This is a genomic window from Clostridium massiliamazoniense, assembly GCF_001403635.1.
In the GTDB taxonomy this organism is placed as follows: Bacteria; Bacillota; Clostridia; order Clostridiales; family Clostridiaceae; genus Sarcina; species Sarcina massiliamazoniense.
This window is the reverse complement of sequence record NZ_LN879468.1, coordinates 115,344-230,686: the sequence shown is the minus strand read 5'-3', so window position 1 is coordinate 230,686 and position 115,343 is coordinate 115,344. Positions and strand designations below refer to the sequence as shown.

The following is a 115,343-nucleotide window of genomic DNA, read 5'->3' as shown; positions in this document are numbered from 1 at the left end:
TCTTAAAGGAGCAATATTAGCTATTCTTGTAACATAAGGATCAAATCCTAACTCTAAAATTTTATTCTTCCACTTTATATCTACATCATATAATTCACGAACTTGAATTAGCTCTGGTTCTAATCCCAATTCCACAAAGAATTCTACTGTTTCAAAGGCTAACATTGGAGTATTTCCATAAATAAATCTCTTTCCTGATAAAACATTCTTTGCTCTTTCAAAGATTTCATCATATTGAGCTTCAATGCTTTGTAAATCCTTTGATAAATCTATTTCTAATATTTCTGAAAGTTTTTTATAAGCTAATGATATGGCTTCTCTATTCATATGTTTATCAAAGAAAACATATGGAGTCTTAAACTTTTTCTCCATTTTCTTAGCTAAATCTAAAGCTATCATATCAGTAACAATATTAAGCTTTGCCTTTGGTGCTGATTGAATTTCCTTCATTTTACACTTTGATGGAATTATAGTATTAATTGATATGTCATGCTTACTTATTAATCTATAAAGCTCAGTATTTTCAATGCCCTCTTGTCTATGACCTAAAATATTTACTCCATTACATTGATCATGTTTTTTCATAACTTTAACCAAAGTTTCTAATGTTCTAACCATACCTGGAATATGACTATTACATTTATAATGCTCAGTTCTAACCACAAATACTGGTATATTAAGACCTTCCTCAGCTTCATCTATAATTCCTTCATAATCTTCTCCTATAAGTTCAGGAACACAAGTAGTTACTATGATAATACCAGCTGGATTAGATACTTCTTTAATATATTCTAAAGCTTCCTTAACTTTTTTCTCAGCTCCAAAAACAACATCTTTTTCTTTAAGAACTAATGAATAAACTTCATCTTTTCCATGTTGTCTACCATTTGAAAATACTTTAGTATAGTAAGTACATTCACTTGTTCCAACCACTAACATAGCTACATCTTCAATATAAGAAGCTGTAAGAGCTACCCCAAATAATGGACAATGTGTTCCTGGAAATATAGCATGGCTTAATCCCTTTATATCTTTATCTACTTCAATTTCACTTAATCTATTTAAAATATCTAAATTATAATTCACAACTATCGCACCTCTCTCTATGCTTATAAGAAACTTCTAATGGATAAATTTGTGGTCTATTGCACATTGGCTCATTAGTTATACAACATTTCACATTATATACAGAATGAATAATATCCTTAACTATAACCTCTTCTGGCTTGCCATCTGCAACTATTTTTCCATTTTTCATAATCACAACTCTATTACTATATCTAGCTGCCTGATTTAAATCATGTAATACCATAACAATAGTCATATTAAACTTCTTATTAATTTCTTGAACAAGTTCCATAAGCTCTAATTGATGACACATATCTAAGTAAGTAGTTGGCTCATCTAAAAATAGTATCTTTGGTTTTTGAGCAAGTGCCATAGCAAGCCACACCCTTTGTCTCTCTCCTCCTGATAACTGCAACACTTGTCTATCTGCATAATGCAATACTCCTGTTTGTTCCATGCTCCAATTAACTATGTCTTCATCCTCTTTATTTCTTGATTCAAACCATTTTTTATGTGGTATTCTTCCATAATAAACAAGGTCTCTTACTGTTATATCACTTGGCGAAGTGTTTTGTTGGTATACCATGGATAATACCTTTGATACTTCATTATTCTTCATTGAATCTAAAAATTTTTCATATAGTAAAACCTCTCCAGATTCTCTCTTTAATAGCTTAGATAATGATTTTAAAAGAGTTGACTTTCCAGATCCATTAGGACCTATTATTGAAACAATTTCACCTTCATTTATTTTTAATGATAAATCTTCTATTATGGTTCTATTTTCATAGCCTACCTTAATATTTTTTGCTTCTATCATCTACTCTCCACCTCTCTTTCTAAGTAAATATAGGAAGAATGGTCCTCCAACTATTGACATAACTACACCTACTGGTAATTCTATTGCTCCAAATAATGTTCTTGCTACTGTATCAGCTACTAGCAACACTATTCCTCCAAGTACCATAGAAAATGGAATTGAATACTTGTGATCTGATCCAATAATCATTCTGCTTATATGTGGAACTATAAGCCCAACAAAACTTATAATTCCAACTATGGCTGTTGAAGTTGCTGCTAAAAAAACTGCAACTGCTGATAATCCTAATCTTGTTTTATTGACATTAAATCCAAGATTAGTTGCTGCTTCATCACTTAAATTCAAAACATTTGCACCTCTAATACAAAATAGTGATAATGCTAATCCTATAAGAGAATATATAGCTACAAGTCTAACATCTGCCCATGTTTTAGATGCTAAGCTACCATTTAACCAAAGCAAAGCACTTTGGATTCTATCACTATATAAGGTTGTTAGTAAGGATATAAATCCACCAATAATAGCATTAACAGCTACCCCTGCAAGAACAACTCTAATTACCTTCAGTCCATTTTTCCAAGCCATTGTATATACAAGAACACATGCTATTGCTCCACCAACAAAAGCTATTAAAGGAAGCATTCCTGTATATTGTGGTAATAAAAGAAGCACTATTATTGCAAAAAGACTTGCTCCTGATGATACCCCTGTTATTCCAGGGTCTGCTAGGGGATTTTTCATTACAGATTGAAGTAAACATCCTGATATAGCTAAATTAGCTCCAACTAAAACTGCCAATATATTTCTTGGAAGTCTCATTTGGAAAACTATTGTAGATACCATCTTATTGTCACCTTTTATTAAGGTTGAAAATATATCTCCAATACCTAACTTAACACTTCCTACTGCTGATAAAACAATAATTAAGGTAGCTAATACTACAACACTTAATCCAATTAGTAAAACTTTTGATTTATTTTTCATATTACTCACCGTATATTATATTTCCAAGCTCTTTAATAGCCTCAGTTACTGAAAGATTTGCTGTTACTGCAAATAATTCTGGATTTAGGTCATGTACCTTTCCTTCCTTTGTTGCATCTAATGCCTTCCAAGCTGGATTATTTGCGAATTCTTCGTTGAAAGCTTTTATACTTTCTTCAATATTTCCATGAGATAACCTTAAAATATAATCTGGATTCATTTCTACTACTTGTTCCATACTAAAGTTTAAATAAGCTGAATCAACAGTATCTATGCTGTCAGTAACATTATCTACTCCAATTGTATTTAATAAATCACCAACATAAGATTTATCTGTAGCTAACATATAACTTTCTGATGTTCCAAAAATAACTGCAACTTTAGGTTTAACATCACTTTTTTTACTCTTTTCTAACACTTCATTAACTGAGTTATCAAGTTCCTTAACTAAGTTCTCAACCTTACTTTTTTCTCCAACTTCTTCACCTAATTTAGTGATACTTTCTTTAAAACTTGTAAAGTTTGTTGTATTAAAGTAAAAAGCATTCATTCCAAATTGCTTTACTTGTTCTTCTACTTTATCTTTAAAATTACTATCAAATACTAATAAATCTGGATTTAATGAAGCTATAGTTTCAAAATTTGGTGCAAAAGCTTGTCCAACCGCTGTAGCTCCTGCATATCTTTCAGGCAATGTTTTACTTGTGTTTGGAACTCCAACTAAATCTACTTCTAACTTATCCATAACTTGAGTTGCTGATACAGTAGCTGAAACTACTCTCTTTTCCTTTTCTTTTACCGTTTCTTTAGTAGCTGTACCACAGGACACACCTAACATAGTAGTTCCAATTAATATTGCTGTTATAATTTTTTTCATCATAATAATTTTTACCCCTTAAATTTTCATATAATATTTTTTATATAACTTTTTACTCTTTAATTTGTGGCTTACACTTATTATTTTTTAACTTATTAACCTATAATTTTTTTAGCAAGGTCAAAATATATTGATGCCATTTCACATTCTCTATCATGTTCAATAACTGTTTTACCATTATTTTCAGATACTTGTATTGCTGGGTTTCTTGGTACGTAATGAATAATATTACTATCAATTTCATCACAGAGCTTACTTACAAGTTCAACTTCATTTTCTACATTCTTAGCATTTAAAATTAATCCCCTTAAGGATGCATATCCTTTATTTTTAAATTGCTTTACAGCTGTAGAAATATTGCTGGCTGCATACATAGACATCATTTCACCTGATGTAACCACAAAAACTTCCTCTGCATACCCATTCCTTATAGGCATTGAAAAACCACCACATACCACATCACCTAATACATCATAAATCACTATATCTGGCTTATAAGTTTCAAAAGCCTCTAATTCTTCTAATTGCTCAAAAGCTGCGATTATTCCTCTTCCTGCACATCCTACTCCTGGAGTTGGACCACCAGCTTCAACGCATAAAACTCCATTAAATCCCTCAAAAACTATATCTTTAAGTTCTAATTCGTCACCTTTATTTTTCATTGCATCTAATACTGTAGGAATAAATTCTCCCTTCATTAGATTCTTAGTTGAATCTGCTTTTGGATCACATCCAATTTGCATAACCTTATATCCTAAGCATGATAAAGCCGCTGATACATTTGATACTGTAGTTGATTTTCCTATTCCACCTTTTCCATAAATAGCTATTTTCTTCAAAATAAATTCCCCTTTGTGTATAAATTATTTACTTTTAAATTCTTATTACGTATAATTGACAATTTAATATCATTAATACATAATATATATAAAATCAGATTAATTGATATTGATTTTCATTACCATTTATATATTATCATATGATTTACTTACAAGTTTTTCATATATTTACTTTAATTTTTAAAATATTGAGTTTTTAAAGGAGATTTAAATTATATGTTTTACTTACGTTCAGTCTTAGAAAATTTCAACAATTGTACTAGATTACCTATTTCCTTATTCAATAGTAATTTTGATATTTTAAATTCATGTGGTCATGATGAGGTAACCAAAGAAATTACAAATAACCTTAATGTTATTAAGGATTTAAAATCTAAATACTCTACAGATTCAAAACTTACTTTTGAATACCCTGATAATATTTCCTTTTTATTTATTCCCTTTACATTTAATATAAATAAACCATTATTCTTTTTAATAGGACCATTTTGTACATCTAATTTATGTAACTATCACAATATAGCTGTACTTAATTCTAATAATTTTAAATATATAAATTCTTTACTTTCTAATATACTAGAAGATGTTTCTATGAATACTACCAATCCTTTTGTTAATAGAACCATACAATATATACACAGCAGGTATTCTGAAAGTATTTCAATTGATAAAATTTGTGAAGAGTTAAATATAAATAAATATTATTTTTGTAATCTCTTTAAAAAAGAAACAGGCTATACCTTTGTCCAATTTCTAACCTTATGGAGAATTGAAAAAAGTAAAATATACTTAAAAAATCCATCCATATCTCTATTGGATGTTGCTTTAAATGTAGGTTTTAGTAATCAAGGATATTACAGCACAACATTTAAGAAAATAACAGGACAAACCCCCTCTGAATATAAAAAAAATATTAGTTAGACTTTTACTTAATCCAATATTTATTAAGAAAATAAAAATACCTATAGACTCAAACACCTTTTTAAGTGTTTATTCTATAGGTATTCCTTAAATATTCTTTTGCATTTAGCTACAATACTGAAATCATCGACTCCTTCACTAGTATAAAATTTTTAATACTTTATTTTAGATAAGATTTAAATTTCTTCATAATGATTTAGTATCTTTTTTATTTTTTCATAAACAATACATTTTAACCAATATGGTTTTACTGATTTAACAGATGTACCATATCTAAGAATATAATCAGATATAAACTCTTCTTCACCTCTATTAAAAAATCCCTTTATAATTGTCTTTTCTCCTACTTCCAATTTCATTGAAGGATACTGTTCTTTATAAAAAATATCTTTTGCACTATCTGAAATCTCTACTTCAAACTCAATACTTTCATCAGATTGGTAGAACTCTAAAGAAGAGTTTATTAATCTTTCAATTGGAATTTCTAAATTGTCATTACTAAATTCTAATGATGTTATTTTATCACATCTAAAAACTTTATATTTATTACTATTAAGCTCTATTCCATTAGCATACCACTGTCCAAATCTAGAGGAAATTTTAAAAAACTGAATATGATAACTTACTGGTTTGTTATTTTTCAAATACTGAATCTTGCAACTAACTTCATTAATAATACTTTCTAAAATCTTATCTAAAAATTGACTAACATTATTATGTTTAGATGCTTCAAATTGTAAGACCTTTTTCATTTTATTAATTTCTTTTATTTGTTTTTCTGATAAACAATTTTCAAATTTTTCACTCAGCTTGTCTATACTTAAATGAAAAGGTGTAGATTCATAGGATTTTAATGTGAGCATTGTAAAATATAGAGCATACACTTCATCGAATGTAAATATAATAGGTGATAACAATCTATTTTTCAATATAATATATCTGCCATATCTACCTTGCTCCGCATAAATAGGCATTCCCAATTCTTCTAATGAACTAATATCACGCAAAGCTGTACTTCTTGAAATATTATATTTGTTCATTAAATCACTTAAATTAAAATAATCTACATCATTTAAATACATTATCATATGGTTTAATCTTTCTGATTTTTTCATATTTACTCCTTTGTAGAACTTTTTTAAATAAAGGTTTCATATTTTGATACCTTTATATATTATACTCTATTTATATCGATACTATAATAATTGATAAATGATTTATTACACAAAAGGAGATTAATATTATGAGCACAACATTAGAAATTGCTATTTTTCTTTCAATGAATGGAAAAGCACAAGATGCTATAAATTTTTATAAAAAACACTTTAACGCTAAACAATTAATGGCTGTAACATATGCAGATCTAGTAAAGATGGGTGAAAAGTCAATAAAATTAACTGATGAAAATAAAAATCATATTGCTCACTCTGTTTTACAACTTGGTAAAACTAAAATTATGATAGCTGAAAATACAATGGATACTAGTGAAGAATATAAAGTTGGTAACAATACTTCTCTATGTATTCAAAGTAATGATTTAGAGGAAATACAACAATTTTATGCTAGCTTAATTACAGATGAAAGAACTAAAGTAATTGTACCATTAGGCAGCAATCTATTTAGCAAAGCATATGGAATTGTTGAAGACCCATTTGGAATTCAAATTCAATTATGCTTTGATGATAGATTAAAATAAAAATTTCAATTAATCATTTAATCATACAAAAAACTCTATATAGAATTGTTTTTACACAAATCTATATAGAACCTTAATAAAGTGGACAAATAATACTTGTCCACTTTAACTGTAAGATATATTTTCTCTATATTCCATATTTATATTCTCATAATCCTCATTTACAGTTACTTTAACATTAACTTTTTAAACAATTAGAACCTCTCTGTACTTCATAGATATTTTTGTTATTATTTCTACGTAATTATACCTATTATTCTTATTAGTAACTGCTCTTATTTAAAGAAAATAATATGATATTTTTTAATGAAGCATCTAAAGTATCAAACATCTTGTTCTTTATATCATCCCCACTAACCCATCTATATTCTGTATGTTCATCATTTAATTTTAAATTTAATAATTCCTTATCTTCAACATCTACTAAGTAAGTATAAACTAGTCTATAAATTACTTCCTCTTCATTATCAGACTTAAAGGCTCTAACCCCTAACTCCTTTATAAATCTTACATTTAAATTTATTTCTTCCTTACTTTCTCTATATAATGCTTCTATTGGTGTTTCTAAATACTTTACCTTTCCAGCAGGTACATTCCATACATTTGGTGCAACTTTAGCTTTAGATGATCTTTTAGTTAACAAAACCTTATTATTATGTATTAATACTATTTCCACAGATACTCTGTAATTTGGATAATTACTCATGTTTTTATCTCCTATCAAATACTAATCTTCATCTTTTGACTTTTTTATAAATTTACATAATTCTTATTTTATAAACTTCTTATATAATTTTAATGTTATATAAATTGTATAAAGTAAATATATTATCATTATAGTTTCACAAAGAATTAATACTATGGAACATATAATAACAGGAAGTATAACAATTATAACAATAGTATTTACTATTATTAAACCACTCGCCATAATACTTAGTTTCCTTATACTCTTTTCTCCATTAGTAACATTACCACTTTTAATACTATATAGAAAAAATAATATTATAAATATTAAAAATATATTTCCGTATAAAATTGTTTTTACTTCTAATAGATTCAAAATACTAACTAAAATTACTATAACAAGATTTATATATGTAATTTTTCTTAATTCTTTAAGTAGATTATTTTTTAACTCTTTCATAGAAATATCATCCTGTAATATTATTAATAAATAAAAAATACTCAAGTAATTAAACTCAAGTACTTTTTTCATTATATTAACAATTATTAACTCAAGCAAATAATAAAGTTTATCTATTATTTATATTCATATATACAAAATCATTAATTTCTTAACATTCTAACTTATCACTAAGACTTTCTCCATTACAACTTTATTAATTTACTAATATAAAAATATTAATAATTAACCACTGCAATAAAAATTCTTTATAGCTGTTATGATTCTAAAAACTATAAAAGTAGTCTTATCAAAATATGAATGATAAAGCTGCTTTTCTTAAGTTTTTTATAACTCTATCTTATAATATCTCTACAATCTTAGTAGCTATTGTATTTCCAAAATATTGGTCATGTTCAACAAATAACATAGTAGGCTCTACTTCAAGAATCATATTTTCTATTTGTATTCTAGAAATTACATCTATAAAATTTAAAGGTTCATCCCAAATATAAAGCTTTGTTGGTTCACATAAACTTGCTGCAATAAGTAACTTTTTCTTTTGCCCTTCACTCCACTCTTCTATATTTTTCTCAAATTGAATATGATCTACACCTAATTGAGTTAAACTACTTTTTAGATGTTGTTCCTCTATTCCTTTACTTTTAGAAAATTCTCTAATTTTCCCTTTTAAGAATGTTGTCTCTTGAGAAACATATGATATTTCCTTTATTTTTTCTATTCTCCCTCTATAATTAATCTCCTTGCCCATTAATAATTTTATTAAGCTTGATTTTCCACAACCATTTTTTCCTTTAAGCCAAAGACGGTCTCCAGAGTTAATTTTAAAGTTTATTGGTTTCTTAAAAATCTCTTTTTCATATATTATTTGTAAATCTACAACTTCTAAGAGTTTCTCTGATTTATTATTTATATTACCTATTTTAAGTTTTTCTATTTTCTCTGTATTTTTTAATAAATTTGATTTTTCCTCTATTGCTTTATCTTGTCGCTTTTCTAAACTTTTAGCTCTTTTCATCATTTTTGCAGATTTATGTCCAATATACCCTCTATCTACAGGTCCACTCCCTATTTTGCTTCCCTCTAACTTATGAGACCAATTTGATTTTTCTTTAGCTGTTTTTTTCAATCTATTTATATCCTTAAGTAACTTTTCATTTTCACCTTTTTCAAAGTCATCTTGTCTATCCTTATTTATTTGCCATGTGGAATAATTACCCTTTTGAATTTCTATATCACTTTTATTAATGGATAAAATATGACTTACAACACTATCTAAAAAATTTCTATCATGTGAAACTAGTATAAATCCTTTTTTATTTTCTAAGTATTTTGCTACACATTCTCTTCCTTCTGTATCTAAATGATTAGTAGGTTCATCAATAAGCAAAAAGTTACTTTTTCTAAGGAATAATACTACTAAGAGTAATTTTGTTTGTTCCCCAGGACTCAAAGTATTAAAAATTCTATTAAGTATTTCTGGTTCTAAATCTATTTTTCTTACTTCTTTTTCTATAATTTCATTAATAATATAGCCATCGTTATCTATAAACTTCTCTAAAACTTCTCCATATTCTTTTATATATTTAGGATTAGTTGAATATTTCTCTAGTTCTTCTTCCCATTTAGTAAAAGGTGCAATAGCCTCTCTCATTACCTCTAAAGCAATTTCACTACCATTTTCCACTTTCATAGGAAAATAATCAAAGCTTACTGGACTTATTATTTGTCCACTATATTTATAATCTCCCTTTAATAGCTTTAAAAAAGTTGTTTTTCCTCTACCATTTCTACCTATTAACCCTAACTTCCATTCCGTATCTATATTTAAAGATACATTTTTAAATATATCATCTCCATGATTATCATATTGAAAACTTAAATTATTTATTTTAATTTGTGCCATAACTCTTCACTCCTCTATTGAGGAAATAAAAAAACTTCCTCATTTCTAAACAGTATTTCTACTACTTAAAGATAAGAAAGTTATTATATACAAATATTATTACACGCAAATAAAGGCTATAGTTGCCCCATTAATTATTTCAGTTATAACATTTAATCTTATTCCTAACTTTAAGTAGTTTTTAGGTTCACTTAATAAAACACCTTCTTTGATGCCTAAAAAACCTAATTAAACTATTTTTTTGTTACTTTGAATAAGATTAATTGTTCATTTTACCTAATCACCTCTATGACCATTTTTTACTATTATAATTCTTTTACAACTTAATTACAAGAAATTATTTTAAACTTACACTACTTTAACTTATCATTCCCACTAATTTATTAATTATACTTATGAACCCTTCCGTTAAATTAGGATATTCTTGCTTTATCAAATCTTTTACCTGTTCTGCCGGAGCATTCAATGGTAACTTATACATTCCCTCTGTCTTATTTCCTATAGCTATATTCCCTCTTGCAAAATCTCCTATTGCTATATCTGATCCTATTGCACATGCACCAACTGCATATTTTCCTATAGCTAGTGCTCCCAATGAATATATACCAATTGAAATTGCTCCAATAGAAAAGATACCTAGTGAAATAACTCCTACTGCTAATAAAAATCCTATTGCTAATAAAGCTAAGCTAATTAATCCTATAGACATAAATCCCATGCTTAGAATACCAAAAGACATAAATCCTATAGATATTATTCCACAAGATATATTCCCCACCGCTATTATGCCCTTAGCCTTTTTTAGACCTCTACCTAAATTAACATGTATAAGAGGAATTCCAAATAAGGTTGCTTTGCTTTTATATTCATGCTCTATTGTCCACCTACTATTTAAATTAACAACTATCTGCGTTTTTTTATTATTAAATTCTTCTGAATCTTGTTCTTCCTTACTACACTTTTCCAAAGTGTTAAACTCAATATTATCTCTAACTAAACTATCAATTGTCACATTATATAATTCTGATAACTTTATTAATTTATTTAAATCTGGTATTGATTGTCCAGACTCCCACTTTGAAACTGCTTGTCTTGAAACCCCTAACTTTTCAGCTAATCTTTCTTGAGATAAACCATTTCTTTTTCTTAGTATTTGTAACTTTTCCTCTAACACCAATTTTTTCACCTCCATAGAAAACTATATAAAATCTATCTCTTTTAATCTACCAACTATGGATTTCTTTTTGTCAACCTACAGTTGCATCCCTCTATTTATCAGTTCTCACAGGGCTTATTAATAATCTGTAAACATCAGAATTTATTTATTATTCTAATCCATATTTCTAAATAACACTGAAAAATTTCATAACTATAGTCCTCTTGCAAATCCCCTACATGGAACCTTTTTACATCTGTAAGACATAATTCTAATACCTTTTCTGTACATTGACTTTGAAAAATCATATGAAGCTCTCTTTCTTTATTTGTTCCAAAATTCATACTTCTTTCTTCATCTATATATGTTCCACTTTTGTAATTTAATTCAACTAAACAAGAGTCATGAAACCCGCAATATTCTTCAAGTATTAATATCTTTTCTCTCTTTAATCTTATGCCATTCCATAGCAAGTCTCTCCTTAATTATTTATTTTTTAATTCCAAACTTTTAAGCTTCCTCTGTCATGACTATCTCATTATCATATTTATCTATCTTTATTTTAATATCTTTATTATTTAATATGCTCTGTTCTAATAAATATTTATTTTCTTTAATTGTCTTCCATTCTTTAATAACCATAATTCCTTTTACTAAAAAAATTATCAAAACTAGCAAAAGAATAGTTTTTATTCCCTTTTCTCCTTTTTTCTTTATTTCCATAGCTTACCCCTCATATTTTTTATAATTCCCTAAATTCATCATATACTTCAGGTTATTCTTAGAATACAAATTTAAATTTTTTCAAACTTTCTTATGTAAAATAAAAAATATAGACAGACTAAATAGTCTATCTATACCTAATATATTTAAATTTTTATTTTATTACTTAATATTATCTCTCTATTACTTTTTTGCTCTTTTTGAAGAACTAAATTAGCCAAAGTCATATAAAAGTCCTGTTCATCCTTTGTTTTGGCATTTTTAAACATTCCCTTTAATTGAGAATATGAATAATTAAAAAAAACATCATATAAACTATTTTCTTTATTCTCCATATTAGTCACCCTTTTTAGAAACTTTTTTTTATATTATATCTTAAAATCAAAATATTATAAACTTAGTATAAAAATCATTTTAAGACTTATAAATTCCTTTTACTGACGAACCACTATACCATTTTTAAATTGCATATTAGGAAAACTTTCTCCAGCTATTTCACTTTCAGGTACAGCTAATTCAATTCTTCTAACATCATCTTCAGTTAATTTAACATCTAAAGATTTTATTGATTGTTGAAGATTAACAACTTGTCTTGAACCAATTAAAGGAATAATATCTTCACCTTTAGCTAAAAGCCAAGCAAAAGCAAGTTGTGGTACAGTTATTTGCTTTTCTATAGCTATTTTACGTAATTCTTCAATAAGAGAAAGATTTTTTTCTATATTTCCCTTAGCATATAATGGAATCATAGAATTATAGCCATCACCTTTATCCTTTGTCCAAGTTCCACTAAGAATTCCATGAGCTAATGCACCAAAAGCTACAACATCAATTCCTAATTCTCTTGCTGTTGGTAAAAGCTCTTTTTCTATTTTACGGTTAAAAAGAGAATATTCTAATTCTACTAAGCTTATAGGATGAACTGCATTTGCTTTTCTTAAAGTTTCAGCATCAACTTGAGTAAGTCCAATATGTTTAACATATCCTTCTTTAACTAAATCAGCTATAGCTCCTATAGTTTCCTCAACAGGAATTCCTAAGTCAATTCTACCTGGTTGATAAAGGTCTATATAATCCACATTTAATCTTTTAAGTGAATAAGTAATGTAATTTTTTATATTTTTAGGATCTACATCAAGCCCATACATTCTCCCCTTAGGATCCATTAAAGCACCAAACTTCAAGGATATAAAAGCTTTATCTCTATCATAACCCTTTAATGCTTCACCAATTAACATTTCACTAGTTCCAGTTCCATAAAAATCTGCTGTATTAAGAAGTGTAATTCCAGAATCTAATGCAGCACGAATTGTATTTATACTCTCATTTTTATCAGCAGTGGCATTGGCTAAACGACCACATCCCAATCCTAATCTAGATACTTCAAATCCCTTTTTTTCATTTTTTATATATTCCATAACAGATTCCTCCTACTTTGAAATTTATAAATTTTAATATTTAAGTCCAAAAAATTTTTTATTGTAATAAGTAATATGACTGAACATTCATTCAGTTGATTTTTTAAAGAAAGGATACAATATTATTTTTTAATTGTATCCCAAATAGCTTCTAATCCTGCTTCAAGAATAGCTTCATCAACTTTAACATCGCTAAATAAACAAAGTTTAACTAAAGATAAAGTTGCTCCATTAGTAAGAATTATAAGCATTTCTATTGGAAGTTCTTTAATTAATTTCTCTTTTTGAGCCTTATTAAATAACTCTCTAACTGGCATAAATATATCTATACCTTCCTCCTTAGTATTAGATGTTATTAATGGCGAATTAGAATATTGCTCTATAAAAAGAAATTCCTTTGGATACTTTACAAAGTAATCAACAATATTATGTAATATTACTAAAAAGCTTTCCTTTATAGTTCTCTCTTCCGAATAATTCTTAAGAATATACTGAGCTAAACGAGTTTTAATGTCAATATAGAGGGTATTAATTATATCCTCCTTATTAGGAAAATAAAGGTAAATTGTACCAACTGCAACCTTTGCTCTTTTAGCAATTTGTGATACTGGTGTTCCATGAAACCCCTGCTCAGATATAAGCTCTAATGTAGCATTTAAAACAAGAGCTTTTTTGTCCTGTATATTTTCTTTCATACTAATCTCCAAACAAAATAATCTTTGAATGAATGTTCACTCATTTGTATTAAATTTACTACTAAACTTCTCTTTTGTCAATTCTTTTATTTTAATTTATTATATTCTTCATCACTAACAGGTTCACACCATTCATTAGATGCACCTTCCACTGGAACCTCAATAGCAACATGTGCAAACCAACTATCCTTTGCTGCTCCATGCCAATGTTTTGTTTCTGGTGGTATACTTACAACATCACCTTGTTTTAACTCTCTAGGTTCTTTTCCTTCCTCAACATACCATCCTCTTCCTGATGTACAAAGAAGAATTTGTCTTCCTTTATGGTGGATATGCCAATTATTTCTACATCCTGGTTCAAAAGTAACATTTGCTATTACAGCGCTATCCATCGTAAGCATATTAAGATAGCTTTGTCCTGTAAAATACTTTGCATATGCATCATTTTTATCTCCTCTTGGAAAAATATCTTTAAATTCACGCATTATTAGTTTCTCCTTTTTATAAAAAATTAATTAAATTTATCTTACACCTTGGAGTTAACTTTAAGTCAATACTTATTTAAATATTTTTTAATATTCTACACATAAATATAAATTAACTCTTATATCTTTATAAGCATATAAGAGTTTTAAATTATGTTTCCTTATTTTCTTACAAAATTTCATTAATATAGTCAATAATATTAATTTAGCAATCTTTCATTCTCCATATTAGATTATTATGATAAAGAAAGGCCTTCTTGAATTAATAAGAATTAGAATATTTCATAAAAAAAGAATTATCTCTAAATAAAATTCCTAATTTAGAAATAATCCTTTTATATTTAAATCATACAACTCATCTAAAATTCTCTATACTTTATTTATACAAAATAGAAGATATACTTAAAAGCTAAATATCAATTTAATAGCAACTTACTTAATTAAGATATGATTCTGTTAATAAATATCTATATCCTATATCATTATTAGTATATTTTAGTATTGTTTGTAAATATGCAGGCTTTTTATATTGTTTATAAGCCATTGCTAAATATAACATAAATATCTTATTACTAGGTTGTTCAACATCTTTTCCTTTTATATTCTGATAAGGCCAACTTTCTTCACCTAATAAATATTTATCTAAATAATCTATTCCCCCCTTTATTGATCCACCATTTGGAGATACATAATTCCAAATAGGAACTCCAAGTTTTTCTCCCATGGTAGCTAAGGTTATAAAAGCCTCTAAATTAAACTCCGTATAGGCCACAGATTTAGTTCTTATTAATGCTGATGGAATTTTCCCATTCTTTTTAATTTGGGGGAAAATAGCATCTGGTCCAACAGCTTTTAATGCATTTAAAGCTTTATCATATTGTCCAGCAAACTCATAGAATGTAGCTAACTCAGCTTGTAACCAAGTTCCGTGATTATCAATTCTTAATCTATCTAATCCCCCTGGTTTTTGTGCTAATAACCAATTTGCAAATGCTCCAAACCATTCTTTTAATGCCTTGTTATCATTTGATGATAGATATTTTGAATTTTCTATTAAATATATATCATTTACAACTGATATAAAGGGAATAGCTGATATCATAGATGAGCCACTAAAGTAGGTTTCTCCTTTGCTATTTACAAATATTTCTGCATACTTCATATTAGGATTCATTTTAGTTTGATTATCTATAAACCAAACCTTTAAAAAATTTGTTGCTTGTTTTGCATAAGCTTTGTTTCCTGTTATAGCATAAGCTATAGAAAGAGTATTTAAATCACTAACCATTTTATTTAATCTTACAGCATCATATTCCTTAGAATTTAATCTTTCTGGATTATCAACACCATCCTTTACAACGTATCCACTTTTAGATGAAGGATCACTCCATAAATAAGGTGTCATAGATGCAAAATCATGCTTATTTTCACCTTTTGAAACCAAAATAGTTTTATCAGTAACTGTCGGATAATCCTTTACCTTCAATAAGTTGTTAGCCATTGAAATCAAATTATTAATTTGACTTTTTATCTTTTTAGATTTACTATTATTTAAATTTCTCAAAGAATTTATATTATATAATCCGGAATAATCAACAAATTTCTCTTTATTTATATTGTTCTTATTAGGTACTGAATTTGTAGTTCCTGAATTGCTACTAATACTTGAACTTGATGATGAACTTGAACTAACAGTTCCTGAATTGCCACTAATACTTGAACTTGATGATGAGCTTGAACTAACAGTTCCTAAATTACCACTAATACTTGAACTTGATGATGAGCTTGAACTAACAGTTCCTGAATTGCTACTAATACTTGAGTTTGATAATGAACTTGAACTTATATTAGGTTTTTGATTTATATTGCTAAAAAAAATTTTATTAATTTCATGAAAGTTCTTAACACCTGTTACTTTAGTTAGAGTAACAGTACCTAAAACTGTCGATATGACAGCTCCATATATTATAAATTTTAATAACTTATTTTTTATCATTTGTAAACCACCTTTTAAATAAAATTTTATTTTAGTAACAAATTACCTTGTTATAATTTTCTTCTATTATATACTTTATAGCAAATAAAAAGGTTTACATTTTATTTACACTTTGTTTATTTAAATTAATAATATAAAAATACTTAAATAAATTTACAAATAAATAATTTAATCATTAAAAAGTATCAGAAAGAATAACCAATTTCCCTTATAATCACAATATAGCTTATAACTTTCTTAAGTTAACCTTAGTAAAATTGTTTTTTACAAATAAAAGATTATATTTTTGTTATTTATGTACATATATACTTATATTAAAATAAAAAATAATATTAATATTAACTTTTATGCAAAAATTATTCTTAAAGTAATATTTTATTTATGTAAGCAGCTTACAAAATTTAAAATTAAAGGAGTTTTTTTATATGAGTAGTATTAATAAAATGAATGAATTATTATCAGGAGAATGGAAAATAGTAACTAAACTAGACAAAAATAAGTGCTTAGATATTTCTGGATCAGCAAGAAATGTTGTTATCTACGATAATGGAACTAGTAATGCACAAAAGTGGACTTTTCAATTTGATAGTAATAGAAGAGCCTTCATCATTTTAAATAAGAATCATGCAGGATACTTTTTAACTGATAATTCTGGAAATGCAACATTAGAAGATCAAGGAATAGATTACTATAGTACAAATTTACAAAGATGGTACCTACACCAACAAGAAGATGGTTCTTTCATTATAGCTAATTATCTTGGAAATTATCTAAACCCATCTGTATTAGATTTAACAGGTAGTAATACAACAAATGGAACTAAGCTATTATCACATCAACATTCTGGAAGTGATAATCAAAGATTCTATATTATAAAAGCATAAAATATAGTTTGAATGGACCCTATAAATAAATTTGTGTAAATTGAATAAACAACTTCTTCTTGAAGAGAATTTAGATAACAATAAATTACAGGAAGAAGTTGTTTTATTATGTCAAAAATGTTGAAAGAATTTTAAAAAAACTATGTTAAGGAGCAAAATTTTAGCGATAGCATGGAGGTTTTGAAAGCATTAAAATCTTTATTTAAGGATGTTCTTCAAGAAGCTTTAACTGCTGAACTTGATGATATGCTAGGGTATGAAATAGTGTTAGTATAAAATAGTGGACACATTTAATCAAACTAAGTAAAATTATATTTAGTTAAGAGAGTATGTATTTCTACTATGGGTAGAAGTAAATTATACAGATGACTATAAAGAAATGATTTCTGATTTATACAATTCTAGAATGAGTGTAATAGAAATAAGCAGTGAATATAGCATAGCAAAATCAACTATAAATGGGTGGATAAAGAATAATAAGAATATTACTTATATAAAGACTCAACAAAATGGTTGGTATTATTTAGCTTCTGTATTAGATTTACATTCTAAAAAATAATTGGTTACTCTTTTGATAAAAAGATGGATAATAATTTAGTTCTTATCGCTTTAAAAAATGCTTATTATACTCAAGCTCCAGATAAAAACACAAGTCTAATTTTTCATAGTGATTTAGAATCACAATATACTAGTAATGACATGAAAGAGCTATGTTATAGTCTTAATATTACTCAATCATTTAGCCAAAAAGGGTGTCCTTATGATAATGCATGTATAAAATTCAATTTTTTGTGTCCAAGATATTGACATAAGTCAATTAAAATATAAAATAAAAAAAACACCTGCGTCTAACACAAGTGTTTATAATGGTGGAAGCGAGGGGTATCGAACCCCTGTCCGAAAGCAAGTCAATAAGACTTTCTACGAGTGTAGTCTTGTGTTTTAAAATTCCCGCTTCAAGACTCCCACAGACAGGATTCTTGTTGCAGTAGCTTCATATCTTCCGTTCTTAGCTCAAAGCTTTGCTAAGCGCGGTTCCCCACTTTAATTGACACCCTGTGACTCAGCCGTGGGCAACCAAGGCAGGATGTTAGCAGACTAGGCTGCTAAAGCAAATTCATTATTGTTTGCGTTTATATTTAATGCATAGCTGTTCAAAGGATTCCATGCTTATCCTTACTCGCTTATCAAACCAACCTCACCCCCGTCGAAGCCAAAACGCCCCCATGTGGGTAATAGGTTTAACGCTAACCTTATTACATATTCAATTTTTTTGTGAACTTTTGTTCACCTTATATTAATTATTATATAAAAGATTTAGGAATAAGTCAAATCTGAAACTCATTACTGAATTTCCAATATTTTTTGTTTGTAGAAGATATAAGAACTGACTTATTCCATGAAACTATATGACTTATCTTGCAATTAACTAATGAGTTCCTTCTATGTTATTAAGATGAAGTATACGCATTAAATTGCTTAGATCAATTTGATTTAAGTTTCAGTATATTTCTATAAAATATTTCTGAATAAAATCTTATTCAATCATATTTTTTCATTATATAATATAATTACTCTTTTGTAAAGTTTAAATAAGTATAAATTCAATCCATAAGAAGCTTTAGTTCTATGTGAATATTTAGCTCAATTATCTCAATCTCCATAACCAATTAAACTTATTTACAAGTTGAGATTATTTATTTCTTACTCAAAAAATAAGAGTATTATAATATTTTTTTACCCTGGTTCAAGTATAAGCTTGTACCAGGGTAAACAGATGTAAAAAGTTTTAATAAATTATAGTTTTAAGTTGTCTAGCTCAAAAAATTTTAAGCCTAGGTTATTATAATACATGGAGGAATAATAACAATTTTAGATAATGGCAAAGTTTTACCTAAATTATTATTATTTTTCAAAGCATTTTTCTTAATCGCTTCTACATTTATTATAATACATTACTTTTATTATTAATTAAAGTGATTTCCTATTCCTCTATTACCTATATAAAGTATATTAACAATGCAATTCTAATTGACCTAAAAAAACTCAAAAAACCCCTAATATATTAATTAGGGATTTTTTTAGAAATTAACTACATATAATCATCTAGACCTACAGTTAGTTCTTCTTCTATTGATATATACTCCTTAGGTATAGTAGTTATTATTCCATCTTCAATTTTAATTTTTCTATTATCAACTAACCACCTATGTTGATAAAGACGTCTTGCAGCCCAACCTATATGATTAATATATCTTGTATTCAATACAGCTCCTATAGTTCCTCCGACTATAGGTACACTTTCTAGAACCTTCTCATTAAGTAAGAGCATACTTATTTCTCTTGAAATTTCTATTTCTAATTCTTGTTCTATGGCATGAACACTCATGATACCGATTTCTTTAGATAAAGTTTTACTAACCATCTTCCCTGAAAGTTTTTTAATATCTTTTTCATCAATAACATGCTCTATTTTATTTACTATAGATAAAGCCTTTTCTCTTTCCTTCACTGTTCTTATTGCCCCTGCCCCAAGTACAGATAAAGCAAATTCTTTTTCATATTCACTATTAAATTTATAGCCATAGCAACCACCTATTCTCATTATAGTTCTTAATGCAAGTGAAAGCACAAAGGGAATATCCACTGCTAGACCTACGAGTCCAATACTTCCAACAGTTATTCCTTGCGCTGCCGCTATTCCAACTGCCCTGTTATGGGCGTTTTTAGCTAAGTTATCACATTCCTTTAAAGACTTATTCTTTAATTCCTCAATAGAATTAACCTTTGCTTCTTTCATTATCCTTCTATAATCCATTGAACTATCTGCGATGTTCCAAGTAAATTTTAAAAGCCCCCTAACAATCTTTTCACTAGCTACATTTTCAGCTATTCCTGAAAATGGTTTAGTTATAAAAGCCATAGACTTATCATATAAGTCTATTTTTTCATGTTTCCATGCTTCTATTTTTTCTAATTGTTCGACTTCGTATTTATTTAAAACCTTATTCATCAATAAATGTCCCCCTAAAGCTTTTAAATTTTAATATAAGTCTATTTTCTACATTTAATTATATATTCTAAAACTATATTTAATACATTTTACTGATATTTATTATTACCAAATTAGTATAAATAAATTATTTTAAAGTAACTTCACCATTTTCTATTTTTTCAATACTTGCTAAAGCTTCTACTCTAACACCTTTGTTCTCTAAATGTTTTCTTCCATCTTGAAATGCTTTTTCTATTACTACTCCAACACCTACAACTTCCGCTCCAGCTTGTTTAACTATATCAATAAGTCCAAATATTGCACAAGCATTAGCTAGAAAATCATCTAATATAAGAATTTTTTCTCCTTTTTTTATAAATCTTTTATCTATTATTACATTGTAAATGCTTTGTTTAGTAAAAGAATATACTTCTGATTTATAAAAATATTCTTCTTTTTGTCTTGATACTCTTTCAACTTTTTTACCAAAAACAAGTGGCAGATTACCAAATTGCTGTGATGTTGCTACCCCTAAAGCTATTCCTGTTGATTCAATAGTTAATATTTTATCTATTTTTTCATTTTCAAATTTATTTTTAAATTCTTTACCTACTTCAGTTATAAAATTAACATCCATTTGGTGATTTAGAAACCCATCCACTCTTAAAATATTATCTTCAGTTATTCTGCCTTCATTCTTAATTTTTTCTTTTAATAGTTCCATATAGTTTTCATCCTTTCTAATCTAACTATATTTTTCTTATTCTTTCTTCTTAATTTTATAACATTAATGAACTTTTGCATAGAAAAATTATTAAGAGTATTTTTAATAAAGTTTTTTATAGTTGTTACCTATTTGCCCTCTTAAAAATATACTAATTACTATAGAGAGTTTATAGGAGTATTCTATGGATTTTTTTAATAACCCTCTAATCAAAGGAACAATAATCCTATTAGTTTTTCTTTTACTCATTATACTTTTAAATAAATATAGTGAAAATCAAAACATATATTCAATTATTTTAAATTATTTAAAAAGAGGCAAATATGAAAAAGCTCTAAATTTATTAAATTCTAATAAAAACAAATTATCTATACCTTTTTATTATAGTTATAGTATTTTAGCCCTATCAAAGCTTAGGCGCTATAGTGCTGCTTTAGAACTTGAAGAACCCGCCCTAAAGGAAAAACCTATAGATGAAGGTCTTTATAATAATTTAGGATATACTTACTATAAAATAGGCAACTATAAAAAAGCCATTGACTATTCTAAAAAGGCTTTAAATATAAATCCTATTGATTTATTTGCTCTTTCTAACCTAGGTTTTTCTTATTTTAATGAAAATGAACTTGAAAAATCTCATTTTTGCTTTAAAAAAGCCTTATCTATAAGGCCAAATTTCATTCATGCCATAACTGGTGAAGCATTTTTTTATTATGTAACAGAGGATTACAAAAATAGTGCCTTCTATTTTAATAAACTAACAGAGCTTAACCCTAAAGATTATAATCACTATAGACGTTTAGGTGAATGTTATTTTTATTTAAATAAACTAAATGATAGTGCAAATACTTATAAAAAAGCTTTAAAACTCAACCCTTTTGACCCTAAATATTATTGTGAATATGCAAATATATTATTATATTTAGGAAAAATAGAAGAAGCTAATAATATGCTTTCAGAAGCTATAAAGATTGACTCCTTATATCCAGTATCTTATTATTCAAAGGCTAGACTTTGCTCCTTAATCCATGAAAAGGATTTAGCTGTTCATTACCTAGAAAAAGCTTTTACTCTTAATCCCAACTTAAAAACTCTAGCTAAAAATGATGTACTCTTAGATAATCTAAGGTTTTTCCAAAGCTTTAATACCCTCTTCTTATAAACTATAATAATATAAAATATTTGATATAACTTCTTTTAATCTAGTCATAATTAATAACGAGAATATTATATCTATAATTATATTAAAATCGCATCAATAATTTTAAGTTATCCTAAAGAAGCATTTCATGATAATAATTTATAAAAAATTTATTAGTAGATATTTTCTATTAATAATTATTAATTTAACTCTATTTTTTATTTAATAACAAAATATATTAATTTTCTGAGTAATTATAAAAATATCTACCAATATTATTGGTAGATATTTTTATATATTTTATCTTAATTTAAATTCTAGTGAATGTTGTGTGTAATTATACCTTCCATAAGAAGCCCAAATATTTGTCTTCTCTTCATTTAATATAAGAACATATTTTTTATCTCTATACAATGTTACGTTAAGAGGTTCTCCAATAAATCCAACATAGTTATTTTGTTTATATGTCTGTATAGCAGCAGCCTTATAACCTACTTGATATAATAAGTTATTATTATTATCAACTTCAAATAATCTCATGCTTAATCCTACTGAAGAAAGAAAATCATTAAGTAATATTTCCCTATCTTTTATACTGTAATCTCCAGTAGTTGTTACTGTAAAGTAAGCTCCTATAGTATAATTAGGATATTGTAATTTTTCAATATTCCAAGGCCAAGTATGTGCCGGATTAATTGTAGCACTAGCACTCTTATCAATTTTAGGGATAACTATTGGTTTATAATTATATAATGGATCTCCTAAAATATTATAATCTTCTTTACAATATAACTTGTTTTGATTAACATTTGTTCCTGGTTCAAATTTTATATTTTCTGTTATATATGATTCTGGCTTATAAGTTGTTCCATGATCTATTATTTGTCCATTTCTAAATGTTACAACCTCATATTTTCTAAATACTGTTTGTGCTTTAAAAAATATATCTTTTCCTTCATTTGCTGTCATACTATTTTTTATAGTTAATTGTTTTGCCTCACCTGTATTAACATTATATCCTATTGTTACAGCTGAATTTATAAAACCATATCCAAAGCCAGAAGTCATAGATTTACTGATACTATTCATAATTTGAACACGTTCTGTTTTCTTTAATTCTCCAATAGTTCCAGATGGTATTATTATACTTTTTAAGAAACCAGAATCTCTCCCTTTAATCCATCCATCAAAGCAATCAAAAACATAGGTTCCATCATTAAAAGTTGCTTTTAAATTATTTTTTTCTATATTTCTCTTTTCTATTTCTATAGCTTTACCTTCATTTACATTTATTTTTTTTACAGATTCATATTTATTATTTAATATCATATCCATTATATTATAAGAATTATATTCATTTTCTATTTTAGTATTTATTTGATTAACTTTTTTTTCTTTCCCTTTTTCTCTTAAACCATCAGTTGTTATTTCATATCTTTGAGTTGTACTAGTTGATTGATTACTACCACTAACATTATTAAAACCTAATCTAAAAGGTTCTTGATGGTACAATTCTATATAATCACCTATTTCAAATTGATATTTATCTAATTTATCGTATTTTTTGTCAGATGCACTATCAATTCCTAATAACTTAATTGATAATTTTTCTTTTTCAGATTTATCTAAGATTTTTAATTCAAAATATTTAGTAGTTCCAAATCCTTCATGAATAAGTGTTAAACTTCTATCAAAAAATAATATAGTATTATTAGAATAATCAAATCCTAACTTAAAAGAATCAAAAGGATTTCCAGCATTATCTGCCCCTTGAACTTTAATAGAACTTTTAATATCAGTATCTTTTTCTCCCAATATACATCTTGTCCTTCTTTCAACTAATGAATCTTGATTTACTTGATCTCCAGGTTTATATTCATGTTTTTTAATCCATGACCCTTCTGGTTCATATAAAGTACTTGATGCAACTATACTATTATTTTCAACTTTTATATAATCAAATCTATTGTAAGTCGCATATAATTTGGTATATACCGCTTTATCTGCTGGTGCTGTTAATGTAAATCCAGTCGATACAGTTTCCTCTTCTCTTGTTGTTCTTCCCCATACATGTTGTACTGCAACTTTTAAAAATGGAATTGATACATCTGCTGCCATTCCCATTGTAGAAGTTTTCTCTTGAATTTTAGTTATTGATTCTTCAATAAACAATGTTACACCAGGATTAGCAGTTGCAGTTTTTATTAAACTTCCATCATTCTCCAAAACCCATCCAGTTCCTCTATACAAAATATATTTTCCATTAGGCAAATTACTAGCTTTTAAATTTAAATTAACATCTTCAATTAATGATCCATCAACTTTTTTGACCTCTAATATTTTCCCTTCAGATAAAAATTTCTCTATGGATTTTTCCATAACCTCTGTTTCAAATTTAAAATTATTATTCATATATTATTCTCCTTTATTTCAATTTTTTATTTTGTAAGCTGCTTACATAAATAAAATATGTATTTTAAAAACTTTTTTTCATTAAATTTCAAATAAATTTATATGATTGTACTATATCATTAACAGTACCTACTCAAATTTCTTCTCTCTATATTTAATATAATATTTATAATTCCATTTTTTCATATTACTATTTTTATTTATACTTCATACTAAACTAACTTGAATATATCTATATATCAATAATATTCTTTAAATACAAAAAGAAGTGTATGAAAAACTTACTTTTTAATATTATATAATTTTAATTTTTATCTTTTATGAAAATATATACCCAATTCACTATGTATTTATACATCATAAAACATGTAAAAATATAATTAAATGAAAAAATAGTAATTTCATATATATTTTAATTATGTAAGCTTACAATCTATACTGTATAATAATTTTAAGGTGGTAATGAAAATGGAAGAAATTATGATGGAACTTTTTAAAATAAGCCCAACATTAGCTATATGTGGTTTAATATGGTGGAAATACAATAAAGATAAAGATTTAATATTTAAAGAAATTAATGAAGATTACAATGAACTTCTAAAAAATGTGAGGATCGATTATAAAGAAAGAGAAACTAAGTATCAAAATACTATAGAAAAACTCGCTGATAAATTTATTTTAATTGAAGATATTAAATTAGATGTCAAAGATATAAAGAAAAAACTAAATACTAAATAAAAATAAGTTTCTAATCTCTCTGATAAATATTTTTAAAACTTTAGATAATATATAGAAATTAAAGAACTTATCAATAAATTTATATAATTATATTAATTAATATTTAAAATGTAAATGGAGTATTTATAGCACTTCTATTTTCTTTAAGACTCTATATAGATTTGTACAAAAACAAATCTATATAGAGTCTTTTGTATGATTGATTAGTATTTTGTAAATAATATAATTGATTATTTTGGAAATAGTTGAGAAAATGTAACTATTTTGATTATAATGAAGAAATAAAAAAATTAAAGTCAGTGATTAATAATTTATGTATTAAATTTACATCCTAAAAAAATAATTGGTTTCTCTTTTGATAAAAAAATGAATAATAATTTAGTTCTTACTGCTTTAAGAAATGCTTATTACACTCAAGTTCCAGATAAAAGTACAAATCTAATTTTTCATAGCGATTTAGAATCACAATATACTAGTAATGATATAAAAGAATTATGTTATAACCTTAATATTACTTAATTATCTCCCCAAAGAGGGTGTCCTTATGATAATACATGTATGTAATCACTCCACGCAATATAAAAAAGAAAAAATTTATAGAAATATTTATAAGACTTTTGAAAAAGCTAAAATAGCTATTTTAAAATATATTGAAAGTTAGTATAACAATAAAAGGTTTCATTGTTCTATAGATTACAAAACTTCAAATGAATATGAAAAACTATCTAAAAATATAGCCTAGTAAAGTTTAATTTTTGCATCCAAGATATTGATATAAGTCCAAGTTTGTACATTTAAAATAATAATGTATAATAAGTGATTTTTTAACATATACTAAAAAAGTAGAAGATACTTAGTTTTAATAATCAAATAAGCAAAAAATAATAAAACATTATTTACACAAAAATATCTAGTCTCTCTATCAAATCTAAAGAAGACAATATTAATAACTTTTTCATATCAATATGTTAACTTAATATTTTAAATAAATAACTTCGAATTATAAAAGACTATGCACTTCCTAAAATATTTTATCCAAACTTAACTTAGGTTTACATAGTCTATTATATTCTCAAATTAATCTTTATACTTTTTTTATTATATACAATTTTATACAAATTTAATATCAGATCCTTTTTAAATAATTATGATAATCTATAAATATTAAATAATCTCCATATTTAACTTTAATTTTTTTAAAGCCCTATTTTTTCTTGATGCTATAGTATTGTAATTTTGATTAAAATATTTTGTTAAGTTATTATAATCATAATCTTCAAAATATATTTTATATAATAATTCATTATCTTTATTACTTAATTGTTGAATTGCCTTTTTTAAAGTATGAATTTCTTCATTTTTTAATATATTATCTTCTATATACTCATTATTACTAAATGGAATTTTTTCAATATTTATTAAACCATCATCTTTTTTTCTTCTTTTTAGTTCGCTATATATATTATTTTTCATTGCTTGTATTGCATACCAAAAAAATTTATCTTTTCCTGAATATTTTCTTATTGCAATTAATAAATATAATGTTAAGCTTTGCTTTATATCATTTTCTGTCATACCATTAATAAATGTTGTTTTTGACATTTTGATAATAAATGGCTCAAAAAATTGTATAATAAATTCTTTAGCTTCTCTATTCTCCTCTTTTGCTCTAATAACCTCTTCTTCAAGTTTTTTTAAATCTTTATAAACATATTTATTCATATAAATCACCTCTTAATTAGATATTTATTATAAAATATATGTTTCTTTTACTTTTTTTCAAAATATTAATATTAAATTAAATTAATAATTAAATTTAATATATATTAAGATTTGAAAAATATAAAACTAAGTATAAAATATTTAATAATTATTATTAATGAATAAAAGATATTATTTATTATTTTAGCAGTTAAATAAAAAAAATAAAATCTAATATCATAATAAAATTTAAAACTATAATTTTTAATAAAAATTTAACTATAAAATATTTAATTTTAAAATTTTATTTTTATCTAATTATAAATTTACAAAAAAAATTGTTATTTATATGTATAAATACTGTATATTATATATAAATTCCTTTATTATATATTAAATATTATAATTATGCTTACAAATTATATTTAAACATAATTGCTAGTTAAAAATTTAATATATTTTATACAACGGAGTTTTTTATTCTTATAAAATCATAATCTTTTTAGAGCTTCTCTTATAATGAGTACTATTTTTTATATAAAATTCAAAAAAGGAGATGTATCAAATCTTATGATACATCTCCTTATATTATTTCATTGAATTTGTTATTTTATAGAATATTGTATCTTCTTTCTTTCTTGGCTTACCACATAATAAGAAAGCTTGCATTGATACAACAGATAAAATATTTTTTCTTCTATAAGCTAAATACTTAGGTTCCCAATGACTTGCAAATTTTTCTTTGTATTTTCTAAGTCCTTGGAATGAGTATAAAAATTGACCATAAACATAAATTTGTTGAGCAAATTTCTCACCTAGGAATGCATATCTTGAGTTACCTACGTTAGATAAAGGTGCCATTCCCATTTTAAAATATTTATAACCTTTTTCTTTACTATCCATAATTAAATTTACAAATACAAAGTCCATCATACCATGTGGAGTATCCTTTAAGTATCTCATTAAATCTATGGCTATAGTTTCATTGTTATCGTAGCCCTTCATTATACTTGCAAAGGCTTTTATAGTTCCTTCACCATCTCTAACAATGGCTATAGGTGCTTCATTTAAGTATTCTTCATCAAAGAATCCCATTGAATAACCTTTTTCACTTCTTTCATCTAACCAAACATCAGATATTTTTCTAAGTTCAGCCATAATTTCTTTTGAAAAAGGTGGTTGAGCCATTTCAAATGTATATCCTTCTTTAGTTACTTTATTCATAGAAGTTCTAAGTTTTTGCATTTTCTTACCTACAAGTTCAAAGTTTTGTATATCAACAACAGCCTCTTCACCTTGCTTTAAGAAAATATAACCTTTATTATGAAGTGTACCAATCATATCTTCAGTTACTTGATAGAATATTAAATCATATCCATACATATCTACATAATCATAGAATTCCTCTATAGCCTCTGAAAAACTTTCTTCATTTCCTATTGGATTACATAAAATAAAAACATTTTCTGAGTAAATGTCATATTGGAACATTACATCTCTCTTTTTATTTATATAAACATATTTATCTTTTAAGTATACTAAGTGTGCTGATAAAGCTCCACCATAAGTATTTAAAATATATTTTATATCTTCTTCCTTTTCATTAACTGTATGAACCTTCATTTTAACATCTCTAGTTAAGAAGAACACAACAATAAGAACTATCATAGCAATAATAAATGCTATAATTCCATTATCATAGAATCTATTTTCTGCTATTAACTTAAAGAAATGTTTATGCCCTCTCATTCCATAGCTAACCATATTTAAGTAAACAATTAAACTTCCTACTAATATACAAATAGCCAAAAATGTTGTTTTTATTGTTAGTACAAAACTTTTTCTGTAATATCTTTTTCTACTAACATATATTAAAAATGCTACAAATAAAAGATAAACTATCTGTGCTATACTAGGCATTCTATAAGTACTAAGTGTTGCTCCAAATAACAATAATACTATTGTTATTCTATAAAGCAATTTACTTTTAAAAATAAGTAATACAGATAATAGTATTAAAAGGAATGCTATTATTAAAGTACTTTGATTACCTATAGTAAAAAAGCTCTCTCTTGATAAAGCATTTAAAATAGCTATTTTATAGTCACTATTACTAGGTGCCTCTGATAATAAAAGTAAAACACCTGATATAAATACTAATATAATCAATATATCATTAGCTAAAGTAGCTGAAAGCTGTGAAGGTAATTCATTAAATTTTTCATTTAACTTCTTACCAAAGTCTCTAAAATAAAGTAAAATTCCTATTATTGCTGGTATTATAAAATATGATACTCTATAAAGTATAGTTACTAAAAAGCTTAACTCCGTAGGCACTCCTAGTTGAGCCATTCCAGTTATAAAAACTAAGTCAAAGCTTCCAAGTCCTCCAGGAATCAAACTGATTGTTCCTATAACAACACCTGATACATATACTGGGAAGAATTGCATAAATGAAACTCTTGCACCTAGTAAAAATAAGATTGTATATATTAATATCATGTTTCCTAGCCAGTCTAAAATTGCTACTCCCATAATTGAAAGACTTGCATAATATTCTTTCTTATCTTTATTTTTAAACATATGTATGTAAGTAACATATATTAAAAGCCCAGGAAAATATAAAGAAATTAGTATTATAGCATAAGCTATAATTCCTAAATTTATAACTTCTTCAAACCTAGCTATTGTATAAATAAGAGATACCAGTGACAGCCCTGCAACATTGAAAGCGACTATTCTACTGACCTCTTTTAAAAGTATCTTTTTATCTTCAACATGGTCACCATAAAAATTTTGTTTTATGGCTACTGCAGCCGCTCCACCAAAGCCTAATATACTTGATATAGAACTTGCAATCCAAGAATACTTATACAATTTTAATGTTGGCAATTGAATGTTTAACCTCTTTTTTAAGATTAAATCATAAAATGTTAATGGCGAGAAGCAAATCAGTCCTATAATTACTATAGCTGCTAAGTTAATTATCGTTAATCTATCTTTGAATATTATAAACTCTCGTACATTAAAGCTTTTGAAGAATAATATAAATTCTCTAAAAACAAATATAAAGACTATTGAAACAAAGATTATCTTCAATGATAATTTAACCTTATCATTGATTTTAAACTTCATACAAACCCTCCTTTGTGTATTTATTAATATTAAATATTAATTTTTCTCCTCTTACTTGTTTTATAACTTTCTTAATAATTAAGACAGCTTAAAACCTATACATTCAATAAATACTAATTCTATTATGTGCAATATTACTTCTTTCTAACAAAATTATAATATTACAATATAAAAACATAGCCCTTTATTACAGCTATGTTTCTAGGAATTAATATTTATTTCTTTCTTTAAATTCCCTTGCTATCTCTCTTTTATGAGCTTTTTCTATCATAGTATCTCTCTTATCATAGTTTTTCTTACCTCTACAAACTCCTAAATTAACCTTTACTCTACCTTCTTTTAGATAAAGTGATAGTGGTATAAGAGTTAAGCCTTGTTGCTTTACTATTTCCTCAAGCCTTCTTATTTCTGATTTATGAAGTAATAATTTTCTATATCTTAACGGATCTACATTGAATATATTACCTTGCTCATAATGACTTATGTGCATATTTTTTATGAAAACTTCACCATTGTCAATGTCTGCATAGGAATCCTTTAAATTTACTCTCCCAGCTCTTATAGATTTAACTTCTGTTCCAACTAAGGCAAGCCCTGCTTCTAAAGCCTCTTCAACAAAATAATCGTGTCTTGCCTTTCTGTTTTCTGCTAGAGTCTTATTTGTCTTTTTTCTTCCCATCTTCTCACCTACTGTGAATTAATTTAAAACTATTAAAGAGGAAAGTAAATATTTCCTCCTATAATAGTTTTATAGTTATTTTACCATAAACTTAAGAAAACTTTAAGTCTATAGTGATATTTTGTAATATTTAAATTAAATTTGTGAATTTTCTAAGTCACTTTCTTCTAATTCTTTTCTTAATCTTTCTATTTGTTCCTTAGACTTTCTTTCAGCTAATTCTCTTTCTTCTTTAGAATACTTATCTTCAACTATTTCAAAATAAATGTCCTTATTATCAAGGTCTACTCTAGTACAAATAACTTTAACTTTATCACCTAATTTATATATTTTTTTAGTTCTTTCTCCTACTAAACTAAGTCTAACTTCATCATAAATATAGTAGTCATCTCTTAATTCTGTTATATGAACTAATCCTTCAACAGTATTAGGAAGTTCTACAAAAACTCCAAAGGATGTTACTGAACTAATAATACCATCAAATATTTCACCTATTCTATCTTCCATATATTCAGCTTTCTTTAAGTCATCAACTTCTCTTTCTGCTTCTTGAGCTACTCTTTCCATATCAGATGCTTGTTTTGAAGCTGTATCTACAATAGTTGCTAAAGCTTTTTCTCTTTTACTATCTATTTTTCCGTTGATTTGTTCTTTAATTATTCTATGAATTTGAAGGTCTGGATATCTTCTTATAGGTGAAGTAAAATGACTGTAATATTCTGCTGCTAAACCAAAGTGACCATCATTATGTGGTGAATATCTAGCTTGCATCATTGATCTTAGAAGTAATGTACTTACAACAGTTTCTTCTTCTTTTCCTTTAACCATATCTATAACTTCAGCTAAGTTTTTAGGTCTTATTTCTTGACCCCATTTTACCTTATATCCTAAGTTATAAATGAACTCTTTAAATTTCTCTAACTTTTCCATGTCTGGTTCTTCGTGTATTCTGTATACAAAAGGTATATTAAGCCAATGGAAATGTTCTGCAATAGTTTCATTACAAATAAGCATAAACTCTTCTATTATTCTATTAGCAATTCCTCTTTCATAAGGTTTAATATCTATTGGTTTTCCATTTTCATCAAGTATTATTTTACTTTCTGCAAAATCAAAATCAATAGCCCCTCTATCCATTCTTCTCTTATTTAAAATTTTACAAAGCTCTTCCATAGCTTTAAAATCATCTATTAAATAATCATATCTTTTTAATAATTCTTCATCATGTTCAACAAGAATTTTAGTTACATCTGTATAAGTCATTCTTTCATTAGTTTTTATAACAGATTCATGAATTTCATGGTCAATTACATTACCACTTTTATTAATAGTCATTAAACAAGTTAATGCAAGTCTATCAACTTGTGGATTTAATGAACAAATACCATTAGATAATTTTTTTGGAAGCATAGGAACAACTCTATCAACTAAGTAAACAGAAGTTCCTCTTTTAAGAGCTTCTTTATCTAAAGGATTATTTTCTCTTACATAATGAGTTACATCTGCTATATGAACACCTAATCTATATAAACCATTATCAAGTCTTTCTATAGATACAGCATCATCTAAATCCTTTGCATCTTCACCATCTATAGTTACCATTCTTAGGTCTCTTAAATCTGTTCTTCTGTCTATTTCCCATTGAGGAATTTCTTCTTCAATGGACTCTGCAAAGTCTAAGACTTTAGCTGGGAATTCTTCTGGTATTCCATATTTCTTTATTATAGTTAAAATATCTACACCAATATCACCTTTTTTACCTATAACTTCAATGACCTTACCTTCTGGTTTTCCATTTTCAGTTGGCCATTTTGTTATTTCTACTTTAACTATATCTCCAGTAGTAGCTCCATGTTTATCCTTTTTAGAAATGAATATATCTTTTATCATTCTTTTATCATCAGGAATTACAAAACCAAAGTTTTTACTATCTTCATAGAATCCTACAAATACAGTATTTTTTCTTTCAATAACTGCAATTATTCTTCCTTCACATTTTCTGCCCCCTCTATCTTCTCTTAAAATTTCAACAGATACTCTATCTCCATTTAAAGCATCACCCATGAAGTTTTTAGGAATGAATATATCTTTTTCATTTTCATCATCTCTAATAACAAAACCAAATCCTTTTTGATGAACTTGAAGAGTTCCTGTAACTGGATGCATTCTTGATGCAAGTCCAATTTTATCCTTTTCATCCCTAGATAAAAGTCCTTCCTTTATCATTCCATTTATTGCTTTTTTTAAAGTTTTATACTCACTTTTATCTATTCCAAACATTTCAGCTAATTTAATTACATCAACTGGTTCATAAGCTGGTTTTTTCATTAAATTTAAAATCGCTTCTCTTAATCCCATAATTTTCCTCCGTAATAATAATAATTTTTGTTTTATACTAAGTAATTTTTTTATTTTATATCAAGTAAAATCTCTTATTCTATCTAATGATTAGTATTTGTAATAATCCAATTTTCTAAGAATTTGTTATAAACAAGTACAAATCTTTAGATAATTTTCACTTAAATTAAAATAGATTTAAAATTCTATCTAAATTAATTCTCAATTTATTTTTACTCTATTTCTTACTCTTAATACTTATTATTTTATATTAACATAAGAATTTATTTTAATACATAAAAAATAGATATTTATACTAAATTTTATAACAATTATCCTTTTTAATGTATTATAAATTAATAAGTGCTTTTATGTGAATTTTTTACTTTAAGTTAGTAAATTTTATAAATTTGATTTATTTACATAATATTAATATTGACTTAATTTAAAATTAATAATATAATCATTTCATACACAAAACTTATAAGTTCTCACAAAAACCTATAAGTTTACTTTAAGGAGATAAATATGAGCACAAATACTAATGATAAAAAAAAAGATATACTTAATGCTACTATATACTTATTTTCAAATAAAGGATATTCATCAACTTCAGTACAAGATATAGCAACTTATTGTAATATTTCTAAAGCAACTATTTATAAATTATTTTATTCAAAAGAAGAAATTTTAGTTGAAATAATAAAATATTTTAATAATCATATGCTTACTCTAATGGAAGGTATTACATTAAACAACTCATTGTCTACTAAGGAGAAATTTATTGAACAAATATATACACTTTTAAGTCACTTTGCTACAAAAAAGGACTTTACTATAACTTTAATTCAAAATCAAGATTCATTTCGAGATAGTATAGTCGAACAAGCCTTTAAAGAAAGTAAATTATTTCTTTTAAGTTGGTTAAGAAATTGTATACATTCATATTTTGGTGATGAAATAGAAGCTGTAATTTGGGATTTAACTTATACTTTAATGGCAATGATAAAAGAATTTTCACATATTTTCATTATGAAAAGAGTTGTTGAAAAAGATTTTAGAGATGTTGCTAAATACATAGTTAATTCTATTATATACATAGCTAAAAAGCACAAAGATGAAGATCCTCTAATTTCAATTGATTCGCTTAAATTTTTATGCCCAGCACAAGATTTTAAGTATGATAAAGATTTTTTATTAACTCAATGGAAAAATGAAATTAAAGAAATTAGGCATACTATTAGTAACTCATTTTCATTAGTAGAAAACAAAGATTTAACAGATTGCTTAAATCATCTTGATTTAGAATTTAATAAGGATGATAGAAAAAACTTTATTATTGAAGCTTTATTGTTATATTTAAATAATTTTATTGAATTACAAACTCATGTAAACTACTTAAAGAAAATTTGGAAAAAACTTAAATAACAGGAGGATGATAAAATGGAAAACAAAAGACAACAACAGAATTTTGGTAACAAATGGGTTATTGCCGGAATATTATTAGTCGGAACATTTATTGCTTTCTTAAATGAAACTTCATTAACTACAGCATTACCGTCAATAATAAAAGAATTACATTTAACAGACACTAGCGGGCAATGGCTTACTACAGCATTTATGCTTACATCAGGAATAATGGTTCCTATGTCAGCATTCTTAATAAAAAGATTTTCAACAAGATCATTATTCTTTATATCTATGGGACTATTTACTATAGGTACTATTTTAGGATCTATGTCACCTAACTTTAGTACTTTAATAATAGCTAGAATAATTCAAGCTATGGGTGCTGGTATTCTTTTACCATTTATGCAAACTGTCTTCTTCTTTATTTTCCCTGAGGAAGAAAGAGGTATGGCAATGGGTATAATGGGTATAGTAATTTCATTCGCTCCAGCAGTTGGACCTACTTTCGCTGGTTGGTTAATACAACACTATCGTTGGCAAGATTTATTCTATACTTCAATTCCTATAGCAATTTTAGATTTAATCTTCGGATACTTCTATCTTAAAAATGTTAAAGAATCTGAAAAAGCTAAACTTGATTTATTATCACTTGTTACATCTGCAATCGGATTTGGTACTTTCTTATACGGATTTAGTAATGCAGGAGAATATGGTTGGACTAGTTCAAAATTCTTTGTTCCAGTTATAATAGGTGTAATTTCATTAATAATCTTTGCATATAGACAACTTACAATGGAAAATCCATTCCTTGACTTAAGAGTATTTAAGAGCCCTACATTTAGTTTTGCTACTTTAATAATTCTTATAGTATTTGCTGGATTCCTTTCAACAGAAGTTATATTACCTTTATATGTTCAAAGTGCTAGAGGATACACTGCATTTAGATCAGGATTATTATTACTTCCTGGTGCTCTAATACTTGCTGTAATGAGTCCAATCACAGGTAGATTATTCGATAAATTTGGTGGAAGAATTTTAATTCTTACAGGTCTTTTATTAGTAACAATAGGAACATTTAGCTTTATGTTCTTAACTGCAACTACATCTCTTACATTCATATCAACTATGTATGCAATTAGATTATTTGGAATATCTTTATTCATGATGCCGTTAATGACTTTAAGTTTAAATGCTCTTGAAAAGAGATCTTATTCACACGGAATCGCTGCAACTACTACATTAAGACAAGTAGCTGCATCTATCGGAACTGCTATCTTAGTTACAATTATGACAGATGGTGCTAAAAACTCAGGAATAGCAAATCCAATGAAAGCTATGATTCACGGAATGAACTTATCATTTGCAACAGCAGCTGGTATAACATTATTAGCATTTATTATTGCTTTCTTTGTAGTTAAAGACAATAAAAAACAAGCTAAAAACTAAAACTTAATACATAAAAAGATGATGTATCTAAACAGATCCATCCTCTTACTTTTATCTAGCTATTGATAAAAGTAATATTAAGGATTAATTTGATACAACTCTTTTTTTTTTTAGAAATTTATATAAATTCAGTATTTTTAGAAGTTTATTTTATACAACTTCTTTTTTATTCACTAATCACCTTTCTTCTATCTCATAACTTGTATCTATAATATTTTAATGTACTATATTTAAACTATATAAACTTTCACTAAAATTCAGCTAGGAATTATAGTTCATATTATTTATTACAAAAAAATAGAGGTAGAAAACTCCACCTCTATTTTTTCTATTTAAACCGACTATTTTACCATGTTTAAGCCGATTGTTACTATAACAAATAAAATAGTACTAATTATAGTTGTTTTAACTAGCATAGCTTCTTTAGTTCTACCTTTATTTTTTGAATAAAAAGTATCACCTTTACCTTGAATGAAACCACTTAAAGCATCAGCTTTACTTGGTTGCATCATTATAGAAACCACAACTATTATTGCTAGAATTATTTCCGCTATAATAAGAAATGTTCTCATTTAACTAACCTCCTACAATTCTCAAATCACTTAATTTACTTAAATAATATTTATCATAAAGAATAGTCGTCTAAATATTAACAACATTCCTTAAATTTTCTTGTGTAATTAAACTTTATTCCTTATACATTATAGCAGAAATAGATATAGAAAGCAAAAAATACTATTTTCTTATGTTAAAGAATGCATCTCTTCCTCTGAATTCTGCAATATCCTCTAACTCTTCTTCTATTCTTATTAATTGATTATATTTAGCTACTCTTTCACTTCTTGCAGGAGCTCCTGTTTTTATTTGTCCTGCATTCATTGCAACTACTAAATCAGCTATAGTTGTATCTTCTGTTTCACCTGATCTATGTGATATAACAGCTGTATATCCTGCTCTATTTGCCATTTCTATAGCATTAAGCGTTTCTGTTAAAGTACCTATTTGATTAAGCTTTATTAATATTGAGTTTGCAACGCCTTTTTCTATACCAGTTTTTAATCTTTCAGTATTTGTAACAAATAAATCATCACCAACAAGTTGAATTCTATGACCAAGCTTTTCAGTTATTATCTTCCAACCTTCCCAGTCTTCCTCAGCCATTCCATCTTCTATTGATATAATAGGATATTTATTTACCCAATCTTCATAGAATGATGCCATTTCTTCTGGAGTTAATGTTCTACCTTCATGTTCTAAAACATATTTTCCATCTTCATAAAATTCTGATGATGCTGGATCTAAAGCAATGAATATATCTTTACCTGGCTCATACCCAGCTTTTTCTATAGCTTCTATTATAACTTCAATAGCTTCTTCATTTGATTTTAAATCTGGAGCAAATCCACCTTCATCACCTACTCCAGTAGAATATCCTTTTGATTTTAAAATAGATTTTAAACTATGATAAACTTCTGCACAACTCATTAGTGCATCTGAGAAACTCTTAGCCCCTACTGGCATTATCATAAATTCTTGTAAATCAACTGAATTATCAGCATGTTTTCCACCATTTATTATATTCATCATAGGAACTGGAAGAACCTTTGCATTAACTCCACCTACATATTGGTATAATGGTAATCCTAATGCTTCTGCTGCAGCTTTTGCAACAGCTAAAGAAACTCCTAAAATAGCATTTGCTCCAAATTTCCCTTTATTTTTAGTTCCATCAAGTTCTATAAGCTTCTTATCTATGGCAACTTGGTCTAAAACATTTAATCCAATTATAGCTTCTGCTATCTCATTGTTTACATATCCAACAGCTTTTTTTACGCCCTTTCCTTGATACTCTTCTCCACCATCTCTAAGCTCTACTGCTTCATATATACCAGTTGAAGCTCCTGATGGTACCATAGCTCTTCCAAAGCTTCCATCCTCTAAATGTACTTCTACCTCAACAGTTGGAAAACATCTTGAATCAAGAACCTGTCTTGCAACTACATCGATTATTTCTATAAATTGTTTCATAATTAATTACTCCCTTCTAGTTTTAATTTTTATACTTAATTTTAATATAACATTATAAATAAAATTTATTTATTAAATGAAATCTAATTAATTGATTTTGATATTCATTTTCATATATTATAGCAGAAGTAGATAAAAAATGCAAAGCTGCTTATATTCTGCTAAAGTCGAAATTTGCTTTATTTTCGTCTTTATTCTTAAGTTTAATAAAATATCATAGCAAAATTATTTTTCCCAAAAGAAAAATAATTATTACTTTTAGAAGAGAGTAATTTTAAAACTTATATTCCTTAATTAAAACTATTCTTTCAATTAAATAATGTTTTATACCTTTAAACCTTTTGTTGCTCTTTCTATAGCTTTAAACAATATTAATCCAACAATTATATTCATTACTACAGCAGGAATCACTACAACTAAAAATAAATTCATAAATGAAGCTGGTAATCCCACTATTAAATTTGCTGAAGTTAAAAAACTTAAACCACTTACTAAAGTTCCTATAGGAAAAATAATAATTGCTTTTATTAAAGAACCTATCTTTTCATCTTTATTATTTATTATTTTAATTTTATTTAATGCAAGTATTAAGAGATATACCACATGTACAGTTATAAATTTATCTATCATATTAGGCAACTGTCCACCAGGAAATTTAGTAGTTATAGCTGTAAATAATCCTATTATTATTCCAGATATTAAAGTAACTTTATATTCTCCATTATTTAATATAATCACTATAAATAACATTGCCAAAGCAAAATCAGGTTGCATAGGCAATCCTAAAGTAGGTGTTATCTGATGAAGTAAAAGTCCAATTGCAAGTAATATTGAATTTAAAACCATTTTTTTAATATTTTCATTTCTTCTCATAAATATAAACCCTCCAAAATTTAAATTAATACTTTTTAATTGAATTAGATTACTTCAAATCATTATAAATACCCCCTTTCTATAAAATAAAAAAAAGATTTCCCCTAAACATAGGGCGAAATCTTTTTTCACGGTACCACCTAATTTGTATGAATAAGAGTAAAGCAATTTAACTTTTGTTTTTTGCATCATTCTTATTTATACATCTCTTCCAGTACATATAATACTGTAACTGCTATAAGGTGCAGTCCACCATGAGCATTACTCTTCTAAATTAAAATTTCCTCTCATACCTCCAAAGTCCATTCGTAAAACTACTTCTTGCTAGAATTTCACCATAACTAACTCTCTTTATTGAACCTTAAGTTTTACTACTATTCTTTATCTACAGCTTTTTTGATTTTCTTTTATATAATAATTATATGATTAAAAGAGAAAATATTACACCATTTTTTAATTATTTAAAAACTTATTTCTTTACCTAAATTAAGTTGCTTTATCCTCTTTTAATTAATCCTTTCACTTTATTTTTTACTAAAATATACATTTATACATATATATTAAAATTAAATTCACACAAACTACATATTGAATCCATAAATAAAACATAATTGAAATTTATAATAAAGCCATAGTCAATTACTTGATTATACAAAACCAATCCCTATTATAAATTAAAACAAAACATAAATTTGAAATCCACTTTTTTTGTTTAAAAATAGAAATGACCTAAGACTCTCCCTCTTTTCTTCTAGGTCATTTTCTATTTTTTTACTTTTAATTTTAAATTACTTATTTACTCCCCCTAAATTTACTTATAACAATTCATATCTAAATACAAATTAAAATTTAATCCAAATAGAACTTTTACTTTAACTGAATTTTAATGTTTCCTATCTAGAGTTATGCCTTTGCTTATTTCCATCTTATAAAAGATTAGAATATTATAAATGCTACTCATCATATAATTTTTATCTCAATGAATATTTTTATCCTTTTATGGAAAACTTTATAATAGTTGAAAAAATAAAACCTAGTTATATATTTTATCAACTTAATCTAAAAATCTATTTATCTGATAGCTAGAGGCTGTAATACTCCTATCTTTTATAAGTAGGAGATAAACAGCCTCACGCTCCTAGATAACTGTGACTAAGCATTCAGATAGAGTCAAAACTCCCCTGAATTAAGTCTACGTTTATCATAATTAACCAAAATTTCTAAAATTAATTAGAAGTTTATTAGTCATTTAATAACAAAATTTTATAAGAAAGGAGATTATAAAAAATCATATGATTAAAATAATGATAATAAAAATTTGCCCTAGGGAAAAAAATGCTCCAAAAGTTCAACATATTTTAACTGACTTCGGTGAATTCATAAAAGCTAGACTTGGACTTCATAATGTAGAAGGCGGCTCTAATAGTTCAACTGGTATAGTAATTCTACATCTAACACCTGAAGAAGAACATAATGATAGTATTATATCATTAAAAAAACAACTAGAGAGTATAGATGGGGTAACTGTACAGCTTCAAGTAATGTAATATTACTAGAATTTAACTCTATGTAAATTAAGTCACTTTGCAAATCTAAATGAAATGTACTTTTAACCTAAAAAAGCTAAATTGCTAAGGCTATAACTAACCTTAAGACAATTTAGCTTTATAATATTTCTAATTATTAAATTATAATTATTTTAATAAAGATTCTCCAGTCATTTCAGCTGGTTTATCAAGTCCCATAACTTCTAGCATTGTTGGAGCTAAATCAGCTAATTTCCCATCTTCTTTTAATGCTCTTCCTTCAGCATCCTTAGATATCCATAATAATGGAACTAAATTTGAAGTATGAGCTGTAAATGGATTTCCTGTTTCAGGATTAATCATTACTTCTGCATTTCCATGGTCAGCTGTTATAAATACAGTACCTTCTTTTTCTAATACTTTATCTACAACTCTTCCTAGACAAGTATCAACAGCTTCAACAGCTTTAATTGCTGCTTCAACTACTCCTGTATGTCCTACCATATCTGGATTTGCATAGTTTAATATAATCATGTCATATTTGTCTTCATCTATTCTCTTAACTAACTCATCAGTTAATTCAAAAGCACTCATTTCTGGTTTTAAATCGTAAGTTGCAACTTTTGGAGATGCTACTATAGCTCTATCTTCATTTTCATTTGGTTTTTCTACTCCACCATTAAAGAAAAATGTTACGTGAGCATATTTTTCTGTTTCAGCTATTCTTAATTGAGTTAAACCATTTTTAGCAACATATTCTCCTAAAGTATTTGTATAACTTTCTGGTCTATAAGCTACTTCTACATTTTCTAAAGTCTTATCATATTGAGTCATAGTTACAAAAGTAACATCTAATTGCTCTCTTTCAAATCCTACAAACTCTCTATCAACTATAGCTCTAGTCATTTCTCTAGCTCTATCTGGTCTAAAGTTGAAGAATATTACTGAATCACCACTTACTATTTTAGCAACCGGTTGTCCATTTTTCTCTATAACAGTTGGTAATACGAATTCATCTGTTTTTTCGTTATTGTATGAATTTACCATAGCATCTACTGCTGATGTAGCAACTTCACCTTTTCCTAAAGTCATAGCATCATATGCTAATTGAACTCTTTCCCATCTATTATCTCTATCCATAGCGTAGTATCTTCCGCTTATTGTAGCGATTTCTCCTACACCTATTTCTTTCATAATATTTTCAAGTTGAACAACGAAGTCTTTTCCTGATGAAGGTGCAACGTCTCTACCATCCATGAAAGCATGAACATAAACTTTTGATAAACCTTTTTTCTTAGCTAATTCTAATAATCCTTTTAAATGACCGATGTGTGAATGAACTCCACCATCTGATAATAATCCCATTAAGTGTAATGCTGAATTATTTTTTAAAGCATTTTCAACAGCTTTATTTAAAGCTTCATTATTAAAGAAATCACCATCTTCTATAGCTTTAGTTATTCTTGTTAATTCTTGGTATACTATTCTACCTGCCCCAATATTTAAATGACCAACTTCTGAATTACCCATTTGTCCTTCTGGAAGACCAACTCTTAATCCAGATGCAGCTATTTTAGTATTAGGATATTTATTCATGTATTTATCTAAATTAGGCTTTTTAGCAGCCGCAATTGCATTTCCATTTTTACTTTCTGATATTCCAAATCCATCTAATATCATTAACATTACTGGTTTCTTTGTCATAACTACCCCTCCGACATTTTAATGATTTTATCTCATAACTAGTATCTATAATACTCCAAGCTTCTATAAGCTGAAGATAAATAGATATAGGTCCCTAGATAACGACCTCTAAAATTCAGATTAAACTTTAATTCTATCTGAATTAAGTCTTAGTTTATCTTTATATTTTCATTTAAAATTTTCCTTTAATAATAGAAGATTTTATAATATAATCCATTATATTTCATTTAGTGAAAAACATAGATAAAGTTAGTTATATCAAGTCTTTCTCTATATTTAAATTATAATATTTATATATAAAAAAAACAATAGCAACAAACAAGTATAATTGGTTGCTTATTACTATTGCACTATCAATATCTAAATTTAGGAGGAAGTAATCCCCCTAACTAGATCGAACTTTATTTTATCTAATAACTAAATATCTGTAATACTAAAGTCTCTATAAACTTAAAATAAACAGATACAGATTCCTAGATAACTTTGCTTAAAATTCAGATAGAGCTTTAACTCTATCTGAATTAAGTTTCAATTTATTAGTTATTAGAAATTTACTATTTGTGAGAAATCTGAAGCAACTAAGCTAGCTCCACCAACTAAAGCTCCATCGATATCTGACATAGCCATTTGAGCTTTAATTGTACCAGGTTTAACTGATCCACCGTATTGTATTCTTACTTTATCAGCAACTTCTTTACCGAACATTTCAGCTACAACATTTCTAATTGCTATTATAGTTTCGTTAGCTTGCTCATCTGTAGCTGTTTTTCCAGTTCCAATAGCCCAGATTGGTTCATAAGCTATAACAACTTTTTCAGCTAATTCTTTTGATAAACCTTCTAAGTCAGCTTTTATTTGAGCTCCAACAACATCATTAGTTGTTCCATTTTCTCTTTGCTCTAAAGTTTCTCCACAGCAAAGAATTGGAGTAATGTTATGAGCAAAAGCTGCTTTAACTTTTTTATTTAAAGCTTCATCTGTTTCATTGAAATATTCTCTTCTTTCACTGTGTCCTAAAACAACATAGTCAACACCCATAGCTTCAAGCATTACTGGTGAAACTTCTCCAGTGAAAGCTCCACTATTTTCAAAGTGCATGTTTTGTGCAGCAACTTTTATGTTTGATCCTTCAACAGCTTTTAAAACTGCGTCTAAACAAACGAAAGTAGGACATACAACTACGTCACACTTAGCATCTTTAACTAATCCTTTTAATTCATTTATCATTTCTACTGCTTCAGCAGGAGTTTTATTCATTTTCCAGTTTCCAGCGATTATTGGAGTTCTCATTATATACACCTCGTAAAAATTATTTTTATTCAAAAAGGGAGACACGCTCCCTTACTTTCTAATACTTCAATCGGGTTTAAAAGTTTCTAAAAACTTTTAAACATAAAATTTTAACTAATTAATTAGTCATTTAAAGCGTCTATTCCTGGTAATACTTTACCTTCTAAGAATTCTAATGAAGCTCCACCACCAGTTGAGATGTGAGTCATTTTATCTCCGAATCCTAATATATTTACAGCAGCAGCTGAATCTCCACCACCGATTATAGTTGTAGCATTTGAATCTGCCATAGCTTTAGCAACAGCAATTGTTCCTTTATTAAAGTTTTCAAATTCAAATACACCCATTGGTCCGTTCCAAATAACAGTTTTAGCTTCCTTAACAGCAGCAGCATATAATTCTTCTGTTTTTGGTCCAATATCTAATCCCATGAATCCATCTTCAATGTTTTCATCAGCAGTTACAACAGCTTCAACATCTTTAAATTCTTTTGCTACTCTGTGATCTACAGGTAATAATAATTTAACACCTTTAGCAGTAGCTTTTTCTAACATTTCTTTAGCATAGTCAACTTTATCTTCTTCTACTAATGAACTTCCAACTGTAAATCCTTGAGCTTTTAAGAATGTATAAGCCATTCCTCCACCAATGATTAAAGTATCTACTTTTTCTAATAAATTATTTATAACATTTATTTTATCTGAAACCTTAGCTCCACCTAATATAGCTACGAATGGTCTTTCTGGGCTTTCTACAGCATCTCCTAAGAATTTAAGTTCTTTTTGGATTAAGTATCCACAAACTGCTGGGCTTAAGTATTCAGTTACTCCAACTGTTGAACAATGAGCTCTGTGAGCTGTTCCGAAAGCATCGTTAACGAACATTTCTGCTAATGAAGCTAACTCTTTAGAGAATTCTTCACCATTTTTAGTTTCTTCTTTTCTATATCTAGTATTTTCTAATAATACTACATCTCCATCTTTCATTTCAGCAACTGCTTTTTTAGCATTTTCTCCTACTACATTATCATCAGCAGCAAAAACTACTTCTTTACCAAGCATTTCGCTTAATTTCTTTGCAACTGGAGCTAAAGAAAACTCTGGTTTTGGTTCTCCTTTTGGTTTACCCATGTGTGAGCAAAGGATAACTTTTGCACCATTATCAACTAAATATTTTATAGTTGGCATAGCACCTGTTAATCTGTTTATATCTGTTATAACGCCATCTTTTAATGGTACGTTAAAATCACATCTAACTAAAACTTTTTTACCTTTTACTTGTACGTCTTCGATTGTTTTCTTATTGAAGTTCATAACTTAACACCTCTTAAAATATTTTATTTATATAAATCTTTAATTAATCCATTATTTAAAATGGTCTGGCCTTATAGCCTTAACTACAAAACCAGACCTCTTTAATTATAATCTATTAGCTTATTTTAAATTACTTAACTAAGTATTTTAAAGTTCTAACTAATTGGTTAGTGTATGACATTTCGTTATCATACCATGCAGCAACTTTAACTAATTGTTGTCCGTTAACTTCCATGATTTTTGTTTGTGTAGCATCAAATAATGAACCGTAGCTTATTCCGATTACATCACATGAAACTATTGGATCTTCAGTGTATCCGAATGATTCATTTTTAGCAGCTTTCATAGCGCTGTTTACTTCTTCAACTGTTACGTTTTTATCTAATATACAAACTAACTCAGTTAATGAACCAGTTATTACAGGTACTCTTTGAGCATTTCCGTCTAATTTACCAGCTAATTCTGGGATAACTAAACCGATAGCTTTAGCAGCTCCAGTTGTGTTAGGAACGATGCTGTTAGCAGCAGCTCTTGCTCTTCTTAAATCACCTTTTCCGTGAGGTGCATCTAATGTATTTTGGTCATTAGTGTAAGCATGAATTGTAGTCATGAATCCTTCTTTGATTCCAAAGCTATCGTTTAATACTTTAGCCATTGGAGCTAAACAGTTAGTTGTACATGAAGCACCTGATATTACTGTTTCATTTCCAGTTAATATTTCGTGGTTTACATTGTAAACAACTGTTGGTAAGTCATTTCCAGCTGGAGCTGAGATAACAACTTTTTTAGCACCAGCTTCGATGTGAGCTGAAGCCTTTTCTTTTGAAGCGAAGAATCCAGTACATTCTAATACTACATCTACACCTAATTCTTTCCATGGTAATTCAGCAGGATTTCTTTGTGTAGTTACTTTTATTTCTTTACCATTAACTACGAAAGCACCTTCTTTAACTTCGATTTCTCCGTTAAATCTTCCTTGTGCTGAATCATATTTGAATAAGTGTGCTAAAGTTTTAGCATCTGTTAAGTCGTTTATTGCAACAACTTCGAACTCTGGGTTCTCTATCATTAATCTTAATGCTAATCTTCCTATTCTTCCAAAACCATTAATAGCTACTTTAACCATTGTAAATACCTCCAAAAAATAAAGTTTATATTTATAAAATATTAAAAAATATTTTAATGCAAATTTAATGTTTCATATTTTTAATTATTTCTTCAGCAGCAGCTTCATCTGTTACTAAAACCGCCTTATTGTTGTTATATAAAGCAGAAATTATTGCTTCCACTTTACCTTTTCCACCAGCAACAGCAATATGTTCTCGCGCTTCTGAAAGTTCTTTTATACTTATTCCTGGTGCTGAACTTATAGATACAACATTAGAATTTTTATCGAAGTAGCAACCAACTGCTTCTCCTATTGCTCCTAATTCTATAAGTTCCTTTTGCTTTTCATCACTTATACCTCTTTTTAAAACCATTTTATCGGCTCTACCAATACCATAAATTAATAAGTTTGCTTTTCTAATCAAATCGAATACTTCTTTTATATCACTTTGATTAAATAAACTTTGCATAAGTTCTGAACTTATATTTTCTGGTATATGAAGCATTTTGTAACTTCCATTAAGCTTTTGAGCTAATGTTGCGCATAATGTATTGGCTTGAGTTTCTACTTTTTTCCCCATACCACCTCTTGCTGGAACTACTAAAACATCATGTAAGTTTTGAAGCTTTGGAAAAGAATCAACAACTTCTTTTACTGTACTGCCTCCTGTTATAGCTACAATATCACCACTTTTTATTATTTTTTTAGTGTATTGTGATGCTGCTTTTCCAAGATCCTGTAAAATATTTTTATCTTCTTCTACACTTCCCGGAATAACTATAACTTCCTTAATATTAAGTATTTTTTTAATTTCTACTTCTACCTTTGATAATCCCTTCACTTCATGAATGAAGTCTTTTAAGCTATCTAAGATATTTTCACCTTCCTCAGTGACTGTCATACCTGGGGTATTAATTTCAATAAGCCCTTGGTTCTTTAAGAAGTTTATTTCCGTCCTAACTATTCTTTCACCTAAATCAACTTTATTAGCAAGAACTCTTCTTCCTACAGGTTGATTATAGCTTATAGTTCTTAGAATTAAATATCTCTTCTCTAATAACTCCACTAATTCCGGTATTATTTTTTTCTGTAATTTTATTATATCTTGCAACATCAACAGCTCCTTTGGTCTTTTAAGGTCCCACTTGCAACTTTAATGTCCCACAAACTTATTATAAACTATTTTTTAAAATTTTTAAAGTAATTTTTTTAATTTTTTCCTTAATTTAATTTGAAATTCACTGCTTTTTTTTCTGAAGTCTACTTTTAAGGCATTTCAAAGACTTTTTGAACTTTTTTGTTACTATAAATAATATGTCTTTTTCTACTTTATTTTATACAAAAAATTAGTTGAAACTTACTGCTATACAACTTATACCTTCTAATTTAAATTTAATCTTATGTATTTGTAATTAACTACAAAAGGAGAAAAATGAAATAAAATTTCATTTTTCTCCTTTTTCATTATTAAAACCTTTTCCTTTTACTTGATGCACCAATACCCATTTCTTCTCTATACTTAGCAACTGTTCTTCTAGATATTTTATAAGACTTTTCTTTAAGAATATCTGCTATAGCTTGATCTGATAAAGGCTTTGATTTATTTTCTTCTTTTATTATTTCTTCAATTTCTTTTTTCATTTTAGAAACTGTTACATCCTCATCTTCCGTATTAGAGTTACCTTTATGAACTCCTGTTGCAAATAAATCCTTTATTTTTATAGTTCCAAAAGAGGTTAATATATACTTTTCTCTTATTGCTCTCGATACTGTAGATTCATGCATTCCAATTGCATCAGCTACTTGTTTTAAAGTCATAGGTCTTAATTCTTTTTTTCCACATTCAAAAAATCCTCTTTGTACTTTCAAAACTTCTTCTAAGACCTTATATAAAGTACTCTTTCTTAATTCTATACTCTTTATTAAGAACATAGCTTTCCCCATTTTTTCCTTTACATACTCTTTTGCATCCTTATCTTTTTCATTTAATATAGTATTATAAATTGGGTTTATTGAAATAGTAGGTATTACCTTGTTATTCATTATTATAAAGAATTCTCCATCTATATTCTTTATTTCAGCGTCAGGTATTATAAACCTAACATCGTCACCAGTATAAAAACCTCTTGCTGGTTTAGGTTCAAGTTTCTTTATAAGATCACCATACTCTTGAGCTTCCTTTGTTGTAATCTTATAACTTTTAGCTATAACTTGATATTTATTATTAGCTATATCCTCTAGGTTATTTATTACCATTCCTTCTGTTATATTATTAAGTAATCTTTTTTTTCTTAATTGGATTAACAAACATTCTCTTAAATCCCTTGCTCCTATACCTATAGGTTCAAGACCTTGGACTATTTGCAGCGCTATCTCCAATTCCTCTATATCTTCATTTAACTCTCTTTGAATCTCTTCTAAAGATATATCTAAATACCCTTTTTCATTTAGGCTTTCAATAATATATTTACTTAAAATTCTTTCCCTATCAGTTAAATTTAGTTCTATTAATTGTTCTTCTAAAAAATCTTTCAAGGATTTTTCTTTACTTATAAAAGTAAATGGAGATACTTCATCGTCATAATCTCCATAACTTTGGGAACCATAATTATCAAATTCTAAATATTTTATAAGTTCCTTATAGTCAATTCTATCTTGCTCTTTTTTTTCTTCATTATCCACATCATTAAAATTAGCCTCTAAAACTGGATTTTCAGCATACTCTTTTTCTATATATCCTCTTAAATCATAACTTGACATTTGTAAAAGCTTTATTGATTGTTGCATCTGCTGAGTCATCACAAGTTTTTGTTCTTGAGACATGGTCAAATTAAAATTCATCTCCATACTACTACCCCATTTAAACTTAATTTTAAATTCCATCTGTTCAGTGTACAAATTATACCTATAAATAAATTATCTAACAAATTACAGGAATATACAAGTTTTTGTTAAAATTTATTTCTATTTGTCTAAATATTTCTTATTTTGTAATTAAGCTTTATAATACTGTATTTCTCTTAGATTAACTTCTAATTTAATCCTTTACTTTCACTATATTCTTAAATATATGTTTATATACTGAAACTTATTTAAATAGAATTTTGTTTAATTAAATTTTAGAGAAGCTGTTTAAGAAACTGTGTTTGTTTATCAGCACAAAAAAGCGGCTTGTACATCACCTTGTACAAACCACTTAAAAATTACTTATTCTTTATCTAGTTTTATTAGACCTTTTTTTATTCTTCTTCTATATCTAATATCAAGTAAAATTGCTAAAACAGCAAATAATACTGGTCCTCCACCTATCCATAAACTATTAGATGGATTTCCCATTAGAGTTGGTTCTATTATTGCATAGATATTTGTAAATGCTAAGACAATGAAACATATACTTGCAACAACGATACCTATCTTTTTATTAAAGAATTGATATTCCTTCTTAATATTATCATTTGCTTTAAACTTAATGTAAGCAAAAACTATAAATACATATGGAACACTTCCTGCAACGAAAGTCATTAATGTTAATTTATTAAATAATGATGAAACAGATCCTCCACCAAAACCTAATAATAGAACGAAAAATACTACTACTATTGTTTGGAATATTATAGCATTTCCTGAAACACCATGCTTATTTATTTTTAACATTTTATCTGGAACCATACCTTTTGGCATTCCTTCGAACATATGCTTTATAGGAGTATATATTCTTAAAGGAATTGAAGTAACAAATATTAATGCCATTATTGATATAATTCTATTTACCCATTGTCCTAATAATAAAGCATGATAAGGATCCATTCCTATTAATGTACCCAATCTATAAAACTCTTGTTGAGTTAAGTATATTGAATAGTTAGCTAGGTTTACTTGTGGACTTCCAAAAGTTTTTTCCCAGTTACATGTTACACCTGATATTAAAACAACTACTATGTATAAAACAGTTATACCTATAGATGATAGAATTATAGCTCTTGGAACATTCTTCTTTGAGTTTTCTACCTTATCAACCATTCCACTTATATTTTCCATTCCTCCATAAGCAAAGAAGGTAAATACTAGGAATCCAAGTGCTGGTAAGAATGTTGAATATTCAGGATTCGGTCCATAGAAATATGAACTAAGATGGGTAAAGTTAAAACCTTGTTGTGGATGGAATCCTTGTAAAAGTAATACTATTATTCCACCACCTAATACAAATAAATGAACAATAATTACTGTAACTATTGCTATGTTTGACAAGAAAGTCATTCTCTTAATCCCTCTAGTTGAAACATAAGCTGCTATTATCATATATACAGCTCCTATTAAAGCTAGTATCTCAGGTGATGTTAAACCAAACATATGCCAATTAGCTGTTGTATCTCTACCAAAAATAGCAACTGATATTTGTACACAAATTGTAGATGCTGAAAACCACATAACAACAAATGATCCATACCAAATCATTGTTCCTACAAGACCAAATTTTTCACCTACTGATTCTGTCATCCAAGAAAATATACCGCCATGCTTGTCTTTAAAAGCAGAACTCATTTCTGCAACTATAAAACAATAAGGTATAAAGAAAAATATTGCAGCAATTATTAAATATGTTATTGATGCATATCCCATTTGATAATATACTTGTTGAGCATTAGCAATACCATATACTGTTATAAAGATCATGGACATAAAGCTCAAGAAGGATATTTTATATTTCTTGTCGTCCTTTGTTTTTTCCTTTGTTTTTTCCAAACTACTCCTCTTAAATGCTATATAAACTAAAACCTAATTCAGATAAAACTTTGACTTTATCTAAATTTAGTGGCCCTATCTAGAGGGCTGTGTTTGTTTATCTCCAACTTATAAAAGATTGAAGTACTACAGACACTAGTCATCAGATAAAATATACTTATTTAAGAGTACCTCCCTCCATTATTAAAATTAAAATTTATGAATGTTTATGCATTTTAACTTTTTTTAACCTTATCTTTTATTATTTATTTATTTTTTAATTTTTTATATATATTTTTTTAAACTTACACCTTATATTCTATATTAATAACTAATGAATGTAAAGTTTTTTTTAATGATTTTAATAATTCACTTTAATAAAAATACACATGTTCTTCATATAAACACATATATTGTGTATATTTATTCATTTTAAACAACTTTTAAGCCTATATTTGAATATTTATACATATTTTATTTTTTAAACTTGTTCACAATTAAATTATATGAACTCATTTTTATTCATTTTTTAATTATAAAAAACCATTTTAGACTTAAATATGAATTTTTAAAATCATAAAATTAAATAAATGCATACTTTTTTTCTTATAACATGAAAATTCTCATACAAAAAAGTTAGAAGTAATTAAAAAACTACTTCTAACTTTAATTATATTTTATTAATTTATATTACTTGTTTCTAATTCTTCTGAAGGTTCATTTACTATTATTTTACCTTCTTTTAATCTTTTTCTATATCTAATGTCTAAATAGATTCCTGCAGCACCAAACATTACTGGACCTAAAGCTACCCATAAACTATTTGATACATTTCCGTCAAGGGCCGGTTCTATAATTGAGAATATATTAGTAAATGTTATTACTGCAAAACATACTATTCCAACTATTACACCTGTCTTCTTACTAAAGAATTGGTATTCTTTCTTTATAGCTGCATTTCTTTTAAATTTAATGTAAGCATATATTATAAAGGAAATTGGAACTGTAGAAGCAACTGAAACCATAAGTGTCATTTTGTTAAACACTTGTGATACTGAACCACCACCAAATCCTAAAAGTAATACAAAGAATACTACTATTACTGTTTGGATTGCTACAGCATTTCCTGCAACACCATGTTTATTTACCTTTAATATTTTATCTGGAAGCATTCCTTTTGGCATTCCTTCAAACATATGTTTTATAGGACTATATATTCTTAAAGGTACTGAAGTTAATCCAATAAGAGTAAGAATATTTAATATTCTATTTATCCATTGCCCTAAAAGCACAGCGTGAGATGGATCCATTCCTATTAATGTTCCCAATCTATAAAACTCTTGTTGAGTTATGAATATAGTTAAATTTTGAAGATTAGCATTTCCTGATCCAAAAGTTGCTTTCCAATTACATACCATACCTGTTATTAAAACTATTAGTATATACAATACTGTTATAGCTATAGTTGAAACTAATATAGCCTTAGGTACATTCTTTTTAGGGTTGTCTACCTTATCAACAAGACCAGCACTATTTTCAAGTCCACCATAAACAAATACAGCGAAAACCATAAATCCTATAGCTGGAAGTACAGAAGCATAACTTGGATTTGGCCCATAAAAATATGAACTAAATTTAGTAAAATCAAATCCTTGTGCAAAATGGAATCCTGATAAAGCAAATACTACTAAACCTGCACCTAATATAAGTATATGTGAAATAATAACTGTTACTATAGAAATGTTTGATAAAACAGTCATTCTTTTTATTCCTCTTGTAGATAAAAGACCTACTATAATCATATAAATAGCACCTATTATTGCTAAAACCTGAGGTGATGTTAATCCAAGTACATGCCAATTTGCTGTTGTATCTTTACCAAAAATAGCAACTGATAATTGTATACATATAGCTGAAGCACCAAACCACATAACAACGTAAGATCCATACCAAATGAAAGTTCCTACAATACTAAATCTCTCTCCTACAGCTTCTTTCATCCAAGAGAATATACCACCATTTTTATCCTTAAACGCTGAACTCATTTCAGCAACCATAAATCCATAAGGTAAAAAAAAGAATATCGCTCCAAATATAAGATAGGTTATAGAGGCATATCCCATCTGATAGAATACTTGTTGTCCATTAGCTAATCCATATACTGTTAAAAATATCATGGATACAAAGCTTAAAAAGGATATTTTAAATTTATTTTTCGAGTTTCCCATATTGTCCTCCTTTGTTTATCTTATAACGTTTTCTGCAATATATCTAAATTCATATAATTCAGATATAAATACTACGATTTTTCTAGATAGATTTATTTAAAACTTATATTTTTTATATTCTCTCTAGAAGCTTAATCTTTTGCTTTTAAATAATGAATTAATATACTAATATTCCTGCATTTTTTAGAATATAATAACTATACTTTATTATTTTTCTTTCTTTACTATTTTTTCTAAAAATGATTTTTCTTTTTATGTATTCATTCATTATTTTTTCTTTTTTTCATGTCTATGTGTATATTTTATAATATTTATATGAAAAAGTAAAGAAATTTTGAATAATTTTTTAATAAAGTCTTTGTATGGAATACAAAAGTCTTTTATATAAAGACTTTAAAATAACGTTTTCACAACTTTCTGTAGATTTAAAATATAAATTTCTCTATACTCTCACTATATAAAACTTCTCAGTTTTGCAATATGTATTATAACTTCTTGCATATTCTTCAACTAGAGATTTATACCTATTACCACTAATTTATAGATGATTTAAATATTACAGTCTCTAGCTATCAAATAAATTTTCTCTCCATCTTAAAAATAAAAAAACTAGTAAGTAGATTTAATTCAATCTACTTACTAGTTTTTTAAGATAAATTCTATTTAGTTGTTATATAAACTTTTTATATAACCAAAATTATTTTCATAAATCAGTTCAACAACAGAACCATTCCCACAATAAAAACTCCAAAAATTCTCTATAGGTAATTTAAGAATATATAATAAAACAACTTTAATTACACCCTCATGAGCCACAATCACTAAATCATCCCTAAAATTTTTTTCAAGAACTTCTTTTATAAAACTTTCAACTCTCTTTCTAAATAATTTAAGGCTCTCCCCCTTTGGAATTTCATAATTAAAGTAATCTTCACACCATAATCTATAAAACTCATTATTACTTAACTCCTCATAGGCATATCCCTCAAAGATACCAAAATCAAATTCCTCTAAACGCTTATCACAGAGAAGTTCTTTATTAATAGTTTTTGCTATGGCCTCTCCAAAATCTTTACATCTACTAAGAGGACTAGAATAAATTCTTACATTATTTAAAGTTGAAATCTCATAACTATTATTTAAAGTCTCAACTAAATCTTCAATTTGTTTAATTCCCTTTTCAGTTAACTTAAAATCTCTACGCCCTCCATAAACCCTTTTTAAGTTAGCTTCACTCTCTGTATGTCTTAAAAGAATAACTCTCATAAAAAACCCTCCACTTCTTTAAACCTAAGCTAAAACAATATTACTCCTATTATTAAAAATATTAATTGTGATATTTCAGCAATAAAACCAAGTATATCTCCTGATATTCCATCTATCTTTTTTTCTATTTTTTTTATAATCCAATATGCTATTATATAAGTTATTATTACAGCAATTATAATTGAATATTCTCCTTTATAAGCTTCTAATAAAAATAAGGCACAATTCACTATTGTTGCTACCACTATACAAGCTTTTGTTCCTCCATTTTCTACAAAAGCTTTTCCCATTCCGGCCTCCTTACAATAGTAAGAGCTTTTACTAGCTATATGTAAAGCAGTCTTCCCTACTATTGGAAAAGTTATTACCATTAATAAATTTGCTTGACCTAAAAATATTACATAACCAATAATAATTATTATTAATGATAATACTCCAAAGGCTCCAACTCTACTATCTTTCATTATCTCAAGGACTCTTTCCTTAGATCTTCCACTAAAAAGCCCATCACAACTATCAGAAAGTCCATCTAAATGAAGTGCTCCAGTTATTATTATATAAGCTAGCATTAATATAAAACCTGTAATTAAAGTACTTTTCCCTCTTAGAAGGTAGTCTACACCACCTAAAATCAGCCCAATAACTAAACCAACTGCAGTAGTCCACTTAAAAGATTTTTCAAAAAGTCCCTCTTTGAATTCTAAATTCCCTACTGGTATTCTAGTAAAAAAACTAAGTATCATTCTAAATTCTTTCATAAAGCACCCTTTTCTTTAAATATTACTTTACCTTCATAGGAATACCTGAAACTAAAAAATAAACCTCATCAGCTCTCTTTGCTATTTTTTGATTCATTCTTCCAGCTATATCCCTAAAAATACTGCCCAATTTATAAGCAGGCACAAGTCCCATACCAACTTCATTTGTTACTATTACTATTTTCTTATCACTAAATACCTCTAAAAAATTTGAAACCTCCTGGTCAATATATTCCTCTAGTTTATCTATTTCTTCTTCTGATATCTTATCAAAATCTCCTTTATACTCTAAAAGTAAATTGCTTATAAGCAAAGTCATACAATCTAATAATATAACTTTTTTATTTTTATAAATATTATTATCTTTAAAGCAAGCAAAATCCTTATATCTTTCTAAGGTTTCCCATTCCTTCGGTCTACCTTCCCTATGCTTTTTTATTCTATTTTTCATTCCCTCATCAAAAGCTATTGCTGTTGCAATATATAAAACTTCATCTAAAGTACTTATTTTTTTAACATAATTTTCAGCAAAAGAACTTTTTCCACTTCTAGCTCCACCTGTAACAAGAATCATTTAAACTTCTCTCCCTTATAATCAAAATTAATATTATTATCTTATAAACGTAGACTTAATTCAGGTGGAGTTTTGACTCCATCTGAATGCTTAGTCGCAGTTATCTAGAAGCGTGAGGCTGTTTATCTCCTACTTATAGAAGATAGGAGTATTACAGCCTCTAGCTATCAGATGAATATTTTAAGTTTTTCTAATAATTTTTTATTTTTCTCTCTATCCTTTATAGCAACTCTAATAAACTTCTCATTTAACCCTTTAAAATTAGAACAATCTCTAATTAAAATTCCCTCTTTTCCTAAACTTTTTCTAAGTTCATGAGAAGTTAAATTCTTATCTTCCAATTTTATTAATATAAAATTAGTATTTGGCTTAAACACTTTTATTCTTTTAAATTTTTTAAGTTCATTATAAAACCATAGAACTTCTTCATTTATCCATGTTTTAGTCTTTTTCACATAGTTACTATTCTTGTCCAATATACATCCTATTAAACTTGCAAAATAATTTATAGACCAAGGCATCTTTTCATTAAACATCACTTCCAATAAAGCAGGATCTCCCATAAGAAAACCAATTCTTATTCCAGGAACAGCAAAAAATTTAGTAAATGATTGAATTATTATTAAATTGCTAAATTCTTCAATATAACCTCTCATTGTATAATCCTCTTCATCTTTTATTAAATCAATAAAGGATTCATCTATTAAAATAAAAACATCTTCATCCATAGCAAACTTTAATAAATTAAGCAAGTCATTTCTATTAATTAATTGAGATGTTGGATTATTTGGATTACATAGAAATACAGAATCTACCTCACCATCAGAAATGATTTCTTTTAATTCATCAATATTAATCTTAAAATCCTCTTCTTCCTTAGTAAAATAATATTCCACATCAATATCAAAATTTCTACAAGCATTATCATATTCAGAAAAACTTGGAACTGGCATAAGTACTTTTTTAAATTTTAAATTTTGTAAAATTAAATAAATAGCTTCTGTTGCTCCATTGGTTGGCAATATAAATCTTTCTTCAACACCTATATAATTAGCTATATCTTTTTTAAGTTCAATATAATCTATATTAGGATAAGATGATAACTTCTCAATATTATTAATAATTAATTTTTTAAACTCTTCTGGAACTCCCATTGGATTTATATTTGAAGAAAAATCTAAAAATTCATCTCTATTAAATTCCTTAGAAGCAAAAAGTAAATTACCTCCATGACTTAGACTTTTGTTGCTAAACATAATGTGCTCCTCCTTTAATTATAACTAATGCAATTAGTACTATAATTGCTGTTGTGTACATTATTTTTATGGTTAATTTTATATCTTTATTTTCTGGTTCTTTTATCTTCTCTCCTATAGTTGGCTTATAAACTTCCTTCCCAAAATACACATGGGTTCCTCCTAACTGTAAACCTAAAGCTCCAGCTACTGGTGCTTCTGAATATGCACAGTTAGGACTTTTATGATTTCTTCTATCTCTTATTAGAGTTTTAAATGAATTTTTAAAGTCTAGACCAAGTAAAAATGCAGATATAGTCATTATTATTCCTGTTATTCTAGCTGGAATATAGTTAGCTATATCATCTATCTTCGCTGATGCAAAACCATAATTTTCATACTTCTCATTTTTGTATCCAACCATTGAATCTAAGGTATTCACCGCTTTATAGGCATAAGCTAAAGGTGCCGCTATGCCAAAAAAGCTTCCTATAAATGCATAAAATAGTGGTGATGTTATTCCATCAACAGTATTTTCCGCAATAGTTTCAACTGTTGCTTTTATTATTTGTTTTTCATTAAGATATTTAGTTTCTCTTCCTACTATATAAGAAAGATTTAATCTTGATTTTTCTAAATCATTTTCCTCTAAGGATTTGTATATCTTATTTCCCTCAAAGGCTAAGCACTTAGAAGCTAAAGCTGAATATAAAAAATATATATTAACTAGAACAAATAATATTTTATTTATTTTGTATGCTAAATAATTTATACCTAAAACTACTAAAAACGTAGTTCCTACAGTTATTCCCCAAAGAATGAAACCTAAAACTCTTTGTCTCTTCTCTTTATCCTTTAAAAAAAATAATAATTTATTTTCCTCTTGTTTTCTTAAAAACTTTTCTGTTCTTCTAATTAAATTCCCTATGAACCTAACAGGATGAGGCATAAAATAAGGGTCTCCAAATATTAAGTCCAATATAAATCCAATGACTGTACTAATAATTTCTCTCTACATCCTCTCCATTTATTATTTTATATATTTTCTCCATATCCAAACTATCTCTTAATATATTAGAGAGCTTTGCATATTCCTTTTCTTTTAATTCACTAAAACTTAAGTATTCCTTATTCTCATTGACTTCTATGGATTTTTCTTTTCTTATATTATTTAATATCTTATTAGTAAATTCTAAACTATCAAAAATTCCATGAATATAAGTTCCATAAACCTTTTTATCCTTATTTCTATATCCTTCAACTCTCTTGTCATTTTTTCCTAAGGAATTATAAATTTCTACAAAAGGACTTGTCCCTTCCATAACTTCTTTAGTTACTCCCATATGAATTTCATATCCTTCAACAACTATTCCATCACATTTATTTAGAAATCCTTTGTCTCCTTTAATTTTAGCTTTAACTTGCGTTCTAACTTTTTCTTCTTTAAATTCAGTTACTATATTTAAAAGTCCAAGCCCCTCTATTTCCTCTATTTCTCCTTCAACCTTTAAATTATTTATAAGCTTTTGCCCTAATATTTGAAACCCTCCACAAATTCCAAATATTGTGCATCCCTTTTCTTCTAAATCATATAATTTTTCATTAAATCCACTTTCCTTTAAAAATACTAAATCCTCTATAGTGCTTTTAGATCCAGGGATAATAATTAAATCTGCACCATCTAGTTCTTCTGGATTACTTACATAAGATATATTTACATTATCTAAAGAGAATAAAACATTAAAATCAGTAAAATTAGACATAAAAGGAAGTCTTATAATCTTTATAACTATATCATTTTCTAATTTTTTTACCTTTTTAAAGTTCTCTATAGATGTACTATCTTCATCATCTATTTTTAATTTAGTATATGGCACAACTCCTAAAATTGGTATATTTATTAAATCTTCAAGCATTTTAAGACCTGGTTTTAAAATTTCAACATCTCCTCTAAACTTATTAATAATAACTCCCTTTATTCTTTTTTGCTCACACTCACTTAAAAGCTTAATAGTTCCATAAATAGATGCAAATACTCCTCCTTTATCAATATCACCCACTAAAATGACAGGAGAATCAACAAGTTCAGCCATTCCCATATTAACTAAATCATCTTCTCTTAAGTTTATCTCAGCAGGACTTCCTGCTCCTTCTAGAACAATAATATCAAATTTCTCATCTAAACTTTTATAAATTTCCTTTACCTTATTTTTTAAATTCTTCTTCTCTTTTTGATATTCAACAGCACTAAAATCTCCATAAACTTCACCATTGAAAATAACTTGACATTTTCTCTCTCCTGTAGGTTTTAAAAGAATAGGGTTCATAGCAGCAATAGGCTTTATTCCTGCTGCTTCAGCTTGTACAACTTGTGCTCTTCCCATTTCCAAACCTTCTTCTGTTATATAGGAATTTAAACTCATATTTTGAGATTTGAAAGGTGCTACCTTAAATCCATCTTCACTTAAAATTCTACAAAGACCTGCATTTATAATACTCTTTCCCACTGATGATGCAGTTCCTTGAATCATTATATTTTTAAAATTCATACTATTCCCCCAAAAATAAGATTATTATAGATATAAAATAATCTTTAATTTGTATAAAAAAATAAACCGTTATTGATAAATAACCATTGTTATCCTCAATATAACAGTTTAGCCAACTTTGATATAATATGCAAATCTATTTTGTCCATTAAAATTTTTTAAATTAAAACTTAACTCTCGTAGAAAAACATTCGATCTTCTTTACGTAAGTGAGTAGTCACAAATGATTAAACCTATATAGCTAGATAAAATGCAAAGAGAATGTATCAAATTACAGATACATCCTCTTTTTAAATTAAACCTAATTTTAAATTAACTATATAATTGGAGTAATCTTGTCCAACTATTAATTACACTTAAGTTAAATCTCCCTATTTATTAACTTTTATCTGCAATTAGATTAATATTCTTCTACAAAGAATAAACCTCCAGCATTAGGTCCTGAATGGATTGCTACAGCACATCCTGTAGTTGTTTCAATATATTCTAGACCTCTTGCATCTAAATATTCTTTTAAAGGTTCATATATTCCTTCACCTTCGTAATCAATTAATACTATTGGTTCATCCTTTTTTAAATTAGTTGATTCTAATTTTTTAATTATTTCTTTAACTGCCTTTTTTATTCCTCTTACCTTACCGCTGACATTCATCTCACCCTCATCCATGTCTAGCATAAGTTTTATCCCTAAAGCTCCAACTATCATCGCTTTTCCCTTTGATAGCCTTCCACCTCTAACTAAATTATCTAAACTAGCAAATACTAAAGAACTCTTTATTTGATTTCTATAAATTAAAAGCTCTTTTTCAATTTCTTTAATCCCACTTCCACTTTTAGCCATTCTAGCTGCCTTGTAAACTACCATACCAAGGGCACTAGTTATTCTTAGGCTGTCAATTACAACTATATCTTCATCACTAAATTCTTCTTTAGCTATTAAAGCTGAATTATATGTTCCACTCATCATTGAAGACATATGGATAGCAACTACTTTATAACCTTGTTCTATATATTTTCTGTAATGCTCTTCAAATCTTATTGGTGTTATTTGAGCTGTTGTTGGAAGAACATTTTCCCTATTTATTCTTTCCATCATTTCATCTCTTGTTATTTCAGTTCCTTCTAAGTAACTATCCTCACCAAAGTTTATTAAAACTGGCATAACATCTATATCATACTTTTCTATAATTTCTCTAGGCAAATCGCAAGTACTATCTGTAATTATTTTAATTTTTTCCATTAATTTTTCTCCCCCAAACTATTTCATATGTGGAAATCCTATTTGCCTTAAGGCTTCATAAGCTACTATAGATACAGTATTAGATAGATTTAAGCTTCTATCTGAAGTATCTATCATTGGTATTCTTATTCCCATTAATGCATTATGAACGTCCTCTGGAACCCCTGCTGATTCCTTTCCAAACATTATAAAATCTCCTTCTTGAAATTCAGCTTCACTATAAAACCCATCTGCATGAGTTGAGGCTAAAAATATTCTTTCATCCCCATATTTCTTCATAAAATCCTCATAACTTTCATGCACTTCTAAGTCTAAGTGTTTCCAATAATCAAGACCTGATCTTCTAACTTGTTTTTCATCTAAACTAAACCCTAAAGGTTTTATTAGATGTAATTTAGAATTTGTTAAGACACAAGTTCTTCCTATATTTCCTGTATTTTGTGGTATTTCTGGTTGATATAAAACTATATTAAGATTAGCCATTTTTTCCTCCTAAGTCTAAAAATAAATATATTTTCAATTTACTCTTTAAATTCAATACTAAAATAAAATTGTAGTTAAAAATTTAAAAGCCCTTTATTTTAGTAAAAGTCTCTACTTATATTGTATACTCTACATCTAACTACACTTATTCTATAATATTATTTATAAGGAAAAAAAGCAAGGTATTTACCAAGTTATATGTAAACAATAACTAATTAAAAGGTTCTTTATCCATTCTTATTAAATTATTCCTTATTAAGAATGAACTTTTCAACAACTTTTGCTACTCCATTATTATCATTACTTTCTGTAATATAATCTGCTATAGCTTTTACAGCCTCTGTTCCATTAGCCATGGCAACACCTAAACCTGCATATTCTATCATAGAAATATCATTTCCATTATCACCAATGCATATTATTTCTTCTTTTTTTATATTGTAATGTTCTGCTAAAAGCTTTACTGCCCTACCTTTATTTACTCCCTTGTTGTTTATTTCTAAACAGTGCTTTCCTGAATAGGTTATTTCAAAATCACCATTAATAATTTCTTTTTCTATTAAAGCTAATTTACTTCGCCTTTCTGTAAATATACATTTCCCAAAAGATTCAGATTCATTACTAAAAAGTTCATTCCAAAATTTAGAACCAGATTTATAATAAATATTTTTTATTTTAAAAGTTTCTGGAACTTTTCTATTAAAGAATAAATCATTTACTATTTTTCTAAGTTTTGAATCTAAATATATTTTCCCTAATCCATGAAAATTAGGAGTTGCCTTAAATTTCTTTCCTACTTCTAAAAGTTTAATACATTGTTCTTTATTTAAGGTTTCTTTAAATAATAACACTTCACCATCTTCATCTAACACTATGGCACCATTATTAGCTATGGCAGCAGATTTAATACCTATTAAATGTGAAAAATATCTTGCACTATTAGTATTTCTGCCAGTACATATTATTATATGTACTCCTTTATCATAAGCTTTCTTTAATGCTATTTTGTTAATTTCCGAAAGCTTTTTTTGGGAATTCAAAAGTGTTCCGTCCATATCTATACAGACCATTTTATAATTCATAAGCTTTCACCCACTATACTTAAATTTATTTTTATCTCCTAGATTATTAGTAAGCTATCTTAATGAAAGATAAACTAATACTTAATTCAAATAAAATTTTTACTTTAGCTGAATTCTAGTAGAAATCATCTAGTAATAAGTATCTATTTCTCTCCAACTTATAAAAATTAGAGTATTCCAGACACTAGTTATGAAATAAAATTTCCATGAAATTCAAAAACAATTGAACTAAATTTTTATTAAATCATATAAAAATCTATATATACGATTATACATAAAATAATTCCATTTTTCTATTAAATTTCTATTTGTTTTCTCTATTATAAAAAGGTTTTAAAAGAAATTTAATATTCTTCTAAAACCTTTTATATTTTAACTAATTTTTTGTTTTATTTCTATACCTATCATCCTTTATTTCGATATACATCATTAGCTATTAATTTTCTATCAACTTCAACACCATTTTCGTAAGTTACTAAATATCCACTAGACCTAGCTGCAACAGAACCACCACTGCCTGTTGTTACACCTACTAATTTATATGTTTTCCCACCTAAACCTTCTTTATTCCCATAAATATTAAAAGTTACTGAGCTTCCACTTAAATATCCTTCTATATATATAGGAAAATCATAAGTATTTTTAAATTTATAATCTAAAACTTCCCAAGCTACAGCAGCATCTTCACTTGGTCTAGTATAAGTAGTTAACATACTATGTGGATGTCTTTCCACTGGAAGTATTCCAGCATTACTTACTGCTTGATAAAGTGTTGTTGATATTTGACACACACCACCACCAATAGTTGGAATAACTTTATTTCCCATAAAGCCAGCACCATTCATAAATCCTCTTGATGCTAATCTTTCACCTACGACATCATTATAACTGAAAGTTTCTCCAGGCATTAATATAGTTCCATTAATATGCTTTGTGGCAATCCTTAAATTAGTAGTTCTTTGCCAATCTCCAGCATTAAAATTTGTAGTTGAAGTACCTATTTTTCCATTTATTTTTAAAAGCATCTTACCTGTTATAGTTGGTTCAGCAACTTCAACGTCTACATCTTTAGAAACAATCATTTCATTTAAATTACTATTAATATTTTCTCCTATAATTTTATCTAAAGATTTCTTAGAAACCTTTGTTCCCTTTTCCTCTGGTATTACTGAAACACTTCCATTATTTATGGAAATAGTTGCATTTTTATATTCTTTATTAACCTTGTCATTAAATTCTTTTTTATACTGTTCCACAACTTTATTATCATAAGTTAATTTTAAATCTATAGAGCTATTAACTCCTTTTTTTATTAACTTATTTTTAGATAATAAATTTTCATCTTTTCCATAGGAAAAAGCTTTATTTACTGCACTTTCCACATCTAGTTTAGGATTAATTTTATCATAGCTTATTGTTATTTCCTCACCATTTGCTTTTAATATTATTTTTTTTTCTTTTACCTTTCCTGGTATACTCTCGTTTAAAAGTTTTATAGCCTCATCCTTTGTTTTTCCACCTATATCTACTCCATTTACATTAATATTAGGATATATTTTATTCTCCCACTTCTTAGCTAAATTATTAGCTGAATAAAAATATGCTCCTACGCCTCCTAAAATAATACCTATAATTCCAATTGATAGATATAAATGGATTTTATTTTTTTCTTTACTTTTAGTCGAACCATGTTTAGGTGAATCCCCCATATACTACCCCTTTCTAAAATTAATAAAACCAATACAATATTTATATTATTCCATCAAAGTAATTACTATGAATAAAGTTATTACTTTACCAATATTATAACAAATTTTCCTTTAAATAAAATACGATATTTACATTAAATGTAAATATCGTGCAAAATTATTACTTTATTCAAATTTTACATAATCTATTAATTATCTATTGTAACAGCAGATCTTTTTAGAGAAACTCCTCCAAATTTATCAAAAGCTTCAATAGTAACTACTATTGGCTTTCCAGGTGGTAAATAAAAGTTAGATTTATTTATAACATAATTTCTGGCTTTTTCCGGAACTGTTCCTGCATAATTAGAATTAACAAAGAGATTATACCCCCATATGTTGTTTCCTGGCACTGAACACCATGAAGTATATATTTGATTTTGCTTTAGACGTGCATTAAAACAATTAACATTTCCAGGTGGTTTTAAATCTATTATATCAATAGGTCCCCAATTTAAATCTACTGGATTTCCTATGCCCTGCAATGTACCGTTTTGAGTAAATTGCCAAAGCATCCAACTTGTCCATCCCCCTATATTAGGTGGTATTTTGGGATTACCAGGTATATCTGGATATAAAGCTATCCAAAGAGGCATATTTTTTAAGGGATATCCTCTTCCGGGAACATTAAAGTTATCATACATTTGAATAAAAAAGTATCCTGTATATAACATTAATTTTCTTTTAGTCTTCTTAAAAAACCTATTACTAAAAGCCTCAATCCAATTTATAAGTTGTGTTGTTGTCAGTGATTTATCAAGTGGTTCTTCTACATCCAAGGCCGGATATAAATCTCCACAATCACCTTCTCCATAGCCTTTATATAAGGTTTCTATAAAATCATCACACTGACTTGCTGCTGTAGATATATCTGTTGATGGTTTAGCATAATGATATGCACCACTTAATATATTGTAACTTCTACAACTTTTAGCATAGTCTAAAAAATGTTCATCAACAATGAAGTTACCACTCCCAGAACCTGATGCTCTTAAATATATAAAATCTGAATTTTTTTTAAGTCTTTCAAAATCCACGGATTTAGTATATTGGTTTATATCAGGACCAAATGTACTTAAAGGATTTGATGCTTGCATTAATAATCACCTATAAAAATAAATTATTCTATTATTAATTTATTTTATAACTTCTTATATGTTACATTATTTCTTTATTTTTTTAAGGACAATTCTATAATAAAATCTAAAAGTTCACTATAGCTTATATTCATAGCTGCTGCACTTTTAGGAACTAAACTACTTTTCGTCATACCTGGTAAAGTGTTAACTTCTAAAACATAAGGAACACCATCTTTTAATATCATATCTACCCTTGCATATACAGTACACTTTAATGCTTTATAGGTTTTAAGAGCAGTTTCTTCAATTTTCCTTGTTGTCTCCTTATCGTAATTTGCTAATGTTTCGACTGCTCCTCCTTCTTTATATTTTGATTCCTTATCAAAAAATTCTCCTGTAGGTTTTATAGTTAAAATAGGGAATATTTTATTATTGAAAACAGGGCAAGTTATTTCTTCCCCTTCAATATATTCCTCAATGAGTACTTCCTTATCATATTTTAAGGCTAACTCTACAGCTTTTTTAAGGTTTTCTTCCTTTTCTACTAAGGTTGTTGCAACAGAAGAGCCACCACTATTAGGTTTCACGAAAACTGGATATCCTATATTTTTAATAGTGTCATAATCAATATTATCAATATCTCTCACAATACTCCACTTAGCTGTATTAATTTTTTCCATTGCTAATATCTTTTTAGTTATATCTTTATCCATACATATACAGCTACTTAAAAAACCACATCCTGAGTAGGGAATTTCCAAAGAGTCTAATATAGCTTGAACAGACCCATCTTCTCCAAATTGTCCATGTAAAGCTAAAAATACAAAATCTACATCCTTAACTTTTTCTATAACATCTTTCTTTTCATTTATTTCTATAGGCACAATTGTATACTGAGATTTATCCAAGTTATTTATTATATTTTTTCCGCTTTCCAAAGATATATCTCTTTCTGAAGATATTCCTCCCATCATAACTCCGATTCTCATATTTATCCCTCCTAGAACAATATTATTTATGCCACATCTTATTTATTCGTTCTTTTAAATATCTATATATTATGCTCAAATAAATAAAAAATATTACATATCTCTAGGTTAATTTATAATATAAATTCTAATTTTGTTACTAATTATACTTATAAATCTGAAAATTCTATGGATAAATTATTTTTGCTTTGGCTATCATAATTTAGAGTCCTACATTCTTCTCCTTCTGCATCAACTTTATTTGGTAAGGTCACTGTAAATGTACTCCCTTTTCCTAATTGACTTTCTACATCTATAGTTCCTCCATGGATTTCAACTAAAGACTTAACTAAAGCTAATCCTATTCCGCTACCTAGTTTTTTCTCTTTTCTATTTTGTACTTGCTCAAATTTTTTAAATATCTCCTTTTTCATATTATCTGGTATTCCTACCCCTGAATCCTTAACTATTATCCTAACAAATAAATCATCAAATAATAAATCTACATTTATAGTTCCACCTTTTTTTGTGTACTTCGCTGCATTTGATAATAAATTTAACATGATTCTTTCTATTTTATCTGGATCACACTTAATAAAATGCTCTTCAACCTCTGTATCAAAAATAAGATTTATCCCCTTTTCTTCTAAGTAAGGTATTGAAAGCATAGTTACATTTTCAATAATAGATACTATATCATAATTGTTAAAATTACATCTTATAAAACCAGAATCTAGTTTATTTGTATCTATAAGATTATTTATGAGTTTCAACATAATAAGAGAATTTTGCATCATTGCCTTCCCGTATTTGTTATAATACTTTAAAAACTCATCATTATTCTTTTCATTTTTCTTCATTTCTAAAAGTTGTATAGATGAATACATTATATTTACTGGTGTTCTTAATTCATGGGATAAATCAGAATAAAATTCTTTTTGACTTTCCTCTAATTCTCTTATTTCCTCAAGTTCTCCCTTTAGTTTACTCAGTTCATTCTCTTTATATAAAGGATTTACAAAGATAGCTAGTCCATTATAATCCTTAAATTTATTTATCCAAACTTCACCTTTAACAATATTATTATTACTATCTAAAAAATCAAATATTTTCTCAAAATTTTCTTTATCATGATTTAATATTTGTTCTCTATATCTTTTTCTTTTTTTCTTTACTAATATTTTAGATATATCTTTTCCTAATATATCCTCTCTTTCATATCCTAATATCTTTTTTAAAGAATTATTAACATGATTAATTTTTAAATCCTCATCTAAAATTAAAATCATTTCTTTAATATTATCTTCTATAAAATTTATTTTATCTTCTGTATTTTTCTCTATTTGAGAATCATTTCTCAATATTTCATAACCTTTTAATATAGCTCCTATTAAAAGTAATATAAATGAAAATAGACATATTCTAAATTGTAATACAGAATTACTATAAATAAAATCTTTAGTACCTAATTTAAAAAAATAAAGATTATACACACTTGATACTATTGATAACATTAGACTTAAGGAGATAAAAAAATATAATATATCCTTAGACTTATAGAGCATTATTAAAATAAAAATAACACTTAATGAATCGATAAATAATGACAGATTATAAAAAGCACTTATTGGAACTACATTTATTTTAGAATAAGCAATATCAACGCCTATCATAATAAAAGTAATTAAAGTATAAAGAGGACCTATAACCCATATTTTTTTAGAAAAGTCCCTTTTGTATTTGTATATGCATATTAATAATATTAAAAAAAGTATTTGCCTAAATATCATAGTAATATGAAATTGATAATCTATTGCTAATTCTTTACTATCAAGAGCTAATACAAACCTTAATATCATTTCAATTGTAAAACTAAAATAAAATAATGTAGCCACATAAACTGCTTCCATTCTTTCAACCAAATATTGGGCTATTAATATTACAAGAGCTATTATAGAAAAAATCATTATGACAAATCTAATTAAAGATAAACTTAATTCGGATAAATCCATTATGATGAAAACTCTTCCTACATTTATTAATCCCATTAAAAATAGAAATAATAATATATTTCCTAATACTATATAAATACTATTTACATTAGATAACAAGCTTTTCCCCTTTTTCTCCATGATTACCCCCAACCCTAGATATAATCCCATAAAATTACTTTTATTAAAATATTATACCATTCATATTTCAATCTTCATAGACCTTCTAAGTAAATTTTTACCTTTTTTTTATTTTTTTCTCAATTTATTTATTATTTATTATAAAATTATATTTAAATTTACAACTTTTCCAATATCTTTCATTATTTTGCCTTATTTTTTTATCTTAACTTTTCCTAATTTGTATTTTTTTTAATTTTCTTCTATACTATAGCTTGTACTTAAAGCAATAATTAAATTTATTTAGAAAGGAAGTGCAAATTTGTCTTTTCTTAAATTAAATATTTTCTAAAAAAGAAAATATAATTATTACAAAAATCATTTTTGAAAAGGCAATTAAAAATATGAATAATAAAACAAAAGCAATATTATTAATAATAACATCAGCTTTATCCTTTGCTATTATGTCTACACTAGTTAAGCTCTCTGGCAATTTACCACCCTTTGAAAAATCCTTTTTTAGAAATATAGTGAGCTTAATAGTTGCTTTTTACTTAATAGTGAAAAATAATTCATCTTATTTTGGAAAAAAAGAAAATAGATCTATGTTGCTACTAAGGTCTATTCTAGGAACTTTAGGAATTTGGGCAAATTTCTATGCCATAGATAATCTTATTTTACCTAATGCAACAATACTTAACCAATTAAGTCCATTTTTCGTTATAATATTTTCATACTTATTCTTAAAAGAAAAAATAAAACTCATTCATATAATCTCTTTATTAACAGCATTTATAGGAGTTATATTTATTGTAAGACCAACATCAGGATTAACAAAGACCCTACTTGCATCTCTAATTGGGATTTCTTCTGCTATCTTCGCTGGTGGTGCTTATACCTGTGTAAGATATTTAAGTACAAGGGAAAAATCATATACTATTGTATTTATGTTTTCCTTCATATCAGTTTTAAGTACTATACCATTTATGATATTTGATTTTGTATTACCTAGTATCTTAGATATAATTTATCTACTTCTAGCTGGAGTTTTTGCATCAATAGCACAATTTTCATTAACAACAGCCTATAAATATGCACCTGCTAAAGAAATTTCAATATTTTCTTATAGCCAAATTATTTTTACAACACTAATAGGCTTTCTAATTTGGACTGAAATACCTGGTTTCCTATCAATAATTGGTTACTTATTAGTAATAATCAGTTCCTTAATAATATTTTTATATAATAATAAAAAATCTATATCTAAAATTAAAAATTAAACTCTATAGATTAGACTATTCCAAGCACTAGTCATGAAATAAATATATTTATCTGACAGCTAGAGGCTGTAATACTCCTATCTTCTATAAGTAGGAGATAAACAGCCTCACGCTTCTAGATAACTGCGACTAAGCATTCAGATGGAGTCAAAACTCCACCTGAATTAAGTCTACGTTTATAAAAGTAATATAAATTAGGGGGCTGATTGATACAGCCCCCCTGTTATATGTAATTTTTCTTTTAAATTATCTTAATTTTATTACTTATATAAATCTTCTAATACTAAATCATTTTTATATATGTACTCACTTAATTCCTTTCCTACATATCTAAAATGCCATGGTTCATAAGAATAGCCTGTATCATCCTCCCTCCCTTCTTTATATCTAAGTATAAATCCATATTTATGAGCATTATTAGCTAGCCATTTTCCCTCTTCAGTATGCCTAAAATGAGGTTCTAATTCAAAATTCATTCCTCTAGTTGATATATCTGCCACTAACCCTGTTTGATGTTCACTATGATTAGGCTTAGCTATATATCTATCTGTATATTCTTGTCCTTTTCTTGCTAAAGAATTGTTATATAATCCTTCTTGATAACCACTAGATCTAAATGCACTTACTAAATAAAGTTCTATACCTTCACTATCTGCCGCCTTAAACATTTCCTCTAAAGCTTCAGCTGCTTCGTATCTAAGATGACTTCGTTCCTCATTGGCTGAACAATATAGTCTAACATTAGGAACTACCAAATCATGTGGCTTGTACCCCTTTTCTAAACTAAACTCTTTATTAACCAATTTTGCAATATCGTTATATTCACTTTTTATTACTTCTTTTATTCTATTCTCTTCTACTTTTTCTTCTAAATCCTCTAAATTACTATTATCAACTATTAAAGTATTATTTTTTTTCTGTTCCATTGAAATATTCTCGTTATTTTCGCAACCAACAAAACCTAACATGCAAGTGCACATTACAAATGCATATAGTAACCTCTTTCTCCTTAACATAGCCCCCTCATCCTCCATATAGCATCATTTTCACGTATTTCAACTTAATTATACCTTTTGTTCTATTTATTGTAAAACCAAAGTGAATAAACTTTTTGTAAACTATATGAAGTGAAATTCCTTTATTTTAAACTACTCACCTAAAGAAAAAAAGCTCCAACATTTCCTCTGCAGCAATTGCTTAGAAATGAAGAGCTTCTAATTTACTATTTTACTATATTATTTTTCACTTTTTAAAATTTCTTTATAATAATTACAGTCTTTATTTATGACACATAAAGAACACTTTGGTTTTCTAGCAACACAACATCTTCTTCCATGAAATATTAATAAATGGTGAGTTAATGACCATTCCTTTTTAGGAAGCTCCTTTTGAAGTTGCATTTCCGTATCCAAAACATTATCTGCATTTGCAAGTCCAATTCTATTTGATACCCTAAAAACATGGGTATCAACTGCTATAGATGGTACGCCAAAAGCATTGGAAAGAACAACATTAGCTGTTTTTCTTCCTGCTCCAGCAAGTGAACTTATACCTTCCATAGTTTGTGGCACTTCTCCACCAAAATTTTCCTTTAATTGCTTACACATCATTAAAAGATTTTTAGCTTTATTTCTATAAAGCCCTATAGTTCTAATTCTATTTTCTAATTCCTCTTGAGAGATTTGAGAAAAACTCTCTAAATCAGGATAATCAACAAAAAGAGTATCTGTTATTTCATTAACCTTAACATCTGTTGTTTGAGCTGACATAATAGTAGCTACTAAAAGTTGAAATGGTGTTTCATAATTTAACTCACATTTTGCATCAGGATATTCCTTTTTCAATTCTTCTAAAACTCTCTTAGTTTTTGCTCTCATTACATTGGCTCCTTTTCTTTAGTTTATTTGTAGTAACCTCTATATTCTTCTGGTAGCATATTTGCTATAGACTTCATATAAGTAGTTAATACTTTTTCCTCATAAGCCCCTCTATCTTCATCTTTTTCCCTTTTAGGTACTTCTACAGGCTTCCCAAATTTAATGGTAACATCAGCATCACAGAATTTCTCTGCACCCATATTCCCATCTTTATTAATAGGCATAAGATTTTCACTTCCTACTATAGCAAATGGTATAACCTTAGCCTTACTCATTCTTGCTATTAAAGTTATTCCTTTTTTAGCTTCTATCATCTGCCCGGTTCTACTTCTTGTCCCCTCTGGGAATATAACTATATTATTACCATCTTTAGCTTTGCTTATTATACTTTTAAGTGCTTCTTTATCTGCTGAATTAGGCTTAATCTTTACATTTTTAACAAGTCTCATTCCTATGCTTGTCATAGTATCACCGTCTAATTTCTCTCCAGCAATAAAATAAGGATCAAAATGCTCTTCTAATATATAATAAGCAAGTAACCCATCAGCATTACTTAAATGGTTTCCTATAAATATTATAGGTCCTTCTGTTCCCATAATATCTTCTAATCCTTCTATAGTTAAATTTGCATGTTTCTTTATTAAACCTCTAACAATTGATCTTGATACAGGTTTGAATATAAAATCTGGAAGTCCAACAATAAACTTCGCTACCCAAGGTTTCATTAATTTGGTATCTCCTTTCTTCTACTAAAATACACAAAATATATATTTAATACCATTATATTTAATTCTATAATATAATTTTACATCATATGTATTATAAATTTATCAACAAACTATATCTTTTACCAAAATTTAAAATATATTTAAAACACCTTTATTCTTACTTTATAACTAATACCATAAGTTATTATAGTTTATTCATTGATAAAAGTCTAATCTTGTATTTTTCTATGTATTCAGAAGAAAATTTTATATTAGAGATATCTTTTCCCTCAAATAAGCTATGTCTTATTAATGCATTCCTTATTAAAGTATTCTTTCCACGCCATCCACATGAAGTTGTTTTAAAAGTTTCCTTAAAACTCCCATTAGTTAAAGATATGATTGAATTAGTATCTATAGAAGACATAAAATCTTTTGCCTTAAATTCTTCTATTGAAGAAAATTCTACATTTTCATTATATGGACAACTTGTTTGACAGCTATCACATCCAAATATTCTTCCATTCATTAATTTTATAAATTTATCTTCAATATCTTTCTTTTGAGTAATATAAGACATACATATATTACAATTTTTCTTATTTCTATTTATAGCTTTAGTTGGACATTCTACATAACATATTTCACACTCTTTACATTCCTTAAAATTATTAATAAGAGAAAAATTTCTTTCTTCATAAGAAAAATCAGGCTCCATAACTAAATCTGTTATTATCTCACCTAAAAAAACATAAGAGCCATACTTCTTAGTTATAAGCATATTATTTTTCCCAATAAATCCAATTCCACTTAAATAAGCAATATATCTTTCTGGTAAAGTATTACTATCTACAAAATGAAGTGCCTTGCCACCTTGCTCTTCAATAAAATCACATATTTTTTTTAAATAAGCACCAACAACGTGATGATAATCACTTCCCATAGTGTAAAGTGAAAATCCATTTCCTAAAAAATCATTTCCATGAAAATAAGGAAATGCTATAGATATTATAGTCTTCCCTTCCTCCATATAATGCATCGGATTAATTCTCTTCTCAATATCACTTTCTTCAAACTCATTTTCAAGATTATTGTTTTTTCTAAATTCATAAAAATCTCTAAGTTCTTCAAAAACTCTACATTTAGTAAACCCCACAACGTCTAATCCTAGAGTTTTACAAAATTCAATTAACTCATTTTTCAACATAAAAACCTCTTACTTTTTAATTTATCTAAAGATAAGAACCATCAAAATTCAGCTAGAATCAAAGCTCTATTTCATATTAAATCTTATTATATCAAATATCTTTTAAAGTTCTATATTTTTGTGAACCTATATAGTTAACTAAAAATTAGAGAGGATATATCTGTAATTTGATACATCCTCCCTTTTATTTAGGGTTCTCACCTAAAATTTTATCTGATAGCTAGAGGCTGTAATACTCCTATCTTCTATAAGTAGGAGACAAACAGCCTCACGTTTCTAGATAAGTTTGACTATGCATTCAGCTGGAGTCAAAACTCCACCTGAATTAAGTCTACGTTTATTAAATTATCATATTATTATAAATATTTTTACCTTTATAATTTTCGATTTCAATTACTTTTTGCTTCGATTTATTTTTATCTACTGCTGGTATTCCTACAGCTGTAGCTCCTTCATCCATATCTTTTAATACAACTGAATTAGCACCTATCTTAACATTATCTCCTATTGTAATAGGACCTAATACTTTTGCGCCTGTTCCTATTACAACATTATTACCTATAGTTGGGTGCCTTTTTCCTTTATCTTTTCCAGTTCCACCTAAAGTTACTTGATGATATATAGTAACATTATCTCCTATTTCAGCTGTTTCCCCAATTACTACTCCCATTCCATGATCTATAAATAACCCTTTACCAATTTTAGCTCCGGGATGTATTTCGATTCCTGTTAATGCTCTTGCAAATTGAGAAATAAGTCTAGCTAAAAAATATCTCTTTTTAGTATATAAATAATGTGCTGGTCTATATAAAATCAATGCATGAATTCCTGGATATAGTAATAATACTTCTAAGGAACTTTTTGCTGCCGGATCATTCTTTAGTACACTATTTATATTTTCTCTTAAATGTTTAAACATACTATCACATCCCAGTTTTTATTATTCATATAATCCTACAGAAAAATATTTTTCTCCCCCATCTGGTGCAATAGCAACTATTTTTTTCCCTTTTCCTAATTCTTTTGCTACTTTTAATGCTCCATAAATAGCTGCACCAGATGATATTCCAACAAGTACACCTTCTTCTTTAGCATAATATCTTGCACCTTCATAAGCTTCCTCATCACTTATTTTCATAATTGAATCTACTATATTACTATTATATAAATCTGGAATAAATCCCGCTCCTATTCCTTGAATTTTATGTGCTCCTGGTTGTTCTCCTGATAAAACAGCAGATTTTTCTGGCTCTACAGCAATTACTTTTATATTTGGATTAAGCTCTTTTAATCTACTACCTACTCCTGTAATAGTTCCACCAGTACCAACACCTGCCACTAAAACATCAACATCTTTTAAATCTTTAAAAATTTCTTCTGCTGTTGTTTTATAGTGCTTTTCTGCATTTGCTTTATTCATAAATTGTTGTGGCATGAAATAACCATTTTCATTAGCTAGAGCTTCTGCTTTTTCAATAGCTCCCTTTGTTCCTTTAGAACCTTCTGTTAATATAAGCTCAGCTCCATAGGATTTTATTGCATCTCTTCTTTCCTTGCTCATAGTTTCTGGCATTACAATTATAACTTTATATCCTTTTAATTTACCAATCATAGCAATACCTATTCCTGTATTACCACTAGTTGGCTCTATTATTACACTTCCTTCTTTTAATTTACCTTCTTGCTCTGCTTTTTCGATCATCCCAAGAGCTGCTCTATCCTTAACACTCCCACCTGGATTGAATTTTTCTAATTTTACATATACTTCTGCTAAATCTTTTCCTTCTATGGAATTCATCTTTACTAATGGTGTATTTCCTATTAAATCTAATACATTATTATATAACATAATATTCCCTCCTAAGTTTAAAATCTAAATTTTAGTATAAAAAAAACGTCTCTAATTTAAAAAATTAGAGACGATATAAATCGCGGTTCCACTCTACTTGAACACAACTGTTCCACTCATTTAGGCACATAAAAATACCCTATCAATATAACGGTTGATACCGAATAACCCTACTTAAATTTTGGGTTTCTACTCCAAAGCGCACTTCGCATAAATTAAAGGTAAAAGGTTCTCAGCCTTCCTTTCTCTCTGTAACCATCCTTTATGTTACTTTACTTTTTCATTGTATTTATATAATATATCCTATTATTAATACCAAAAATCTCAATCCCTACTAACTCGATAAGGATTAGTAACTTTAATTTAATTATATGCTTTTCTAGAAAAATTGCAACTCTTTTTTATAAATTTTATTTATTTAATTTTTTTTCTGTGTGTTGGCATAAAAATTTCATCTATTATATCATATATAATGACAATTCCTCTAATTTTTTCTTCATCATCAACTACAGGAACGGACATTAAATCATACTTAGCTATAACTTCTGCTGCCTCTGACATATGATCATTTATATTTATATAAATTGGATTTTTATTCATTATATCTTCTAACTTACAATTGTTATCTTGTAAAATTAAATCTGAAAATTTAACTACACCTTTTATTTTTTCATCTTCATCTGTTATATAAATAGAATAAATAGCTTCTTCATCAGGTTTAGTTTCCTTAAGAACATTTATAACTTCTCCTATAGTAATAGCTGAATAATTAAATGCTACAAAATCCTTATTCATTATACTTCCAGCTGTCTCCTCTTTATAAGACATAAGTTCTCTTACTTCTTCGGCATCATCACTTTCTAAATTAGTTAATATTCTATCTCTTTCATCCTCAGATAATTCATCTAACATATCTGCAATTTCATCATTAGGTATATTTTCAAAGAGTTCTGCTGTTCTAACTTCAGATAAATTCTTTATTATACTTTCTTGAACCTTTGAATCTATTTCTTCTAAAGTTTCTGCTGCTAAATCTTCATCTAAACTCCTAAAAACCTTATTTCTATTAGCGACATCTAATTCCTCTAATATATCTGCTAAATCTGCTGGATGAAGAGTTTGTAATTTTTTATAAGGAACTGATATCTGTAAACTTTCATTAGCTGTTTCAACAGATTCAACTTTATCCCACATTATAACTCTTTCTTCAAAATCATCCTTAAATATATTTGATAAAAATTTCCCAACAGTTTCTAATCCTTTTTTTCTAAACTTTACATATTTCCCAGTTTCCACAGCTATAACTCTATATTCTGCTGAAACCTCTGCTATTCTTATATCCTCCACATTTACAACTTTTTTCCCATCTATATCAACTATTTTTTTATCTAGTATATGTTTAGTAAGTAAATAACTATAATTAGTTGGTAATATTTCACTACTTCCAACTGTTTCTATTTTTATTTTACCATTATCTTTTTGATAAAAATCTATTTTTTTAAATTCTAAGTCTAACATAACCCCATCTTTTTTTACTTTATATCCAATTATCTTTAAATAATTTCCTTCGGAAGTAACATAAATATCCTTTAATACTCCTATATTTTCATCAAATTCATCATATATATTATTATTTAAAATAGAACTATAAAGAAAAAATGTTAATCTATTCATAAGTAATCACTTCCCTTCTATTACAACTTTTACTTTATAGGATTTCCTTAATTTAAAAAAATAAAAGGATTGTATCAAAATAAACTTAGATACAACCCAATCATTAAACTGGTTATATGGTTATATATTTATATTTTATGATAAAACTTTTAAATATTAGTTAATTTTATGATAATTTTTATTAAAATTTTATATTTAATAAATTAAATTTTAAAATTTATCAAAAATTCATAAATAATCTAAAAATTTAATATATAAAATTTACTTTTATTATCAATAACACTCTACAAAACTATTTATACTAAAATTGACTATGAATAACAATAAAATTTCTGCAATCAATGTATAAGGATAGAATGTAAAATTGCACATCCCCATCGAATATTCTATTATATAAGCTATTAATACAATTACTATAGATCCTATGCCTCTATGATTTGTTCTAATACACTTTTTAGAAAACAAAACTCGAACTAATAAATATATCATCATAAAAATAAAAATTAGATTAAATATATGTTGGGTAGCTTCTATGGCATATCCATAATTTAAAAACACTATAAACCTAAAGCTTAAGCTAAACATTAATAAAATATATCCTATAAACATTATTACTACTTCCACCATTATAAAATTAAAGTTAAAATCATTATTTCTCCAAAATATATAAAAAACTACTATTAATAGAGCTGGAACATAAAATAAATCTGAAAAACATAAAGTTTTAAAAATATTTATATGTGATGGATCTTTGAAAAGACTTACCATTACTATAGTTATGTTCTTTATTATAGCTAAAATCATTAAAATGCTAAATAACAACTTTACTCTTTTAGGTGACTTCTTAATATTATTTATTAAATTTATGCAATAAAAAATAATTATAATAAACAATAAAATGTAGTAAAATATCGAATTAATCATTCTAAATCACTCCATATATAATTACTGTTAATTATAATTATTAATTATGTCTCTATTTTATTCCTAAAACTTGTATTGCTGATTTAATACATTTAACCTCTAGAGGAAAATCTGGACCTTTTTCTCCATCTATATCAGAAACTATATCTTCATTAGTTTCAATTAAAAGCCTATCTGTTTTGAAAAATTCTATTCTAGGATCCTCTAAATGTTCTCCACGTAGTATATTTATAAATATTGGTACAATACCAGGGATATTAAAAGCTTTAAATATTACAACATCTAATAATCCATCATCAACTTCAGCCATAGTTGCTAAGTTAAAATTCCCCGCTGTTCTTCCATTAAAAACAAGCATTAAATATATAGGATCATCATAAACCTTTTCTGATGTAGTTACCTTAACTGATATTTTTCTAAATTTGTGTAATTCTTCTATACCTTTAATATAATAAGCTAATTTACCTATACTGTTCTTTAAATGTTCTTCTGTTTTTTGTGATATATCAGTAAATAACCCTGTTGACAAAACATTAATAAAATATTTATCATTTACCTTACCCAAATCAACATTTTTTGGTTTTAATTCAAGTATTTTACTCAAACAACTTTCAATATCACTTGGAAGTCCTAAAAATTTTGCAAAATCATTTGCTGTTCCTACAGGAAGAATCCCTATAGGTAAATTTATATTTTTAGCCTTTATTGTATTAACTACAGAATCAATTGTGCCATCTCCACCAGCTAATAATATATACTCATAACTCTCATCAATATCTTCTAAGGCCTTTTCTACTCCTTCACCTTTAACAATGGAATAGGGTACTATAGTTAAGTTTTTTTCTTGATGCATAGTTATAACTGTATCTAACTTTTTCACTATGGAATGTTCTCCCGAGTAGGGGTTATAAATAAATTTTACCTTCTTATTCATTATTCCTCCAACTTTAAACATTTATTTAACTTTAACTCAAAATTTTTACAGTAACTTAATATTTAAAATTATATCATTTATTTTTGTTATTGTCGACTTTACACCCCTATAGCTTACTGTTATAATTTAAATAGTTATTTCCCATGATTTAGGAATATTTTGTTCTTTATAAAAATACTAAATAAACTAAAACTTAATTCAAATAGAGTTTTAACTCTAGCTGAATTCTAGTAGAAGTTATCTAGTGACATGTGTTTGTTTATCTCAAACTTATGGGGAATTTGGATATTACAAGCACTAGTCAACAACTAAAATTAGTGAAGCTATGTTATACAATTAGGAGTGATATTTATATGAAGAAAAGTTGTATCCCTAATATATTTACCTTCATAAACTTAGGCTGCGGAATTTTATCTTTAATGGCCAGCTATAATGACAAGTTTTTCTTAGCAGCTGCTTTAATAATTATAGCAGCACTTGTTGACAGATATGATGGTAGAATAGCAAGATATCTTAATGTTTCTAGTGACCTTGGAAAAGAATTAGATTCTCTAGCTGATTTAGTTTCTTTTGGGGTTGCACCTGCTGTTTTGATGTTTACTATTTATAATCTTCAAAATATAGGTCCATATGGAGTTATTGGTTACTCTTTACTTATAGTGTATCCAATTTGTGGAGCATTTAGATTGGCTAGATATAATACAGCTCAATTTGATGGGGTTTTTACAGGGGTTCCTATTACAGTTTGTGGTTGTATTTTAGCAATATACGCATTATTAACTTATGAAAAATTCATAAGCCCAATATTGCCTATATTATTTTTAATTATTTTTTCTTACCTTATGGTAAGTAATTTTAAACTAAAAAAAATATAACAAAATAAGATAAATGGTAAGGAGGCTGTCTAAAGGCGGTCTCTTTATTCTTTCAAAAATTCCTTATTTTTTCTCTCCACCATCCTTACCATCTTTACCATTCTTATTAACTGTTACATTTTTCGTTACATTCTTTGTTACATCAATATCACTATTAATAATTCTATTAGCATTTTGAAAAAGTAGCTCTTGCTCAATTTCAGTGAGTATTATATCCTTGGTTGCTTGAGCTTCAATAAAACTTGCTCTTAACTTTAAGTAGTCTATGTAAGTACACTGAGCACAATCTAAAGATTTTATTAAACAATCAATTAATCTTCCTAACTCATTAACTCTCTTTAATGCATCTTTAACATCACTTTTCCTAGCTAGAGCAATACTATTGAGCTCTCCTGCACTTCCTATAAGAAGTCTATATGCATTCACATATTTAGCTAAAATGTCAACCATATTAGTTATCTCTAAGAAATAATCCTTAAAAAGCTCTCTAGTCCCCACAAAACACACCTCTTCTCTGTTCATAATTGAGAGTTACTGCATTTTAGCAAACCTAGTTATCTCAATTTTGGATTTCTATACTTAAAAATAGGGTTTAAAGTGTATTATAACCTTAAACCCCTTGTAAATTAATTTTATTTAAAAATCCTTTAAATTATTACTCTTTCTTGCTATTTCTCATTACAAATGAACACCATGTCTGTCCCTTCTTTACTCTTTGTAGTAAGAGTTACTTTTCGTCTCCATAGTTCATATATATGCTTAAGAGTTTTTTTAGTATAAATTGTGTCTAACTCTCTTCCATCAAAAACATGCTCTAAATTTAAAGAATAATCCTTCTTATTTAATTCATTTACTCTTATATATGGAATAGAACCAACTCCACAGGTAGCTGCTATAGTATCTCTTATTTTTTTCCATCCCTCACCATCAGCTACTTCATCTACCACTATATCAAACCCTTTTTTTGCATATTGAAATAAGTTTAATTCCTCGCAAAGCTCTCTTGTGAGATATTTTCTAATAAATGATTCATCTCTTTCTAAAGCTCTAACCTCAAATATTTTTTCTCTACCATATCTCTTCTCTATATCTTGGAATATTTTAAATCCTATATAATAAGGATTTATGCCATAAGGAATAGGAGCTATTACATCATTATGCCTTTTTATAAATTCTAAGTGCAAACTATCTGGCAAATCTAATAAATTCATAATTGTATAATGCCAGTAACTTGCCCATCCCTCATTCATTATTTTTGTCTCTATTTGAGGAATAAAATAAATACTTTCTCTTCTTACTATGCTTAAAACATTTTTTTCCCATTCTTCTAAGTCACCATAATCTATTATAAACTTAATTAAATCATCATCAGGTTCTAAAGGTATTTTATTAATATTAGGTGCTTCAATATCTTTGTATTCATCTAAAATACTTCTACTTTCTATTTTTTTATTATATTCAGAAAGCATTTGTTCTTTAAGTTCTTCATTACTTAACTTTTTAACTCCAAACACTCTTGGCACTTGATATCTAATAGCATGAGCTGCATCAATTATTCTTTCAACCTTTTCATAACCTATGCCGGGGTCATTTACATAGCCTCTTATTATATCTGCATCTAACTTAAACATACTTATAGTCTGATTAGCTCTAGTTCCTTCTTTAAATAACCTATTATTTTTAAAGAAATCATTATGACCATAAACATGGGCAATAGTTAATATCTGTAGTAATAATGTGTTTTCTCTCATTAAATAAGCTAAACTTGGATCTGAGTTAATTACCATTTCATAAGGAAGTCCAGTCATATTCAACTGATATAAAGTCTTGTTTTTCTCATAGGCTTTTCCATAACTCCAATGGGGATATTTTGATGGCATCCCCACATAGGCTTCATAGGCAAGCATATCTTTATAACCTACAATTTCAAATTCCTGTGGATAACAATCAAGGCCTACTTCCTTAACTATTTTTTCTATTCTATCATTCCAACCTTCTAAATCATTTATTATATAATCCATTAAGCCATCACCCCCTAGTTACTATCTTCTAACTCTTTAGAAAGCATAACCTTAAGAGCATTCCATAAATCTTTTTTCTCTTTCACTATAACTGAAACAAAGTTTTTAGCTTTTATTTCCTTATTGAATCTATAATACATAGTTGTTGAATATGTGGAAGGCAAAAGTTCTGCATATCCAAATAAATTAGACTTTTCACAAACTTCATTAACAGCCTTCATTGCTTTTTCATTATCTTCACTCCAGTTATCTCCATCAGAACCATAAAAGGTGTAGATATTCCATACATCAGGACTATATTTCTCTTTTATTAAATCTAAAGCAACATTTAATCCAGATGATATATAAGTTCCACCTGATTCACCCTTATGGAAAAATTCATATTCGTTAACTACTTTAGCTACAGTTGTATGAGATATAAATTCAAAAGCTATATTATTATATTTTTTTCTTAAGAATCTAGAAAGAACAAAGAAAAATGACCTTGCTAGATATTTTTTAGTATTATCCATGGACCCAGAAACATCCATTATAAAAAGCATAACTGCATTGCTTTCTTTTCTTGGTTTTGTCTTAACCTTATAATACCTTAAATCGTCCTCTCTAAAAGGAAATCTTTCATTATTTTCTATGCATTCTAGCTTTTCTTCAATATTCTTTATTTCTTCAATATTCTTATTTTCTTCATTTCCAAGTTCTCTTAAAGCTCTCTTTTTCCCTTGTTTTCTTGATAGCTTAGCCATCACAGTTTTTTTCTTTGCTAATCTTGGTCTTATTCCATAACGTTGATACCCTCTTTTTCGACCTGCACTATCAACTATTATTTCTGAATATTTTTTCCTATCTAAATTAGGTAAATGTAAGTCTTCAACAATATAATCAAGAAGTTCTTCTAAAGTTACTTCAGTCTCATAAATATCTGTTCCTTCTTGATTTCCAGCTCCTTTATTACCTTGTTGACCTTGTCCATCTTTTCCGCTACTTCCTAATTTATCACCTTTTTTTTCATTTCCACTACCAGTAGCTACCCCTTTATTATTTTGCCCAAAAACAAATTGGTATTCTTTAATTCCCCTTATAGGAATTTTAAACTTTTTATTTTTAGTTTCACCTATAATACTTTCCTCTGAAAGAATGTCACCTAAGTTTTCTTTTATAGATTTTTCTACCAATTGCCTATGTCTTCTTCTATCCTCTATAGCTCTTTCATGCTCAACTTGATTATCTAATTGATCTCTGAAAACTGCCATATTATTAATCCTTCCATAAATTATTTGCAGCGTATTTCAATATAACGTCACAGCAATGAGGACAGTATCCATTCTTCTCCATTTGGGCAACCATAGCATTATATTTTGCATCCTGTTCTTTATCTCTAACTCTTGATTTTGTTATTATTCTAGATAAATCTTTCACTGAAGCTGTAAGTTTTTTCTCTATAGCTTCTTTTAATGGCTCATAAGATTTATAATCTATTTTTCCACCATTTCTAACAACATAGAACATATAAGAAGTTACATCAGCTCTAAATCCTTTAGCTGAAGCTTCAGAAATTCCAATTTGCTCTTCAATACTTCTCATAAATTCTTCATCTGGATTTAATTCTTCTCCTGTTGAATCATCCTTAATTTTATTTTTATTAATATAAGCCTCTGCATTATCTAAATAATTATTAAATAAACTTTCAGCTTGTTCTCTAAAAGAATGAATAAATGCTTTTGTAATTTCACCCTCTAGCTCTTTATTGTATTCTTTTCTAATAGTATCTTGAATAAAGCCTAAATATCTCTTCTTATCTTCTTGAGATATATCCATATCCTTAACTGACTTAATTATACTTTCCATTATGCTTAATGGATTAATACAATTATGCTCTGAATTTGAAAGAGCATTGTCTATGGCCTTAATAATAAATCTAGTTGAAATTCCCTTCATTCCTTCCATAGGACCAGCTTCTTCTCTTAATTCTGTAACATCAATTTTCTTAGTAGTTCCTTTTTCAACTACATCTTCTCCATCATAAAGTCTAAGCTTAGTTATAGGGTCAACTTTTACAGATGGTGTAAGTCTTGAAAGAACTGCAAAAAGTGCTGCAATTTCCATAGTATGTGGTGCTATATGAGCTTTGAAGTTTGATTTCTTAAGGATTTTTTCATAAATTTTCTTTTCTTCACTCATCTCTAAACAGTAAGGTACTTCAATTTTAACTATTCTATCTAAAATAGCTTCATTGGTATGATCTGATTTAAACTTATTCCATTCAGCTTCATTTGAGTGAGCAATAATAAGTCCATCAAAATAAATCATTGAACCTTTACCAGGTGATGGAATAGATTTTTCTTGAGTTGCTGTAATTATAGTATGAAGATACTCAACATCATTTTTAAATACTTCAATAAATTCAACAAGGCCTCTATTACCGACGTTAAATGCTCCATTTAATGAGAAAATTCTAGGATCATCTTCTGGATACATATCCATCTTAGATATATCAATAGCCCCTGTTAATATTGAAGTTCCTTAACTACCTTAAAAGGTTCAGAAATTTGAAATAAAGCCTTTAGCTTTCCTTTTTTAATTAGTCAAAATACTTTACCTTTAACTTTATAGTTCCATCAATCCTTAATGTAATTTCTGAAATTATTTCTTTTAACATAGCATTGGTCCATTGTTCCATAGGTAAATTTAAAATTTTTTCTATAGCATTAAAAATATTTTCTTTATCTTCCTTCTTATATTCATTATCTATATTTAGCTTTAAACTTTCCTTTTCTTTTAAAAGTTCTTTAATTCTATTATTCAAAGCACTATTTTGAAGCTTATAAAGCTCTTCTTCTACTAAATTTTTAGAATAATTACTAAGTAAATTATTTGCTAAAAGAAGCTCCTTATCTATAGCCTTATTTATTTTCTTTAACTCTTTTTCATAGATCTGAACTTTATTTACTTTCTTACTCTTTATATTTTGTAATCTCCTCAAGTTATTTTCACTTAAATCCTCTAACTCAAATTTTATTAACATCTTAATATGATCTTCTATATATCTATTACTTTTATGACCACACTTAGTTCCCTGCCTTTCATAAGCTAAACAATTGTAACAATTCTTATAATTTTCTTTTTTTCTTCTTTTTATATACATTTTAGATCCACAGTGCCCACAAACTAGTAAATTACTAAATAAAGCTTTATTGGAATTTCTAGTACTAGTTTTATTATGTTGTTGGCTTTTTTTTGCTCTTATTCCTCTCTCTTTAATTTTTTTATTAACCTCATAAAAAATATCTTCTTCTATAATTGCTTCATGATTATTCTTATGACGGTACCACTCACTTGAATCTATTTTTATATTCTCTTTTACAGTAGCATCTATAGTTCTTGTTTTCCCTTGCACCAATGTTCCTAAATAAAATTCATTTTTAAGAATTTTACCTATAGTATTTCCCTGCCAAGTTCCTCCCCTTTTTGTTTTTATACCTTTTTCTATGAGTTTGTTGCAAATACCATTGTATCCATATCCCTCTAAATACAATGAAAAAATATATTTTATAACCTTTGCTTCCTCTTTATTAACAAAGTAATTTTTTTTATCCTTATTATAGTAATACCCATAAGGAGCCACAGGAGTGTGAACCTTACCTTCAATATTAAAGCTATGCCAAATTACTTTTATTCTTTCAGAAGTTGCATTGGCTTCCTTTTCAGCTAGCCATGCCATAAGTCCAAAATTAGCAAAATCTCGTGCAGAATCAAGATTATCTTCTAAAAAAATTATTCTAATATTCTTTACTCTAAGTTTATTTATAGCATCTAAAGTTTCTCTTTGATTCCTTCCAAATCTACTAAATGATTTACAAAGAAGTACATCGAAACGTCCTTCTCCTCCATCCTTAATCATTCTATTCCATTGAATTCTTTTATACCCTTTAGCTCCACTAATCCCCTCATCAATATAAGACTTATAATGATAAAAACCTTTATTATTTTCAAACCACTGCTGAAAGACCTTTTCTTGATTTTCTATGCTACTATGTTGATCTAAGGTACTAACCCTACTAAAAGTAGCTACTCTTTTCATCTTAATCAACTCCATTACTTAATTACTAAATAACAATTATTTACTTTTAAAAAAGTACAAGCATTTCCTACTATGCTTGTACTATTATCATATTTCTTACTATTTCATCTATAGGTTCATTACCATATTCTGAAATTAAGGTATATACCTTTCTTTCTAGCTTAATTACACGAATCTTAATATGACCATCATAATATATAACTTTACTATCTCCAGTTTTTAAGAGTTTAAGTTCTCGCCTATATTCTTCCCTACTTATATATTTAAATATTTTTTCATCAACTAAAACTGTCAATGAAATCTCCCCTTGCTATTTCTAACTATATATAGTTATTCCAATTTAACATTAAAAATTACATCTTTCTCAATTCTTAAAGATATTAACTAAGATATTTTATATTTCAAAACAATATTAAATATCTTACAAAATTGAAATCTAAATGACATATAAATCAATATCTTTTCTCACTTCCTTCAATTATAATCTAAGTATAGTATTTAATACTAAATTCATTGCTAAAAATAAAGAATAACTACTAATAATTGTATATTCTACTTACAAATATACCTAGCTAAAAACTTTTAAGCTAGGTGTATATTTATTGAAGTCTTTTGATTAATATTCTTATTAGAACAAAATTCATCTAATCTTAAAAATTACACTAACCTTAATATAGTCAATAGCCTATACCATTAATATTTCTAAATTTTTAGAAATGATTTAATTTTCATCTCATATTTTGATAAATCTATTCTTGTTTTCCAATCTACACTTTCCTATATTTATATTTTCATAATTCCAACCAAAACATAATTAAAAATTTATATAATTACTAGACAACTGTAAATTCCCTTCTATACCATATAATTAAGTTTTAAACTTTTATTAAACTTTTAGACCATAATAAATCAAAAATTAATAACTAGCAAAGGTTATATTAACATGCTAAAAATACTTAGAAATAAGTTATAATTAATATATAAATTACTAAAAAATTGTACTATATTATTGAATTTATTATAAAGTTAATTTTAGGGGGAAACATATGAAGAGAAAAAAATTAATTATAAGTTGCCTTATACTATCAACAGCCATTTTAGGCACAGGTTTTATTATGGTAAATAAAAAAACTAATTTAGCAGATATTACAGTAAATCAAGAAAAAAGTGAAACAGAAAAAAGTGATATAACTGTATTTAAAGGGGAAAATGGTAAATATGGTGTTATCGATGACTTAGGAAATGAAATTATTGAACCAATATACAATAAAATTATCATGGGAGACTTTAATAAAACATTTATGTATGTTGAAAAAGATGGGGAATTTGCAGTTTTAAATAGAGAAAATGTTAATCTTACAGGATTTAAAAATAAAGAATTTACTGTTTTGAATGATAAATATAAATATAGATATTCAGATTATGGAAATGGAATTGAAACATTAGATGGAAAGCTAATAATCCCAACTGATCTTTATAAAAATATAGTTCCTTTATATAATAATCTTTTTGCTGCAAAGAATATGTATGGAAGATGTGGTGTCATAGATGATAATAACAATATTGTAATCCCATTTGAATATGATGAAATTAATGCCAACTTTAAATATCAGACTAAAAATTCCGCTGATGTACTACGATTAATAAGAGGAAATAATGTTTACATTGCAAATAGTAAAGGAAAAATAATAATTGATAAAGTCTTTCCTATATCTGATAGCCCATTGATTTATGATAAAATAGCTTATGAAGATAATGGAAATATAATTATTATTGATTCTACTGGTAAAAAAATTAATACTTTTAAAAATGCAAGAATTAAATCAGTCAGTTACGGAACAGGGCTTATTTTTGAAAATACCCAGAATAAATTACAAGGAATAATCGGAAAAAATAGTGAAATTTTAGTTGAAGCTCAATATGATGATATAACAGAAAAAGGAGATAAATTTGTTGTTTCAAGTGGTAAGAAAAAAGGGTTATTAAATGCAGATGGTGAACTTATCATACCTATTCAGTATGATGTAATTACTAATTATTATCCTCCTAAGGAATATATAGATTATATTCTAGCAACTAAGGATGGTACTAAAACTATATTTGATAATAAAGGTAATAAGGTAATGGAAAACATAACAACAAAAGACACATTTATCATAAATAGTTTATTATTCATAGGGGATAATAAGCAAATTAATGTTTTGAATTTGAGAAATAATTGTGAGAAAATTATAGATTATATTCCTTTTGATATAAACAATATTGAGAATCCAGTTAATAATGTAGAGTTCAATAAAAATTAGAAAGGATAATAAAGATTATTACTTAAACAGTACTAGTGGAAATATAATAAAAATAGTTAATCAAATTAGTGACTAGTCACTGAACAATACTAAATTATTAATTAGGTTAGATGGACTTTAGTAAGTTCATCTAACTTTTTTCTAAGAAATTAATGTTATTCTATAGATTATAAGTTCAAAATAAAGTAAAAAATTATTTAAAAATGTAGTCTACTCCAAAATATTGATATAAATTAATGCCTCCTCTACCATACTCACATGAATCTTTACTATTAACTTTTTTTAATATAAAATTTATTCTGTAGTTTATTTACTTTATAAAAATTAAATAATTAAACAAAAGATGAAAGGAGATTCTTATGATAGAAACTTTCAAAAGAGATTGGCTATCTAACGTACGAACTGATTTACTTTCATCCTTCGTTGTTGGTCTTTCCATGATTCCTGAAACAGCTGGCTTTGCCTTAATGGTTGGTTTAAGCCCAATGGTTGCATTCTATACTACCTTTTGTATGTCTATAGTTGTAGCTATTTTAGGTGCTAGAAAAGCAATGATTTCAGCAGCTGCTGGTTCAGTTGGACTTATATTAGTTGTGTTAGCAAAAAATTATGGTGTTGACTACGTTGGTTTAGCAACAATAATGACAGGATGTCTACAAATACTTTTTGGAATATTTAAAGTAGGAAAATTATTAAAATTTATACCACGAGCTGTAATGTTTGGTTTTGTTAATGCCCTTGGAATAATGCTTTTCAAGGACCAAATACACTTTTTCATAGGACAAGGATACATGATGTACATATTAGTGGGAATAGGTCTTGCTATTATTTACTTATTTCCTCTCTTAACAAAAAAAATACCATCAAACTTAATTGCAATTATAATAGTAACAGCCATAGTTATGATATTTAAAATAAAAGTTCCTAACCTTGGTACTATTGGCCCTATAAAGGCTGGACTTCCACCATTTACACTGCCACTAGTTCCAATAACTATTCATAACCTACTTATTGTTTTACCTTATGCCTTTTCCTTAGCTATTGTAGGAACTATAGAAAGCTTACTAACAGCTCAAAACTTAGATGAAATTATAGGTGATGAAAATAGTAATAAAAATAGAGAAACTATAGCTCAAGGATGTGGTAATATAGTTTCTGGCTTTTTTAGTGGTATGACAGGTTGTGCTTTAGTTGGGCAGTCAACTATAAACAGTAAATCAGGTGCTAAAACAAGATTATCTACTATATTTGCAGGAGTAAGTTTAATGGCCCTAGTTTCAATATTCAGTAACTATGTAGTGCAAATTCCCATAGCAGCTTTAGTTGCCGTTATGATAATGATATCAATAACAACTTTTAACTGGGATTCAGTAAAAAAAATTAAAACAATACCTATTTCAGATACTATTATAATGATAATAACAGTTATATCTGTTTTAATCACAGGAAACTTAGCTATTGGAGTTGTTCTAGGAATAATATTAGCAGCACTTCACCTAATGTACAATTTGTCTAAAATAAACATAACAAAAAAAGTACAAGGAAAAGAAATTCACTACATAACTTCAGGATACTTATTCTTTGCAACATCTAATGAACTAAAAGATACTCTAGTTGAAACACAAGAGACAAATAAAATAGTCTTAGATATAAGTAAGAGCAAAATTTTAGATTCTACTTTTGAAGAATCTATGGAACAAGCTAAAAGTATTCTTAATTCAAAAAACATTGAATTAACTATAATAAAGTAGCCTTTAAAAATTCTAATTATATAGGTTTTAAAAGAGGATGTATCAAATTACAGATACATCCTCTTTACCTTTTATTTAGCTATATAGCTATCTCAATAGATGAAAAAAATATATTTATCTGTTGAGATAACTAGAAGCTGTAATATAAATTGCTACTAAATTTACCTTCCTTTTTATGTACTATAGAAGTATCTTGGTTATTAGGGTCTACAGGTGGAACTACCCCTATACCTTTTCTTGAACGTATTGAGAAATTTGTTGTACAAACTGGTACATTCTCATATTGTCCTTCATATTCATGTAAAAGTTTATACTTGCATACCGGACATAAATCTCCTTCTATTTGAACTCCTAATATTTCTTCAAATTCTTTTCTTAAATGTTTAGGTATTAAATGCAATGGATCTTCATGCATTGGACAACCTTTAATAATATAAATTGGAGGTGATGTTTCTAAAACCTTTTTTATAGCCTCAACTAATGAAGACTTACCTGCTCCAACTGGTCCAACAAGATATAAAACCTGTCTAGCTTCTTCCCCCTTCATAGATGCAGAATAAAAATAATTCATTAACTTCATAATAACTTTATCAATTCCAAAGAAGTCATCTTTATAAAAATTGTATTTCTTTATTTTTTCATTTCCATAAATTTTTTTAATTCTTGGATTTTCTTCTGGTTTTAAAACCTCAACTCCTTCATCCATAATTAAATCATATATTCTTTTATGAGCTAATTTAGCAATATCAGGATTATTTTTTACTATTTCTAAGTAATCTAAAAATGTCCCCTCGAATTTCTCCTTGTTGCGCTTTTCTCTATCACTTTGAATAAATTCTCTAAAATCCATAATACCCCTCCTTTTGTTATAAATGTATTCATAATAACCTCTAAACTATGCTTAAAAGATTAAATTTTATATTTTAAATTAATTATTTGTTAACTTTTTATTTAAAATATATTCATTTTATTTTTTTTTAATTATTATTCATATTTCAAAATTAAATAAGAATAAATTACCTAAATCTACCTCTGTCTATTTATTTTCAAATAATCATAATATTAAATTATTATTTTCGTATTATGATGAAATTTATGTAATTTAAATCAGTAGTATAATTTAATCTGAATTTAATGAAATTTTTAATGTTTCCTTTATCTACAGATATAACTTTTATTAAAGACAACTATTCAACAAATCAGGGACATATTAAAATTTCTCTGATTAAATATCATTTTATTGAAAATATATGAGGTGAACTTATGACTACTAAAAATTTATCATCTACTACTGAAATAGATTCTATTGAAAAAAAAAGACTAAATAGAAATTGTAATGTTTTTATTGCTGCTTTTACCTTTGTAGGATTAATTAACGGAATATCCTTAGATGCTTTTGTAAGTTTCCTACAGCTAAAAAATCCTTCTGTTGCCTCTGCCTATTCTACCTTTTGGGGGTTATCTATTTTAATTTCTGCCTTTGTTTTAGTCTTTGTCACTAAACTAGGTTATAAAAAAATGTTGCTACCCTTCTCCTTTGTCATCATAGGAAGTATGATTGGAATAATGTATTTAAATAATTCATGTATTATCAGTATTTTAACTATATTATTTCTAACTGGTGCTAATTTAATGTTATATTTCTTAGCTCCTATGTTATAGCATATACAACCCTTGAAAATAGAACTAAAATCTTTGCAAGAGCTTTATATGCAAATTTAATTGGTACAGCACTAGCTACATTATTTGATGGAAATTTAGTAGTATACTTTTTCTCTAAATTTTTACATGTAAATTATGCAGAAGCAGATAAGCTTAGTAGCGCCCCTACCCTATTAACCTTAAGTGAAAAATTAGAATATTTTAAAGCATTTAAAGTAATATTATGGGCTGTTTGCGCTATTGCCTTAATAGTCTTTATTATTTTACTTTTCTTAAAAGAAAGAAAAAAAGATTATATTGAAGAAAAACAAAATGATCATAACTCAACTAAAAATAAATTTAACTTTGGTATTTTTAAAAGTAAAGATATAATAGTATGGCTTATATTTAGTTTTTCTATTGGTTTTGGTGCAGCATTAATCTGCCCTTACTTCCCTATATACTTAAACCAATATCTTCACATAGAAAGAGGCACTGTTTCTATAATACTTGCTTTAACTTATGTTGCTTCAGTAATATTCATGATGCTTTCACCTAAGTTTGAAAAGAAATTTGGTTCTGTAGCATCTATTGGCGGACTATTTCTTTGTGCTATACCAATCTTTTTTATACTTGCTAATGGGAAATTATTTGGCAGCTTTATGGTTATAGGTGTTAGTATTACTCTATTTATTAGATCTGGACTTGCTAATGCTTCTCAACCTATAACTCAAGCTCTTCCAATGAGCTTTGTAAAAAAATCTGAAAGAGCAGAATTTAATGCCGTAGTTAGTGCTCTACAGGCCTTTGGATATATTTTTGGAGGAATATTCACTAAATATTTCCTCTTTTCAACTATTAAAGGCTATGCTACAGCTTATTATGTATCTGCCTTATTCTATGGAATAGCAGGGGTTATAGTGTTAGTATTCCTATTTAAAAAGTATAATAGATATACAGAAAATAATAAAAATGATGAAATTGATGAAATTGATGAATTTTCTGCTGAAGAAATTTCTTAAATTCTAAGAAAATTAATTTTCTTAACTGAATTTCTTGATATTTTTTTTTAATAATGTTAAAATGACTTGTAATTAAAATTGATATTATAACCGTAAGGGAGTAGTTAGCTTGATTTTAAGTTATTAAGTCAACATATTGACTCTTTAATGAGTCTGGCTTAGTATTAAATAACGAGACTTATAGGTACTTTTTTGAGTACCTGTAAGTCTTTTTTTATTGCTTTTTTCAGTAATAAAGTAAGCTTTAATTCAAAATTAATTATTAAAAGTATTATTAAATTCAGGAGGTCAATATGAATTTCTTATCAATTATCTTTATAGGAATAGGACTAGCTATGGATGCATTTGTTGTTTGTATTGCTAAAGGAATGGGATTTAAAAAAGTTAATTTAAAAAATGCCATTAACATGGCTCTTGTCTTTGGTATATTCCAAGGTGTAATGACATTAATAGGATATTTTGTAGGAGGTGCTTTTAGTAAAATAGTTTCTAAATACTCTCCTATTATAGTTTTCTTAATCTTCTTCATCTTAGGTGCTAAGGTTCTTTATGAATCTTTTAAAGGTGATGATGAAGATGAAGATGAAAAATCAATTAATTTCAAAGACTTAATAGGTCTTGGTTTTGCTACTAGTATAGATGCCTTAGCAGTTGGTGTTAGTTTTGGAATGATGAAGGGTATTTCAATTTATTCTAGTGCATTAATTATTGCTATTGTAACATTTTTAATTTCTTTAAGTGGTGGAATCTTAGGAACTATAATGGGAAGTAAAATAAATAATAAATATGCAGAAATTTTTGGTGGTGTAATTCTTATAATAATGGCATTTGTATTCCTTTTCCGTTAAATTTATTCTTTTTTAATTTTTTAATAAATTATTATTAAATTTTACTATATATCAATAAAAAATAGTTTTATTGAATAATATTCATGTAAATCAAATTAAATATTACGTAACTTTAAAAGGGATATTTAATATTATTTTTCAACCTTTTATTAATATGGTATAATATTTCTAACAATAATTTTTATTAATTATTATAAAATTTTACACACACATTTATCTAATAAATAAAAGATTGATTTTTTATCTTGCTAAAAAGGAACTGTTTCTTTAAACAGTTCCTTTTGGTATTTTTATTAAATTATTTTTCCTTTATTACATTCTTATAACTTATAAATGTTGCTATGAAATATCCAATATATATTACCATTAGTAAAGCAAATGTTATTATTGATGGTACTAATATATTTTGATTACCAACCATAGATACAAATTTATTAGTAAATGTTAATCCCACAATTGAATCTACAATTGCTAAAAATAATGGTGCTCCAAAGTAAATTAAAGTTTGTTTAAACACTGCCTTATTTATCATTCCTTGAGACACACCAATTCTTCTTAAAGAATTATATCTTCCTATACTATCGCTAGCTTCTGATAATTGTTGAAGAGCAAGTACTGCTGCACTTGTTAATAGGAATATAACTCCTAAATATATTGTTACAAATAATATTAGTGCATTCATTCCTTTATTTTGTGCATATAGAGATGTTCTTGTCACTGTTAATAAAACAAAGCCATTATCACGTTCCTTTGTATTTTTAAAACCATACTTAAGACCTAGATCATCTACAAACTTATCTCCAACACTTACATTATTATAATTTAAATCTAAGTATCCACCTGTCATTTCTAAACCTTTTACAGCACTATCTGGCACAACTAATGTACACATATTTATAGTCATACCTACTGTTTGATAAGTTCTATTTAATACTTCTTTATTTTGAACTTTATATTCTTTGCCATTTATATTTAATGCTTTTCCTGATTTTATAAAGTTATTTAATCCTTTTTCACTTTGATTACTATCTGAAGTTATTAACACTTCACTATTTCCAAGATTAACTGTTGGCTTTCCTTCTAGTTCCATAATTTCATTATACTGGCTAACTGGTATAGCATCTACAGTATATGAAAATTTATTATCACCCATTAAAGTAGACATTTTAATTCCACTGTCATAAGTATCATAAAATGCTTTTTCATAATCCTTAGGTATTGTTATATTCTCACTCTTTAATGCTTGTTCTATTGTTATTGGTTTTGAATCACCAGTATAAAAAATCTGAGCCGTAGCATTAAATGGTGTAGTTGCTTTCATGCTACTTTCCATAGAACTTTTTAATCCAAGACCTGATGAAAGAGCAACTATTGTTACAAACAACATTAATGATATTAAAGACATTGACACAAAGTTAGTATTTATTTTACTGCTAATTTGTTTAGTAACAAATATGTTAAGTCCCTTTAAGTACACTCTATTATTTTTCTTAACAATATATAATATAAATCCAGCTATACCATAGAAGAAGAAGAATGTTCCCACTGTTCCTAAGATAATAGGCACTGCAAGTTCTCCCATACTACTCATGTTCATTCCTTTTTTAAGAATTAAATAGTATCCACCACATAATAGAATTACACCTATTATAAAAATTATAAAAGAAACAAATGGATTTCTAATTTTAATATTTTCATTCTTTCTACTTGCTGTTAATAAGTCTATTAATTTATATTTATTAATTACAAATATATTGAATATCATCACCAAAAAGAATATTATCCCAAAATAAATTATTGTTTTAATTATTGCTGACATTGATATAGAAAAACCATATGTAGCTGAACTTAATTCAAATAACTTTGCTGTTAATATTGATAAACCTTGTGATAAAATTATTCCAAGTCCTAATCCTACTAATAAAGATATTATCCCTATTAAAAGTGTTTCCATAACTAAAATTTGAGAAATCTTTTTCTTTGCCATTCCAAGCATAGTATATATACCAAGCTCTTTTTTCCTTCTTCTTATTAAGAAGTTGTTAGCATATATTATTAATCCACCTAAAATGAATGATACAAAAATTGAAACCATAGACATAGCATTTTTAACAAGAGCCATATAGGCTGCCGTATTTGCATCCATTTTCTTCATAATTGCTTGACTTCCTATGGAATTGAAAGCATAAAATATACATACTGCAAAAGTTAATGTAAGAAAGTATATTCCATAGTCCTTAAAGCTCTTCTTTACATTATTTAAGGCAATTTTAAAGTACATCTGCACCCTCACCTCCAAGTAAAGTTACAACTTCCATTATCTTATTGAAAAATTCTTTTCTACTATCATTTCCTCTAACAAGCTCTTTAAAAATTTCTCCATCCTTAATAAAGAAAATTCTATGTGCATAACTTGCTGTAAAAGCATCATGAGTTACCATAAGAATAGTAGCTTGCATTTCCTTATTTAAATTTTCAAAGGAATCAAGAAGCATTCTAGCTGATTTAGAATCAAGAGCCCCTGTTGGTTCATCCGCTAATATTAAACTAGGATTTGTAACAATAGCTCTAGCTGAAGCAACCCTTTGTTTTTGTCCTCCAGACATTTCATAAGGATACTTATTAAGCAATTTATCTATATCAAGCTTTTTAGTTACTTCTTTTATAAGACTATCTACTTCGCTTGGCTTTCTACCTTGAATAGTTAATGCTAAAGCAATATTTTCATAGGTAGTTAAGGTATCTAATAGGTTGAAGTCTTGAAATATAAATCCAAGTTCATCTCTTCTAAATTTTTCAAGCTTTCTTCCCTTTAAATTAGTTATTTCTGTACCATTTATAACTATATTCCCTGCTGTTATTTTATCTATAGTTGAAATACAGTTTAAAAGTGTTGTTTTACCACTTCCTGATGGTCCCATTATGCCAACAAATTCACCCTTTTCAACTTCAAAGCTTATATTATTTAAGGCCTTTGTAATATTGCTCTTATTTCCATAATATTTTTCAACTTTATTAACTTTTAAAATAGTTTCCACTTTTTATTCCTCCTTTTGTTTTCCCAATCTCTAAATTTATTATAACCATCTCAAAGAAATTATCATATTTAATTATCTTTCACTTTTCTTTCAATTTTGTAAGGTATATGTCCCATTACATAGGATTTTCACATATCTACTGTAAAATATAAGTAACTGAACAAATTAAGATTTGCTTATTAAAATATAAAATAACTTTATATTCATTTAACTGGTCCTATAATTTATTAAATCTATATTTCTTCCACAAAAAAGAACCTATATGTAGACTCTTTTTATAAGTGTCTACCATATAGGTTCCAATTTATAAATTTCTTTCTTTTTAGTAAAAATACTTTTCCCTGCAGGTTAAATTTAACTTTGTCCAACACTACAAGAAACTGTATACCTTTACATCAATTTTAAATAATTATTTTTTACGCTTTAATAACTCATCCTCAATTTCCTCAAGTGATTTGCCATGAGTTTCTGGAACATAACGCATAACAAATGGAATAGCAAGGAAAGAGAATATTGCAAAAATTCCAAAAGGTCCACCAACATTATTGTGGAAAAGTGCAAGAATAATTAGGAAAAATTGTGTTACAATAAAATTCGCTATCCAGTTTGCAGCAGATCCAAAAGAAGATCCTACTCCACGAACACTTAATGGGAATATTTCACCAATTAGTACCCAAGCGATAGGTCCCCATGAAACAGCAAATCCAAAAATATAGATCGCAATAAGAATAACAGTATATATCGCAGCTGATTCAATGTTTATTGTATAGTTGATAACAGTTAGTATAGCAAGTGAAGCTCCCATTACAAAAGCACCCCATATTAGTAACTTCTTACGAGGGAATTTGTCCATAATCATAGTAGCAACTATTGTTGATAAGAAGTTAACTACACCTATACCTACAGAAATCCAAATTGCTGAGCTTGCAGAAAAATGGAATCCTTCAATAAAAACTTGAGGAAGATAGTAAATAACAGAGTTAATTCCAACCAATTGTTGAAAGAACATAATTCCAATAGCAGCTATAAGAGCTGGTCGAGCTATACTAAATAATTCTCGTACTCCACCTTTATTAACTTCAGTATCAGCATTTTCTATATCGTGAAGTTCGCTATTTATTTGTTCAGCAGTATATGTTGGTCTTAATTGTATTAGTACTTGGTGTGACTCATCCTTTCTACCTTTACGCATAAGAAAACGAGGTGATTCAGGAAGAACTATACTACCAATAAATAATGCTAAAGCAGGAAGTATTGCTGTTGCAAGCATCCATCTCCAATCTGCCCAACCTGCAATATTATGATTAAGTAAACCGATATTTGCTACATATGCAAGTAAAATCCCAGCAGTAATCATAAGTTGGAAAAGTGATTCTAATGATCCACGTCTTTCCTTTGGTGAAAGCTCTGCTAGATAAGTTGGTGTTAGAGCAGATGCAGAACCAACTGCTAAACCTAAAATAATTCTAGCTGTTACCATGATTATAAAATCAGGTGCAAAAGCTGACATTAATGATCCAATAATAAATAGTATTGACGAAGCAAATAAGAGTACCTTACGCCCATATTTATCAGATAATCCCCCAACACTTAAAGCTCCAATACAAGAACCAATAAGAACTGCGGAAGTTACAAAACTAATTTGTGAAACTGTTAAATGTAATGATTTTTCAATAAGTGGTGATGCACCAGAAATAATACCAGTATCAAAACCGAATAGTAACCCACCAAGGGCACCAATAACAAAAATAATATTACTACTTAATGAATGTCCAATTTGATTTCGTTGTGTTGACATATTAATCTTTTCCTTTCATCTTTTGTTTTTTATTTTAAATAAAAATTTAAATAAAGTAAACGCTTTCATATATTATTATATAAGCATATCATCCATAAAGCAAGTGATTAATTTAATAGAAATAACAAGGTTATATTTAACAAAATAGGAAGTTGAAATTAACTCTATTTCTAAATGTAATATAGAGAAATAACGCAAACTTAGTCATACTAAATCTAAATAAAATCCAGTAATACTAAGTTTTAAATGTGTGTTGAGATGAGTTTTTCATTTCAATTTTTAAGAATGAATAAACCTTAATAATTTTCTAGTTAATCCATTATCTAGGTTTGTATTTTAGGTAATAAAGTAAAAAAAGTAAACATTTACAGTATAAATAATATTAATAAATAAGAAAAATTTCTAAAAATATATAAAAAAATATAATAAAGATCTGTATCAAATCAACACCTAATTTATATTACTCTTATAAATATATTTTTTTCATCTGTCGAGATAGCTATATAAAAGCAGAGAGGATCTATCGGTAATTCGATATATCCTCTATCTTCCTATTTTCTTGAATTTATTGTATTTTTATAACTTACATATGTTGCTATAAAATATCCTAAATATATTATAATTAACAACATAAAGGTCATTAATGCTGCTCTCATTATACTTTGCTTTCCAAATATCCCAACAAATTTATTAGTAAATATTAATCCTACAATAGAATCTATTATAGCTAAGGACAATGGTGCTACAAAATAAATTAAAGTTTGAAAAAATATTGTTTTATTAATTTCCTCCTGTGTTACTGATATTCTCTTTAAAGACTTATATCTTTCTACACTGTCACTAGCCTCTGATAATTGTTGAAGGGCTAAAACCACTGCACTTGTTAAAAGGAATATTACCCCTAAATAAATAGTAATAAATAAAATTATAGATGTTACTCCGTTATTTACTTCATAAATATGTGTTTTTGTATTTATTAGAAGAAATCTCTCATGCTCTGAATTTTCATAATCTACTCCGTATTTTTTATTTAATTTATTAATAAATTTTTCTCCTGCTTTTTTATCCTTTCCATAATCTATGTCCATATAAGAAAATTCTCTAGTTAACCCACTCACTCCATCATCTGGTACTATTATAGTACATATATTTACAGTCATTCCTACTGATTCATAGGCTCTATTTAAAACTTCTTTATTCTTTACCATGTAATTCTTATTATTTATAGTCAATTCTTTTCCTGATTCTATAAACTTATTTAAAGAAGGTTCTAATAAATTAAAATTTGATGTTATTAAGGCTTCATTACTTTTTAAATCCACTGTAGGCTTCCCTTCTAGCTTCATTATGTTATTATAATCACTAATGGTCATTACAGTTGCTGAAGAATCCATTAAGCTATTTCCTGATATTTCACTTATATCTAACTTACTATCATATGTATTATAAGTAACTGTTTTAAAATCCTTAGACATAGAAATATTATTTTTTTGCAAAGCCTCACTTATATTTTCTCCATTATCCTGTGATACTAATCGAAGAGTGGCATCAAATGGAGTTGTAGCTTCTAAATTTTTATCTAACACATTTTTTAACCCAAGACCTGATGATAAAGAAACTATAGTTACAAATAGCATAAGTGATATTATTGATATTGAAATAAAATTAGTATTAATTTTGCTGCTAATTTGTTTAACAACAAATATATTAAGACCTTTTAAATAAATATTTTTATTTTTCCTTATAACATATAATAAACAACCAGAGGTTCCAAAGAAAAACAAAAAGGTCCCAATAACCCCTAAAAAAAGTGGTGTAGTTATTTCACTAAAAGCTTTAATATCAGTACCTTGGTTTAATATTAAATAATAAGCCTTCACTAAAAAGAAAATTCCACTAACAAATACAATAAATGAAACTATAGGATTTCGCATTGTAATTTTTTCATTTTTTCTCCTTGCCATTAATAAATCTATAAGTTTATATTTACTTATTACAAATACATTTAATATCATCACCAAAATAAAAATGATACCAAAATATATTATTGTTTTTACTATGGCATCTATAGATATAGAAAACATATACTTAGATAAACTTAAGTTAAATAACCTTGCTGTAAAAATTGATAAACCTTGAGATAATATTACCCCAAAACCTAATCCAATAATTAAAGAAATAAGCCCTATAGAAAAAGTTTCTGTTACTAGAATTTGAGATATTTTTATTTTCCCCATACCTAGAATCATGTACATTCCAAGCTCTCTTTTTCTTCTTTTTATTAAAAAGTTATTTGCATATATTATGAGTATCCCTAAAATAAATGATACAAATACAGAAACTCCCGATATAACCCTTTTTATAATTTCTATATAAGCTGCTGTATTTTCTGATATATCCTCCATAGCTCTTTGATTTCCAATGGAATTAAAAGCATAGAATATGCATACCGCAAAACTTAAAGTAAGAAAATATATTGTATAATCCTTAAAACTTTTCTTCACATTATTAAGAGCAATTTTTGTATACATTCTAAAGTGCCCCCTTACTTATCCGAAAAGTTCTTTTCCAGTGTTTTTTCAAATCTTTTCACCTCATTTGTTCAAATTCTAATAATTATTATATCAAAACTTAAAATCAGATAAAGTCTGTTCATAAAATATCCTTTTAGTAACGTCCAAGCTGTTTATATTTTCCCTTGATCTTTTTTAATATTTTTATTAAATATAAAAAAAGCAAGCCCCTAGCTTGCCACTCCATATATACCTTTTTCTATAAATAAATGCTTTAAAAACTTTTTAAGTCTTATCATATCTATACTTCTTATATATTTTAATTCAACTTTTTTGCCATTTTTTAACTTAATTATTAGAGGTCCAGGTAAATTTTCCATTTCACAATTTACTATTTCAACGCATTCTATATCCCTAAATTCACTACTTATATAATTTTCTTCATTGTTTATATCTTCGTACTTTATTGTTAAGGGTTTAAAATGTATACTCTGTTCTGTTATAACTACAGCATAAAAATAGCAACTTGAAGAAAATGAGTGATTTTTCCCAAAATTCCCGTAAATATCTCTAGTCCTTGAGGTTCTATTAAATGTATTTATTAATCTTTCATATATAGTATTTTCAATTCCTAATTCCTTTTTTAATTCTTTTATAATTATTTTTCCAACAACCCTTTGATTTCTATAAACACGTTCCCTTATTCTTAGAATCCTTTTATTAAAAATATCATCCATTACTATATTAAGTCTATAATCTAAATTATCCTCAATAGCTAGTTCCCCTATAGATTCATTTATATAATTTATAAAGTCATTTTTCATATTTCTAGTCTCAGAAATATCATCCCAAATTTTCATTATAGTTAAATCATAAAGTCTTTCGGCATCCTTGCTATATTCACCTAGTTCATCACACACAGCATTAAAAATACGGTCTCCATCTTTCTCTAAAAGTTTTTGAAACTTATGGTATTCCTTATCCCTTACAACCTTTATATATTTTTTATTCATAAGCTGTCCCTCCAAAGCTAATTCTTCCTAATGATAGTTACCTTATTCCTTTATACCAGTAAAAATCTTATTGTTCAAATTAACCAAATAAAAAATTCAAAAAAATTGCTCCTTTAACTTTAGTGCCTAATTATTAATTATTTAATTCTTAATTAAAATTTTTAATGTTAACTTTTATTTCTTAATAATAATACAAAAAAATAAGATGAAGATATATCAAATCTTCACCTTATTTTATGTTACTTTTATAAATGTATTTTTTCATCTGCCGAGATAGCTATATAGGTATAAAGTGCTGTAACCATTGAACTAGTACTAGAAGCTCTTTATTTTTGAACAATAGTTTCGTGAAAAATTTCCATTGTTTAAACAAAGTAAGTTTAGAAATTTTAGAAACTGTTGTAGAAAAAATATTAGAGCTTCTTTACTTAAGTGAGTGGTCACAAATGATGAACCTATATAGCTAGATAAAAGGCAGAGAGGATGTATCTGTAATTTGATACATCCTCTCTTTTTTAGAATTTATATTAAGTTAGGGAAGAATGTCATTACTACTGTAACAACCCCTAATCCACAAACTATTATATATATACATATTAATATTATTTTTTCCCATAATTTAAGTTTATGTTTTTCAGGAAGTACCTTCCATCCTAAAGCTATTAAGAATCCTAATACTATTGGAAGTAATAATGTATTTAAAACTTCCACACCTAATGTTAATGGAATTAATGGAATTCCTGATAATACTATTATTCCACCTAAAATTAATGCACCACAATAGAATGAATAAAATAAAGGTGCTTCTTTCCAAGTGTTATTTAAACTACATGGTTTATCAAATAATTCTCCAAAGCCCCATGAAGCTGCTAATGATACAACTATTGCTGCTATTAAAGCTGCTCCTGATATTCCTATAGCAAATACTACTCTTCCTCCAAGATTTCCAAGGAAAGGTGTTAAGGCATCACTTATTTGTTGAATTGTGTTAAGAGATGCATTAGGATTAGTTTTTCCTATAGTTGCTGCAACTGTTATAACTATAACTACAACTATTAATTGAGTAACTATTGATCCAACTATTGTATCTACTCTTCCGAATTTTAAATCTTTTTCTGTAAGCCCTTTATCAACAACTGCTCCTTGTTGATAGAATACCATCCAAGGCATTATAACTGCACCAACGTTTGCTGCTATTAGTAACCAGTATGCTGAACTATTTAAAGGTTGAGGTCCTACTAAACTAGCAAGTACTGCATGATAATCTGGATGTGCAAATATCATTGCTGGTATAAATACAAGTTCAAATAATCCTACTACTATTGCAATTCTTTCAACAGTTTTATATTTTCCTGTAGCACTTAGAAGTATTAATGCTGCTACAACAAGAGGAACCATTATCCATTTTGAAATACCAAATAACAATCCTACACCCATCATTCCTGAGAACTCTGTAATAAGTGCTCCTATTGTTGATATAAACAATGTTATTACTGAAAGATAAGCCCACCCTTTACCAAAGGTATCCTTAATTAAATCTCCATGTCCTTTACCTGTTGTTATTCCTATACGAGTTGTTAACTCTTGTACAAAATATAACATTGGGATAAGTATTAAGTTTAATAATATTAGCTTATATCCCCATTGTGCTCCTGATTGAGCTGCTGTTATTATAGAACCAGCATCAGTATCTGCAAGCATTACTGTGATTCCAGGTCCCATAGTTCCTAACATCATCAGGAATCTCTTTTTTCTACTCTTTTTGAGAAGTTGTTCATCTGTTAATCCTACATTCATTTGAATTCTCCTAATCTTTTGTATAATTTATCTAATAATTGCTGCCACAACAATACTTATATAAATATTGTTATGTCCTTAATTAAATCCAAAACTCATCTAAAAGTTATTGATAATCATTATCACTTTTTACATAATATCATCTTTTTTTTTCATTGTCAACATACTTTTTAACAAATTAGTTACACTTATTCATATTTTCAATCAAAAATTGTTGCCATTTTTAAGAAATTTACTATTTAACATATAAATTTATTCTATAAAAGCTATTTTTTTATCAATCGAATAAAAATTATATTATTCTTAATAAATTAATTAATTCTATTTTTTAGTGTTTATCATGTAAATTACTACTTATATAACACTTCATTAATATTATCCAATATAAATTTCATATTTTTAGTTTTTTTTCCACATTTATTCAAATAAATTTATTGTTATAGTTTCCATTCCATATAAAATTATGCTATCATCTAAATGCAGCAAAATGCTGTTTCTGTATATTTTGTAACAATATAGCCCAGTCTATTTTATAGACTGGGCTATTATGTTCCAAAATTTATTCTTCTAATCGCATCATACTGCTTTGAGGAAAAATTAAAGTAATTGTAGTTCCCTCATTTATCCTCGATTTTAATGATATTCCTATTCCTAATTTATCACATAGCTTTTTACAAAGGTACAATCCCATACCTGTTGATTTTCCAAATTTTCTTCCATTCTCCCCTGTAAAGCCTTTTTCAAAAACTCTTTTTATATCTTTCTCCTCTATTCCAACTCCATTATCACTTATAATTAATTTTATATTTTCTTTTTCTTCTATAAGTTTTAATGATATTTTTCCACCTTTATCTAAAGAATATTTTACTGAATTTCCTATAATTTGATTAGTAATAAACTCTACCCACTTAGGATCACTATAAATAAACTTATCTTCTTCAAACACCTCTAAAGAAATCCTCTTTGTTATAAAGTCTCTAGAGTTTCTCTTTATTATTTTGTATATTGAATCCTTTATAGAAAATCTTCTTACTATATAATCTTTGCTAACATCATTACTTCTTGAATAATATAATGCCTGTTCAATAAAGAGTTCTACTTTATCCATTTCACTACTGAATCTTTTATCTATAAACTCCTTATTGTTATCTAACATAAGTCTTATAGATGCTATAGGTGTTTTAATTTCATGAACCCAAGTTTCTATATACTCTCTATACTCTTCTTCCTTGTTTTTGTAAATTCTAACATTTTCATACATAGACTTGCTAGCTTCTCGTAAAATTTCATGAACTATCTTTCCTTCTATAAAGTCAGGCTCTTCAATTATTTCTGGCAATAAATATTTCTTATCAAGATTTTCATTTACACTGTAAAGATCTCCATAGTATCTTTTAGATTTAAAATATTCGAAAAAAATATATAAAACTAAAGGTGCAAACCAAATTAAAAATACTAAAAATATTATTACATTAGGGATATTAACCAATTTCATTATAAAAACAATTGCCATAAACATTATTAAATTTATAAGGAGATAATAAAATCTTTCTTTAAAATATCCTCTTAAATTCATTGCATTATATACCCAAGACCTCTTCTAGTTTCTATAGCATCCTTAACTCCTATAGATTCAAGCTTTTTTCTTAACCTAGTTACATTAACAGATAAGGTATTATCATCAACAAAGAAATCTGAATTCCAAAGATAAGTCATTAAATCTTCTCTAGAAACTATATTCCCTTTATTTTTCATTAAGTAAGATAATATTTTAAGTTCATTTTTAGTTATCTCTAAACTTTTTCCCTCATAGTTAACAGTGCCATTAGAAAGATTTAAAATTATTCCCTTATGCTCTAATAAATCTGAACTTTCAACAACTCTAGATGCTCTTCTTAAAACTGATTCAATTCTAGCTAATAATATTTGAGTATTATAAGGCTTTGTAACAAAATCATCAGCACCTAAATTCATACTCATAAGCTCATCAAGTTCACTATCTCTACTAGTGACAATAATTATAGGTACATCAGATTCTTTTCTAATTTCTCTACAAATATAATAACCATCAAAAACAGGTAAATTTACATCAAGAAGAATCAAATCTCCATTAAGGTCTTTAACTTCCTCTAGTATATTTTCAAAATCCATTGCTAGAACAACATCATATCCATATTTACTTAAAAAACTCTTAAGCTCTTCTCTAATAACCTCCGAGTCTTCAATTATTATAATTCTCTTCATAAGTACAGCTCCCCATAAATATATAAATTTTTCACTTGTCTTAAAAACTTATTTCATTATATCATAACTTAACAAAAAAATTTTAATGTCACTATTATAAAATAAAACTATTTCTAGTATTCCAATAAGAAAAAAAATAATACTGAGAGCTTTAACATCTCAGTATTATTTTCATAATTATATATAAACATGTACAAGTAATTCTTCTTAACTATTAACTGTTAACTTTACTCCGTTAATACCATTTATGTTTATAACATCTCCTGATTTTAAGTCTAAGTTAACCTTTTGACTTTGATTATTATTTTGCCCCTCTGTAATCATTTCATTATATACTGGAATTCCTATAGCATCTAATACAGATACTGAACCTGTTCCTGCTGGAATTTCCATTGAATAATTTCCTGGTTTTACTGATTCTCCAACCACATAAGAACCTTCATTTAATGTTGATAAATATTTATGTGTATATGGAGTAAATTTAACTCCTTGGAATCCTTGTAAGTCAACCTTTTCCCCCTTATTCAATTGCATTTTAAAAGTTGCTACTCCTGTTTTTGAACCTTCTTTTACAGAACCATTTAAAAGTTCATTACCAGCACTATCATATACATCTATTTTTCCTGTTCCTGTCACTGCAACACTATAATACCCAGGCATAATCTCTTTTCCTACTTCATAGTTTCCAACTTTTAAGTCAACTTCCTTTGCAGTAGAATTATCTGTATTAGGATTTTCTTGTAGTATATTCCCATTGCTCTCTATAGTTATACTTTGGTTTTGTCCATTAACACTTTCTGAAAAAGAACTACTACTTACAGCATTTCCACTATTTGTATTGCTATTATTAGCATTATTTTGTGCTTGTACTTCTATTTGCTTTATTATTTCATTTTTTGCGTTGTTTTCTTTATGCTGAGCATAAGCTGCTGTACCAGCAACCCCTACAATAGCAACTACAACAAGAACCCAAAACCATATTTTCTTATAAAAGTTATTACCATTACCGTTATTCTTAATATTCTCTTTCCCTAAATCATCTTTTTTAATCTCATCTTTCATAATGAAATTCAACCTCCTTTTATTCTACAGTTGAATTTGATTGTGTTTATGATATTTTACCTTATATATTTTACAGAATTATGTCAAATTTAAAATAAAACATGAGTATTTAACTATGATATAATTATGAAATGAGTTTTTATTCTTTTAAACTTTTCTAATAAAATTAGATATTTTTAACTGAATCTTTACTCCACATAATCAAAATTATATATAGGAGAAAATCAATGGACATAATAACTAAATTCCAAAGCTTAATAATATTATTATTGGCTTTACTGGGAATTTTCATAAGTAAAATTCCTATAATAGGTGACTTATCTGGCTACTTCATAACACCAACCTTAATGATAATGTTATTTTTAATATTCATCCAAATACCATTAAGAGATATAACAAACTCATTTAAAAATGTAAAATTCACCTTTACAGCACTTGGGATAAACTTTTTATGGACTCCTTTTATAACATTTATATTAGGTTTTATATTTTTAAGAAACTATCCAGATTTAAGAATAGGTTTTATAATGTTAACAGTAACACCTTGCACAGATTGGTATTTAATATTTACTGAAAAAGCTAATGGAAATGTTGCTCTTGGTGCTTCATTACTACCACTAAACTTTATACTTCAAGTGCTTTTATTACCTATATACATATTGTTACTTAGTGGTACATCCGTAAATATAAATATATATGAACTTTTAAAAGGAATTATAATAAGCTTAGTAATTCCTCTTATACTAGCAATATTATTTAGACAAATTATAATAAAAACAAAAGGAATAGAAATACTTGAAAATCATATAATTCCTAAGGCTTATGATTACCAAGGCTACTTTTTAGACATAGCCATTATAGCTATGTTTGCTTCCAAAGGTTCATTAATATTAAAAAATCCTAAGGTTTTACTAATAATATTAATACCATTGCTACTATTTTTTATAATCAACTTTCTATTTGGACAACTTATAGGTAGAGTTATAAAATTACCCTTTGAGGATAATGTAGCATTAAATCTAACAACATTAGCAAGAAATTCACCTATAGCCTTAACTATAGCAGTATCATCTTTTCCACATAAACCACTTATAGCATTAGCCCTAGTTATAGGTCCTTTAATAGAATTACCTGTTCTATTCATAATATCAAAGACCTTACTAAAGCTTAAATAAAAAAAGTATCTGTATTATTGCTAACAAGAAGCAAGTTCATACAGATACTTATATTTTTTATTATTTTATAGGTATTGATTTTATCATAGTACTTTAATGTTTTCGTAGATATATCACATAACTTAGCAAATTCACCTATTGTGAACATAAAAACTATCTCCCTTCAAGAATTTAAATAAATTATAAACCTTCCCATTAGGGCAATGTAAAGTAAAAATTTTTAATTATTTTTCTAGAAAAAAAGAGAATGTACCAAATTATAGATACATTCTCTCTGCCTTTTAATTAACTTTTATTCTTCATTAATGGTTTCTACAACATCCATTTTAGCTGCTCTTCTTGAAGGCATATATCCTGCAAGCAGAGATACTATAATAGCTACTATAAATCCAAGACCTAAATTATTTGATGTTAGACTTATAGTAAAATCTTTTCCTGTTGCTGATAACCACATATTTATTCCTTCTATACCTATAGCTGCTACTATACAACCTACTATTCCACCAATTATCCCTAAAATCAATGATTGCACTAAAAATATTAGGCTTATATTTCCTTTAGTAGCTCCAAGTGATCTCATTATACCAATCCATTTTCTCTTCTCCTGAATAGTCATGGTCATTGTATTAGCAAGACCTATGGCAGCCACTGCAATTACTATTATAGCTGCGATGTCTAAAATACTGCCTACAAAACCTGTAAATATACTTGCAAATCCAATAATTTCACCTAAATAAAATGTAGAATAACCTAAATTTTTATTAATACTCTTTACTATAGCTGGAATTTCACTTTGTGAATTAACATCTAAAGTTACCATAGAATAATTTGCTTTTACATCACTCTTATTTTTCCCTTGATAATAAGCATTTATTTCATTTGTTATGTTGCTAAGTGTTATTATATTTCCAGGGGAATATGCATTTTTCTCTGTGTAAACTCCTTTTATAGTTCCTGTTATAGTTAAAGGTTTTACCTCTGGCATTCCTGGTATATATGGCATTTTCACTGTTAAAGTTATTTTCTTTCCTACTACAGAATTATAATCTGTTATTCCCATATCTTTTATATAGCTTTCCTTAACTAAAAATTCATTAGGAGCTCCAGTTAAAGCTGTTCCTGCTACTATTTTACCTTCTTGTTTATAATCAAAGTTTTTATCATAGCCTAAAATTACAGCACTTTCACCAGTCTTATTAACTGATTCTATATTAACACTACTAACCTTAGATGCTTCATAAGCACTTAACTTTTGCACATTAGCAATTTTTGATAAACTCTCTAAAGTATCATTAGTTATAGGCTTTGTATTATTTTCTTCCTTAGGATTTAAAGGCACATTAGGAGTATAAGGTAATATTTGATTACTACTTTGTGACTGCCCTTGGAATTGTGTAGCAAAATTTGCATTAGCATTATATTTTTGTGGTAATACCATAACTTCATTCATATTTCCAAAACTCTCTATAAATGAGTTTGTAGTATTGGTAATACTAGTTCCTATACCTTGCATAGCAACTAAAAGCATAGTTCCTACAGCTATAGCTATTATAGTTAATATACTTCTTAATTTTCTTCTTCTAATATCCCTTGCAGACATAGAAATTCCATCTGAAAATTTCATAATTTATTCTCCTTTCTACTGTCTTAAAGCATCTATTGGATTTAATTTTGATGCTCTATGTGCAGGATAAATGCCAGCAATGACTGCTATTATTACAGAGAATACTATAGTTCCTAAAACAAGCCACCAAGGTATATTATTCATTATGGTAACGGAGTGTCCCTTTGAGCTAAAATTAGCTTCCATAGCCATAGTAATAATTCTAAATATTATAACACTTATTATAGAACCAATAACTCCTCCAACAAAACCAATGGCTCCTGATTGTACAATAAACATTGATCTTATTTCTGAATTACTAGCACCAACGGACTTCATAACACCAATACTTTTTGTTCTTTCGTTAACAGCCATAACCATGGTATTAACTATTCCTATAGCTGCCACAATTAAAACTATAATCCCTAATATAGATAAAACTAAAGTTATATTATTAAAACTGCTATTTATCTCCTTAGCTGTAGCTTCATTAGAAGTTGCACTATAACCTATATTTTTTATAGCATTAGTGATAGTAGTTACATCATTTATATTTTTTGCTTCCACAGTTACAGAATTATAACCATAGGTTTTCATGAAATTTGGAGTATATTGTAAGAACCCAGCAATATCAGCTGCATTAGTTTCATCCATAACTATATCATTACCATCTGGCATATACTTGCTCATAACACCTGCAACCTTAAAACTTTTCTTAAATGGTTTTACAGGAGTTCCATTAATATTGTTAATTTCTATAGTTATAGTCTTTCCTACTATATCCTTAGGATTAGTGACACCTAAAGAATTTAATAAGCTTTCTCCTACTAACACATCATTCTTATTTTCCTTTGTTAAATTCTGACCTGCAATAATTGGGTTAAAATCTTTATTACCTGAATTACTCTTAGCTGATTGAACTTCACTATTAAAGTAAATATCATTATTTAAATCATATCCCTTAATTCCAAAATTACCGTAATGAATTTTATTATCATAATTCACTTCAACTACTGTGGCACCTATTGATGCTTTAACACCTTCAACACCATTTAATTTTAAAATTTCATTTACAGTATTATTATCCATTTTCTTAAAGTTCTCTTTAAGCCACTTTGGCATATTTTCCATTGCTTCTTTGCTATTACTAGGCATTTGAGCATCAGCTTTTAAAGGATTAACTGTTATTTGTTTTGTGTTAGAACCACTATTTATAGTACTAACTAAAAACTGATTAAGCATAAGCCCTAGTGAAACCATAAGTAAAATTAATATAGAACCTATAGTAATTCCTAGAGAGGTAAAGAAAGTTCTTTTCTTTCTTCTACCTAAATCCCTAAAAGCCATAGAGACATTGTCACTAAACCTCATAGTCTACACCACCTTATTCACTTTATCACTTGTTATATTTCCATCCTTTATTTGAACAACTCTTTTAGCCTTTTCTGCCTCTTCAGGATTATGAGTAACCATGATTATTGTATAACCCTTATCATTTAAACTATAAAATAAATCCATTATATTCTTCCCTGTTTTTGAATCTAAATTTCCTGTAGGCTCATCTGCAAAAATTATTTTAGGATCATTAACTATAGCTCTGGCAATAGAAACCCTTTGACGTTGTCCTCCAGACATTTCATTTGGCTTATGCTTAGCAAGATGTGCAAGTTCAACCTTTTCTAAAGCTTCCATAGCTCTTTTTTTTCTTTCAGCCTTTCCCATTCCTGAAAAGATAAGTGGCATCATTACATTTTCAAGAGCAGTTTGGGTATTCTCTAAGTTAAAAGCCTGAAAAACAAAACCTATAGAACTATTCCTAAACCTAGACATTTCTTTATCCTTATATTTTGAAATATTTTTCCCATCAAAAAGAACCTCCCCCTCTGTAGGTCTATCCAATCCACCAACAATGTGCATAAGAGTAGACTTCCCAGAACCAGAAGGTCCTACTATAGCTAAAAATTCTCCCTCATCAATATTAAGAGATACTCCATTTAAAGCTACAACAATTTCCTTTCCCATTTTGTATTCTTTTCTTACATTTTTTATTTCTATCATTTGCCTATCTCCTCTTTAGTTATTTGGAATTAAGTCTTAGTTTATTTTATGTTCATCCTTAGTTTACAAATTTAATATATCATTGTCAAAGAAAAGACAAAGTGGCTGTATCAAATCAGCACCTTTTCATAAATATATTTTTTTCATCTGCCGAGATAGCTATGTAGGTACAAAATGCTGTGACCATTGAACTAGTACTAGAAGCTCTTTATTTTTGAACAATAGTTGCGTGAAAAAATTTCCACTGTTTGAGCAGAGTGAGTTTGGAAATTTTAGAAACTATTGTGGAAAAAATATTAGAGCTTCTTTACGTAGGTGAGTGGTCACAAATGATGAACCTATATAGCTAGATAAAAGGCAGAGAGAATGCATCTATAATTTGATACAGCCCCTATCTACCTTTTAATTTAGTATACAACTTTTTTTATTTTTTATTTATTGAGTTCTACTTTCCCAATCTTTAGGTGGTATAACTTCCCAATAAGTAATTATGTACTCTGATATGCCTTCCTTATTACTTTGACAATGTATATTCATTACTTGAAATCTATTATATAAAATTCTATTTATCCATTTTTCAACATCTGAACTGCTATTTATATCAATATTGCCTTCACGTATATCTCTCACTCTTATAACTGTTCTATATGTACCTGGGTTTTTAAACTCCTCAAAAGTTGCTTTTCTTAAAAACTTTTTAAGCTTTTTTTTTCTTTCTTCTTCCTCTCTTAGAAGTTCTTCATCTACTTCTATTTCTTCATTACTTCTAAATAATTTTTTAAGCATTAACATCGCCCCCTTTATTATAAGTATATAAACAATTTAATATAATTTAAAGTTATTATAGATAAATTTACTTATTTATATATATTATTCTTTGTTTATTTAAATTTATTAACTATATTCCTTAATTAATTGATATTTTATATATATTGAATTATTTGTGCCATGTACTATAAGGACGTATAATTAATATATATTTTGCAAAATACTATATTAATATCTTAGTTTGTAAAATTATGTTAGGAGAGATACAAATGACTACAGTACTTTACATTACTGAACACAATCAAAAAGAAAGAAAATCAATTTCATCATGGGTTGGAGAAAGGTTTTTACGTGAATATAAAAAATCTCATCCAGAAGATAAAATAATAACTATTAATTTATCTAAGGAAAATATTCCTTCAATTGATAATGAATTTGTTGACATATTCAACAAACTTAAATGTGGAATACAACCTTCTGACCTTACAACATCTGAACAAAATATAATATCAAAATTTAATAAATTTGCTGATCAATTTATTTCAGCAGACAAATATATTTTTGTTAACCCTATGTTTAATCATTTTTTACCAAACAAATTAAAAGCATATCTTGATGCTATTTCTATGATTGGAAAAACAATAAAATTCAACTCAAATGGTCCTATAGGATTATTAAAAGAAAAAAAAGCATTACATATCCAATCTAGTGGTGGAGTTTATAAACATAACGACATAGAAAGTAGTGACTTTGGACACAAATATTTAAAATACATAATGAACTTTCTAGGAACTGAAACTATAGATGGAATATTTATAGATGGTTTAGATGTTTATAAAGATAAAAGAGATTATCTAAAAAAACAAGCTTCAAAAAAAGCTATTGAATTAGCAAAAACATTCTAAAATAATAAAATTCCTCTGCCTTTAAATCGACTATATAGGTGCTTCCTTTTCACTACACACCTATATAGCCACCTTGGCAGATATTATTTGTAAGCATATATAAAAAACATAAATTACTCTCTTTTTAAATTCTCAAGTTCATCTAATAGAGCTGGTCTTTTTTTATTTTCCTCTATTAACTTATCAATTAACTTATTTCCTAATTCTTCTCCCATTAACTCCTTATAATTTTTTATACTTAAGCATAATTTTTTATATTCTTTTCTAGTAGAAGCTGCTCTTATTAGTTCAGATATATAACTTTTATAAATTTTTTTCACTGCATTGAACTTTTTATCTATTACCTTTGGTGCAAACTTTTCAATTTCTGCCTGATTCATTTCTAAATATTTGATTACAGCATCATAATCCTTTTCTTCGAATATTATATCAATATAAACCTTACCTGCATTAATAAATTCCTTGCTCATTTTTTCCTTAAATATAGGATAAAGATCTTTTCCTTCTTTTAAGTGGAGTTTCTTTATATCTATATAGAATTTAATATCATTACTTAATATTAAAAGTTCCATAGCTAAATCTACTTGTTCTTTTTTCATTTCTGCATTCTTATAAGCTTTATATCTTTCAACTTTCCACTTATAAATTTCTTCTTTACTTTTAGCCTTCTTTTCACCATCAAGTGCAAGTTCTATAACTTTCTTATAATCCTTATTCTTTTTAGCTGTTTTCATAAGCATCTCTCTAAAGTCTCTATAATCTATATGTTCTCTTATAAACTTTAACTCTTCTTCTTTACTTCCATAAGATTTAACTAAAGTAAATAGCATTGTTATGATTTTATCTTTTGCCTTTAAATCATAATCACTTTCATCTAAATCTTTTAGTATGCTATTAAGCTTATATTTAAGTTCTGTTCTTAATTTTTCATTATCAGCAAAATGCATAGATTGATTTAATATTTCTAATTTCCATTCTGTCCATAAATTATAAATATCTTTATCTACTTCTTCAAAGAATTTTTTAAATATCTTTTCTTTAACCCCTTCTGATAAATCATAGGATTCTACAATTATTTCATCAATGGATAAAATAGCTTTATTTATTACATCAAATAATGTTTTTCCTGGATCATCCATATAATCTGAAAGTCTTACTAAATTTTCTATTATATAAAGTATAATTTCTAAAGGAGCTACAACCTCATCATCATCATAGAACATATCCATAGCACTATCTAAAAGTTCTTCTATATCCTTTGAAAGAAAAATTATATTTCTATGTTCAATAAAACCTCCTCTTCCACTATACTTTCTTATAATAGTTTCTAATTGTTCTTTTACGCTATTTAACTCTATTTCTTCACTTATAGGTGAATATTTGTATATTATTTCATTTCTTATATACTTATTATTGATAGTATACTCTTTTATTATTTCTATAAGCTCCTCCTTTGTTCTTTCCTCTAATACTTTATTAAAATCTATTTTTTTAATATCTATATTGTTTTTTGTTACTGTCTTCTTATTAATTAATGACCTCAATCTAAAATAAACTGCCACAGCATGTTCACAGGCAGTTGCTATATTATTAGAACAATCACAATGAGTATAAAGAATATCACCATCATCACTTATTTCTACGTCTACTATGTAATCTAAACCTTTATTTTCAACACTCATAGCATAATGGTTTATTCCTTTATATATATCTACTATATTATTTTTTATATAGATTTCTTCACCAACTTCCAATATTTTACTATCAACATTTTTAACAAAATTATCTAAATTCATAAACTTAACTCTCCTACACTCATTTAACATCTTAATATTTTACTAAAAATATTATATCTAATTTTATCATTTTCGTTTATAACAATATTTTATATATTAAAGTATTTAAGACTTATTTACAATAAAAAAAGACTGTATTAACTAAATAAAAATCAAAAATTTCTATTTATAATACAATCTTTTGAATATTTAAAAAATTACACTAAAACTTTTGCTTCTTCAAACAAATCAATATATTCTTTTATTATGTCATGAAGCGCTGTTCCTATTTTAACATAATCCTCATCATTTAAATTGGCTAATGATACTCTAACTGACCATTCTGGTCCTTCAAATCCACCACAACCTAAAAGAATTATTCCAT

The 115,343-nt window shown here is 27.1% G+C and carries 98 protein-coding genes, 1 other RNA gene, 2 pseudogenes and 1 other annotated feature (2 of these 102 cut by a window edge); of the genes and pseudogenes, 20 read left to right on the top strand and 81 right to left on the bottom strand.

The features are described from left to right. From ARA19_RS08055 to ARA19_RS08035, 5 genes are all read right to left on the bottom strand, one after another. Window positions 1-1,086: the 5' portion of a nitrogenase component 1 gene (locus ARA19_RS08055; protein ID WP_055070466.1), read on the bottom strand. It extends 171 nt beyond the left edge of the window; 1,086 of the gene's 1,257 nt are visible here — the first part of the coding sequence; its start codon is at window positions 1,084-1,086; the stop codon falls past the left edge of the window. After that, entirely contained in the window at window positions 1,076-1,888 is an 813-nt protein-coding gene (locus ARA19_RS08050) for an ABC transporter ATP-binding protein (protein ID WP_055070465.1), read from the bottom strand. The genes ARA19_RS08055 and ARA19_RS08050 overlap by 11 nt, the downstream gene beginning before the upstream one ends. Beyond that, the gene (locus ARA19_RS08045) at window positions 1,889-2,872 is read right to left on the bottom strand and encodes a FecCD family ABC transporter permease (protein ID WP_055070464.1); all 984 of its coding nucleotides are present in this window, start codon (window positions 2,870-2,872) and stop codon (window positions 1,889-1,891) included. 1 nt (window position 2,873) lies between these two features. Next, window positions 2,874-3,752: an ABC transporter substrate-binding protein gene (locus ARA19_RS08040; RefSeq protein WP_055070463.1), complete on the bottom strand. Its 879-nt coding sequence runs from the start codon at window positions 3,750-3,752 to the stop codon at window positions 2,874-2,876. Window positions 3,753-3,844: 92 nt separating this feature from the next. Continuing rightward, complete coding sequence (locus tag ARA19_RS08035) at window positions 3,845-4,588, bottom strand: nucleotide-binding protein (RefSeq protein WP_055070462.1); 744 nt, start codon at window positions 4,586-4,588, stop codon at window positions 3,845-3,847. A gap of 216 nt (window positions 4,589-4,804) precedes the next feature. Between ARA19_RS08035 and ARA19_RS08030 the strand changes: the two genes are divergently transcribed. Then, window positions 4,805-5,509, top strand: coding sequence for a helix-turn-helix domain-containing protein (locus tag ARA19_RS08030; RefSeq protein ID WP_055070461.1), 705 nt, complete (start codon window positions 4,805-4,807; stop codon window positions 5,507-5,509). A gap of 176 nt (window positions 5,510-5,685) precedes the next feature. Here ARA19_RS08030 and ARA19_RS08025 read toward each other — a convergent pair whose 3' ends face one another. Next, entirely contained in the window at window positions 5,686-6,624 is a 939-nt protein-coding gene (locus ARA19_RS08025) for a helix-turn-helix transcriptional regulator (RefSeq protein ID WP_055070460.1), read from the bottom strand. Between the two features lie 128 nt (window positions 6,625-6,752). Here ARA19_RS08025 and ARA19_RS08020 point away from each other — a divergent pair, with 128 nt between their 5' ends. After that, entirely contained in the window at window positions 6,753-7,205 is a 453-nt protein-coding gene (locus ARA19_RS08020) for a VOC family protein (protein ID WP_055070459.1), read from the top strand. A 262-nt stretch (window positions 7,206-7,467) separates the two neighbouring features. Here the strand turns inward: ARA19_RS08020 and ARA19_RS08015 are convergent, their stop codons facing one another. The 11 genes from ARA19_RS08015 to ARA19_RS07965 form a co-directional block, all read right to left on the bottom strand. Continuing rightward, a complete protein-coding gene (locus ARA19_RS08015) occupies window positions 7,468-7,911 on the bottom strand; it encodes an NUDIX domain-containing protein (protein ID WP_055070458.1) in 444 nt (147 codons plus the stop codon). Between the two features lie 63 nt (window positions 7,912-7,974). Further along, window positions 7,975-8,352 (bottom strand): hypothetical protein, encoded by a 378-nt coding sequence (locus tag ARA19_RS08010; protein ID WP_055070457.1) that lies wholly within the window; start codon window positions 8,350-8,352, stop codon window positions 7,975-7,977. Window positions 8,353-8,692: 340 nt separating this feature from the next. Beyond that, a complete protein-coding gene (gene abc-f / locus ARA19_RS08005; RefSeq protein WP_055070456.1) occupies window positions 8,693-10,258 on the bottom strand; it encodes a ribosomal protection-like ABC-F family protein in 1,566 nt (521 codons plus the stop codon). 358 nt (window positions 10,259-10,616) lie between these two features. Then, window positions 10,617-11,432, bottom strand: a complete 816-nt coding sequence (locus ARA19_RS08000; protein ID WP_242862440.1) for a helix-turn-helix domain-containing protein — start codon at window positions 11,430-11,432, stop codon at window positions 10,617-10,619. A 137-nt stretch (window positions 11,433-11,569) separates the two neighbouring features. Next, window positions 11,570-11,887, bottom strand: a complete 318-nt coding sequence (locus ARA19_RS07995) for a hypothetical protein (protein WP_055070454.1) — start codon at window positions 11,885-11,887, stop codon at window positions 11,570-11,572. A 37-nt stretch (window positions 11,888-11,924) separates the two neighbouring features. Continuing rightward, complete coding sequence (locus ARA19_RS07990; RefSeq protein WP_055070453.1) at window positions 11,925-12,137, bottom strand: hypothetical protein; 213 nt, start codon at window positions 12,135-12,137, stop codon at window positions 11,925-11,927. 146 nt (window positions 12,138-12,283) lie between these two features. Then, a complete protein-coding gene (locus tag ARA19_RS07985; RefSeq protein ID WP_055070452.1) occupies window positions 12,284-12,472 on the bottom strand; it encodes a hypothetical protein in 189 nt (62 codons plus the stop codon). Between the two features lie 99 nt (window positions 12,473-12,571). Further along, on the bottom strand, window positions 12,572-13,555 hold the full coding sequence (locus tag ARA19_RS07980) for an aldo/keto reductase (protein ID WP_055070451.1): 984 nt from the start codon (window positions 13,553-13,555) through the stop codon (window positions 12,572-12,574). 122 nt (window positions 13,556-13,677) lie between these two features. Next, a complete protein-coding gene (locus tag ARA19_RS07975) occupies window positions 13,678-14,250 on the bottom strand; it encodes a TetR/AcrR family transcriptional regulator (protein ID WP_055070450.1) in 573 nt (190 codons plus the stop codon). A gap of 86 nt (window positions 14,251-14,336) precedes the next feature. Then, a complete protein-coding gene (locus ARA19_RS07970; RefSeq protein ID WP_055070449.1) occupies window positions 14,337-14,735 on the bottom strand; it encodes a cupin domain-containing protein in 399 nt (132 codons plus the stop codon). Window positions 14,736-15,171: 436 nt separating this feature from the next. Further along, a complete protein-coding gene (locus ARA19_RS07965) occupies window positions 15,172-16,731 on the bottom strand; it encodes an alginate lyase family protein (protein ID WP_055070448.1) in 1,560 nt (519 codons plus the stop codon). A gap of 425 nt (window positions 16,732-17,156) precedes the next feature. Here ARA19_RS07965 and ARA19_RS07960 point away from each other — a divergent pair, with 425 nt between their 5' ends. The 3 genes from ARA19_RS07960 (at window position 17,157) to ARA19_RS17130 (ending at window position 18,422) form a co-directional block, all read left to right on the top strand. Further along, window positions 17,157-17,615 (top strand): RICIN domain-containing protein, encoded by a 459-nt coding sequence (locus ARA19_RS07960; RefSeq protein WP_055070447.1) that lies wholly within the window; start codon window positions 17,157-17,159, stop codon window positions 17,613-17,615. A gap of 379 nt (window positions 17,616-17,994) precedes the next feature. After that, entirely contained in the window at window positions 17,995-18,174 is a 180-nt protein-coding gene (locus tag ARA19_RS07955; RefSeq protein WP_055070446.1) for a hypothetical protein, read from the top strand. Window positions 18,175-18,197: 23 nt separating this feature from the next. Continuing rightward, window positions 18,198-18,422, top strand: coding sequence for a DDE-type integrase/transposase/recombinase (locus ARA19_RS17130; RefSeq protein ID WP_084764381.1), 225 nt, complete (start codon window positions 18,198-18,200; stop codon window positions 18,420-18,422). 60 nt (window positions 18,423-18,482) lie between these two features. Here the strand turns inward: ARA19_RS17130 and ssrA are convergent. The 3 genes from ssrA to ARA19_RS07945 form a co-directional block, all read right to left on the bottom strand. Continuing rightward, window positions 18,483-18,841: a transfer-messenger RNA gene (ssrA, locus tag ARA19_RS17125) on the bottom strand. Window positions 18,842-19,707: 866 nt separating this feature from the next. Beyond that, window positions 19,708-20,628 carry an EcsC family protein gene (locus tag ARA19_RS07950; protein ID WP_055070445.1) on the bottom strand — a complete coding sequence of 307 codons (921 nt, stop codon included), beginning with the start codon at window positions 20,626-20,628 and terminating at the stop codon, window positions 19,708-19,710. A 127-nt stretch (window positions 20,629-20,755) separates the two neighbouring features. Next, a complete protein-coding gene (locus tag ARA19_RS07945; protein ID WP_055070444.1) occupies window positions 20,756-21,334 on the bottom strand; it encodes a xanthine phosphoribosyltransferase in 579 nt (192 codons plus the stop codon). Between the two features lie 184 nt (window positions 21,335-21,518). Here ARA19_RS07945 and ARA19_RS07940 point away from each other — a divergent pair, with 184 nt between their 5' ends. Next, on the top strand, window positions 21,519-22,496 hold the full coding sequence (locus ARA19_RS07940) for a tetratricopeptide repeat protein (RefSeq protein WP_055070443.1): 978 nt from the start codon (window positions 21,519-21,521) through the stop codon (window positions 22,494-22,496). Between the two features lie 279 nt (window positions 22,497-22,775). Here the strand turns inward: ARA19_RS07940 and ARA19_RS07935 are convergent, their stop codons facing one another. Continuing rightward, window positions 22,776-24,887, bottom strand: a complete 2,112-nt coding sequence (locus tag ARA19_RS07935) for an enterotoxin (protein WP_055070442.1) — start codon at window positions 24,885-24,887, stop codon at window positions 22,776-22,778. Window positions 24,888-25,355: 468 nt separating this feature from the next. On the opposite strand from ARA19_RS07935, the gene ARA19_RS07930 reads away from it, so the two are divergent. Further along, the gene (locus ARA19_RS07930) at window positions 25,356-25,625 is read left to right on the top strand and encodes a BhlA/UviB family holin-like peptide (RefSeq protein ID WP_055070441.1); all 270 of its coding nucleotides are present in this window, start codon (window positions 25,356-25,358) and stop codon (window positions 25,623-25,625) included. A 366-nt stretch (window positions 25,626-25,991) separates the two neighbouring features. Further along, window positions 25,992-26,144 (top strand): hypothetical protein, encoded by a 153-nt coding sequence (locus tag ARA19_RS17880; protein WP_157452239.1) that lies wholly within the window; start codon window positions 25,992-25,994, stop codon window positions 26,142-26,144. Window positions 26,145-26,789: 645 nt separating this feature from the next. On the opposite strand, the gene ARA19_RS07925 is transcribed toward ARA19_RS17880, so the two are convergent. The 4 genes from ARA19_RS07925 to rnr all read right to left on the bottom strand — a co-directional run bounded on the left by ARA19_RS07925 (window position 26,790) and on the right by rnr (window position 33,498). Next, window positions 26,790-27,347, bottom strand: coding sequence for a sigma-70 family RNA polymerase sigma factor (locus tag ARA19_RS07925; RefSeq protein ID WP_055070440.1), 558 nt, complete (start codon window positions 27,345-27,347; stop codon window positions 26,790-26,792). A gap of 567 nt (window positions 27,348-27,914) precedes the next feature. Next, window positions 27,915-30,461 carry a bifunctional lysylphosphatidylglycerol flippase/synthetase MprF gene (mprF, locus tag ARA19_RS07920; RefSeq protein WP_055070439.1) on the bottom strand — a complete coding sequence of 849 codons (2,547 nt, stop codon included), beginning with the start codon at window positions 30,459-30,461 and terminating at the stop codon, window positions 27,915-27,917. 208 nt (window positions 30,462-30,669) lie between these two features. Continuing rightward, on the bottom strand, window positions 30,670-31,140 hold the full coding sequence (smpB, locus tag ARA19_RS07915) for an SsrA-binding protein SmpB (RefSeq protein WP_055070438.1): 471 nt from the start codon (window positions 31,138-31,140) through the stop codon (window positions 30,670-30,672). A 135-nt stretch (window positions 31,141-31,275) separates the two neighbouring features. Then, window positions 31,276-33,498 carry a ribonuclease R gene (rnr, locus tag ARA19_RS07910; protein WP_055070437.1) on the bottom strand — a complete coding sequence of 741 codons (2,223 nt, stop codon included), beginning with the start codon at window positions 33,496-33,498 and terminating at the stop codon, window positions 31,276-31,278. A gap of 507 nt (window positions 33,499-34,005) precedes the next feature. On the opposite strand from rnr, the gene ARA19_RS07905 reads away from it, so the two are divergent. Beyond that, a complete protein-coding gene (locus tag ARA19_RS07905) occupies window positions 34,006-34,905 on the top strand; it encodes a TetR/AcrR family transcriptional regulator (protein WP_055070436.1) in 900 nt (299 codons plus the stop codon). 15 nt (window positions 34,906-34,920) lie between these two features. After that, entirely contained in the window at window positions 34,921-36,333 is a 1,413-nt protein-coding gene (locus tag ARA19_RS07900) for a DHA2 family efflux MFS transporter permease subunit (protein WP_055070435.1), read from the top strand. Between the two features lie 341 nt (window positions 36,334-36,674). Here ARA19_RS07900 and secG read toward each other — a convergent pair whose 3' ends face one another. The 3 genes from secG to ARA19_RS07885 all read right to left on the bottom strand — a co-directional run bounded on the left by secG (window position 36,675) and on the right by ARA19_RS07885 (window position 39,234). After that, the gene (gene secG, locus ARA19_RS07895) at window positions 36,675-36,905 is read right to left on the bottom strand and encodes a preprotein translocase subunit SecG (RefSeq protein ID WP_055070434.1); all 231 of its coding nucleotides are present in this window, start codon (window positions 36,903-36,905) and stop codon (window positions 36,675-36,677) included. Window positions 36,906-37,068: 163 nt separating this feature from the next. Beyond that, entirely contained in the window at window positions 37,069-38,361 is a 1,293-nt protein-coding gene (gene eno / locus ARA19_RS07890; RefSeq protein ID WP_055070433.1) for a phosphopyruvate hydratase, read from the bottom strand. Window positions 38,362-38,685: 324 nt separating this feature from the next. After that, window positions 38,686-39,234, bottom strand: coding sequence for a tryptophan transporter (locus ARA19_RS07885; RefSeq protein WP_055070432.1), 549 nt, complete (start codon window positions 39,232-39,234; stop codon window positions 38,686-38,688). A 1,292-nt stretch (window positions 39,235-40,526) separates the two neighbouring features. On the opposite strand from ARA19_RS07885, the gene ARA19_RS07880 reads away from it, so the two are divergent. Then, on the top strand, window positions 40,527-40,781 hold the full coding sequence (locus tag ARA19_RS07880) for a hypothetical protein (protein WP_055070431.1): 255 nt from the start codon (window positions 40,527-40,529) through the stop codon (window positions 40,779-40,781). A 147-nt stretch (window positions 40,782-40,928) separates the two neighbouring features. On the opposite strand, the gene gpmI is transcribed toward ARA19_RS07880, so the two are convergent. From gpmI to ARA19_RS07775, 21 genes are all read right to left on the bottom strand, one after another. Then, on the bottom strand, window positions 40,929-42,464 hold the full coding sequence (gene gpmI, locus ARA19_RS07875) for a 2,3-bisphosphoglycerate-independent phosphoglycerate mutase (protein ID WP_055070430.1): 1,536 nt from the start codon (window positions 42,462-42,464) through the stop codon (window positions 40,929-40,931). A 543-nt stretch (window positions 42,465-43,007) separates the two neighbouring features. Then, window positions 43,008-43,754: a triose-phosphate isomerase gene (tpiA, locus tag ARA19_RS07870; RefSeq protein ID WP_055070429.1), complete on the bottom strand. Its 747-nt coding sequence runs from the start codon at window positions 43,752-43,754 to the stop codon at window positions 43,008-43,010. Window positions 43,755-43,876: 122 nt separating this feature from the next. After that, a complete protein-coding gene (locus ARA19_RS07865) occupies window positions 43,877-45,067 on the bottom strand; it encodes a phosphoglycerate kinase (protein WP_055070428.1) in 1,191 nt (396 codons plus the stop codon). A gap of 130 nt (window positions 45,068-45,197) precedes the next feature. Then, window positions 45,198-46,193, bottom strand: coding sequence for a type I glyceraldehyde-3-phosphate dehydrogenase (gene gap / locus ARA19_RS07860; protein WP_055070427.1), 996 nt, complete (start codon window positions 46,191-46,193; stop codon window positions 45,198-45,200). Between the two features lie 64 nt (window positions 46,194-46,257). After that, on the bottom strand, window positions 46,258-47,289 hold the full coding sequence (locus ARA19_RS07855) for a sugar-binding transcriptional regulator (RefSeq protein ID WP_197276578.1): 1,032 nt from the start codon (window positions 47,287-47,289) through the stop codon (window positions 46,258-46,260). 353 nt (window positions 47,290-47,642) lie between these two features. Further along, on the bottom strand, window positions 47,643-49,022 hold the full coding sequence (gene rpoN / locus ARA19_RS07850; protein ID WP_055070426.1) for an RNA polymerase factor sigma-54: 1,380 nt from the start codon (window positions 49,020-49,022) through the stop codon (window positions 47,643-47,645). 360 nt (window positions 49,023-49,382) lie between these two features. Next, the gene (yjeM, locus tag ARA19_RS07845) at window positions 49,383-50,918 is read right to left on the bottom strand and encodes a glutamate/gamma-aminobutyrate family transporter YjeM (protein ID WP_055070425.1); all 1,536 of its coding nucleotides are present in this window, start codon (window positions 50,916-50,918) and stop codon (window positions 49,383-49,385) included. A 659-nt stretch (window positions 50,919-51,577) separates the two neighbouring features. Beyond that, window positions 51,578-53,125, bottom strand: a complete 1,548-nt coding sequence (gene yjeM / locus ARA19_RS07840; RefSeq protein ID WP_055070424.1) for a glutamate/gamma-aminobutyrate family transporter YjeM — start codon at window positions 53,123-53,125, stop codon at window positions 51,578-51,580. 663 nt (window positions 53,126-53,788) lie between these two features. Then, window positions 53,789-54,391, bottom strand: coding sequence for a histidine phosphatase family protein (locus tag ARA19_RS07835; protein ID WP_055070423.1), 603 nt, complete (start codon window positions 54,389-54,391; stop codon window positions 53,789-53,791). A 29-nt stretch (window positions 54,392-54,420) separates the two neighbouring features. Next, window positions 54,421-55,149, bottom strand: coding sequence for an adenosylcobinamide-GDP ribazoletransferase (gene cobS / locus ARA19_RS07830; RefSeq protein ID WP_055070422.1), 729 nt, complete (start codon window positions 55,147-55,149; stop codon window positions 54,421-54,423). 22 nt (window positions 55,150-55,171) lie between these two features. Continuing rightward, the gene (gene cobU, locus ARA19_RS07825; protein WP_055070421.1) at window positions 55,172-55,723 is read right to left on the bottom strand and encodes a bifunctional adenosylcobinamide kinase/adenosylcobinamide-phosphate guanylyltransferase; all 552 of its coding nucleotides are present in this window, start codon (window positions 55,721-55,723) and stop codon (window positions 55,172-55,174) included. A gap of 167 nt (window positions 55,724-55,890) precedes the next feature. After that, the gene (cobD, locus tag ARA19_RS07820) at window positions 55,891-56,979 is read right to left on the bottom strand and encodes a threonine-phosphate decarboxylase CobD (protein ID WP_055070420.1); all 1,089 of its coding nucleotides are present in this window, start codon (window positions 56,977-56,979) and stop codon (window positions 55,891-55,893) included. Next, the gene (cbiB, locus tag ARA19_RS07815) at window positions 56,972-57,949 is read right to left on the bottom strand and encodes an adenosylcobinamide-phosphate synthase CbiB (RefSeq protein WP_341382787.1); all 978 of its coding nucleotides are present in this window, start codon (window positions 57,947-57,949) and stop codon (window positions 56,972-56,974) included. The genes cobD and cbiB overlap by 8 nt, the downstream gene beginning before the upstream one ends. Window positions 57,950-57,956: 7 nt before the next feature. Beyond that, on the bottom strand, window positions 57,957-59,507 hold the full coding sequence (locus ARA19_RS07810) for a cobyric acid synthase (protein ID WP_055070418.1): 1,551 nt from the start codon (window positions 59,505-59,507) through the stop codon (window positions 57,957-57,959). A 400-nt stretch (window positions 59,508-59,907) separates the two neighbouring features. Next, window positions 59,908-60,747 (bottom strand): DegV family protein, encoded by an 840-nt coding sequence (locus ARA19_RS07805; protein ID WP_055070417.1) that lies wholly within the window; start codon window positions 60,745-60,747, stop codon window positions 59,908-59,910. Between the two features lie 18 nt (window positions 60,748-60,765). Continuing rightward, complete coding sequence (locus tag ARA19_RS07800) at window positions 60,766-61,230, bottom strand: tRNA (cytidine(34)-2'-O)-methyltransferase (protein WP_055070416.1); 465 nt, start codon at window positions 61,228-61,230, stop codon at window positions 60,766-60,768. Window positions 61,231-61,475: 245 nt separating this feature from the next. Next, window positions 61,476-62,312, bottom strand: a complete 837-nt coding sequence (locus ARA19_RS07795; protein WP_055070415.1) for a Cof-type HAD-IIB family hydrolase — start codon at window positions 62,310-62,312, stop codon at window positions 61,476-61,478. A gap of 404 nt (window positions 62,313-62,716) precedes the next feature. After that, the gene (locus ARA19_RS07790) at window positions 62,717-64,021 is read right to left on the bottom strand and encodes a VanW family protein (RefSeq protein ID WP_055070414.1); all 1,305 of its coding nucleotides are present in this window, start codon (window positions 64,019-64,021) and stop codon (window positions 62,717-62,719) included. Window positions 64,022-64,209: 188 nt separating this feature from the next. Then, window positions 64,210-65,157 (bottom strand): glycoside hydrolase family 25 protein, encoded by a 948-nt coding sequence (locus ARA19_RS07785; protein ID WP_055070413.1) that lies wholly within the window; start codon window positions 65,155-65,157, stop codon window positions 64,210-64,212. 74 nt (window positions 65,158-65,231) lie between these two features. After that, window positions 65,232-66,128, bottom strand: coding sequence for a D-alanine--D-alanine ligase (locus ARA19_RS07780; RefSeq protein WP_055070412.1), 897 nt, complete (start codon window positions 66,126-66,128; stop codon window positions 65,232-65,234). A 149-nt stretch (window positions 66,129-66,277) separates the two neighbouring features. After that, entirely contained in the window at window positions 66,278-68,239 is a 1,962-nt protein-coding gene (locus ARA19_RS07775) for a sensor histidine kinase (protein WP_055070411.1), read from the bottom strand. Between the two features lie 383 nt (window positions 68,240-68,622). Between ARA19_RS07775 and ARA19_RS07770 the strand changes: the two genes are divergently transcribed. Further along, window positions 68,623-69,498 carry a DMT family transporter gene (locus ARA19_RS07770; protein WP_055070410.1) on the top strand — a complete coding sequence of 292 codons (876 nt, stop codon included), beginning with the start codon at window positions 68,623-68,625 and terminating at the stop codon, window positions 69,496-69,498. A gap of 260 nt (window positions 69,499-69,758) precedes the next feature. Here the strand turns inward: ARA19_RS07770 and ARA19_RS07765 are convergent, their stop codons facing one another. From ARA19_RS07765 to ARA19_RS07725, 9 genes are all read right to left on the bottom strand, one after another. Then, window positions 69,759-70,514: a M15 family metallopeptidase gene (locus ARA19_RS07765; RefSeq protein WP_197276577.1), complete on the bottom strand. Its 756-nt coding sequence runs from the start codon at window positions 70,512-70,514 to the stop codon at window positions 69,759-69,761. A 219-nt stretch (window positions 70,515-70,733) separates the two neighbouring features. After that, window positions 70,734-71,375, bottom strand: a complete 642-nt coding sequence (gene nth, locus ARA19_RS07760) for an endonuclease III (protein ID WP_055070409.1) — start codon at window positions 71,373-71,375, stop codon at window positions 70,734-70,736. Between the two features lie 23 nt (window positions 71,376-71,398). Then, a complete protein-coding gene (locus tag ARA19_RS07755) occupies window positions 71,399-72,100 on the bottom strand; it encodes a lysophospholipid acyltransferase family protein (protein WP_055070408.1) in 702 nt (233 codons plus the stop codon). A gap of 187 nt (window positions 72,101-72,287) precedes the next feature. Further along, window positions 72,288-73,289: a tRNA epoxyqueuosine(34) reductase QueG gene (gene queG, locus ARA19_RS07750; RefSeq protein ID WP_055070407.1), complete on the bottom strand. Its 1,002-nt coding sequence runs from the start codon at window positions 73,287-73,289 to the stop codon at window positions 72,288-72,290. A 340-nt stretch (window positions 73,290-73,629) separates the two neighbouring features. Next, window positions 73,630-74,208: a serine O-acetyltransferase EpsC gene (epsC, locus tag ARA19_RS07745; protein WP_055070406.1), complete on the bottom strand. Its 579-nt coding sequence runs from the start codon at window positions 74,206-74,208 to the stop codon at window positions 73,630-73,632. 21 nt (window positions 74,209-74,229) lie between these two features. Further along, the gene (cysK, locus tag ARA19_RS07740) at window positions 74,230-75,138 is read right to left on the bottom strand and encodes a cysteine synthase A (protein WP_055070405.1); all 909 of its coding nucleotides are present in this window, start codon (window positions 75,136-75,138) and stop codon (window positions 74,230-74,232) included. 63 nt (window positions 75,139-75,201) lie between these two features. Further along, window positions 75,202-75,431: a binding site (T-box leader), on the bottom strand. 121 nt (window positions 75,432-75,552) lie between these two features. After that, window positions 75,553-76,812 (bottom strand): magnesium transporter, encoded by a 1,260-nt coding sequence (locus ARA19_RS07735; RefSeq protein WP_055070404.1) that lies wholly within the window; start codon window positions 76,810-76,812, stop codon window positions 75,553-75,555. 273 nt (window positions 76,813-77,085) lie between these two features. Continuing rightward, a complete protein-coding gene (locus tag ARA19_RS07730; protein WP_147574382.1) occupies window positions 77,086-77,616 on the bottom strand; it encodes a hypothetical protein in 531 nt (176 codons plus the stop codon). Window positions 77,617-77,788: 172 nt separating this feature from the next. Further along, window positions 77,789-78,670 carry a YegS/Rv2252/BmrU family lipid kinase gene (locus ARA19_RS07725; protein WP_055070402.1) on the bottom strand — a complete coding sequence of 294 codons (882 nt, stop codon included), beginning with the start codon at window positions 78,668-78,670 and terminating at the stop codon, window positions 77,789-77,791. Window positions 78,671-79,023: 353 nt separating this feature from the next. Here ARA19_RS07725 and pssA point away from each other — a divergent pair, with 353 nt between their 5' ends. Beyond that, window positions 79,024-79,545 carry a CDP-diacylglycerol--serine O-phosphatidyltransferase gene (gene pssA, locus ARA19_RS07720; protein WP_055070401.1) on the top strand — a complete coding sequence of 174 codons (522 nt, stop codon included), beginning with the start codon at window positions 79,024-79,026 and terminating at the stop codon, window positions 79,543-79,545. A gap of 63 nt (window positions 79,546-79,608) precedes the next feature. On the opposite strand, the gene ARA19_RS07715 is transcribed toward pssA, so the two are convergent. The 6 genes and pseudogenes from ARA19_RS07715 to ARA19_RS07690 form a co-directional block, all read right to left on the bottom strand. Beyond that, complete coding sequence (locus ARA19_RS07715) at window positions 79,609-80,067, bottom strand: hypothetical protein (protein ID WP_207643338.1); 459 nt, start codon at window positions 80,065-80,067, stop codon at window positions 79,609-79,611. Between the two features lie 146 nt (window positions 80,068-80,213). Continuing rightward, the gene (locus ARA19_RS07710) at window positions 80,214-81,566 is read right to left on the bottom strand and encodes a SpoVR family protein (RefSeq protein ID WP_055070400.1); all 1,353 of its coding nucleotides are present in this window, start codon (window positions 81,564-81,566) and stop codon (window positions 80,214-80,216) included. Window positions 81,567-81,580: 14 nt separating this feature from the next. Beyond that, the gene (gene yhbH, locus ARA19_RS07705; protein WP_055070399.1) at window positions 81,581-82,816 is read right to left on the bottom strand and encodes a sporulation protein YhbH; all 1,236 of its coding nucleotides are present in this window, start codon (window positions 82,814-82,816) and stop codon (window positions 81,581-81,583) included. Window positions 82,817-82,820: 4 nt separating this feature from the next. Further along, window positions 82,821-84,083, bottom strand: a pseudogene (locus tag ARA19_RS07700) (serine protein kinase); the annotation flags it as partial. Between the two features lie 61 nt (window positions 84,084-84,144). Then, on the bottom strand, window positions 84,145-85,644 hold the full coding sequence (locus tag ARA19_RS07695; protein ID WP_055070398.1) for a recombinase family protein: 1,500 nt from the start codon (window positions 85,642-85,644) through the stop codon (window positions 84,145-84,147). 70 nt (window positions 85,645-85,714) lie between these two features. Continuing rightward, a complete protein-coding gene (locus ARA19_RS07690) occupies window positions 85,715-85,939 on the bottom strand; it encodes a hypothetical protein (protein ID WP_055070397.1) in 225 nt (74 codons plus the stop codon). Between the two features lie 751 nt (window positions 85,940-86,690). Between ARA19_RS07690 and ARA19_RS07685 the strand changes: the two genes are divergently transcribed. Continuing rightward, a complete protein-coding gene (locus tag ARA19_RS07685; protein WP_055070396.1) occupies window positions 86,691-87,947 on the top strand; it encodes a WG repeat-containing protein in 1,257 nt (418 codons plus the stop codon). A 359-nt stretch (window positions 87,948-88,306) separates the two neighbouring features. Continuing rightward, a complete protein-coding gene (locus ARA19_RS07680; protein WP_084764372.1) occupies window positions 88,307-89,698 on the top strand; it encodes a SulP family inorganic anion transporter in 1,392 nt (463 codons plus the stop codon). A gap of 178 nt (window positions 89,699-89,876) precedes the next feature. Here the strand turns inward: ARA19_RS07680 and ARA19_RS07675 are convergent. Continuing rightward, window positions 89,877-90,548: pseudogene (locus ARA19_RS07675) on the bottom strand (P-loop NTPase family protein); the annotation flags it as partial. Window positions 90,549-90,961: 413 nt separating this feature from the next. Between ARA19_RS07675 and ARA19_RS07670 the strand changes: the two are divergent. The 3 genes from ARA19_RS07670 to ARA19_RS07660 all read left to right on the top strand — a co-directional run bounded on the left by ARA19_RS07670 (window position 90,962) and on the right by ARA19_RS07660 (window position 93,209). Then, complete coding sequence (locus ARA19_RS07670; RefSeq protein WP_055070395.1) at window positions 90,962-91,360, top strand: hypothetical protein; 399 nt, start codon at window positions 90,962-90,964, stop codon at window positions 91,358-91,360. Then, window positions 91,336-92,361 (top strand): MFS transporter, encoded by a 1,026-nt coding sequence (locus tag ARA19_RS17120; protein WP_084764368.1) that lies wholly within the window; start codon window positions 91,336-91,338, stop codon window positions 92,359-92,361. The genes ARA19_RS07670 and ARA19_RS17120 overlap by 25 nt, the downstream gene beginning before the upstream one ends. A 293-nt stretch (window positions 92,362-92,654) precedes the next feature. Continuing rightward, on the top strand, window positions 92,655-93,209 hold the full coding sequence (locus ARA19_RS07660; protein WP_055070393.1) for a manganese efflux pump MntP: 555 nt from the start codon (window positions 92,655-92,657) through the stop codon (window positions 93,207-93,209). Between the two features lie 298 nt (window positions 93,210-93,507). Here the strand turns inward: ARA19_RS07660 and ARA19_RS07655 are convergent, their stop codons facing one another. The 9 genes from ARA19_RS07655 to ARA19_RS07615 all read right to left on the bottom strand — a co-directional run bounded on the left by ARA19_RS07655 (window position 93,508) and on the right by ARA19_RS07615 (window position 106,674). Further along, window positions 93,508-95,490, bottom strand: a complete 1,983-nt coding sequence (locus ARA19_RS07655; protein ID WP_055070392.1) for an ABC transporter permease — start codon at window positions 95,488-95,490, stop codon at window positions 93,508-93,510. Next, window positions 95,480-96,247, bottom strand: coding sequence for an ABC transporter ATP-binding protein (locus ARA19_RS07650; protein ID WP_055070391.1), 768 nt, complete (start codon window positions 96,245-96,247; stop codon window positions 95,480-95,482). Before ARA19_RS07650 ends, ARA19_RS07655 begins: the two co-directional genes overlap by 11 nt. A gap of 409 nt (window positions 96,248-96,656) precedes the next feature. Further along, window positions 96,657-98,045, bottom strand: coding sequence for a sugar porter family MFS transporter (locus ARA19_RS07645; RefSeq protein ID WP_055070390.1), 1,389 nt, complete (start codon window positions 98,043-98,045; stop codon window positions 96,657-96,659). A 551-nt stretch (window positions 98,046-98,596) separates the two neighbouring features. Next, window positions 98,597-100,576, bottom strand: a complete 1,980-nt coding sequence (locus ARA19_RS07640) for an FtsX-like permease family protein (RefSeq protein ID WP_055070389.1) — start codon at window positions 100,574-100,576, stop codon at window positions 98,597-98,599. Between the two features lie 212 nt (window positions 100,577-100,788). Further along, the gene (locus ARA19_RS07635; protein ID WP_055070388.1) at window positions 100,789-101,571 is read right to left on the bottom strand and encodes a hypothetical protein; all 783 of its coding nucleotides are present in this window, start codon (window positions 101,569-101,571) and stop codon (window positions 100,789-100,791) included. 522 nt (window positions 101,572-102,093) lie between these two features. Next, window positions 102,094-103,368: an NRAMP family divalent metal transporter gene (locus ARA19_RS07630; protein WP_147574381.1), complete on the bottom strand. Its 1,275-nt coding sequence runs from the start codon at window positions 103,366-103,368 to the stop codon at window positions 102,094-102,096. A gap of 559 nt (window positions 103,369-103,927) precedes the next feature. Then, window positions 103,928-104,944 (bottom strand): sensor histidine kinase, encoded by a 1,017-nt coding sequence (locus ARA19_RS07625; RefSeq protein ID WP_055070386.1) that lies wholly within the window; start codon window positions 104,942-104,944, stop codon window positions 103,928-103,930. After that, on the bottom strand, window positions 104,941-105,612 hold the full coding sequence (locus ARA19_RS07620; RefSeq protein WP_055070385.1) for a response regulator transcription factor: 672 nt from the start codon (window positions 105,610-105,612) through the stop codon (window positions 104,941-104,943). Before ARA19_RS07620 ends, ARA19_RS07625 begins: the two co-directional genes overlap by 4 nt. Window positions 105,613-105,819: 207 nt before the next feature. Beyond that, window positions 105,820-106,674, bottom strand: a complete 855-nt coding sequence (locus tag ARA19_RS07615; protein WP_055070384.1) for a hypothetical protein — start codon at window positions 106,672-106,674, stop codon at window positions 105,820-105,822. 227 nt (window positions 106,675-106,901) lie between these two features. On the opposite strand from ARA19_RS07615, the gene ARA19_RS07610 reads away from it, so the two are divergent. Beyond that, window positions 106,902-107,849 (top strand): arsenic resistance protein, encoded by a 948-nt coding sequence (locus ARA19_RS07610; RefSeq protein WP_055070383.1) that lies wholly within the window; start codon window positions 106,902-106,904, stop codon window positions 107,847-107,849. On the opposite strand, the gene ARA19_RS17555 is transcribed toward ARA19_RS07610, so the two are convergent. The 5 genes from ARA19_RS17555 to ARA19_RS07590 all read right to left on the bottom strand — a co-directional run bounded on the left by ARA19_RS17555 (window position 107,842) and on the right by ARA19_RS07590 (window position 112,296). Continuing rightward, a complete protein-coding gene (locus ARA19_RS17555; RefSeq protein ID WP_147574380.1) occupies window positions 107,842-107,997 on the bottom strand; it encodes a MerR family DNA-binding transcriptional regulator in 156 nt (51 codons plus the stop codon). The genes ARA19_RS07610 and ARA19_RS17555 overlap by 8 nt on opposite strands. Before the next feature lie 144 nt (window positions 107,998-108,141). Beyond that, a complete protein-coding gene (locus ARA19_RS07605; RefSeq protein WP_055070382.1) occupies window positions 108,142-109,473 on the bottom strand; it encodes an ABC transporter permease in 1,332 nt (443 codons plus the stop codon). Window positions 109,474-109,488: 15 nt separating this feature from the next. Then, window positions 109,489-110,823 carry an ABC transporter permease gene (locus ARA19_RS07600; protein ID WP_055070381.1) on the bottom strand — a complete coding sequence of 445 codons (1,335 nt, stop codon included), beginning with the start codon at window positions 110,821-110,823 and terminating at the stop codon, window positions 109,489-109,491. A gap of 3 nt (window positions 110,824-110,826) precedes the next feature. Beyond that, window positions 110,827-111,510 (bottom strand): ABC transporter ATP-binding protein, encoded by a 684-nt coding sequence (locus ARA19_RS07595; RefSeq protein ID WP_055070380.1) that lies wholly within the window; start codon window positions 111,508-111,510, stop codon window positions 110,827-110,829. 435 nt (window positions 111,511-111,945) lie between these two features. After that, window positions 111,946-112,296 carry a hypothetical protein gene (locus ARA19_RS07590; RefSeq protein WP_055070379.1) on the bottom strand — a complete coding sequence of 117 codons (351 nt, stop codon included), beginning with the start codon at window positions 112,294-112,296 and terminating at the stop codon, window positions 111,946-111,948. Window positions 112,297-112,547: 251 nt separating this feature from the next. On the opposite strand from ARA19_RS07590, the gene ARA19_RS07585 reads away from it, so the two are divergent. After that, the gene (locus tag ARA19_RS07585; RefSeq protein ID WP_055070378.1) at window positions 112,548-113,183 is read left to right on the top strand and encodes an FMN-dependent NADH-azoreductase; all 636 of its coding nucleotides are present in this window, start codon (window positions 112,548-112,550) and stop codon (window positions 113,181-113,183) included. A gap of 113 nt (window positions 113,184-113,296) precedes the next feature. Here the strand turns inward: ARA19_RS07585 and ARA19_RS07580 are convergent, their stop codons facing one another. Together ARA19_RS07580 and aspD are read right to left on the bottom strand one after the other, a co-directional pair. Then, entirely contained in the window at window positions 113,297-114,979 is a 1,683-nt protein-coding gene (locus ARA19_RS07580; RefSeq protein ID WP_055070377.1) for an SWIM zinc finger family protein, read from the bottom strand. A 197-nt stretch (window positions 114,980-115,176) separates the two neighbouring features. Then, window positions 115,177-115,343 carry the final stretch of an aspartate 4-decarboxylase gene (aspD, locus tag ARA19_RS07575; protein WP_055070376.1) on the bottom strand. The gene runs 1,459 nt beyond the window's last position, so the window shows 167 of its 1,626 coding nt (coding positions 1,460-1,626); the start codon falls outside the window, past its right edge; its stop codon occupies window positions 115,177-115,179.

What these genes read in the sequence shown, in the direction of transcription:
- ARA19_RS08015 (WP_055070458.1), bottom strand. Translation starts at nt 7,911, where the DNA reads ATGAGTAATTATCCAAATTACAGAGTATCTGTGGAAATAGTATTAATA.
- ARA19_RS07905 (WP_055070436.1), top strand. Translation starts at nt 34,006, where the DNA reads ATGAGCACAAATACTAATGATAAAAAAAAAGATATACTTAATGCTACT.
- ARA19_RS17880 (WP_157452239.1), top strand. Translation starts at nt 25,992, where the DNA reads ATGAATAATAATTTAGTTCTTACTGCTTTAAGAAATGCTTATTACACT.
- ARA19_RS07970 (WP_055070449.1), bottom strand. Translation starts at nt 14,735, where the DNA reads ATGCGTGAATTTAAAGATATTTTTCCAAGAGGAGATAAAAATGATGCA.
- ARA19_RS07585 (WP_055070378.1), top strand. Translation starts at nt 112,548, where the DNA reads ATGACTACAGTACTTTACATTACTGAACACAATCAAAAAGAAAGAAAA.
- ARA19_RS07645 (WP_055070390.1), bottom strand. Translation starts at nt 98,045, where the DNA reads ATGTCAACACAACGAAATCAAATTGGACATTCATTAAGTAGTAATATT.
- ARA19_RS07635 (WP_055070388.1), bottom strand. Translation starts at nt 101,571, where the DNA reads ATGAATAAAAAATATATAAAGGTTGTAAGGGATAAGGAATACCATAAG.
- mprF (WP_055070439.1), bottom strand. Translation starts at nt 30,461, where the DNA reads ATGAAGTTTAAAATCAATGATAAGGTTAAATTATCATTGAAGATAATC.
- ARA19_RS07660 (WP_055070393.1), top strand. Translation starts at nt 92,655, where the DNA reads ATGAATTTCTTATCAATTATCTTTATAGGAATAGGACTAGCTATGGAT.
- ARA19_RS07595 (WP_055070380.1), bottom strand. Translation starts at nt 111,510, where the DNA reads ATGATAGAAATAAAAAATGTAAGAAAAGAATACAAAATGGGAAAGGAA.
- cobU (WP_055070421.1), bottom strand. Translation starts at nt 55,723, where the DNA reads ATGATTCTTGTTACAGGTGGAGCTAGAAGTGGAAAAAGTTCTTTTGCT.
- smpB (WP_055070438.1), bottom strand. Translation starts at nt 31,140, where the DNA reads ATGGGAAGAAAAAAGACAAATAAGACTCTAGCAGAAAACAGAAAGGCA.
- ARA19_RS07925 (WP_055070440.1), bottom strand. Translation starts at nt 27,347, where the DNA reads ATGAATAAATATGTTTATAAAGATTTAAAAAAACTTGAAGAAGAGGTT.
- ARA19_RS07880 (WP_055070431.1), top strand. Translation starts at nt 40,527, where the DNA reads ATGATTAAAATAATGATAATAAAAATTTGCCCTAGGGAAAAAAATGCT.
- secG (WP_055070434.1), bottom strand. Translation starts at nt 36,905, where the DNA reads ATGAGAACATTTCTTATTATAGCGGAAATAATTCTAGCAATAATAGTT.
- pssA (WP_055070401.1), top strand. Translation starts at nt 79,024, where the DNA reads ATGAAGAAAAGTTGTATCCCTAATATATTTACCTTCATAAACTTAGGC.
- ARA19_RS07795 (WP_055070415.1), bottom strand. Translation starts at nt 62,312, where the DNA reads ATGAATTATAAAATGGTCTGTATAGATATGGACGGAACACTTTTGAAT.
- ARA19_RS07780 (WP_055070412.1), bottom strand. Translation starts at nt 66,128, where the DNA reads ATGAGAATCGGAGTTATGATGGGAGGAATATCTTCAGAAAGAGATATA.
- ARA19_RS07790 (WP_055070414.1), bottom strand. Translation starts at nt 64,021, where the DNA reads ATGGGGGATTCACCTAAACATGGTTCGACTAAAAGTAAAGAAAAAAAT.
- ARA19_RS07965 (WP_055070448.1), bottom strand. Translation starts at nt 16,731, where the DNA reads ATGATAAAAAATAAGTTATTAAAATTTATAATATATGGAGCTGTCATA.
- cobS (WP_055070422.1), bottom strand. Translation starts at nt 55,149, where the DNA reads ATGAAAGAATTTAGAATGATACTTAGTTTTTTTACTAGAATACCAGTA.
- ARA19_RS07805 (WP_055070417.1), bottom strand. Translation starts at nt 60,747, where the DNA reads ATGGAAAAAATTAAAATAATTACAGATAGTACTTGCGATTTGCCTAGA.
- ARA19_RS08025 (WP_055070460.1), bottom strand. Translation starts at nt 6,624, where the DNA reads ATGAAAAAATCAGAAAGATTAAACCATATGATAATGTATTTAAATGAT.
- abc-f (WP_055070456.1), bottom strand. Translation starts at nt 10,258, where the DNA reads ATGGCACAAATTAAAATAAATAATTTAAGTTTTCAATATGATAATCAT.
- ARA19_RS07710 (WP_055070400.1), bottom strand. Translation starts at nt 81,566, where the DNA reads ATGGATTATATAATAAATGATTTAGAAGGTTGGAATGATAGAATAGAA.
- ARA19_RS08040 (WP_055070463.1), bottom strand. Translation starts at nt 3,752, where the DNA reads ATGATGAAAAAAATTATAACAGCAATATTAATTGGAACTACTATGTTA.
- gpmI (WP_055070430.1), bottom strand. Translation starts at nt 42,464, where the DNA reads ATGACAAAGAAACCAGTAATGTTAATGATATTAGATGGATTTGGAATA.
- ARA19_RS07835 (WP_055070423.1), bottom strand. Translation starts at nt 54,391, where the DNA reads ATGAGAGTTATTCTTTTAAGACATACAGAGAGTGAAGCTAACTTAAAA.
- ARA19_RS07955 (WP_055070446.1), top strand. Translation starts at nt 17,995, where the DNA reads ATGATTTCTGATTTATACAATTCTAGAATGAGTGTAATAGAAATAAGC.
- yjeM (WP_055070424.1), bottom strand. Translation starts at nt 53,125, where the DNA reads ATGGGAAACTCGAAAAATAAATTTAAAATATCCTTTTTAAGCTTTGTA.
- ARA19_RS07765 (WP_197276577.1), bottom strand. Translation starts at nt 70,514, where the DNA reads ATGTTAAGGAGAAAGAGGTTACTATATGCATTTGTAATGTGCACTTGC.
- ARA19_RS07885 (WP_055070432.1), bottom strand. Translation starts at nt 39,234, where the DNA reads ATGAGAAGAAATGAAAATATTAAAAAAATGGTTTTAAATTCAATATTA.
- ARA19_RS07735 (WP_055070404.1), bottom strand. Translation starts at nt 76,812, where the DNA reads ATGAATAGATTAACATTTTTTCTTTATAGTTCTATTTTAAATAATAAT.
- ARA19_RS07590 (WP_055070379.1), bottom strand. Translation starts at nt 112,296, where the DNA reads ATGCTTAAAAAATTATTTAGAAGTAATGAAGAAATAGAAGTAGATGAA.
- epsC (WP_055070406.1), bottom strand. Translation starts at nt 74,208, where the DNA reads ATGTTTAAACATTTAAGAGAAAATATAAATAGTGTACTAAAGAATGAT.
- ARA19_RS07730 (WP_147574382.1), bottom strand. Translation starts at nt 77,616, where the DNA reads ATGATTTTAGCTATAATAAAGAACATAACTATAGTAATGGTAAGTCTT.
- ARA19_RS07755 (WP_055070408.1), bottom strand. Translation starts at nt 72,100, where the DNA reads ATGAAACCTTGGGTAGCGAAGTTTATTGTTGGACTTCCAGATTTTATA.
- ARA19_RS07670 (WP_055070395.1), top strand. Translation starts at nt 90,962, where the DNA reads ATGACTACTAAAAATTTATCATCTACTACTGAAATAGATTCTATTGAA.
- ARA19_RS07935 (WP_055070442.1), bottom strand. Translation starts at nt 24,887, where the DNA reads ATGAATAATAATTTTAAATTTGAAACAGAGGTTATGGAAAAATCCATA.
- ARA19_RS07945 (WP_055070444.1), bottom strand. Translation starts at nt 21,334, where the DNA reads ATGGAACTATTAAAAGAAAAAATTAAGAATGAAGGCAGAATAACTGAA.
- ARA19_RS08010 (WP_055070457.1), bottom strand. Translation starts at nt 8,352, where the DNA reads ATGAAAGAGTTAAAAAATAATCTACTTAAAGAATTAAGAAAAATTACA.
- ARA19_RS07865 (WP_055070428.1), bottom strand. Translation starts at nt 45,067, where the DNA reads ATGAACTTCAATAAGAAAACAATCGAAGACGTACAAGTAAAAGGTAAA.
- ARA19_RS08020 (WP_055070459.1), top strand. Translation starts at nt 6,753, where the DNA reads ATGAGCACAACATTAGAAATTGCTATTTTTCTTTCAATGAATGGAAAA.
- ARA19_RS07810 (WP_055070418.1), bottom strand. Translation starts at nt 59,507, where the DNA reads ATGAATTTTAAAAATATAATGATTCAAGGAACTGCATCATCAGTGGGA.
- ARA19_RS07725 (WP_055070402.1), bottom strand. Translation starts at nt 78,670, where the DNA reads ATGAATAAGAAGGTAAAATTTATTTATAACCCCTACTCGGGAGAACAT.
- ARA19_RS07640 (WP_055070389.1), bottom strand. Translation starts at nt 100,576, where the DNA reads ATGTATACAAAAATTGCTCTTAATAATGTGAAGAAAAGTTTTAAGGAT.
- ARA19_RS07980 (WP_055070451.1), bottom strand. Translation starts at nt 13,555, where the DNA reads ATGGAATATATAAAAAATGAAAAAAAGGGATTTGAAGTATCTAGATTA.
- cobD (WP_055070420.1), bottom strand. Translation starts at nt 56,979, where the DNA reads ATGTTTAGCAACAAAAGTCTAAGTCATGGAGGTAATTTACTTTTTGCT.
- ARA19_RS07655 (WP_055070392.1), bottom strand. Translation starts at nt 95,490, where the DNA reads ATGTACTTTAAAATTGCCTTAAATAATGTAAAGAAGAGCTTTAAGGAC.
- ARA19_RS07630 (WP_147574381.1), bottom strand. Translation starts at nt 103,368, where the DNA reads ATGAATGTAGGATTAACAGATGAACAACTTCTCAAAAAGAGTAGAAAA.
- ARA19_RS07695 (WP_055070398.1), bottom strand. Translation starts at nt 85,644, where the DNA reads ATGAAAAGAGTAGCTACTTTTAGTAGGGTTAGTACCTTAGATCAACAT.
- yhbH (WP_055070399.1), bottom strand. Translation starts at nt 82,816, where the DNA reads ATGGCAGTTTTCAGAGATCAATTAGATAATCAAGTTGAGCATGAAAGA.
- ARA19_RS07985 (WP_055070452.1), bottom strand. Translation starts at nt 12,472, where the DNA reads ATGGAGAATAAAGAAAATAGTTTATATGATGTTTTTTTTAATTATTCA.
- ARA19_RS08045 (WP_055070464.1), bottom strand. Translation starts at nt 2,872, where the DNA reads ATGAAAAATAAATCAAAAGTTTTACTAATTGGATTAAGTGTTGTAGTA.
- ARA19_RS08050 (WP_055070465.1), bottom strand. Translation starts at nt 1,888, where the DNA reads ATGATAGAAGCAAAAAATATTAAGGTAGGCTATGAAAATAGAACCATA.
- ARA19_RS07715 (WP_207643338.1), bottom strand. Translation starts at nt 80,067, where the DNA reads ATGAACAGAGAAGAGGTGTGTTTTGTGGGGACTAGAGAGCTTTTTAAG.
- ARA19_RS07990 (WP_055070453.1), bottom strand. Translation starts at nt 12,137, where the DNA reads ATGGAAATAAAGAAAAAAGGAGAAAAGGGAATAAAAACTATTCTTTTG.
- ARA19_RS07775 (WP_055070411.1), bottom strand. Translation starts at nt 68,239, where the DNA reads ATGGAGAAAAAGGGGAAAAGCTTGTTATCTAATGTAAATAGTATTTAT.
- ARA19_RS07950 (WP_055070445.1), bottom strand. Translation starts at nt 20,628, where the DNA reads ATGAATAAGGTTTTAAATAAATACGAAGTCGAACAATTAGAAAAAATA.
- ARA19_RS07685 (WP_055070396.1), top strand. Translation starts at nt 86,691, where the DNA reads ATGAAGAGAAAAAAATTAATTATAAGTTGCCTTATACTATCAACAGCC.
- eno (WP_055070433.1), bottom strand. Translation starts at nt 38,361, where the DNA reads ATGAAACAATTTATAGAAATAATCGATGTAGTTGCAAGACAGGTTCTT.
- ARA19_RS07605 (WP_055070382.1), bottom strand. Translation starts at nt 109,473, where the DNA reads ATGAAATTTTCAGATGGAATTTCTATGTCTGCAAGGGATATTAGAAGA.
- ARA19_RS07615 (WP_055070384.1), bottom strand. Translation starts at nt 106,674, where the DNA reads ATGAAAGATGAGATTAAAAAAGATGATTTAGGGAAAGAGAATATTAAG.
- rnr (WP_055070437.1), bottom strand. Translation starts at nt 33,498, where the DNA reads ATGGGATTAAGAGAAGCGATTTTAAATTTAATGAAAAAACCAGCTTAT.
- ARA19_RS07785 (WP_055070413.1), bottom strand. Translation starts at nt 65,157, where the DNA reads ATGCAAGCATCAAATCCTTTAAGTACATTTGGTCCTGATATAAACCAA.
- ARA19_RS17130 (WP_084764381.1), top strand. Translation starts at nt 18,198, where the DNA reads ATGGATAATAATTTAGTTCTTATCGCTTTAAAAAATGCTTATTATACT.
- ARA19_RS07855 (WP_197276578.1), bottom strand. Translation starts at nt 47,289, where the DNA reads ATGTTGCAAGATATAATAAAATTACAGAAAAAAATAATACCGGAATTA.
- ARA19_RS07600 (WP_055070381.1), bottom strand. Translation starts at nt 110,823, where the DNA reads ATGAGGTTTAGTGACAATGTCTCTATGGCTTTTAGGGATTTAGGTAGA.
- ARA19_RS17555 (WP_147574380.1), bottom strand. Translation starts at nt 107,997, where the DNA reads ATGTTCACAATAGGTGAATTTGCTAAGTTATGTGATATATCTACGAAA.
- ARA19_RS07800 (WP_055070416.1), bottom strand. Translation starts at nt 61,230, where the DNA reads ATGGCTAATCTTAATATAGTTTTATATCAACCAGAAATACCACAAAAT.
- ARA19_RS07770 (WP_055070410.1), top strand. Translation starts at nt 68,623, where the DNA reads ATGAATAATAAAACAAAAGCAATATTATTAATAATAACATCAGCTTTA.
- ARA19_RS07620 (WP_055070385.1), bottom strand. Translation starts at nt 105,612, where the DNA reads ATGAAGAGAATTATAATAATTGAAGACTCGGAGGTTATTAGAGAAGAG.
- ARA19_RS07930 (WP_055070441.1), top strand. Translation starts at nt 25,356, where the DNA reads ATGGAAGAAATTATGATGGAACTTTTTAAAATAAGCCCAACATTAGCT.
- ARA19_RS07580 (WP_055070377.1), bottom strand. Translation starts at nt 114,979, where the DNA reads ATGAATTTAGATAATTTTGTTAAAAATGTTGATAGTAAAATATTGGAA.
- nth (WP_055070409.1), bottom strand. Translation starts at nt 71,375, where the DNA reads ATGAGAGCAAAAACTAAGAGAGTTTTAGAAGAATTGAAAAAGGAATAT.
- ARA19_RS07625 (WP_055070386.1), bottom strand. Translation starts at nt 104,944, where the DNA reads ATGAATTTAAGAGGATATTTTAAAGAAAGATTTTATTATCTCCTTATA.
- queG (WP_055070407.1), bottom strand. Translation starts at nt 73,289, where the DNA reads ATGTTGAAAAATGAGTTAATTGAATTTTGTAAAACTCTAGGATTAGAC.
- ARA19_RS07975 (WP_055070450.1), bottom strand. Translation starts at nt 14,250, where the DNA reads ATGAAAGAAAATATACAGGACAAAAAAGCTCTTGTTTTAAATGCTACA.
- tpiA (WP_055070429.1), bottom strand. Translation starts at nt 43,754, where the DNA reads ATGAGAACTCCAATAATCGCTGGAAACTGGAAAATGAATAAAACTCCT.
- cysK (WP_055070405.1), bottom strand. Translation starts at nt 75,138, where the DNA reads ATGTTATATAATAATGTATTAGATTTAATAGGAAATACACCATTAGTA.
- ARA19_RS07610 (WP_055070383.1), top strand. Translation starts at nt 106,902, where the DNA reads ATGGACATAATAACTAAATTCCAAAGCTTAATAATATTATTATTGGCT.
- ARA19_RS07900 (WP_055070435.1), top strand. Translation starts at nt 34,921, where the DNA reads ATGGAAAACAAAAGACAACAACAGAATTTTGGTAACAAATGGGTTATT.
- ARA19_RS07960 (WP_055070447.1), top strand. Translation starts at nt 17,157, where the DNA reads ATGAGTAGTATTAATAAAATGAATGAATTATTATCAGGAGAATGGAAA.
- rpoN (WP_055070426.1), bottom strand. Translation starts at nt 49,022, where the DNA reads ATGGAGATGAATTTTAATTTGACCATGTCTCAAGAACAAAAACTTGTG.
- ARA19_RS07940 (WP_055070443.1), top strand. Translation starts at nt 21,519, where the DNA reads ATGGATTTTTTTAATAACCCTCTAATCAAAGGAACAATAATCCTATTA.
- gap (WP_055070427.1), bottom strand. Translation starts at nt 46,193, where the DNA reads ATGGTTAAAGTAGCTATTAATGGTTTTGGAAGAATAGGAAGATTAGCA.
- ARA19_RS08030 (WP_055070461.1), top strand. Translation starts at nt 4,805, where the DNA reads ATGTTTTACTTACGTTCAGTCTTAGAAAATTTCAACAATTGTACTAGA.
- ARA19_RS07680 (WP_084764372.1), top strand. Translation starts at nt 88,307, where the DNA reads ATGATAGAAACTTTCAAAAGAGATTGGCTATCTAACGTACGAACTGAT.